The following is a 113014-nucleotide window of genomic DNA, read 5'->3' on the forward strand; positions in this document are numbered from 1 at the left end:
CGAGCGCAGCAGCGCCTTGGTCGGGATGCAGCCCCAGTTCAGGCAGATGCCGCCCAGATGCTCACGCTCGATCACCGCGACCTTGAGGCCCAGTTGAGCGCCCCGAATGGCGCAGACATAGCCGCCAGGGCCGGAACCGATCACCACCATGTCGAAGGATTGCGCCATGGATTTCCCCCTCTTGAAAAATATAGTTCAGCGTTAAATCATTTACCCGAGGTCATCAAGCGAGAGCTTGCCCGAGGCCAGCGCGCCATAGCCGCCCAGTTCCATGACCCGGTTTTCCTGTTCGGTGGGTTCGCGGCCAAGGGCTGCGTTGCGCCACGGAAAGCGCCCGAAGCGTGCGATGGTGGCGTGGTGCAACTCGGCATGGCGCAGGCTTTCGCCGGGCAGGAATTCGCTGAACAGGGCGATTGCCCGGTCCTGGTCGGCCATGTCCTCGCTATGTTCGAAGGGCAGATAGAAGAACTGCCGCGCGGGCGGATCGATGCGCAGGTCATGGCCCGCCTCGATGGCCTGGCCGGCCAGGGCGCGCGCCAGCGCGTCGGTGGCGAAGGCGCGGGGGTCGTCGCGGAACATGTTGCGCGGAAACTGGTCGGTCAGGATCAGCGCGGCCAGCGCGCCCTCGGGCGTCTCCAGCCAGCCCGGCGCCAAGGTCCCGGCCTGCTGCCAGGCGGGCTGGAAGCGGTCGCGGATCCGCTGGTCCAGCGCGTCGGAGCGGGCATACCAGCCCCCCTCGCCGACCTCGTCGAGCCAGAAGCGGTTGATCTCTGCGGGGGTCACCTCGGGGGTCATCGCGGCCTCCTTTGCCAGGGCCGCGATGGTCGCAGAGGGCGGCGGGGGCCGCAACCCCCGCTTTGCCGCTTAGTCCTGGCGCGGGCTCGGGCCGTCGTCGGCCCCGGCGGTTTCCAGCGCGGCCTCGACCGCCACAGGGGTGGCCGAGGGGGCGATGATGGCGAAGCTTTGGTCCTGGCTTGGCGTGGGGCGCCGGGTGCGGCGCCAGCCGGCATAGCCTGCCAGCAGCAGAAGAAGCGCGCCGATATAGACCCAGAACCCGTCCGGGCCCAGCGTCTCCATCAGCCAGCCGGTGGTCAGCGGCCCGGTGATCGCGCCGACCCCGTTGATGAACAGCAGGCCCGCCGAGGCGGCGGCCATGTCCTTGGCGTCAAGGAAGTCGTTCGTATAGGCCAGCAGCAGCGAATAGACCGGGTTCGCGACCCCGCCGATGACGGCTGCCGTCAGAAGCAGCCCCCAGATGCCCGGTTGCAGCAGCAGCGTTGCCGCGCAGGCCAGTGTCCCCAGCACCGACAGGGCCAGCACGATCACCCGCCGGTCGCCGTGGTCCGACATCCAGCCGACCGGATATTGCAGCACCAGCCCGCCGATGTAGATCGCCGCGACGAAGGCCGATATCTCGCTGACGGAAAGCCCGCGCGTCGAGCCCCAGACCGAGGCCATGCCGAAGATCGCCGAGAACACGCCCCCCATCAGGAAGATGCCGACGCAGCCCAGCGGCGACACGCGGAACAGGGTCGCGAAGCTCATCCTCTGGATGGTCGAGAACTGCGGCGCGGGCTGGGCCGACAGCAGGATCGGCAGGAAGGCGAAGCTGACCAGCACCGAAGGGATGATGAACAGCAGATAGCCCGCCGGATCGGCCGCGTTCATCAGGATCTGCGCGCCGATGATGCCCAGCATCTGCACGATCATGTAGGCCGAGAGCGCCTGGCCCCGCGTCTCGTTCGTGGCGCTGGCGTTCAGCCAGCTTTCCGAGGTGATGTAGACGCCCGAAAAGCAAAAGCCGATGATCAGCCGTTCGACCGCCCATATCTCCCAGCGGGGCAGGACCGAATAAAGCACCAGCACGGCCGAGATGGTCGAGGCGAGCGCGGCGAAGACGCGGACATGGCCGACCCTCTGGATCATGTCGGGCACCACGCGCGACCCCAGCAGGAAACCGCCGAAATAGGATGCCATCACGACCGACATCTGGGCGGTCGAGATGCCCTCGATATTGCCGCGAATGCCCAGCAGCGTGCCCTGCATCCCGTTGCCGACCATCAGCAGCAGGATGCCCAGAAGCAGGGGCCAGGTCGTGCGCAGCACGGTCAGCATGGGGTGTCCTTTAAGGAAGCAGCAGCGATGCGTCGCCGTAGCTGAAAAAGCGATAGCCCGAATCCACCGCGTGACGATAGATCCGGCGAACGCGGTCCTGGCCCATCAGCGCCGAGACCAGCATCAGCAGCGTCGATTTCGGCAGGTGGAAATTGGTCATCAGCCCGTCCGTCACGCGGAAGCGATAGCCGGGATAGATGAAGATCCGGGTCACGCCCCGGAATGTTTCGACCCGGCCCTCGGGGGTGGCGGCGGATTCGATCAGCCGCAGCGCGGTGGTGCCGACCGGGATGACGCGGCCGCCCGAGGCGCGGGTGCGGTTGATCGCCTGGGCCGCCTCGGGCGTGACCTCGCCCCATTCGCCGTGCATCTCGTGCGTGGTCACGTCCTGGACCTTCACGGGCAGGAAGGTGCCGGCGCCGACATGCAGCGTCACATGGGCAAAGCCCACTCCCTTCGCGGTCAGGCGGGCCAGCAGATCGTCGTCGAAATGCAGGCTGGCGGTAGGGGCCGCGACCGCGCCGGAATGACGTGCCCAGACGGTCTGGTAATCCGTCCGGTCGGCCTCGTCCGGGGCGCGGAGCGCGGCGATATAGGGCGGCAGGGGCATGGCGCCGACCTGCGCCAGCGCGGCGTCGAAAGCGTCGCCCGTCGCGTCGAAGCGCAGGGTCAGGCCGGTTTCGGTCATTTCGGCCACTTCGGCGCAAAGCGCCTTGCCGAAACGGATCGTCTCGCCCGGTTTCAGCTTGCGCAGCGGTTTCGCCAGCGCCTTCCAGCCATCGGCGGCGGGTTCCAGCAGGGTGATCTGGATCCGGGCCACGGCATCGCCCTGCGGGGTCCGGCGGGTGCGGGTGCCGCTGAGGCGGGCGGGGATCACCTTGGTGTCGTTCAGCACCAGAAGGTCGCCCGGCCCCAGCAGGTCCACCAGGTCGCGCACATGCAGGTCGCGCAGATCCGCGCCGGTCGCCGCCAGCAGGCGTGCCGCGCTGCGCGGGCGCGCGGGCCGCGTCGCGATCAGCCCCTCGGGCAGGTGAAAGTCGAAATCGTCCAGGTTCATGCGGCGGCTTGTCGCGCCCCGGCCCGGACGCGTCAAGCGTGGTAATAGGAAAGTGAAACTCTCAGGCTTTACTTGTCCGACGAATTTGGTAGGGTTTCGTTGAGCCATCAGGGTGAGTCGATGATCATCTGCCATTGCACCGGAATCTCGGACCATGACATTCGCGCGGCGGTGGATTGGATGCGGGCAGCGGATGCCGAGACGATCATCACCCCCGGAAAAATCTACCACGCTCTCGGCAAACGTGCCGATTGCGGGGGCTGTATGCCTTTGTTCCTAGACACCATGCGCCAATGCGATAGTTTGGCGGTGCCCCCCATCCTGCGGGGGCTTCGTAGCAAACGCATGGGAGATAGCCATGAAGGGCGACGCCAAGGTCATCGAATATCTCAACGCGGCGCTGCGGTCTGAGCTGACGGCCGTAAGCCAGTATTGGCTGCATTACCGCCTGCAAGACGACTGGGGCTTCGGCAAGATCGCCGACAAGTCGCGGGCGGAATCGATCGAAGAGATGAACCATGCCGACCGGCTGATTCAACGTATCATCTTTCTTGAAGGCCATCCGAACCTGCAAAAGCTGGATCCGCTGCGCATCGGGCAGAACCTCAAGGAAACGCTGGAATCCGACCTTGCGGCCGAGCATGACGCCCGGACCCTTTACATCGAGGCGCGGGATTATTGCGAATCGGTCAAGGATTACGTCAGCAAGGACCTGTTCGAGGCGCTGATCGTGGATGAGGAGGGCCATATCGACTTCCTCGAAACGCAGCTTGACCTGTATGAATCGATCGGGGCGCAGAATTACGGCCATCTGAACGCGAAGCCCGCCAGCGAAGCAGAGTGATCGGCCGGGAAGCGGCATCCGGGGGCCTTTCGGCCCCCTTTGTCATGCGGCCTGGAGATATGCGGCCTGGAGGTGCGGGCGGCTATGCCCCCAGCCAGTCCCGCGCCAGCGCGGGCAGGGCTTCGTAATCGTCCAGCATCGCCTCGGGCGCCAGGCGGCGCAACGCGCCACCTTCGGGGCCGAAGGACACCAGCGCCACCCGCACCCCCGCCGCCGCCGCCGTCCTGCGGTCTGTCTCGGTATCGCCCACCAGGAACGAGCGCGCGACCTCTCCGCCCGCCTGCACCACTGCGGCTTGGTAGGGCCGGGGATCGGGCTTGCGCACCGGCAGGGTATCCGCGCCGATCATCGCGGCGAAACAGTCGCGGATGCCCAGTTCGCGCAGCAGCGCCTCGGCCAGGGTTTCGGGCTTGTTGGTGCAGACCGCCAGGCGGTGCCCGTCCGCCGCCAGCCGCTTCAGCGCCGCCGCGACGCCGGGATAAAGCCGGGTATGGATGGCGATGCCCTTGGCGTAATGGTCCAGCAGCCGGGGATAGTCCTCATCCTCGGCCCCTGGCGGCAGAAGGGTATCGGCGGCGATCCGTGCAAAGCCCGCGCGCAGCATCGCCCGGCCGCCATGGAAGGCGATCAGCGCGTCATCCTGCGGGTGCAGCAGGTCGCCAAGGCCCCGGTCGCGAAAGCAGCTATTGGCGGCGGCGATCAGGTCGCCCGAGGTATCCGCCAGCGTTCCGTCCAGATCGAAGACAACTGTTCCCGCCATGCTGTAACCTTTGGTCAATATGTTTGATGACGCCGGGCCTTTCCCCGGTGCCTGCCCCTAGGTAGAACGCGGGGGCAGAATAAGGAACAGGCAGGGGGCAGTCATGTCGGACAATTCCGCAGCACTTATCGTCCTGGCGGCCGGGCAGGGCAGCCGGATGCAATCGGACCTGCCCAAGGTGCTGCACCGTCTGGGGGGCGTGCCGCTGGTCGGCCATGCCCTGGCCGCCGGCCGCGCGCTTGAGCCCGAGCGCGTCGTCGTCGTCGCCGGCCATGGCGCCGAGGCGGTCGAGCGCGCCGTGCGCAGGCTGGATCCCGAGGCACGCATCGCCCTGCAAGCCGAGCAGCTTGGCACCGGCCATGCCGTCTTGCAGGCGATCCCGCTGCTGGAGGGGTTCGAGGGCCGCGTGATCGTCCTTTACGGCGACACCCCCTTCATCGGCGAGGATACGCTGCGCGCCCTGGCCAGCCACTCCGCCGATGTGGTTGTGCTGGGCTTCGAGGCCGCCGATCCAGGGCGCTATGGCCGCCTGGTCACCGGCCCCCAGGGGCTTGAGCGGATCGTGGAATATAAGGATGCCGATGCCGCCACCCGCGCGATCCGGCTGGTGAATTCCGGCGTGCTGGCCGCCGATGCGGACCTGCTGCGGCGGTTGCTGCCCGGCCTGGGCAATCAGAACGCCTCGGGCGAATATTACCTGACCGACATCCCGGCCCTGGCCCGCGCCGAAGGCCGCCGGGTCGAGGTCGTCACCTGCGACGAGGACGAGACGCTGGGCATCAACACCCGTGCCGAGCTTGCCGCCGCCGAGGCCGCCTTTCAGGCCCGCGCCCGTGCCAGCGCGCTTGAGGACGGCGTGACGCTAAGCGATCCGGCGACCGTCTGGTTCGCGCTGGACACGGTGATCGGGCGCGATGCGGTCATCGGCCAGAACGTGGTCTTCGGTCCCGGCGTGACGGTGGAAAGCGGCGCCGAGATCCTGCCCTTCTGCCACCTGGAAGGCTGCCATGTCAGCGCCGGCGCGACCGTCGGCCCCTTCGCCCGGCTGCGCCCAGGCGCGGAACTGGGCGGCGACGTGCATGTCGGGAACTTCGTGGAAATCAAGAACGCCGTCCTGGACGAAGGCGTCAAGGTCGGTCATCTGACCTATCTGGGCGATGCCCATGTGGGTGAGCGCACGAATATCGGGGCCGGCACCGTGACCTGCAATTACGACGGCGTGGGCAAGCACCGGACGCTGATCGGCGCGCATGCCTTCATCGGCTCGGACACGATGTTGGTGGCGCCGGTGCGTGTCGGGAATGGGGCGATGACCGGCTCGGGTTCGGTGATCACCCAGGACGTGCCGGATGACGCCATGGCCATCGGCCGGGCGCGGCAGGTGACGAAGCCCGGCCTTGGCGCCCGGCTGATGCAGGCGTTGCGCCAGAAGAAGGGGAAATAGGCCATGTGCGGCATTATCGGGATCCTGGGCGGCCACGAGGTCGCCCCGCAACTGGTCGAGACGCTGAAGCGGCTGGAATATCGCGGCTATGACAGCGCGGGCGTGGCGACGGTGGACGCCTCGGGGCGGCTGGATCGGCGCCGGGCGGTGGGCAAGCTGGTGAACCTCTCGGATCGGCTGGTGCATGAGCCTTTGGCCGGGCATAGCGGCATCGGGCATACCCGCTGGGCGACCCATGGCGCGGCGACCGAAACGAACGCCCATCCCCATCGGCGCGGCCCCGTGGCCGTGGTCCATAACGGCATCATCGAGAATTTCCGCGAATTGCGCGACGAACTGGAAGCCCTGGGCCTGGAGCCGGAATCCCAGACCGATACCGAGACCGTCGCCATGCTGACCGCCTGGTTCATGGGCCGGGGGCTGGAGCCGGTCGAGGCGGCGCGGGCGACCCTTGCCCGCCTGAATGGCGCCTTTGCCCTGGCCTTCCTGTTCCAGGACGAGGGCGATCTTATGGTCGGCGCGCGCAAGGGCAGCCCCCTGGCCGTGGGCCATGGCGAGGGCGAGATGTATCTGGGCTCGGACGCGATCGCGCTTGCGCCCTTTACCGACCGGATCACCTATCTGGAGGATGGCGATCATGTCGTGCTGACGCGCGCGGGTGCGCGGATCTTTGACGGAGCCGGCCGTCCGGCGCAGCGCGAGATGCAACAGATCGATGTGGGCGCGACCCAGATCGACAAGGGCGGGCATCGCCATTTCATGGCCAAGGAGATCGCCGAGCAGCCCGTGGTCCTGGCCGACGCGATCAGTCACTACGTCAAGGGCGACCGCATCGTTCTGCCCGAAAGCCTGGACTTCGCCGAGGTGGACCGGCTGACGCTGGTGGGCTGTGGCACCGCCTTTTATGCCGCCCATGTCGCGCGCTACTGGTTCGAAAGCCTGGCGGGCCTGCCCTGCGACCTGGATGTGGCCTCGGAATTCCGCTATCGCGAGCCGCCCCTGTCGCCGAAAAGCTGGACGCTTTGCGTCAGCCAGTCGGGCGAGACCGCCGACACGCTGGCCGCGCTGCATTACGCGCGGGGCCGCGTCGCCAAGACCGTGGGCGTGGTCAATGTGGGCACCTCGGCCATTGCGCGCGATGCCGATATCGCGCTGCCGACGCTGGCGGGGATCGAGGTCAGCGTGGCCTCGTCCAAGGCGTTCACCTGTCAGTTGACGGTGCTGGCGGTGCTGGCGCTGAAGGCGGCGCAGGATCGCGGCCGGCTGGACGCGGCGGGCCTGGCCGCGCATCTGGCCGATCTGCGCAGCCTGCCCGGCCTTCTGAACCAGGCCCTTGCCGTGGGCGAGGAATGCCGCCGCCTGGCCGGTTGGCTGTCCGAGGCGCAGGATGTTCTGTATCTGGGGCGCGGCGCGCTTTACCCGGTGGCGCTGGAGGGGGCGCTGAAGCTTAAGGAACTGAGCTATATCCACGCCGAAGGCTATGCCTCGGGCGAGTTGAAGCATGGTCCCATCGCGCTGATCGACCGCAATGTGCCGGTGGTGGTCCTGGCGCCCAGGGACGGGCTTTTCGACAAGACCGTCTCGAACATGCAGGAGGTGATGGCGCGCCATGGCCAGGTGCTGCTGATCTCGGATGCCGAGGGGATCCAGCGCGGCGGCCATGGCATCCGCGCCGGGCTGACCATGCCGGCGGGCGGAGGAGTTTTCCAGCCGATTCTTTACGCGGTGCCGATGCAATATCTGGCCTATTACACGGCGGTCGCGAAGGGGACCGACGTGGACCAGCCCCGCAACCTGGCGAAATCGGTTACGGTGGAATAAGGAAAGGCCCCGCTTTCGCGGGGCCTTGTCGCTTTTCGGTTTTTTCCGGGGCTTTGCCCCGGACCCTAGGATATTTGGGCAAGAAAGAGCCTGGCGCGCGCGGCTTCAGTCGCGCTCGCCGAAGGCTTTCCAGAGGCTGGCGCCGATGACCGCGCCGAGGATCGGGGCGACCCAGAACAGCCAGAGCTGGCCCATGGCCTCGCCGCCTGCGAACAGCGCCTGGCTGGTCGAGCGCGCGGGGTTGACCGAGGTGTTCGTCACCGGGATCGAGATCAAGTGGATCAGCGTCAGCGACAGGCCGATCGCAAGCGGGCCGAAGCCCTGGGGTGCGCGGGCATGGGTCGAGCCGAGGATCACGATCAGGAAGAAGGCGGTCAGGATGACCTCGATCAGCAGGGCCGACAGCATCGAATAGCCACCCGGCGAATGCGCGCCGTAGCCATTGGCGGCGAAGCTGCCCAGGTCCACCCCGGCCTTGCCCGAGGCGATGAGGTAGAGCGCGCCCGCAGCCAGGATCGCGCCCGCCAGTTGTGCGATGATATAGGGCAGCAGATTCGAGGCCGGCAAGCGCCCGCCCACCACCAGCCCGACCGAGACCGCCGGATTGAAGTGCCCGCCCGAGATGCCACCGACCGCATAGGCCATGGTCACGACGGTCAGGCCGAAGGCCAGCGAAACGCCGGTGAAGCCGATGCCCAGTTCTGGAAAGCCCGCCGCCAGAACGGCGCTGCCGCAGCCCCCGAACACCAGCCAGAAGGTGCCGATGGCCTCGGCGAAAAGTTTATTTTGCATAGTTTGTTCCGATTGCACTTGTTCCATGGCCTGGCCATAGGAGTCCTGCATCCTGTCCTGCCAGTGCCGCCATTCGGTGGATATGCCGGATATGTGCGGATATGAAGGATGTAAATCATCTTTCATTTCTTGCAGGCCGGTGGCAGGAGAAAGATGAAATGATGAAATTTTGGCTTGATTTTTGCGTGGCATCTTGGCATCTTGCCTAGCAATCGCGATTTCGTGATACGGTTTGATGTCCGGGCCCCTCTGACGCGCGTGGCGGCATGTGCGTGATGTCGGCATCGATCTTTTGACCAGCCGCCCGGACCTGTTCTTAGACATGCAGCAAGGAAACAACCCTCTCGCGGGGGGAACCGCGAATGGTGCCCAGCCCTCTACTCTCAGCTATTTCCGCTGGTCCTTCATCGCCACGGTGTTTGGCCTGGCGCTTGGCTGCCTTCTGGGCTGGCAGACGACCGGCACCGTGGGCGGTATGCTTTCGGTGTTTTTCATCTGTGCGGTGTTGGCGGTGCTGGAGATTTCGCTCAGCTTCGATAATGCCATCGTCAACGCCAACAAGCTGAAGGAGATGACCCCTGTCTGGCAGCGGCGCTTCCTGACCTGGGGCATCCTGATCGCCGTCTTCGGCATGCGGATCGTGTTTCCGCTGCTGATCGTGGTGATCGCGGCCAATATCGGCCCTTGGCAGGCCATGGTCATGGCGGCCAGCCAGCCGGACGAATATTCCCGCATCATGCATGACGCGCATCTGCCCATCGCGGCGTTCGGCGGCACCTTCCTCATGATGGTCGGCCTGAGCTTCTTCTTCGACCATGAGAAGGATGTGCATTGGGTCCGCTGGCTGGAGGGCAAGATGACCCGCTATGCCACGATCCGCGGCATCGAGGTGGCGATCGTGCTGATCACGGTGCTGATTTTCGCGCGCTTTTTCGACGCGGCCGAATCAGAGGTGTTCTTCAAGTCGGCGATCTGGGGGCTGGTGACCTTCCTTCTGGTCGAGGTGCTGGGCGGTCTGCTGGACAGTTCGCAAGAGGCATTGCAGGCCGGCGCCAAGGGCGGTCTGGGCGCTTTCCTTTACCTGGAGGTGCTGGATGCCTCGTTCAGCTTCGACGGGGTGATCGGGGCCTTTGCGCTGACGCATAACCTTTTCGTCATCGCCATCGGCCTGGGTATCGGCGCGATGTATGTGCGCTCGATGACCATCATGCTGGTCGAGCGCGGAACGCTGGCTGAATACCGCTTCCTGGAGCATGGCGCCTTCTATGCCATCCTGGCGCTGTCGGTGATCATGTTCGTCCAGCCGCTGCTGCATATCCCCGAGGTCGTCACCGGCCTGGGCGGGGCGACGCTGATCGGGATCTCGCTTTGGTCCTCGATCCTCTGGAATCGCAAGCACAAGGAGGATGAGGCGTAGATCTCTGCGCCTTGATCCGGGACGGAAAGGGCCGCCGGCGCGAAGCTGGCGGCCTTTTTACTGCCCGAACCGGCCCGAGGCTGCTATGACTGGGCCGTAGTTTTGCCGATTGTGACGGATTTTCCTGATGATGCGTTATCTTGCCGCCGCCTTTGTCGCTTTGGTCGCGATGCTGCTTTTTTATCTGGCGCTGCGCTGGCGGGGCGCCGCGCTGCCCCGGTTGGGGCTGATGCTGGCGGGTCTTGCGGTGCTGGCGGCGGGGTATTGGCAATTGAGGCCCCAGGGCGGGCTGCCGCTTCATGACGACGGCGCCGATGCGCAGGGGTTTTACCAGCAGGCCCGCGCGCTGCCGCAGGCTCCGGCCAAGGTCTATCATCTGGGCCACAGCCTGGTCGGGCGCGACATGCCCGCGATGCTGGCGCAGATGGCGGGGCATGACTATGCGTTGCAACTGGGCTGGGGCACGGCGCTGCGCGAGCATTGGCAGGGGCGCGAGGCCATCGCGGGCTTTGAGCGCGAGAACGACACCCCCGCCTGGCGCGATGCGCATGAGGCGCTGCAAGGCGGCACCTTCGATGCCTTCGTGATGACCGAAATGGTGCGGCTGAAAGATGCGCTGGCCTATAAGGAAAGCACCACCTATGCCGCGAAATGGGCTGAGGAGGCCGTTGCCGGCAATCCCGCAATCCAGCTTTTCCTGTATGAAAGCTGGCATGCGCTGGATGACCAGCCGGAATGGCTGGGACGCTTTCCGGGCGATCTGGACCAGATGTGGAGCCAGATCCTGTGGTCCGCTGCGCGCGGGGCAGGGCGGCCCGTCTGGCTGATCCCGGCGGGGCAGGCCATGGCCGCCGTGGTGACCGAGGCCGAGTCGCGGGGCATTGCCGAACTGACCTCGCGCGAGCAGCTTTTCAGTCGCAACCCGGACGGCACGCTGGATACGATCCACCCCAACGACCTGGGGATCTACCTGGTCGCGTTGACCCATTACGCGGCGATCTATGGCAAAAGTCCCGTCGGCCTGCCTGCGCAACTGATGCGCGCCGATGGCAGTCCGGCGCAGGCGCCCTCGTCGGAACTGGCGTGGCGGATGCAGGAAATCGTCTGGGATCTGGTGCGCGGCCAAAGGCTGACGGGGCTGCGATAGCCCCTTTCACGGCATTGCCGGCGGCTTTGGAACCGAATCGCTTTTGCCGGCGTCTCGCTGTGACAGGCGGCAAGGCGCCGCCCGAGAGATCGGGAAAGGAAACACCATGAAATATCTGACCGCCGCGATGATCGGGGGGCTGCTGCTTGTGCTGGCCGCATGCGGCGACAATGCGACCGAGCGCGCCGCGACCGGCGGCCTGGGCGGCGCGCTTGTGGCCGGGCCGGTGGGTGCGGTCGCGGGGGCGACGGTGGGGGCCGCCACCACCCGGTAAAGCCTTCCTAGCGGCGTGCCTCGATCAGGGCCAGCCATTGCCGGATCGCCGTGACCGACTCGGCCTCGTCCAGGAAGGGGATATGCCCGCGATCCGGCACTTCCGCGAAGATCATGTCCGGGCGTCGGCGCAGCATCTCGTCGGCGGTCTGGCGGCTCAGCAGTTCCGAATTCGCGCCCCGAAGCAGCGCCAGCGGCAGGCCCTGGCAAGCATCGAACAGAGGCCAGGCATCCGGGATCGGACCTTCGAAAGCGGCGAGGAACGATTCACGCAGCGCCGGATCGTAATTGATCCGCAGCCCCTCGGGGGTTTCGTTGTAATGCTTGCGCGCCTCGTCCAGCCAGCGGGCAGGGGGGACATTGGGGAAATCGCGCATTACCTCGGGCATGCGGCGGGCCAGATCCTCATGGCTGCGACCCACGGGGTTGCGGCCGATATAGTCCTGGATGCGGTCCAGCCCGTGCCGGTCCAGTTCAGGGCCGACATCGTTCAGGCACAGGCCCAGCAGCCGGTCATGCGCCACCGCCGCCAGGAACATGCCGATCAGCCCCCCGCGCGAAGTGCCCAGGATCGCTACCTGGCGCAGTCCCAGATGGTCCAGAAGCTCAAGCGCGTCCTTGGCCTCTTGCGGCACGGTATAGCTGGCCGCGCCGGTCCAGTCCGAGCCGCCCCGGCCGCGATAATCCATGCGGATCAGCCGCACATCCTTCAGATGGGGGGCCACATAGTCGAAATCGGAGGCGTTGCGGGTCAGGCCCGACAGGGCCAGCACCGCAAGCCCCTGGCCCTCGTCCAGAAACGCCAGGCGGGCACCATCGCTTGTGGTAAAGGCCGGCATCAGAGATTGTCCGATTGCGGCATGCCCAGGACATGATAGCCGCCATCGACCAGGATCGTTTCGCCGGTGGTGCAGGCGCCCCAGTCCGAGCAGAGCCAGGCCGCCGTGCCGCCGATGGCCTCAAGCGTGGCATTGGCGCGCAGGGGGGCGTTCGCCTCGGTATGGCGGAAGGTCTTGCGCGCGCCGCCGATGGCCGCGCCCGCCAGCGTCTTCATCGGGCCGGGGCTGATGGCGTTGACGCGAATCCCCTCGGGGCCAAGGTCGTTCGCCAGATAGCGCACCGCCGATTCCAGTGCCGCCTTGGCCACGCCCATCACGTTGTAAAAGGGCGTCACCCGGTTCGAGCCGGCATAGGTCAGCGTCAGGATGGTGCCGCCATCCACCATCAGCGGCCGCGCCCGGCGCGCCACGTCGATCAGCGAATAGCAGGAAATCGTCAGAGAATTCCTGAAATTCTCGCGCGTGGTGTTGATGAAACGGCCGGTCAGTTCGTTCTTGTCGGAATAGGCGATGGCGTGGATGACGAAATCCAGCTTGCCCCAACGCTCGGCGATCTTGCCGAAGGCCGCGTCCAGCGAGGCGTCATCCGTCACGTCCACATCGATCAGCAGATCCGAGCCAAGGCTGGCCGCCAGCGGCTCGACCCGCTTGCCGAAAGCCTCGCCCTGATACGAGAAGGCCAGTTCCGCGCCCTGCTCGGCCAGGGCCTTGGCGATTCCCCAGGCGATCGAGCGGTCATTCGCGACCCCCATGACCAGGCCGCGCTTGCCCTGCATCAGATGCGTCATCTCAGCCTATCCGTTATAGCGTGACAACAGCATGGACCCGTTGGTCCCGCCAAAGCCAAAGGAATTCGTCATGACCGTGTCCAGCCCCGCATTTTCTACCAGCCGCGTGGCAATTTCGCCCGCATGGATGGCCGGGTCCAGCGTCTCGACATTGATCGACGGCGCGATGAAGTCATTGTCGAGCATCAAGAGGCAATAGATCGCCTCTTGCGCGCCGGTCGCGCCCTGGCTGTGGCCGGTCATGGATTTGGTCGAGGAAATCGGCGGCGTCGCGCCCTCGCCGAAGACGCGGCGGACGGCCTGGACCTCGCCCACGTCGCCGACCGGGGTCGAGGTGCCATGCGCGTTGATATAGCCGACCTTGCGGCCCTGGGGCAGGGCCTGCAACGCCAGGCGCATCGCGCGTTCGCCGCCCTCGCCGGACGGCGCCACCATGTCATGCCCGTCCGATGTCGCGGCATAGCCCGTCACCTCGGCATAGATCCTGGCGCCGCGCGCCTTGGCATGCTCCAGTTCCTCAAGCACCAGAATGCCGCCGCCGCCCGAGATCACGAAGCCGTCGCGGCTCGCGTCGAAGGCGCGCGAGGCTTTCTCGGGCTGGTCGTTGAATTTCGAGGACATCGCCCCCATCGCGTCGAACAGGCAGGAAAGCGTCCAGTCCAGTTCCTCGGCCCCGCCGGCGAACATCACGTCCTGGCGGCCCATGGCGATCTGCTCGGCCGCGTTGCCGATGCAATGCAGCGAGGTCGAGCAGGCCGAGGTGATCGAATAGTTCACGCCCTTGATCCTGAACGCGGTCGAGAGGTTGGCCGAGATGGTCGAGGACATGCATTTCGGCACAGCGAAAGGGCCGATCCGCTTGGGCGAGCCGGAGCTTAGCACCGTCTGATGCGCAGCGAACATGCTGGAGGTCGAAGGCCCGCCGGACCCCGCGATCAGCCCGGTGCGCGGGTTCACGACCTCGGCCTCGGTCAGCCCGGCATCGGCGATGGCCTGGGTCATGGCGATATAGGCATAGGCCGCGCCCGGACCCATGAAGCGCAGCAGACGCTTGTCCACATGCTCCTTGATGTCCAGCTTGACCGCCCCGGCCACCTGGCTGCGGAAGCCGTATTCCTTCATGTCTTCATTGGCGGTGATGCCGGATCTCCCGGCCTTTAGCGAGGCCAGCACCTGATCGGCGTCATTGCCGATGCTGGAAACGATCCCGAGGCCCGTAACGACGACGCGGCGCATGTTATGCTCCTGAATAAAGGGGCGCGATCAGCTTTCCGACAGCGCGACTTTCATGTCCTTGACCTGATAGATGACCTCGCCATCCGCTTCGACGCGGCCATCGGCCACACCCATGGTCAGGCGGCGGGTCTGCACGGCCTTGGTAAAGTTTACATAATAGCGCAGCATTTTGCGATCCGGGCGAACCATGCCGGTCAATTTGACCTCGCCCACCCCCAGCGCATAGCCGCGCCCCTGCCAGCCGCGCCAGCCCAGGTTGAAGCCGGTCAACTGCCACAGCCCGTCAAGACCCAGGCAGCCCGGCATGATCGGGTTGCCTGGGAAATGGCAGGAAAAAAACCAAAGATCCGGGTTGATGTCGAATTCCGCCACGACATGGCCCTTGCCATGCGCGCCGCCATCACCCGAGATTTCGGTGATGCGGTCCATCATCAGCATGGGTGGCTCGGGCAATTGCGCATTACCTGGCCCGAACAGCTCTCCGCGGGCGCAGGCCAGCAGATCGTCCCTGTCAAAGCTGGTCCGGGTCATCGTCATGCGTCTCTCATCTCCCTGTTCTGCGTGGTTTCATCCCTGGCACTGGCGTGCCGTCGCGAAACCGTCGCGATGGTCTAGCACCGGCGCGCGCCTTTTCGCAAGGGCCGCAGGAAATCACGGGACATCAGCCGCTTCGGCGAGGCGCGGCCCCGCCCATGGGTGCCGGGTCGGGGGTGCCCGCTTAGAACCATTGCCCCGGCTCCATCAGCCCCAGATCCATCAATTGCTGCGAATGCCAGCGGAAGGGATGCGAGTTGCGCCAGGCAAAGCTTTGGATCTGGCGGCGCGAGCCGGGATTGCGCAACAGCGCCTTGGCCACCCGGAACGAGGCGATGGCCGCAGTCAGGTTGTGGTGCCAGGGACAGGAATAGGTGTTGTATTCCTCGACGTTGAAACGGTGATCGGCCCGCAGCTTCAGGCCCGGCTGGGTGCGAAACAGCGCGATCCGGTCGATGCGGCGGCGGTCGGGGGGGACGTGCTCCTCGAAGCGCCAGCGCAGGCCGCCATGGAAGTCAAGCTGCCGTTCCAGGTGCTTGCCCTGGCGATCCACCCGGCCCAAGGCGAAATAGCCGGCGCGGTCGAACATCGCCTCGTTCATGCTGACGGCATCGGGAAAGCGGTTCAGATCCGGGGCGTAAAGATCAACCACATAAGTCAGCATGCCGCGCCGGCGCTCTTGGGTGTGGAAGGCCAGCATCTCGCCCACGGTCCGGCTCTCCGAGAAGGGATAGAACAGGAATTCGGCGTTATGGGCGTAATAAAGCCAGGTGTTCACGGGCGCGGCCTGGATCACGGCATTGACCGCGCCCAGATGCGCCTGACCGCGCCGGGTCTCGAAACGCAGGTTCACCACCTTGTCCTCGGCCTCGGCGGGCAGGACATGGGCGGGCAGGGGATCGGGCGACAGCGCCAGGATCAGCTTGAAGCCGCATTTCAGATGATGCTTCAGCGTATGGCTGACGGCGACGGCATCCTCGATCAGCAGGATCGCGATGGGCCCCGTCGCCAGCCGGTTGGACGCGCCGCGCAGGAATTCGTCCAGGCTTGGAAAGCTCATGGCAGCGCCGCCTTCAGGTCGGTCAGGAAGGCGTCGCGCCGCGCCGGATCGGTCCCGGCCTGCATCAGCGCCGCCAGAAGCTGCGCCTTGCGATCCGGGGCAAGCGCGGATTCCCTGATCATCCGGCCCAGTTTTTCGGCGTCGAAGCCCTGCACGGTCAGCGCGGAATCGATCCCGACCGCGCGGCTCGCGGCGGCATCGGCGGTCTGGTTGGCGTTGGCGGCGGCGCTTGCGGCGGCGGTGGCGGCCCGGGCCGCCGCCTCGGCCTGGGCGGGGCTGGTGCTGGCGGCGGATGCGGCGGCGGCGGCATCGGCGGCACGGTCGGCGGCCTGGATCGCGGCTTCGGCGGCCGCTTCGGCCTGGGCTGCGGCGCTGTCCGCCGGGGTCACCGTGGCGCTGTCGGCCGAGGCCGCCGCATCCGCCGCCATGTCGGCCGCGATGGCCGCCGCGTCGGCCGCCGCATCCGCCGCGGCCTCGGCCTGAGCCGCGGCTTCGGATTTGGCGGCGTCGGGCGCGGTCACGGCGGGGGCGGGGGCAGGGGCAGCAGCAGGGGCGGGTTCCCCAGGGGGCATCGGCGCCTCGACCCGGCCCAGGCGGGCGGGGTCGCCGCCGGTCCAGAACCAGGTCGCGGCAAAGGCCAAGGCGATGACAAGGGCAAGCCCCGCAAGGACGCGCATTCCGTGCTCCGTCTGGTCGTTCGTCGCTTTCTCTATGCCTTGCCGGCGTCCAAGGGTAAAGCGCGGCGCGATCAACCATTCCGTGAGGCGCGCGCCCCGTCGCCCGGACAAGCGATTCCAGTTGAAACCCGGGGTTTTCACGCCTATTTAACCGCCCAAAACCTACGGCCATTGAAGGAAGACAGCCATAGCCCGCAGACCGCATAACGCTCCGCCCACCCGTGACACCGGCCCCCGCGTCAACGAGCGCATCCGCGTCGCCGAGATCCGCCTGATCGGCGCGGATGGCGAAAACGTCGGTGTCGTCTCGCCCTCCAAGGGGTTGGAACTGGCGCAAGAGGCGGGGCTGGATCTTGTCGAAATCTCGCCCAATGCGGTGCCCCCGGTCTGCAAGATCATGGACCTCGGCAAGTTCAAATACGAGCAGCAAAAGCGCGAGGCCGAGGCCCGCAAAAAGCAGAAGATCATCGAAATCAAGGAAATCAAGTTCCGTCCTGGGACCGATACCCATGATTACGATGTCAAGATGCGCTCGGTCATGAAGTTCCTGGGCGAGGGCGACAAGGTCAAGGTCACGCTGCGTTTCCGGGGCCGCGAGATGGCGCACCAGCAATTGGGGCTTGAGCTTCTGAACCGCGTCGCCGCCGATGTGGGCGATGCCGGCAAGGTCGAATCGATGCCCAAGCTGGAAGGGCGCCAGATGGTCATGATGATCACTCCGAAATAGGGGCGGGCGATGGTGGCCGAGGTGACGATTCTGGTTCTGCGCGAACCGGGCGCGGATGCCGCGCTGGCCCTGCCTGAATACCAGACCGCCGGCGCGGCGGGCGCCGACCTGCGCGCCGATCTGGGCGGGGCCGAATTGCTGCTGGCGCCGGGCCAGATCGCGCTGGTCCCGACCGGCCTGCGCGTCCAGATCCCCGAGGGCTACGAGATGCAGATCCGCCCCCGCTCCAGCCTGGCGCTGAAGCATGGGGTGACGCTGCCGAACACGCCTGGCACCATCGACAGCGATTATCGCGGGCCGCTGGGCGTGATCATGATCAATCTGGGCGCCGCGCCCTATGCGATCCAGCATGGCGAGCGGATCGCCCAGGCGGTGATCGCGCCTGTCACCCGCGCCGCCTATGTCATCGCCGACGCGCTTGACGACACCGCGCGGGGCGCGGGCGGCTTCGGCTCGACCGGCCGGGGCTGACGGGCCGGTGCCCTTCGTCCTTGCCGGGCTGTTTCTGTGGCTGAGCAAGGGCTGGTGGCTGATGGCCCTGGGCGCGGTTCTGGGCCTTGCCCGCTGGCTGGGGCTGCGCGGCTGGGGACTGGTCGCCCTGGGCGTCGCGCTGTGGCTGGCCGTCGCGGCGGCGGTCCATCTGGCGCCGGGCAGCCGCTTTGCCTGGGTGGTGCATTGGTCGCCCGCCGCGCTGGTCTGGCTGCTGGTGCTGGGCCTGTTCGGGACCGGCGCGACCCTGGCGCTGCGCGCGCTGCATCGCCGCAATGCCGCGCCCGGCCATGACGCGCCGGGGCTGGTGCCCCTGAAACTGGTGCCCCTGAAGGCGGCCTCGAAACCCATGGGCGATGCCGAAATCGACCGCTATGCCCGCCATATCGTCTTGCGCGAACTGGGCGGTCCGGGGCAGGCGGCGCTGACCCGCGCGCGCGTCCTGATCGTGGGCGCCGGGGGCCTGGGGGCGCCGGCATGCCTTTACCTTGCCGGGGCGGGGGTGGGACGGATCACCGTGGCCGACGACGACCGGGTGAGCCTTTCGAACCTGCAACGCCAGGTGATCTTCCGCGGCAGCGACGAGGGCCGCCCCAAGGCCCAGGCAGCCCGCGATGCCATGCGCGCGCTGAACCCGCATGTCGAGATCACCCCCCTGGACCGCCGCGTCACCCAGGCCGACAAGGCGCTGATCGCCGCCCACGACCTGGTTCTTGACGGCACAGACAGCTTTGCCGCGCGCCAGGCGCTGAACGCGGTCTGCGCGGCGGCGGGCGTGCCGCTGATCGCCGGCAGCATCGCCCAATGGGAGGGGCAGTTGACCATCTGGGACCCCGCCCGTGGCGCCCCCTGCATGGCCTGCCTTTTCCCCGAGCCTCCGGCGCCGGGCCTGGCCCCCGCCTGCGCCGAGGCGGGCGTGGCCGGTCCTCTGCCCGGCGTCATCGGCGCGATGATGGCGCTTGAGGCGATCAAGCTGATCGCCGGTGCGGGCCAGCCGCTGCGCGGGCGGATGCTGATCTTCGACGGCCTATATGGCGAGAATCGCAGCATCGGGATCGCCCGCCGCGCCGATTGCCCGGTCTGTTCGGGCATTGCGGCCTCTGGACATTTCGCGCAGGGGTGAAACACTCGCCACCAAGCGAAAGGATGCCCGATGAACCCCGAACTGACCCGATGGAGCGGCCCGCTGGGCCTGCCGCGCTTTGACCTGATCAAGGACGATGACTTCGCCCCCGCCTTCGACGCCTGCCTGAAGCTTGCCGGCGATGCGGTCGAGGCGATCGCGGCCAATCCCGAACCGCCCAGCTTCCAGAACACCGTCGCGGCGCTGGAAACCGCCGAGGATCCGCTGAACCGCCTTTGCGCCGTGTTCTTCACGCTGACCGGCACCGATTCCAATCCCGCGCGCGAGGATTTGCAGCGTGGCATCGCGCCCCGTCTTGCCGCCCATGGCAGCAAGACCGGCATGGATCCGCGCCTGTTCGACCGGGTCGAGGCGATCTTTCAGGATCGTGACGAGCTTGGTCCCCAGGACCGCCGCCTGACCGAGCTGACCCTGCGCGGCCTGCGTCGGGCGGGCGCCGGACTGACCGGCGAGGCGCGCGCGCGCATGGCCCAGATCCGCGAAAGGCTTGCCGTTCTTAGCACGGATTTCGCCCAGAACGTGCTGACCGACGAACGCGACTACACCCTTTCCATTCCTGACGACCAGCTTGCGGGCCTGCCGGACTGGCTGATCCGCGCCATGAAGGCCGCCGCGCGCGAACGGGGGATGCCCGGCCAGATCGTGACGCTGAACCGCTCGCTGATCGTGCCCTTCCTGGAATATGCCGAGGCGCGCGCCCTGCGGGAAACCGCCTGGCGGGCCTGGGCCGCGCGGGGCGACGGCTCTGGCGCGGGGGGGGCTGCGACCGACAACCGCCCCATCGCCGCCGAGATCCTGGCGCTGCGCCACGAGCGCGCCACCCTGCTGGGTTATGCCGATTTCGCCAGCTACAAGCTGGAACCCGAGATGGCAGGCAATGCCGAGACGGTCGAGGCGCTGCTGAAGCAGGTCTGGACCCCCGCCGCGGCCCGCGCCGAGGCCGACGCCCAGGGCTTCACCCGGATGCTGCATCAGGACGGCATCAACGGCGTGCTGGAACCCTGGGACTGGCGCTTCTATGCCAAGCGCCGCCGCAAGGCCGAGCACGATCTGGATGAGGGCGCGGTGAAGCCTTACCTGACCCTGGACGCGATGATCGGCGCGGTCTTCGACACCGCGAACCGCCTGTTCCGGCTGGAGTTCCGCGAATTCGACGCGGCGCTTTGGGCGCCCGATGTCCGCGCATGGGAGATTACCCGCGATGGCCGCCGGATGGCCGTTTTTCTGGGCGATTTCTTCGCCCGGCCCAGCAAGCGCTCAGGTGCCTGGTGTTCGTCCCTGCAACAGCAGCACCAGATCGGCGAAGGCCAGCGGGCCATCGTGGTCAATGTCTGCAACTTCACCCCGCCCGAGGAAAAGGGCGCGCCCGCCTATCTATCCTGGGACGACGCGCATACGCTGTTTCACGAATTCGGCCATGCGCTGCATCATATCCTGTCGGATGTGCGCTGGCCCTCGATCTCGGGCACGTCGGTGGCGCGCGATTTCGTCGAATTGCCGAGTCAGCTTTTCGAGCATTGGCTGGAACAGCCCGAGGTGCTGGATCGCCACGCTCGCCATGCCGTGACCGGCGAGGCGCTGCCCGCCGATCTGCGCGACCGCATCCTGGCCGCGAGGAACGCCGACCAGGGTTTCGCCACCACGGAATACCTGGAAAGCGCGCTGGTGGATCTGGCCTTTCATCGCGGCGTGCCGCCCGCCGATCCGATGGCCCGGCAGGCCGAGGTGCTGGCCGAACTGGGCGCCCCCGCCGCGATCCCGATGCGCCACGCCACGCCCCATTTCGCCCATGTCTTTTCCGGGGACGGCTACAGCGCCGGCTATTACAGCTATATGTGGTCCGAAGTGATGGACGCGGACGCCTTCGCGGCCTTCATGGAAAAGGGCGATGCCTTCGATCCCGAAACGGCGGCCCGGCTTGAGGAATGGATCCTCTCGAAGGGGGATTCCCAGCCGGCGGATGAACTTTGGCTGAAATTCAGGGAACGCAAGCCGGGGGTTCACGCTTTGCTGAAAGGAAGGGGGCTTCTGGCCCGGACCTGAAAGCAAAGGAAGAATGCCATGCAGAAGAAACCTCTTATTGCCTTGGCGACCGTGATGGGACTGGGGGGGCTGGCCGCATGCGACCAGGTCGCCCCGGCGGTGCCCGAGCCGACGCCCGGCCCGGTCGCGCGATCAACTGCGCTGAACGGCAGCTATAACCTGCTTGCTTCGAATTGCGGCGATGTCACCAGTGACAAGTCCCTGGTCATCGACGGTAACAGGTTCATGTTCCCCGCCGCCACCTGCACCGTAGCCGAGACGGATCAGCAGGTGAACCGCACGCGCGTCACCTTGTCCTGCACCGGTTCCCCCGCCGCCGGCAACCGCGTCGTGGATCTGCAAACCCGGCCCGATGGCACGCTGCGCCTGACCGAGGACACGATCACGCTGACTTATCACCAATGCATGAAGGCGCGGGCCAGTTCGGATTCGCTGGTCGGCCAGACGATGTAGCCCAGACGATATAATACAGGGGATGCAAACCGGATGAAGAGGGCCGGGCCGCCCGCTTGATGCGGCCCGCAATAGCCTATTCCCGCGTCTCGTCCGGCTCGACGCCCCAGATCGCGGTCTTGGGCACCCAGCCCTTTTCCCCGCCCCCCGAGACCCGGCACCAGTCCTTGTTACATTCATGCAGCCGCACGATGGCGCCGGATTCGGCGCGGGCCACGACACTTGCATGCTCGTCGGGTTTCGAAAGCAGTTCCAGCATGTCCCTCTGGACGATGGCGGTGCGCACGCCCGACAAAAGCGAGTAATGCACCCATCCGCCGGCGCCGTCCTGGTCCTCGACCCGGCGCCAATGGCCGAACTCGGCCACCACGCGCAGCGGCATCCCCGCATGGCGAAACACCCAGTCGATGCGATGCGACAGGCTGGGGCCGCGCCTGGCGTTCCCCTCGCTGCCCTTCAGGCTGACATAGCGCGGCAGCGGCAGGTTCGTCACCTGCCCGCGCGAGGGATCCTGCGCGCCTTGGGGGTTGCGGCTGATCTGGGCATCGGCCGAGACCTCGGGCATCAGCGTCGCGTCCAGGTTCTCGCCCGGATCGCTTGCCTGGGCATGGGCGCAAAGCGGTGCCAGCAGGGCGATGGCGAAAGCGGCGCCCCTGAGCCGAGCCTGTCGATGGATCATCTGCCTGTCCTGTCTTCTCGGGGTCTTGTGCCAGCCCCGCAACGGGGGCACTTTGCCAAAAGCCGTTTCCCATTGGAAGAGAGGACGGCTCATTGAAGAGGGAAGCGCCATGCCAATCGCCGATCCGATCCGCGAACGCCTTCGGGTGACCGTGACCCGCCGGCTGCCCGAAGCCGTCGAGGCCCGCATGGCCGAACTGTTCGATGTGGTCCTGAACCGTGACGACCACAAGATGAGCCGCGAAGAACTGGTCGAGGCCATGAGCCACTCGGATGTGATGGTCCCGACGGTGACAGATCACATTGACGCGACCATGCTGGCCCAGGCGGGCGACAAGCTGAAGCTGATCGCCAATTACGGGGCGGGCGTCGATCACCTGGATGTGCATTCCGCCCGCCAGCGTGGGGTCCTGGTCAGCAACACTCCCGGCGTCGTGACCGAGGATACCGCCGATATGACGCTGGCGCTGATCCTGGCCGTCACCCGCCGCATCCCCGAGGGCCTGGCCGAGATGCAGGCCGGCCGCTGGGAGGGCTGGTCGCCCACCGCGCATCTGGGCGGCCGCGTCGGCGGTCGGCGGCTGGGCATCCTGGGCATGGGCCGCATCGGCCAGGCGGTCGCGCGCCGCGCCCATGTCTTCGGCATGCAGGTCCATTACCACAACCGCCGCCGCCTGCGCCCGGAAATCGAGGCCGACCTGCACGCCACCTATTGGGAAAGCCTGGATCAGATGCTGGCGCGGATGGATATCGTCAGCGTGAACGCCCCGCATACGCCCTCGACCTTTCACCTGCTGAACGCGCGGCGGCTGAAGTTGCTGAAGCCGACCGCGGTGGTGATCAACACCTCGCGCGGCGAGGTGATCGACGAAAATGCCCTGACCCGGATGCTGCGCGCGGGCGAGATCGCGGGCGCCGGCCTGGACGTGTTCGAACGCGGGCATGAGATCAACCCCCGCCTGCGCGAACTGCCGAACGTGGTCCTGTTGCCGCATATGGGTTCGGCCACGGTCGAGGGCCGGATCGAGATGGGCGAGAAGGTCATCATCAATATCAAGACCTTCGCCGACGGCCACCGGCCCCCGGATCTGGTCGTCCCCTCGATGCTATAGGCCCCGCGCGCATCGTTTCGTCACGGGGGGCATTGCCATATCGCATGTCGCTTTTCGCCCGGAACATGTCGTGCCAAGCATGCATTGCCATCCATGCTCTGGCAGAAGACGCCTAAGCCCAAGCGCGAAACAAGGAGTCGCTCGCCATGAAAACCCATGTGAAGGCCCTGGTGGTCGGCGGCGGCGCCGTCGGCTGCGGCATCACGCTGCATCTGGCCCGCGCGGGCTGGGACACCATGCTGGTCGAGCGCGATGAGCTGACCTCGGGCTCGACCTGGCACGCGGCGGGGCTGCTGCCACTTTTCAACATGGGCTATGCGACGACCCATATCCACGACTATTCCGTCAAGCTTTATGCGGGCCTTGAGGCCGAGACGGGCCTGAACGCCGGTTTCACCCGCTGCGGCAACCTGCGCATGGCCCAGACGGATGCGCGGATGGACGAATATCATCTTTATTCCGCCACCGCCGAGACCGTGGGGATCGAGCATCAGTTCCTGACCCCCGCGCAGATCAAGGAACGCTGGCCGCTGGTGCGGACCGAGGATCTGAAGGGCGCGCTGTTTCACCCGACCGACGGCTATATCAATCCCGCCGACGTGACCCAGGCCATGGCCCGCGCCGCCCGCATGGCCGGCGCCGTGATCGAGCGCAAGATCCAGGTCAACGGCTATGCCTGGACCGGCGAGGAATGGATCGTCACCTGCGAAAAGATGGTCGAGAAGGGCGGCAATCTGGTCCCCTCGGGCGAGGTCTTCCAGATCCGGGCCGAGCATGTCGTGACGGCGACCGGCAACCACGCCCAACGCACCGCCCGCCTTCTGGGCATCAAGATCCCCGCCATTCCGGTCGAACACCAGTTCATCGTGACCGAGCCGGACCCGGCGCTTCTGGCCTGGCGCGCGGCCGGCAACCCCGAGCATCCCGTCCTGCGCGATGCCGACGCGAAATGGTATGTGCGCGAAGAGCGCGGCGGCTGGATCCTTGGTCCCTATGAGCGCGGCGCCCCCGCCCGCTTCCTCTATGACGTGCCCGAGACCTTCCGCGCCGATCTCTTTCCCCTCGATCTGGAGCGGATCGAACAGGAATACATGTCCATGATCCACCGGCTGCCCAGCTCGGAAACCGTGGGCCTCAAGGACGATTTCAACGGCCCGATCTGCTATACGCCGGACGGCAACCCTCTGGTTGGCCCGGCGCCGGGCCTGCGCAACATGTGGCTGGCCGAGGGCTTTTCCTTTGGCATCACCGCCGCTGGCGGCGTGGGCCATTACCTGGCGCAGATGATGACCGAGGGCGAGGCCGAGATAGACATGGCCAGCCTGGATCCGCGCCGCTTCGGCCAGTGGATGACCACCGAATACGCGGTCAGCAAGAACGAGGAATGCTATGAGCATGTCTTTGTCCTGCACCATCCCGATGAAGAGCGCGAGGCGGCGCGCCCCTTGCGCACCGCCCCCGCCTATGACCGCCAGATCGCGGCGGGCGCGCAGATGGGCCAGGTGAACGGCTGGGAGCGGCCCAACTATTACGCGCCCCAGGGCTTTGACGACCATGCCGCGCGCAGCTTCCGGCGCGGCGGCTGGTGGCAATATGCCGCCGATGAGGCGCGGGCGATCCGCCGGACGGCGGGGCTGATCGACGCCTCGGCCTTCACCAAGCATCGGGTCTGCGGCGCGGGCGCGACGGCCTTTCTGGACTGGTTCACGACGAACAAGCTGCCCAAGGTCGGCCGCATCAACCTGACCTATGCGCTGACCGAGACCGGCACCACCCGCACCGAATACACCATCGTCCGGCTGGCCGAGGATGATTACTATCTGATCTCGGCCGGGGCCTGGACCGATTACGACGGCGACTACCTGCGCAAGACCGCCGAGGAGATGGAGGGCGAATTCGGCCCCGTCATTATCCAGGACATCACCACGCAATGGGGCGTCTTCGCCATCGCCGGCCCGAAATCGCGCGACATCCTCAAGGAACTGGTGCGCGACGCCGATCCGGCGACGGTCCTGGGCAACAAGCGTTTCCCCTGGCTGTCGATGCGCGATATCGAGCTTGGCATGTGCCCGGTGCGCGCCATCCGCGTCGCCTATACCGGCGAACTGGGCTGGGAATTGCATCACCCGATCGAATTCGGCCGCTATCTTTGGGACCAACTGGTCGCGGCGGGCGAAAAGCACGGGCTGAAGCTGGTCGGCGCCCGCGCGCAGAACTGGTTGCGGCAGGAAAAATCCTATCGTGCCTTCGGCACCGAACTGGGCCGCGATGCCACGCCGCTGGAAGCGGGCCTCGACCGTTTCGTCGACCTGGGCAAGGCGTTCAACGGCAAGCAGGCGATGCTGGACAAGGGTATCCGCAGCAAATGCTGCACCTTGCTGATCGACGGCCCCACGGACGCCGATCCCTGGGGCCGCGAGGCGCTATACACGCCCGATGGTGTCAAGGTCGGCCGCCTGACCTCGGGCGGCTGGTCGGTCGCCTTCGGCAAGTCCATCGGCATGGGCTATGTTCGCGCCGATCTGACCCAGCCGGGCACGCGCCTGCAAGTCCGCATGCAGCGAGAATTGTGGGACGCCGTGGTGACCGAGGACAGCCCCTATGACCCGGAAAACAAGGCGATCCGGGTGGATGGCTAGGCTTGGCGGCAGATGATCGAAAGGCCCGCCTTTGCGCGGGCCTTTTTCATTCCGCGCCCGGATCAGGCGGTTAGAGCAGGAAGTCCGTGGCGACCAGCGCGTGATGCCGGGTCAGCACGAATGAGAAATCCGCCCGACCGTCGCCGTTCACATCGCCCGTGACGGTGGTAATGCCGCCCTCGCGCTGATAGCGTAATTCTCCGGCACTGCCGGTAAAGGCATTTTCACCGATCAGCCGGAACGCCTGGTCACCGGCTTGCGTGGTCTGGGCATCAATGGCGCGCAGGTCGATGTGATCGCCCTGGGCGCGGTTGAAATCCTGGATGATGTCGCGGTTGGTGGCGGCTAAACCGCTGTCCGACAGGGACTGAAAGACGAAGTGATCCGCCCCCAGCCCGCCAATCAGGCGATCGGCCCCGGTGCCGCCGATGAGCGCGTCGTTACCGGCCCCGCCATTCAGCGTGTCATTGCCCGCACCACCGTTGAGCGCGTTGGCGGCCGAGTTGCCGCTGATCTGGTTCGCCAGCTTATTTCCGGTGCCGTTGGTCGCGGCGGTGCCGACCAGAACCAGGTTCTCGACATTCCCGGACAGGGCGTAGCTCACCGATGCGCGCACCGTGTCGATACCCTGGTTGGCAAGCTCGCTAATCACGTCGCCGGCGTGGTCCACATGGTAGAGGTCGTTGCCCAGCCCGCCAATCAGCCTGTCGGTGCCCAGGCCGCCGATGAGCGTGTCGTTACCGGCGCCGCCATTCAGCGTATCATTGCCTGCGCCGCCGTTCAGGATATTGGCGGCCGCGTTGCCGGTGATCTGGTTCGCCAGTGCGTTGCCGGTGCCGTTGATCGCGGCGGCTCCGGTCAGGACCAGGTTCTCGACATTGGCTTCGATCCCGCGGGTGAAGCCGGCATAGACCGTGTCGTTCCCGCCATTCGCCGCCTCGATGACGCGATCACCGGCAGTGACGTGATAGCTGTCGTTCCCGGCATGGCCGATCAGGTCCTCGGCCGCGCTGGTGCCACGCAGCACATCGTTCCCGGCACCGCCGACCAGGCGGTTGTCATCCGCGATGCGGATCTCGACCACCTGCATTCTGCCGCCGTCCCGGAACGTCATGTCGCCGGTCAGTTCGACGACCAGATAGGCGGTCTCGGTGTCCTCGTGGATGCCGTCGCGCAGGGCCGAGAGGCTCAGGCTGCGGCTGTCGTTATAGGGCTGGGTCGAGGCAATGCTCAGCCAGCCGCTGCCCGAGGCCGCGCCGATATCGGTAGCCGTTGCCGTGCCGCCGCTGGTCGAGACGTGGTAGCTGTAGCCGACGGAATGATCGGTCATGCCGACGAAATTCAGCGCCATGCTGGCGTTGGTGCCTTCGCGGATGGTGATCGTATCGGGCAGGTCAGCGACATAGGTGACGGGCGTGGGCGCGGCGGTGCCGATGATTTCGAACGAGGTATCGAACCCCAGCGCGCGAAGCTCGTCGTTGGTATAGGTGCGCGCGTTGCCGTAGATGTCGCTAATGCGAATATAGGTGACATCAACCGGGCCAGAGAAGTTGCTGTCGACCAATGGCCGTATCAGGGCGGAGCTCCCGTCCGACCAATCGTCGCCAGAGCCATTCAGGAGGATATGAGAGTAGCTGCCGGTTAAACTACCGAATGACCAGCCCAATGGACGGTCAAAGTATACGACCACACTGTCGATCTCAGTGCCATCCGTCCCGGTCGCCGAGAAGGCGGCAGGTGCCGCGCCCTGGCTCAAATCCACCACATCCGGCAGGTCCAGCGAGGTCAGCCGTGGGGCGGTGGTGTCGGCGCTGGTGCTGGACACTTCGATCGACGTGTCCACGCCCATGGCACGCAGGGCCTCGTCCGTGATAGTCGTGCGGTTGCCCAGCAGGTCGGTAACCTCGACGCGGGTGATGTTCAGCGGGCCAGCCACGTTATGCGGCAGGACCTGCGCGGTATAGCTGTGGCTACCATCGGCCCAAGCGTCGCCGTAGCCGTGGATGATCTGGAAACTGTAGGAACCCGACTCGGTCACCAGGTTCCGGTCGTAATAAACCGTAACCTGGCGGATCCCGTCGGGATCATCGACGGTCGCTGCGAAAACGGTCGCAACCGTGTCGCTGTCAAGGTTCAGGACCGAGGGGGTTGTCAGGGAAACAAGACGCGAGGGCCGGTATCGGGCATGTCAAACCTGCAAATGGAACCATTACAGGCGCACAGCAATCCCGTGAATATAGGCTGTTCCACCTGACCTTTTGATCAGGGTTCCTTGCAATTCTAAGCACTTTTCTGGTCTTGGGAAAGGCTTTGCGCTTAGCCTCGCAACCTCGCCAGCCGGGCCTCCAGTTCCTCCTTCAGCGCCACCCGCTCCTTCGGCGACAGGAAAGCGCCAAGCTCGACCTTGCGCCGGCCGTCTGTCAGGACCAGGTAATCCTCGGCCGGGCCGTTTCGGTGCAGGCTGGCCCGGACCCAATAGGGGTTCGTCCGCCAGATCCGATCCGCGCGGCCCGGATCGCTGCGGCGCAGTTCCAGCCGGTCGGGGGCCAGCCACATTTCCTCGGACGGGTGGCGATAGCTGCGACGGATCGCGGCCCAAAGCCCCCAGACCGCCAGCGCGGCAAAGGGCAGGACGCCCCAAAGCACCGCTGTTCCCAGCACCGAAATCAGCGGCAGCGCCAGAAAGCCCGCGGTCAGCCCGATGACCCAGGCGAAACCCCGCAGGGGCAGCGAGCGATGCGGCCAAAGCCTTAGATGGAAAACGGCCCCGGAGTCCTCCGGGGCCGCATCATGCCATTGGTAAGGCATGGCTTAATGCGCGTGGCCATGGTCCCAGTCGGAACGCTTGGGAAGCTGCTCGAACGTGTGCTCGGGCGGGGGTGAGGGCAGGGTCCATTCCAGCGTGTCGGCGTGTTCGTTCCAATAGTTCGGCACGTTCACGCGCTTACCCGCGAAAAGCGTGTAGAACACGATCCCGATGAAGAACAGGAACGAGGCGAATGAGATATAGGCGCCGATGGAGGAGATATTGTTCCAATAGGCGAATTCGACCGGATAGTCGATGTAACGGCGCGGCATGCCCTGACGGCCCAGGAAGTGCTGCGGGAAGAAGATCAGGTTCGAGCCAAGGAACATCATCCAGAAATGCAGCTTGCCCGCCCATTCCGGGTATTGCCGTCCCGACATCTTGCCGATCCAGTAATAGATCCCGGCGAAGATCGCATAGATCGCGCCCAGGCTCATCACATAGTGGAAATGCGCCACGACGTAATAGGTGTCGTGATAAACCCGGTCCAGCGGCGCCTGGCTCAGCACCACGCCGGTCACGCCGCCCACGGTGAACAGGAACAGGAAGCCGAAAGCCCAGAGCATCGGCGTCTTGAATTCGATCGAGCCGCCCCACATGGTCGCGATCCAGGAAAAGACCTTGATCCCCGTGGGCACCGCGATGGTCATCGTCGCCAGCATGAAATAAGCCTGCTGGGTCAAGGACATGCCTGCCGTATACATATGGTGCGCCCAGACCACGAAGCCCAGCACGCCGATGGCCGCCATGGCAAGCACCATGGGCAGATAGCCGAAGATCGGCTTGCGCGCGAAGGTCGAGATGACGTGGCTGATGATGCCGAAGCCGGGCAGGATGATGATATAGACCTCGGGATGGCCGAAGAACCACAGGATATGCTGGTAAAGCACCGGATCGCCCCCGCCGGCCGGGTCGAAGAAGTGGGTGCCGAAGTTGCGGTCCATCAGCAGCATGGTGATCGCGCCGGCCAGCACGGGCAGCGACAGCAGGATCAGCCAGGCGGTGATGAAGACCGACCAGGCGAAAAGCGGCACCTTGAACAGCGTCATGCCGGGCGCGCGCATGTTGAGGAAGGTGGTAATGATGTTGATCGCGCCCAGGATCGACGAGGCGCCCGAGACGTGGACCGCGAAGATCGCCAGGTCCATCGAATAGCCGGCCTCGCTGGTCGAGAGCGGCGGATAAAGGACCCAGCCCACGCCCGAGCCATGCCCCTCGCCGCCGCCGGGGGCGAGGATCGAGGCGATGCCGAGGCAGACCCCGCAGACATACATCCAGTAGCTGAGATTGTTCAGCCGTGGAAAGGCCATGTCCGGGGCGCCGATATGCAGCGGCATGAAGTAATTGCCGAAGCCGCCGAACAGCGCCGGGATGACGACGAAGAACATCATCAGCACGCCGTGATAGGTGATCAGCACGTTCCACAGATGACCGTTCGGTGTGCAGGGGGCGCTGGCGTCGGCGATGAGGCGCGCGCCCTCGGCGCACATGAACTGCACTCCGGGATGCTGCAACTCCATCCGCATGTAGACGGTGAAGGCGACCGAGATCAGCCCCACCACGCCGGCGGTGAAGAGGTAGAGGATCCCGATATCCTTGTGGTTGGTGGACATGAACCAGCGGGTGAAAAACCCGCGGCTGTCATGATGGTCGCCGTGGCCATGAGTGGCTGCGTCTGCCATGCTGAACTCCCTAAACATGCGGCTGGCCGGCCTGGCGGGCCGGCGGACGTGCTGAATTTCTAGAACACAAACACGCGACCGGCAATCACGCGATGGGGGAAAGGGCGGCGACCGTCTTCGGCGGGGACCCGCGAAGGCGGGTCTGTTGCCCTGTCGCGACAGCTTGGCGCTAGTCCGAGGCCGGCACCTGCGGCGCGGGCGTCTCGGCCGGGGGCGGGTGCTGGGCCAGGAAGGCCACCAGATCGGTCTGATTCCTTGCCAGCTTGAAGGTCATCCTGGTCTTGATCGCGGGATCGTCCAGCTTTTCCTCGACATAGGCATTGGGATCGGTGACGTATCTGGCCAGCTCCTCGGCGGTCCAGACCTCGCCTGCCTCGCCCAGCCTTCGCAGGGCGTCGGAATAGCGGAATCCCTCGGCCGTGCCGGCCTTGCGTCCGAGGATGGCATAGAGGTTCGGTCCCATCTTGCCTCCCTTGACCAGATCCGCGCCATCGGGCGACCGGATCATGTGGCAAGCCTTGCATTTGCGGAATTCCTTCTCGCCCCTGGTCGCGTCCCCGTTCCCATCCTGGGCCCAGGCGGGCGGCGTCAGGACCGTCGCGGCCAGAACGAGATAAAGGCTGAGTTTCATGGCGAGCCCCCTGAATCCTGGCGGTTTGGGCCAAGGGCTAGCACGAGCGCGCCGCTGCCGGAAACGGCCAAAACGCCGCGGATCCGGCAGGGCGCTTCAGCCCGGCTGCGCCTGGGCAAGCGGCGGGAAATGCCGCTGGAAGCTGCCGCGCAGCGCCATGTCCAGATCCGCCATATCGACGGGCAGGCCCATATCGACCAGGCTGGTCACGCCGTGGCCCTGGATGCCGCAGGGCACGATGCCGGCGTAATGGGTCAGGTCGGGTTCGACATTGATGGAAATGCCGTGGAAGCTGACCCATTTGCGCAGCTTGACGCCGATGGCGGCAATCTTGTCCTCGCGCATCGCGCCGTCGGGCAGGGGCGCCTTGTCGGGGCGGGCGATCCAGACGCCGACGCGGCCCTCGCGGATCTCGCCCTTCAGGTTGAACTCGGCCAGGGCGGCGATGACCCAGTTTTCCAGCGCCTGGACGAAGGCGCGCACGTCGCGGCCCCGCCGGTTCAGGTCCAGCATGACATAGACCACGCGCTGGCCCGGCCCGTGATAGGTATATTGCCCGCCGCGCCCGGTCTCGTGCACGGGAAAACGGGCCGAGAGCAGGTCCTGGGCCTTGGCCGAGGTGCCGGCTGTGTAAAGCGGCGGGTGCTCGACCAGCCAGATCAGTTCATCGGCCCGGCCCGCCGCGATGGCGGCGGCGCGCGCCTCCATGAAGGCGGTGGCCTGGGCGTAATCGGTCAATCCGGGGGCGGTGATCCATTCGGTCATGGCGGGGAGATATGGCGCGGCCCCGCTTGCCGCAAGCGGGAAGTGGGGGCTTTGCGCCCCCGTCGCGTTCCGCGACTCCCCCGCAGGATATTTGGGCAAGAAAGAGGATGGCGCGGCGCGGGCGGCGGGATCATGAGCCGATTGCATGATCATTCCGCGGATGTCGAGTTTCCCTAATCATGCATTCCCGCTTATACAGGCGGTTCACCAAAACCCGGATGCCGCCATGACCCTGCCCAGATCGCCCGCCTTCGATGCCCTCGCCGCCGCCGCGCGCGAGCGGATCCTGATCCTTGACGGGGCGATGGGCACGCAGATCCAGGGATTGGGGCTGCGCGAGGCGGATTTCCTGGGCGAGGGCTCGGGCGTGGCCCTGGCCTATCCGACGAGCCATCCGCAGCAGGGCAACAACGACCTGCTGATCCTGACCCAGCCCGCCGCCATCGAGGAGATCCATTACCGCTATGCCAAGGCGGGCGCGGATATCGTGGAGACGAACACCTTCAGTTCGACCACCATCGCGCAGGCCGATTACGGCATGGAGGCGGCCGTTCACGATCTGAACGCCCAGGGCGCGCGGCTGGTGCGCCGGGCGCTGGACCGTGCCACGGCCGAGGACGGCCGGCCGCGCTGGGTCGCGGGGGCGCTGGGGCCGACGAACCGCACCGCCTCGATCAGCCCGGACGTGAACGATCCCGGCTATCGCGCCGTGACCTTCGACGATATGCGCATCGCCTATGCCCAGCAGATCCGCGGCCTGATCGAGGGCGGCGCCGACCTGATCCTGATCGAGACCATCTTCGACACGCTGAACGCCAAGGCCGCGATCTTTGCCTGCGAGGAGGTGTTCGTGGAAACCGGCCTGCGCCTGCCGGTGATGGTCTCGGGCACCATCACCGACCTGTCGGGGCGCACGCTTTCGGGCCAGACGCCCACGGCCTTCTGGCATTCGGTGAACCATGCCCGGCCGGTGACGGTGGGGTTGAACTGCGCGCTTGGCGCGGCGGCGATGCGTCCGCATCTGGCCGAGTTGTCCGGCGTGGCGGACACGCTGATCTGCGCCTATCCGAATGCCGGCCTGCCGAACGAGATGGGTCAATATGACGAATCGCCCGAGGACATGGCCGCGCAAATCGCCGAATTCGCGCGCGAGGGGCTGGTGAACGTGGTCGGCGGCTGCTGCGGCTCGACCCCCGAACATATCGCGGCGATTGCCCGCGCCGTGGCCGACCTGCCGCCGCGCGAGATCCCGGAAATCGCGCCGCGCCTGCGCCTGTCGGGGCTGGAGCCCTTCGTCAAGACCGACGACATCCCCTTCATCAACGTGGGCGAGCGCACCAATGTCACCGGGTCCGCGAAGTTCCGCAAGCTGATCACCAATGGCGATTACGCGAGCGCGCTGGACGTGGCCCGCGACCAGGTGGAGAACGGCGCCCAGATCATCGACGTGAACATGGACGAGGGGCTGATCGATTCGAGGCAGGCGATGATCGATTATCTGAACCTGATCGCGGCCGAGCCCGACATCGCCCGCGTGCCGATCATGATCGACAGTTCCAAATGGGAGGTGATCGAGGCCGGGCTGAAATGCGTGCAGGGCAAGGCGGTGGTGAACTCGATCAGCCTGAAGGAAGGCGAGGAGGCGTTCATCCACCATGCCGATCTGTGCCGCCGCTATGGCGCCGCCGTGGTGGTGATGGCCTTTGACGAGACCGGCCAGGCCGATACCGAGAACCGCAAGGTCGAGATCTGCGCCCGCGCCTATGACATCCTGGTGAACCGCGTCGGCTTCCCGCCCGAGGACATCATCTTCGATCCGAACATCTTCGCCGTCGCCACCGGGATCGAGGAGCATGACAATTACGGCGTCGATTTCATCAACGCCACCCGCCGCATCGTGCAGACGCTGCCGCATGTGCATGTCTCGGGCGGGGTGTCGAACCTGTCCTTCAGCTTTCGCGGCAACGAGCCGGTGCGCGAGGCGATGCATGCCGTGTTCCTGTATCACGCGATCCAGGCCGGCATGGACATGGGCATCGTCAATGCGGGGCAGTTGGCGGTCTATGACCAGATCGACGCCGCCCTGCGCGACGCCTGCGAGGATGTGGTCCTGAACCGCAGGCCCGCGAATGGCGGCACGGCGACCGAGAACATGCTGGAGATCGCCGAGCGTTTCCGGGGCGAGGGCGGCGCGAAGGCGCGCGAAAAGGATCTGACCTGGCGCGAATGGCCGGTGGACAAGCGGCTGGAACATGCGCTGGTCAACGGCATCACCGAATATATCGACGCGGATACCGAGGAGGCGCGCCTGGCCGCCGAGCGTCCGCTGCATGTGATCGAAGGCCCGCTGATGGCCGGCATGAACGTGGTGGGCGACCTGTTCGGCGCGGGCAAGATGTTCCTGCCGCAGGTGGTCAAATCCGCGCGGGTGATGAAGCAGGCCGTGGCGCATCTGCTGCCCTATATGGAGGCCGAAAAGGCCGGCGGCGGCGCCTCAAGCGCCGGCAAGGTGCTGATGGCGACGGTCAAGGGCGACGTTCACGACATCGGCAAGAACATCGTCGGCGTCGTCCTGGCCTGCAACAATTACGAGATCATCGACCTGGGCGTGATGGTGCCGGCGACCAAGATCCTGGAAACCGCCAAGGCCGAGAAGGTGGACATCATCGGCCTGTCGGGCCTGATCACCCCCTCGCTGGACGAGATGGTGCATGTGGCATCCGAGATGGAGCGCGAGGGTTTCGACATCCCGCTGCTGATCGGCGGCGCGACCACCTCGCGCGTGCATACGGCGGTCAAGATCCATCCGCGCTATGCCAAGGGCCAGACCGTCTATGTCACCGATGCCAGCCGCGCGGTGGGCGTGGTGGGCAGCCTGCTTTCGGGCCGAAAGGCGGCCTATGTCGATGACATCCGCGCCGAATACAGGGATGTGGCCAACAAGCACGCCCGCGCCGAGGCCGACAAGAAGCGCCTGCCGCTGGCCACGGCCCGCGACAATGCGGTGGCGATCGACTGGACCGGCTTTCAGGCGAAACCCCCGCAATTCCTGGGCGCGCGGGTGATCGACGACTTAAACCTGGCCGAGATCGCGCGCTATATTGACTGGACCCCCTTCTTCCAGACCTGGGAGTTGAAGGGCGTCTATCCCCGCATCCTTCAGGACGAAAAGCAAGGTGAGGTCGCGCGCCAGCTTTTCGCCGATGCGCAGGCGATGCTGGCCAAGATCATCGGCGAGGGCTGGTTCAGGCCGCGCGCCGTCATCGGCTTCTGGCCGGCGAACCGCCTGGGCGACGACATCCGGCTGTGGACCGACGAGACGCGCGACACGCCTCTGGCCATGCTGCACACCCTGCGCCAGCAGATAGCCAAGCGCGACGGCCGCCCGAACGTGGCGCTGGCCGATTTCGTCGCGCCCGAGGGGCATCGCGATTATGTCGGCGGCTTCGTCGTGACCACGGGCGCCGAGGAGCAGGCCATCGCCGACCGCTTCAAGGCGGCGCATGACGATTTCTCGGCCATCCTGGTCCAGGCATTGGCCGATCGCTTCGCCGAGGCCCTGGCCGAGATGATGCATGAACGCGTCCGCAAGGACTATTGGGGCTATTCCGACGAAGCCTTCACCCCCGAGGAACTGATCGCCGAGCCCTATCCCGGCATCCGCCCCGCTCCCGGCTATCCCGCGCAGCCCGATCACACCGAAAAGACCACGCTGTTTAGCCTGCTGGACGCGACGGCGGCGACCGGGGTGGAACTGACCGAATCGATGGCGATGTGGCCTGGCGCCTCGGTCTCGGGCCTGTATATCGGCCATCCCGACGCCTATTATTTCGGGGTCGCCAAGGTCGAGCATGACCAGGTGCTGGACTATGCCGCGAGGAAGGGCATGACCCTGGCCGAGGCCGAGCGCTGGCTGGCGCCGATCCTGAACTATATCCCCCAGGCGGCTGTGGCGGCCGAGTAAGGATAGCGGCGCGAAAATAGCGCGGGGCGGGTGAAAATCTCTCTTTTCATCCGCCGTGCAACCGTCTAGAAGGCCCAAGCCTACAGACGTGCGGTCGTGGCGGAATTGGTAGACGCGCAGCGTTGAGGTCGCTGTTCCTTAACCGGAGTGGAAGTTCGAGTCTTCTCGACCGCACCAGTAGTTTCATGCGATTTCATATTGCGCGCATGAACTCGGGCAAGTTCCAGGAAACAGTCTGCTCTGATGGCAAGTCGGCCATGCGCTGCTGGTGCATATGCGCTTCGTTCGCCCGACCCTGAAGGGGGTTGCGCGGTGAGCGTCCGAAAGCCGCCTTTGGAGGGCTTTCGGGCCGTGGTTGCCCGGAACGGGGGGCGAAAGTCCAAGGTTTTCGACGCCAGGATAGCCGGCGAAAGCAACCGATTCCCGGTGCCGAAGCACCCTGCGGCGCATGCGCGTTCCCCCCGTGAGCCGTCGCCGGATCGGCCGGACCATGATCGCGGCTGGATGAGGGATGAGCTCCGGGCCGAGCGCGCCATCACGCGCCGGGAGCGGATCCCTCATCGTAAAGCCCCGCGAAGCGGTCGCGCAGCAGGTTTTTCTGCACCTTGCCCATGGTGTTGCGCGGCAGATCCTCGATGAAGAGCACGCGCTTGGGCAGCTTGAACCGCGCCAGGCGCGATTCCAGCGCGGCCAGCACCTCGGCCTCGGAGGGAGGGGCGGCGCCGACCACGACCGCCGTGACACCTTCGCCGAAATCGCGGTGCGGCAGGCCGATGACCGCGCTTTCGGTCACGCCGGGAAGGGCGTCGATCTCGGTCTCGATCTCTTTGGGATAGACGTTGTAGCCGCCGGTGATGATCAGGTCCTTGCCGCGCCCGACGATGTGCAGATAGCCCTGGTCGTCGAAACGCCCCAGGTCGCCGGTGATGAAAAAGCCGTTTTCGCGCAGTTCGGCGGCGGTCTTCTCGGGCATCTGCCAATAACCGGAAAAGACGTTCGGGCCGCGCACCTCGATCATGCCGATCTCGCCCCGCGGCAATTCGGCGCCGGTTTCGGGATCGGTGATCTTGACCTCGACGCCGGGCAGGGGAAAGCCCACCGTGCCCGCGATCCGCCGGCCGTCATAGGGGTTCGAGACGTTCATGTTCGTCTCGGTCATGCCGTAGCGTTCCAGGATGGCGTGGCCGGTGCGGGCTTGCCATTCGCGATGCGTCTCGGCCAGCAGCGGGGCCGAGCCCGAGATGAAGACCCGCATCCCCGCCGTGGTCTCGCGGTCCAGGGTGGGCTCGTGCAAAAGCCGCACATAGAAGGTCGGCACCCCCATCAGCACGGTGGCGCGGCCCATCAGTGTCATGATCCGCGCGGGGTCGAATTTCGGCAGGAAGATCATCGAGGCGCCCGAGAACAGCGTCACATTGGTCGCGACGAAAAGCCCGTGCGTGTGAAAGATCGGCAGCGCATGGATCAGCACGTCCGAGGCCGTGTATTTCCAGGCCGTCCGCAGCGCCATGCTGTTCGAGACCAGGTTTCCATGGGTCAGCATCGCTCCCTTGGACCGCCCCGTCGTCCCCGATGTGTAAAGCAGCGCCGCCAGATCGCCGGCCTCGCGCGGGACGGTGGCGAATTCGGCGGGCGCGGCGGCGGCGGCGTCCGAAAGGCTGCCCCGCCCGTCGGCGTCCAGCGTCATCAGCGCCGCCCCGGCCTTCTCGGCGACGGGTTGCAAGGCGGCGGTCCTGGCCGGGTCGCAGACGAAGATGCGCGGTTTGGCGTCGGTCACGAAATACTCGATCTCGACCGGGGTATAGCCGGTATTCAACGGCAAGAAGACGCCGCCGGCCCGCACGGTCGCGAGATAGAGGATGATTGCCTCGACCGACTTTTCGACCTGCACGGCCACCCGGTCGCCCGGAGAGACGCCCAAGGCCACCAGCGCATTCGCCATGCGTCCTGTCCGGGCGATCAGATCGCCATAGCTGATACGCTCGCCCGCCAGCGTCTCGATCGCAGGCGCATCGGCGGCGGTGATGCTGCGCTGAAGAAGGTCGAAAAGATTGTCGCTCATGGAAATGCCCCTGTTCATGCCTTGGCGGCGGGAAGCGCGCGCCGAACCTCGTCCGATGCGGCCAGCGCGCCGCGCTCGGCAAAGCCCTCGTGATTGGTCTCGATGCGGCTCAGATCGTAAAGATAATTCACCATCAGCCCATGTGATTGCTTCAGCCCCTTGGCCGAGACATCGCCCAGATGGTTCAGCCTTTCAAGCCGGGCGCCATTGCCCAGATGAAAGCGCGCGACCGGGTCTATGACGCGGCCCTTGCCGTCGCGCGCGGCCAGGAAATAGGCGCTGGCGGCGGCCAGCAGCGGCGCGCGCAGCGCCTCGGCGGTCGCCGCGTCCCGATGCCAGTCGGGCCGGTCCAGCGCGGCGAAGGCCAGGCGCTGATCGGCGTCGATCAGTTCGGATGTCGGATCGGCCCGCTGTGTGGCCAGCCAAGCGGCGAAGCCAGGCACCGGCGAAAGGGTGACGAAGGTCTTGATCTCGGGCAGTTCGGCCTTCAGCTCCTCGACCACCTGCTTGATCAGGAAATTGCCGAAGGACACGCCCGCCAGTCCGCGCTGGGTGTTCGAGATGGAATAGAACACCGCCGTATCCGCCATTTCGGCGGGGATCGGCTGGCGGTTCAGGTCCAGAAGCCCCAAGACATCGCCCGGTATCTCGCGCGTCAGTGCCACCTCGACGAAGATCAGCGGCTCGTCCACAAGCTGCGGATGGAAAAAGCCGTAGCAACGCCGGTCGGTCGGTTGCAGGCGGTTGCGCAGGTCGTCCCAGTTCTGGATCGCATGCACCGCCTCATAGCGGATGATCTTTTCCAGGATGCTGGCCGGGGTGTTCCAGTCGATCCGGCGCAGCACCAGAAAGCCCCGGTTGAACCACGAGCCGAAAAGATGGGCGAAATCGCTGTCGACGCGGCGCAGCGCGGGATTGTCACGCAGATAGCGCAGCAGGTCCTCGCGGATGCGGACCAGCGCCGCCGTGCCGCCGGGCGCCAGGTTCAGGCGTCGCAGCAGTTCCTGCCGGCGCGGCTCGGCCGCGTCATGCAGCGCCTCCATCGCCTCGCCCGAGGAGGGGTCGCGGTGCAGCCTCTCAAGCGCGGCCTCGACCTGGGCGGGATCCGGGCCGAAGCGGTCGGCCAGGTTTTGCAGAAAGCTCATCCGCGCCGCCGCGTCGGCCCGGTCGAAAGCGGCCAGAAGCTGGGCGGCCAGCGCCACGCCCGACGCCTCGCCGCGGCGCGACAGCAGCGCCTCGCCCAGTTCCGAAAGCTCGGGGGCCTCGGCCGCGGGGCTGACGCCGCGCCCGCCCCACAGCCGGCGGCCGCGCTCGGTCAGGGTCTCGAACAATTCGCTCAGGATGGCGGGGCGGCCCTGCCGGGAAGTTTCGATGCTCTTCATCCTGGAACTCTCCTGCGATGGGGGGCGGCCGGATCATCCCGGCAGCACGACGAAGACAAGCCACAGCACGACCGGCGCGATCAGCGTGACCAATGCACCATAGTTCAGAAGCTGGCGGAAAAAGATCTGGCGGTCCACCCCGCGCGAATTGGCCAGGACCAGCGCGCCATTGGTCGAGAAGGGGCTGACATCGACGATGGTGGACGCGACCGCCATGCCCGCGATGAAGCCGATGGCGCTGACGCCGCTGTCGCCCTGCAAAAAGGGCACCGCCAGCGGAATGAGCGAGCCCAGCACCGCCGTGGACGAAGCGAAGGCCGAGACCACCGCGCCGATGAAGAACAGCATCAGCGCCGCCAGCATGGGCGAGGCCAGGCCGGCCACGCTGTCGCCCACGAAGTCGATGGTGCCCATATGCTCCATTACCGCGACATAAGTGGACACGCCGGTGATCAGCATGATCTCGGGCCAGGCAACCTGGGTCATGGCGCGCTTTTGCATGGTCGAATCCCACAGCGCCAGCACCAGCCCGATGGTCAGGGCGACGAAGCCGATGTCCAGGTTGAAGGCCAGGACCAGCACCGCCAGCAGGACCAGCCCGCCCAGGGTGACGATCTGGTAAAGCGTGCCGTCGGGCTGGTCGCCCTCATCGGCTTCGGCGACCAGGCGGTTCGAGGTGCCGCCGGCCTCGTTGCTGATGCGGCGGCTCAGCGCCTCGGCCTCGCTGTCGCCGAAGATCTGCGGGCCGGTGGCGGGCTTCGCGATCTCGATATGGGGAACGCGCACGGTCTCGACCGTCTGGCTGCGCATGGCCATCAGCTTGCGCCCGCCCAGCAGCAGGAACAGGATCAGCGCCACGCTGGCATTCACCAGGAAGCTGGCGGCGAAGGTGGTCATTTCGGACAGGGGCAGCCCGGCCTTGGCGACCACGCCATTGGTGATGCCGCCATAGATGCTGATCGGCGAAAAGCCCCCGGCCTGTGCCCCGTGAACGACCATCATCCCCATCAGCATGGGCGAGATGTGATAGCGAAAGGCGAAACCCAGCGCGATCGGCGCCACGATCGCGACCGCGCCGGGGCTGACCGCGCCCACCGCCGTCAACATGGCCGAGATGCCGAACATGATCCACGGGATCGCCGCGATCCGGCCCTTGACCGCGCGCACCGCCATGCGCACCAGCCAGTCGATGGTGCCGTTGTTCTGCGCCAGCGCGAAAAGCCAGGTGATTCCCACCAGCGTCAGAAACAGCCCGCCCGGAAAGCCCGCGACGATTTCCTTGGTGGTCTGTCCGGCCAGCAGCGTGCCGACCAGGAACGCGCCCACGAAGGCCAGCACGCCCATGTTGATCGGCCAGATCGTGGCGACGACGAACATCGCCGCCAATGCGTAAATCGAAATCAGATGAGGGGTCATGCGCGGTTCCTCTGCCTGCAAACAAGCCTCGTGCCGGAGCCGCCCGCCCTCCCAAGCCGACGAATCTCCTCCCGCGATTGTTATACGCTGACGGCAAAGTGTTGTATATAACTGAAAGCGAATTGGACAAATCATCCGGGCCTGCTTATGCTGGGCGGCACTTTCAGGGGGCATGATTTGGCTATTCCCAACACGCTGCGAATTCGGAACGCGCTGGAAAATGCCGTGGTCGAAGGCGTCTATCAGCCCGGCCAGCGCCTGGACCCCGAGGCGCTGGAACGCGAATTCGGCGTCTCGCGCACGCCTGTCCGCGAGGCGCTTCGCCAGCTTGAGGCATCGGGCCTGGTCCGGGTGCAGCCCAAGCGCGGCACCTTCGTCACCGAATGGAGTGCCGGCGAACTGGCCGAGCGTTTCGAGGTCATGGCAGAGATCGAGGCAAGCTGCGGCCGCCTTGCCGCACGCCGCATCACCGAGGCTGAGCTTGCCGCCTTTGAAAAGGTCCATGCCGAATGCCGCCGCATGGCCGAGGCGAACCAGGTCGACGCCTATTACGTCAAGAATTCGGAATTCCACCATTGCCTTTACCGCGCCACGCATAACGCCTTCCTGGCGCAAGAGGCGGGGCGGCTGCATGCGATGCTGCAACCCTATCGCCGGATGCAGCTTCAGGTGCGCAACCGGATCGGGCGCTCATTCGCGGAGCATGACGCGATCCTGGCCGCTATCCGCGCCGGCGACGGCGAGGCGGCGGCCGAGACCCTGCGCCAGCATGTCATCGTGCAGGGCGACCGCTTCCACGACCTGATCGCCGCCCTGCGCCAGGACTAAGGCGGGCGCGCCCCTGCCTTAGACCCAGGAGATCGAGCGCGCGGCGGCGACGATCATCGCGGCATATTTCGCGACGAATTCCTGCGGCTGGTAGCGCGCCGTCGAGGCGCCGATATTCACCGCGCCCACGACCTGGGAATCGCGGCCCATGATCGGCGCCGCGATCGAGGCGTCGCCGTGGAAATATTCCTCAAGCGCCAGCGCATAGCCGTCGCGCCGCGCCTGCGCGATGCGCGCGCGGATCTCTTGCGGATCGGTCGGGGTCGCGGGGGTGGAACCGCGCAGGTCCGAGGCCGCCAGGACCTGTTCGACCGCCTCGTCGGGCAGGCGCGACAGGATGGCGCGGCCCGGCGCGGTGCAGAATGCGGGCAGCCGGGTGCCGATGATGACATCCGTGTTCAGCACATGCCGGCTCATGAAGCGCGAGATGAACACGATCTCGGTGCCTTGCAGCACGGTCAGGTTCACGGTCTCGTCGCTTTGCTTGCTCAGGTGCTGAAGCACCGGGATCGCGCGGTCCACCAGCCGCGAGGCGCGGGTATAGTGAAAGGCCAGCTCCAGAGATTTCACGCCCAACTCGTATTGCCGCGTCTTGGGGTCGCGCACCAGATAGCCCAGCGACGACAGCGTATGGGTGAAACGCTGGGCCGCACTCATGTCCATGCCGCATTCCTGCGCGACCTGCGACAGGGACATGGTCGGATTTTCGGCCCCGAATGCCTCAAGCACCCGGAATGCCTTGGCCACCGACTGAACCATGAGTGAGTCGCTGCCCTTTGCGGGCCTGGTGCCGTCGCTCATCCGTCTCTCCCCGCCATCATGCCCGCCGGCCATGCATCAGCACGGTCTAATGGCGATTCGGGGCAATTCCCAGCGGCATGCAGCAGAAATTTGTTGACATGCGATAGGGCTATTTGCGTTATTCGATAAAACATATCGTATGGAGATATAAGTGTGACTCAGCACATTCTGACGGAGCAGCTTGGCGAGGTTCTTCGGATCACCTTGAACCGCCCTGAAAAGATGAACGCCTGGAACACCGCGATGCGCGACATGCTGATCGCGGCGCTGGATGGGGCCGAAGCGGACGAGAGCGTGCGCGCGATCATCCTGACGGGGGCCGGGGACCGGGCCTTCGGAGCGGGTCAGGACCTGAGCGAGAGCAAAACCTTCGACGCCGACCGCGCCGAGGTCTGGATGGGGGAATGGAAGGCGCTTTATGCGCGCTTTCGCGACAGCTCCAAACCGATCGTCGCGGCGCTGAACGGGGTCGCGGCCGGCTCGGCCTTCCAGGTGGCGCTGCTTTGCGACCTGCGCGTGGCCCATGAGGGCGTCCGCATGGGCCAGCCCGAGATCAATTCGGGCATCCCGACCGTGACCGGCAACTGGATCATCCGTGAGATGATCGGCCTGGGGCGCACCATCGACCTGACCCTGACCGGGCGCATGCTTGACGCCAAGGAGGCGTTCGAATTCGGCCTGATCAGCCGCATGGTGGCGCAGGACAAGGTTCAGGATGCCGCGCTGGAACTGGCGCGGGAACTGGCCGCGAAACCCCCCGTCGCGATGCGCCTGAACCGCCAGCGCATCGCCGAGGCGACCCGCGCCGGGTTCGAGGATGCAATGACGGCGGGCGTCCGCATCCAATGCGCCGCCTATGCCACGGGCGAGCCGCAAGCGATGATGGAGCGTTTCATCGCCTCGCGCGCGGGCCGCGCCAAATCCTGACCGATGCGCCGGACGCGCGCGGGTCCGCCTTCCGCGCGCGTCCATCCCGGCAAGAACCATTCACAAAACACAACAGAACGGAGGATCCACGATGACCACTTCACGCAAGCATGGGATGTCCCGGCGGGCTTTGCTGACGCTTGGCGCGGCGGCCCTGGCCGCCCCGATGCTGTCGCGCCGCGCCTGGGCGGCCGACAGCATCACCGTCGCCGATCCGGGCGGCCCTATACCGAGGGCTACCGCAAGGCGTTCTACGACCCCTTCACCGAGGCGACCGGCATCGGCGTGGTCTCGGTCGCGCGCGATGCCGAGCCGACCGCGCAGTTCAAATCCGTGGTCGAGACCGGCTCTTATATCTGGGATGTCTGCACCATCACCCTGTCGGCGCGGCTGATTCTGGAACGCGACGGTCTGCTGGACCCGATCGAGGTCGATCCCGACCTGACCAAGGATCTGATGCCCGGCGCCGTGCATCCGAACTTCCTGGGCGTCGATGTCTATTCGACGATCTTCGCCTTCAACCCTGACACGGTGACGCCCGCGCCGGCCTCATGGGCGGATTTCTGGGACACCGACAGGATCCTCGGCCGGCGCGCCTTGCGCAAGAATCCGATCGACACGCTGGAACAGGCTTTGATGGCCGATGGCGTGGCCCTGGCGGATCTGTATCCGCTGGACCTGGACCGGGCCTTCGCCAAGCTCGACAAGATCAAGGACCAGGTTGCCGTCTGGTGGACCGGCGGCGCGCAGACCTCGCAGATGATGCAAAGCGGCGAGGTGGATATGCTGGCCGGCTGGAACGCGCGGATGCAGGCCGCCATCGAAAGCGGCGCGCCCGCGCAGATCGTCTGGAACCAGGGCCTTTACTCGATCGAGGGCTGGGGCCTGCCCAAGGGCGGCCCCAAGGCGGATGCCGCGCGCAAGTTCGTCGCCTTCTGCACGGGCGCCGAGCAGCAGGCCAAGTTCACCCAGGACCTGGCCTATGGGCCGACCAACCTCAAAGCCTATGATCACATCGCCGCCGAGCGCGCGGCCGAATTGCCGACCGCGCCGCAGAACCTGAAGGTGATGCGCATGGCCGATGAGGTCTGGTGGGAGGCGAACCGCGCCTCGGTCAGCGAACGCTTCAACAGTTGGCTGCTGTTCTGATGCTTCTCGGGCCGCGTCCCCGGTCTTGGGGGCGTGGTCTTGGTCCTGAACGCAAGAAACGGAATGCCCATGACCCAGCAACGGCTCAATCCCAAGATCCGCGTCGAAGGCTTGTCCAAGACCTTCGGCACGTTCACCGCCCTGCAACCCACGAATCTGGAAATTTCGGACGGCGAGTTTCTGACGCTTCTTGGCCCCTCCGGCTCGGGCAAGACGACGCTCTTGCAGATGGTGGCGGGGCTTTTGGAGCCGACCAGCGGCAGGCTGGTCGTGGACGGCCAGGACTGGACCCGGCGCCCGGTGAACCAGCGCGGGGTCGGGCTGGTGTTTCAGCATTATGCGCTGTTTCCGCACATGACCGTGGCCGAGAACATCGCCTTTCCGCTGAAGATGCGCAAGATGGCTCCGGCCGAGATCGCCGCGCGTGTCGCCGAGACCCTGGCCAAGGTCGAACTGGACCGCTTCGCCCACCGTTTCCCGCGCGAGCTTTCGGGCGGCCAGCAACAGCGCGTGGCGCTGGCGCGCTGCTTCGTCTTCCGTCCCGACGTGATCTTGATGGACGAGCCGCTGGGCGCGCTGGACAAGGCGCTACGCGAAAGCATGCAGCTTGAGATCCGGCGCCTGCACAAGGAATTCGGCGCGACGCTGATCTATGTGACCCATGACCAGGAGGAAGCGCTGGTCATGTCCGACCGGATCTGCGTCATGAACCACGCCCAGGTCGAGCAATTGGGCACGCCGCGCCAGATCTATTCCGATCCCGAGACCGTCTTCGCCGCCTCGTTCATCGGCCATTCGAACCTGCTGCCCGGCAAGCTGGCCGGCGCGGAACCGGGCGGGCTGCATCTTCTTGAGGCGCCAACGGGCCGCTTCTCGGGGCGATTGACCGCGCGCGACCCGAATGCCGACAGCCATGTGCTGGTGATCCGGCCCGAGCATGTCCGGCCGGGGCCTGCCCCCGACAGCGGGCATGACGAAATCGGGGCGAGGCTTGTGGATGTGGTCTATGTCGGCTCTGAAACGCGGTTGCTTTTCGATCTGGCCTGCGGCACGCGCCTGACCGCCAGCGGCGGGGCGCTGGCCGCCGATCTGCCCGCCCAGGGCGCCGAGATCCGCCTGCACTGGCCCAAAAGCTGCGCGAGGATCGTGTCATGAGCCTTGCCCAGCCCCTGGCCCCGGCGCGGCGCTGGCAGTTCGGCCCGATCTGGCTGGTCGCCCCGACGCTTGCCTTCATGGCGGTCTTTTTCCTGTTCCCGATGCTGCGGCTTCTGACGCTGAGCGTCGTCGATCCCGCAACCTCGTCGTTGACCGCGCAGCATTACGGCCACCTGGCCGACAATCCGGTCTATTGGCGCATCCTGGGCATCACCTTCCGCATCTCGATCCTGACGGCGCTGCTGTCGGTCGCGCTGGGCTATCCGGTGGCGCGCTGGCTGGCCAGCTATCCCGAGGAGCGGCGCGGCAAGTTCCTGTTCATGATCCTGCTGCCCTTCTGGGCTTCGTATCTGGTCAAGACCTTCGCCTGGATGATCATCCTGGGCAACCGGGGCGTTCTGAACGCGCTGTTCGTGGGCAGCGGCATCTCGGACAAGTCCCTGCCGCTGATGTATAACGAATTCGGCGTCCTGGTCGGCATGGTCCATGCGATGATGCCGCTGGCGATCCTGACCATGCTGCCGGTCATGTCCGAGATAGACCTGCGCCTGACCCAGGCCGCGCGGTCGCTGGGGGCGGGGCGGACGCAGGGCTTCTGGATGGTCTATTTCCCGCTTTCGATCCCTGGGGTCGCGGCGGCCGGGCTTTTGACCTTCATCACCTCGCTGGGCTTCTTCATCGTCCCGGCCTATCTGGGCGGACGCGGCCAGACCATGCTGGCGCAGGTCATCATCACCCAGGTGCAGGAACTGGTGAACTGGGCCTTCGCGGCGGTTCTGGCGGCGCTGATGGTGGCGACGGCGCTGATCGCGATCTGGATCTATGACCAGTTCTTCGGCCTTTCCTCGCTGACCGCGGGCAGTGCCGAAACCGGCAAGAAGCGCAAGCATGGCGCCGCCCTGCGCAAGGCCGGCGCGCACATCCTGGAGACGCTGGGGCGGCTGACCTCGGGCCTGGACCGGCTGGGCAGGGACAGCGAGGGCGAAGGCACGCCGCTTGGCACGCGGATCTATGTCGGGGCGGTGCTGGTCTTCCTGATCTCGCCCATGCTGGTCGTGCTGCTGCTGGCCTTCACCTCGGCCTCGTCGCTGGCCTTTCCGCCGCCCGGCTTCTCGCTGCGCTGGTTCGAGCAGTATTTCGGCTCGCCGATCTGGATCTCGGCCACGATCCGTTCGTTCGGGGTGGCCTTCGCGACGGCCTTCTGCGCGACGGTGCTGGGCGGGCTTGCGGCGCTGGCCTTGGCGCGATCCAGTTCGCGCTGGAACAAGCTGATCTTCGGCTTCATGCTGGCGCCGATGATCGTGCCGCGCATCGTCGTCGCGGTGGGCCTGTTCTATCTGATGGCGCAGATCGGGCTGGTCGCCAGCAATACCGGGCTGGTGATCGGGCACACGCTGCTGGCGATCCCCTATACCTTCATCGCCATCGGCGCCGTGCTCAAGGGCTATGACTGGCGGCTGAACCAGGCGGCGGCGACGCTGGGCGCGGGGCAGGCGACGACCTTCCGCTTCATCACGCTGCCCTTGCTGCGGGGCGGGATCGTGTCGGCGGCGCTGTTTGCCTTCGTCACCTCGTTCGACGACCTGACCATCGCGCTATTCGTCAGCGGCGGGCTGAAATCGACCCTGCCCAAACAGATGTGGGACGATATGTATCTGCAACTGAACCCGACGCTGGCCGCCGTCTCGGTGGTGGTGCTGGCGATCGTGTCGCTGATCCTGATCGTGACGCAAAGGCTGACGCGGAAATGAACTTCATCGGGGCGGCCACCCGCCCCGCTTGCTGAATCTACGAGGCTCTCCATGGAAATCAAAGGTTTGTCGCAGGCTTTCGCCGCGCGGCTGGCACATGCGCCGGAACAGGTCTATGCAACCGGCCCGCAGGGCGACATCACGTTCGCCGCGCTGGCCGGGGCAGCCGACGCGATGGCCGCGCGGCTTGCGGGGGCGGGGGTCCGGCGCGGCGACCGTGTCGTGGTGATGATGCGCAACAGCCCCGCCTCGCTTGCCATGATCTTCGGGCTGATCCGGGGCGGCTATGTCTGGGTGCCGGGCAATCCCGCGCTGGTGGGCGAGGGGCTGGCCCATGTCCTGCGCCAGGTCGAGGCCGCGCTGGCCGTCTGCGATCCCGAGGTGCTGCCGGCGCTGCAAGCCTGCGGGCAATCCCCGCGCCAGGGCATTCTGGTGATCGACGATCCCGCGCTTCCCGCCCCCTCTTCCTTCCCCGGTCCGCAGGCGTCCGGGGATGCCTTGCCCGCGCCCTCGGACCTGGCGTCGATCATGTTCACCTCGGGGACGACCGGCCCGGCCAAGGGAGTGCAGGTCACGCATATGATGCTGGAACTGGCCGCCCATGGGGTCATGGTCTGCGCCGACATCCGCGCGGGCGACAACCTATACATCTGGGAGCCATTCTATCACGTCGGCGGCGCGCAAGTGCTGGTCCTGCCGCTGCTGGTCCCGGTCCGGCTGACGCTTTCCCAGCGGTTCAGCGCCAGCCGCTTCTGGTCCGAGGTGACCGAGGCGGGCTGCACCCATATCCACCATCTGGGCGGCATCATCCAGATCCTGCTGAAGCAGCCCGCCTCGGCGCTGGACCGGGCGCACGGGGTCCGCATCGCCTGGGGCGGAGGCTGCGTCCCGCAAGCCTGGCGCCTTTTCGAAGAGCGGTTTGGCGTCGAACTGCGCGAATGCTACGGCATGACCGAGGCGTCGAGCCTGACCACCGTGAACCTGGAAGGCGTGGTCGGCTCGGTCGGGCGGCCGCTGCCGTGGTTCGACGTGCGCATCCAGGACGAAGCGGGCCGCGTGCTGGGCCGGGGCGAGGGCCGGGGGCAGATCATCATCACCAGCCCGCTGCCGGGCGCGATCTTCGCCGGCTATTACCGTGCCCCCGAGGCGACGGCCAAGGCGCTGCGCGCGGACGGGTTCCATACCGGGGATATCGGCTCCTGGGATGATCAGGGCATGCTGTTCTTTCACGGCCGCGCGGGCGACAGCATCCGCTGCCGGGGCGAGAACGTCTCGGCCTATGAGGTCGAGGCGGTGGTGAACCGCCATCCCGATGTCGAGGAATCGGCCATGGTCGGCGTCCCGGCCGAGATCGGGGAATACGATATTCTGCTGTATCTGCGCCTGCGTCCCGGCTCGGTGCCTGACGCGGCGGCGATAGCGGCCTGGCTGGACGACAAGCTGCCCGCCTATCAGCGGCCGCGCTATGTCCGAATCCTGGACGCCTTTCCGAAGACCCCCAGCCAGCGGATCCAGAAGCATCTGCTGCCCCGTGACCTGAACGCGGCCTGGCAGCGCAAGGTCCGGGCCTGATCAGGCACCGCCGCCCGTCGTGGGGGACGGCGCGCGGCGGTGCCGGACATGCGGTATCCGATCAGGTGGGCCGAAAGATCAGGTGGGCCGGAAGATCAGGTGGGCCGGAAGGATTCCAGATCCGAAAGGGTCGCGGCGCCCAGAAAGCCCATCGTGGTCCGCATCTCGGCCAGGATGGTCTGGATCACGGCGGCGGCGCCTTCCTCTCCTCCGGCGGCCAGCCCCCAAAGCGGAGCGCGGCCAAGCTGCACGCCCACCGCTCCCAGTGCCAGGTATTTCAGCACGTCCGAGCCGCGCCGCACGCCGCTATCGGCCAGCAATTCCGGCACCGCGCCCGTTTCGGCCGCAGTTTCGGCCGCAGTCTTGGCCGCAGTCTTGGCGGCGATCCGGGGCAGGACCTCGGCGGTCGTGGGCAGGCTGTCGCAATTGCGGCCGCCATGGGTCGAGACGACGACGGCATCCACCCCTTCGTCCCATGCCCGCTTGGCGTCGCGGGGGTCCAGCACGCCCTTCAGCACGAGCCGGCCCTTCCAGTCATCGCGCAGCCCGCGCAGATCCTGCCAGGTCAAGGCCGGGTCCAGGCGCAGCGCCTCGGCCGTGACGGGCGAAAGCAGGCCCGAACGGAATTCGGCCGGGTAATGGCCATAGCTGGGCATGCCGCGCCGTCCCCAGGGGCGCAGGATGACCCGCCACAGCCAGCCGGGCCGCATCGCCATATCGGCCAGGTTGCGCGGCGTGGGCCGGAAGGGGATGCCGAAGCCGTTGCGCAGGTTGTATTCGCGCTTGGGCGGCATCTGCGTGTCCACGGTCAGCACCAGCGTTTCGCAGCCGCAGGCGGCGACGCGGCGCAAAAGCTCGGCGGTGCGGGCGCGGTCCTTCCAGACATAAAGCTGGAACCACAATTCGGCATCGGGCGCGCCGCGGCGGATGTCCTCGATCGGCTCGACCGATTGGGTCGAGACGGTGAAGGGAATGCCGAAGCGGCTGGCGGCGCGCGCCAGCCTGGTCTCGCCCGCCTCGGCCACCATGCCCGCAAGCGCGGTCGGTGCGATGACCAGCGGCGTCGGGCGCGTGCGGCCCAGAAACCGCGCCTCGGTCGAGGCGGGGCAGGCGCCGTTCAGGATGCGCGGCACCAGGCGCAAGGCGTCGAGCGAGTCGCGGATGCGGCCCAGCGAGACCTCGTCCTCGGTGCCGCGGTCTATGTATTCGAACAGTCCACGGGGCAGGCGCCGCCGCGCGGCGGCCCGGAAGTCGTCGGTATTGAGCAGCGCCATGCCCGGTTCCTAGGCCGCCATCAGCTTCTGGACCTCGGCGCGCAGCCGGGCCGAGCGCGCCGGGTCGCAGGGATCCAGCGGCATCAGCAGCCTTTGCGCGGTGATCCCGAACAGGTCCAGCACCGACTTCATCGGGCCTGGGTTGGTCTCGCCGAACGCCGCGTTCATCAGGGGCAGGGCCTGGCGATGCAGCGCCAGCGCGCCCGCCAGATCTCCCGCCGCCAGCAGCTCGTATATGCGGACCCAGAAGGCGGGCAGCATCGAGGCGGTGACGATGATCCCGCCCTTGGCGCCCGCCGCCATTTGCAGCGGGAAAAGCGAATCCTCGCCCGACAGGATGGTGAAATCCGCATCGACCCCGGCCGCGACCTGAAGGAAGTGATACATGTCGGTATTGCACGCCTTCATGCCGATGATGTTCGGATGGCGCGACAGTTCATGCGTGATCTCGGGGGTGATGGCGATGCGGGTGCGATAGGGGATCTCGTAGATCAGCACTGGCACCGGCGAGGCATCCGCATAGCGCAGGAAATAGTCGCGGATGCCGCCCTGGGTCGGGTTCGTGTAATAGGGCGTCAGCACCAGCAGGCAGTTCGCCCCAGCCGCCGCATAGTCCTTGCCCGCTTTGATCGCGTCGTAATAGCCGGTGTCCAGCACGCCCGCCATGACGATCTGGCCGGGCTTGCTGCGCTCGACGCAGACCGCGACCGCATCGACGCGGGTTTGATGGGGCAGGGCGCCGTATTCGCCGGTGCCGCCGATCGGCAGCAGCCCGGTGCAACCGCCGGCATAGACGTGATCGACCAGCCGCGCCATGTCGTCGCGCGCCAGGCTGTCGTCTTCGTTCACCAGGGTCGGCAAGGCGGGGATGATCCCGCGAAGGTCTTTCGATGTCAGCATGGATTGTTCCACTTACCAGTTATTTTGCGCGCCGGTTCAGAAGACCGGCCAGGAGGATCAGCACCGTCACGAACAGGAAAAGGCAGGTCGAAACCGCCGCCAGCAGGGGCGAGATCGACAGCGACACCTCGTCCCAAAGCTGTTTCGGCAAGGTCGCGGACATGCCGCCCGAGGTGAAGAGCGCGATGGTCAGTTCGTCGAAGCTGATGGTGAAGGCGAAGAGAAAGGCCGAGATCATGCCCGCCCCGATGATCGGCAGCGTCACCAGCCGCAGCGTGACCCAGGGCGTCGCGCCCAGGCTTTGCGCCGCCAGGTCCAGCCGCACGTCGTAATTGCGCAGCACCGACATCACCGTCAGCACCACATAGGGCACGGCGATGACCGTATGGCCGATGATCAGCCCCAGATTGGTGCCGACAAGGCCGATCTTGGCGTAAAGATAGAACAGCCCGACCGACAGGATCATGTTCGGCATCACCACCGGCATCAGCGTGAAGGCCAGCAGCGCCGTCTTGCCGCGCAGCTTGCCGCGCACCATCAGGAATGCGACCGGCGTGCCGATCAGCAGCGCCAGCGCCGCCGTGCTGAAGCCCACCACCAGCGAGCGGGTCAGCGCGCTCATCCAGATGGGCGAGGTGAAGATCTGTTCATACCATTTCAGGGTAAAGCCCTGCGGCGGCCAGTTCAGCCCGCTTTCCGCGAAGGACAGCGGGATCATCAACAGCACCGGCAGCGTCATCACGAAAAGCAGCGCGGTCGTGAAGATGCGCAGCGCGCGCGGCGGTGCCTCGCCCCGGCGGCGGCGCGGGAACAGGCCGATGATCGCATCCGAGCCGTGGCCCAGCCCGGTCAGGATCGTGTCCCCGATGCGCGAGAAGATCCCGCGCCGGCCATGGCGCGGCTTGCGGTCGGATGCCTCGCCCGCCATGGTCGAAAGCCCGACCGCGCGGTCGTAGACGATGAAGACCGCCAGCACGACCAGCAGCAGCAGCACGGCGACCGCGCTGGCGAAGCCCCAGTTCATGGTCTGGATGATCTGTTCCATGATGATCTGGGTGATCATCGTCTCGCGACGGCCGCCCAGCAGGGCGGGGAAGATGAAGAAGCCGATGGCGGTGACAAAGACCATCAGCGCCCCCGAGGTCACGCCGGGGAACGAAAGCGGGAAATAGACCTTCCAGAAGGCCATGCCCGGTTTCGCGCCCAGCGTCGAGGCGGCGCGGGTCAGGTTGCGGTCGATGTTCTCCATCACCGACAGCATGGTCAGCACGGCCAGCGGCAGCATCGCATGGACCATGCCGATCACCACGGCGGGGAAGTTATACATCAGCGCGACCGGCGCATCGCTTGCGCCGACGGTCTGCATCAGCTTGTTCACCACCCCGTTGCGGCCCAGCAGGATGATCCAGGCGAAAGCGCGCACCAGAAACGAGGTCCAGAAGGACAGCAGGATCCAGAACAGCAGCTTGCCCTTGCCCGCCTTGGGCAGGATCGAGATCAGATAGGCCACCGGATAGCCCGCGATGACGGCGAAGATCGTCGTGACGATGGAAATCTTCAGCGTCAGCATCATCACCGTGATATAGACCGGCGTGCTGAGCAGGCGCTGGTAGTTTTCCAGCGAGAAGCCTCCGCCCTTCTGGAAGGACAGCAGGAAAAGCTGCGCCGAAGGATAGACCAGGAAGGTCACCAGCAGCAGGATCATCGGCGCCATCATCAGAAGCTGCTTGCTTCGCTGGCTCATCGGCCGCCGGGTCGCGGCCGGGATCGGGGCGGCGCGCTTCATCACGCGGCCTCGGCGGCGGCGATGGCGACCGCGTCGCGGGCGTCGAAGGTCAGCCGGTAGTCGCGGCCCGGCTCAAGCGTCGAGGCGCTGAGCGCGGTGGCGCGGGTGGCGATCAGCGGCTCGGCTGTCAGGGCCGGGGCGTCGAAGAAAAGCTTGGTGCTGGCGCCCGTCACGCTGGCGCTGGCCAGACGGGCGCTGACGCCCTGGCCGGGTGCCTCGCCCTCGGCCAGCTTCAGGTTCTGGGGCCGCAGCATGACCTTGACCGCCGCGCCATTGGCAAGCGGCGCGGGCAGGGTGACGCTGATGCGGCTGCCGTCGCGCAATTCCACCACGCCGTCGCCGGCCGAGGCCAGGCGCCCGTCGATCAGGTTCGCCTCGCCCAGGAAATCGGCGACGAACAGCGATTGCGGGCGGAAATACAGATCCGCCGGGCTGCCAAGCTGCGCGATCTTGCCGCCGTTCATCAGGCAGATGCGGTCCGACATGGTCATCGCCTCTTCCTGGTCGTGGGTGACATAGACGATGGTGCCGCCGATCTCCTTGTGGATGCGCAGGATCTCGAACTGCATCTGGTCGCGCAGCTTCTTGTCCAGCGCGCCCAGCGGTTCGTCCATCAGGATGACCGAGGGGCGATAGATGGTGCAGCGCGCCAGCGCCACGCGCTGCTGCTGGCCGCCGGAAAGCTCTTTCGGGAAGCGCTCGGCGATATGGGGCAGGCGCACCATGTCCAGCGCCTCTTGCACCAGCTTCTTGATCTCGGCCGAGGGCGTGCCGCGCATCTTCAGGGGAAAGGCGATGTTCTCGGCGATGGTCATGTGCGGGAACAGCGCATAGTTCTGGAACATCATGCCGATGTCGCGCTGATAGGGCGCGGCATAGGTGACATCCTGGCCGTTCATCAGGATGCGCCCGCTATCGGCCTCGGAAAGGCCGGCGATCAGGCTCAGCAGCGTGGTCTTGCCCGAGCCCGAAGGCCCGAGCAATGTCAGGAACTCGCCCTTCTCGACCGTGATGTCGGTGGGCGCAAGGGCCACGAAATCGCCGTAGACCTTGCCCAGGCCCTGCGTCTCAAGAGTGCTCATGTCGCGATCCGCCCCCGCTCAGCCGATGAACCAGGTGTTGAAGCGTTCGATCACGCTTTCCGAATTCTCCAGCCAATACTTGGCGTTGATCTGAAGCCCGGTCTCGATGTTGGCGGGGAAGGTCGGGCAGTTCCTGGCTACGTCCGCGGGGATCTGCTCGAAGGCCGCCGGCTGGACGATGCCCGCCGGGAAGAACTTGACCAGTTGTGCCATGCGGGCCGGATCCGAGGCGAACTTGATCAGCTCGCGGCAGGCATCGGCATTGGGCGTGCCCTTCAGGATCGACCAGCCGTCGCAGCCCCAGATGTTCTGGTTCCAGACGATCTCGACCGGCGCGCCGGCGGCCTGCGCGGATTGCGCGCGCGACACCCAGGTCGCCAGCAGATCGACCTCGCCCGAGATCAGCAGCTGCTCGGCCTGCGCGCCGCTGGTCCACCACACATCCGTCGCCATCTTGACCTTTTCGAGCCGGGCGAAGGCGCGGTCGATGTCCAGCGGATAGACCTGATCCACGGGCACGCCATCGGCCATCAGCGCCTCTTCCAGCGTGTCGTAGGGGTGCCGGCGCAGGGCGCGGCGGCCGGGGAACTTATCGGCGTCCAGCAGGTCCGCCCAGGACGCGGGCGCCTCGCGGCCTTCGAAGGCGTCCTTGCGATAGGCCAGGACGGTCGAATAGACATTCGTGCCGACCTGGTATTCGTTGCGGTATTGCGCCGGGATCGACTGGACCACCGCCTCGGCGTCCAGACCGATGGGCTCAAGGTATTTCGTCTCGCCGGCGGTCAGTTGCAGCACGGCGGGCACCGAGATCTTGCCCATGTCCCAGGTATAGGTCTCGGTCTCGACCATCGAGCGGATCTGCGCCGTCGGCTCGGCCTGGGCCTGGGCGGGAACCACCTCGATCCCGGTTGCCTCGGTGAAGGGCTTGTAGAAGACCTCGGTGTAAGCCTGGGTATAGATGCCGCCGTCGTCGCGCACGACGATGCGGGTGCTGGCGGCGCGGGCCTGGCTGGGACGCCATAGCGCCGGGGCCGCAAGCCCTGCGGCCGCCCCCAGCAGAAGGGTCCGGCGCTTGATCGTCGGCATGTTGGATTGGGTCATGTCACGTCTCTCCTGTTGGTTGGTTCCGGGGTGTCGGCGGCCGGGCTGTCGCTGGCCGGGGTCGTGGATGGCGGCGGGCGCCTGATGCGCCGGTCTGTCAAAGCGCCGTTTGTCAATGTGCCGGGCCGGTCACCCGGTCGCGGTTCATCAGCCCGGCGGGATCGATGCAGCGCCGGATGGCGCGCATCAGGTCCAGTTCGGCGCCGGCCTTGTAGCGTTCCATCAGGCCGGTCATGGTCTGGCCCACGCCATGCTCGGCGCTGAACGTGCCGCCAAGCTCGATGGCGATGTCGTTGACCGCATTGCGGATCCGCGCCTCGATCCCTTTCGGATCGGGCAGGGCGGACCAGACAGAGTGGGGGAACAGGGCGATGAAATGGATGTTGCCGTCGCCGACATGGCCCACGACCGTCACCAGGATGCCGGGATGGATCGCCGTCACCGCCTGCTCGGCGCGGGCGATGAATTCAGGCGCATGCGCCACCGGCACCGCCGTATCCGAGGTGATCGAGACGCCGATCCGGGCATTCGCCTCGGTCACGCTGTGGCGGATCGCCCACATCGCCTCGGCCTGCGCCAGGTTCTGCGCGATGCTGCCGTCCTGGATCAGCCCGGCCTCGAATGCCTGTTCCAGGATCTCGGTCATCCGCGCGTCCTGGTTCTCGGCATCGGCCAGTTCGACCATCAGATGCCAGCCCTCCAGGGCATCGACGGGGGCCGCGTGATCGCCATGGGCCAGCACATTGCGTAATTGCTGCGCGTTTATCATCTCGAACGCGGTCAGGCTGCGCCCGGCGTGCTGGCGGAAAAGCCGCAGCAGGTCCAGCGCCCGCGCGGGTGCGTCAAGCCGCAGCCAGGCCATGCTGATGGCGGGCGTGGCCGGATAAAGTCGCATCACCGCGCCGGTGATGATGCCCAGTGTCCCCTCGGCGCCGATGAAAAGCTGCTTCAGGTCGTAACCGGACGTGTCCTTGTGCAGCGGCCGCATCATCTCAAGCAGTCGGCCATCGGGCAGCACCACCTCAAGGCCCAGGGTGTTCGCGCGCGTGGTGCCGTAGCGCAACACCGCCGTGCCTCCGGCATTGGTGGCGATGGTGCCGCCCAACTGGCAGCTTCCCTCGGATCCCAGGCTGACGGGATAAAGCATTCCCTGCGCGCTGGCGGCCTCCTGAAGCTGGACAAGCGTGCAGCCGGCATCCGCCGCGATGGTCAGCCCGAAGGGATCGATGGCGCGAATCCGGTTCAGCCGCTGGGTCGAGACGATCACCGGCCGCCGATCATCCGGCGTCGCGCCGCCGCACAGGCTGGTATTGCCGCCCTGCGGCAGCATCGGCCAGCCATGACGATGCAGAAGGGCGACCAGGGCCGCAAGCTGAGCCGTGTCGCGCGGCTTGCAGACGCAAAGCGCGGGTGCGTCGAACTTGCGCCTGGCATCGGTGCAATAACCTGCGGCCTCGGCCGGGTCCTCGATCACCGCCCCCGGCCCCAGCAGGTCGCGGATCTCCTGCATCAGGTCGGAGCGGGGCTCAGGCGATGGAAGCGCAGTCATGTCGGTTTCTCCAGGCGCGTAAGGCGACATCTTCGATGCGCTCGCCGCAGAATCGTTCCTTTTCATTTTGTAGCCCGAGGGCATGGGCATTGATAGAAAATTTTATCGTATACGAAAAATATGATACTTTAGTGAATGCGCACGCCACGTTAGCCTGGAAAAGCGGCATTATGAGAATAAGAGGCGGCTCTGGCGGCCTTATGCCTTGGCCTGGCCGGCGGCGGGGATCTTGCGTTCGCGGCAAGGATGTTTCAGGCGATAAGTCGGGTGATGGAATTTTGATGACGAAACGCAGCACCATGCCGCAAGGGTCATTTCGGACCCCCGGCCCGGCGTGGGCAGCGGCTCTTATCGCCGTCGATCTGCGGCCTTATTTAGGGGCGGGCTTGCCCGGAAACTTGGGGGACAGGAATGGCCAGAGCGGATAATGTGAGCGCATGGATGCTAGGCTGACAGGGGTGCCGATCGTGAATCAGATTGGTGACATCGCGATGCGGCAGCGCCGCAGGGCGCGGCCGGCGGCCAAGCCGCCGCTGGAGCTTGGCCGCCGGCTGAAGGCCCTGCGCAAGGGCCAGCAACTGACCTTGCAGGAGATGGCGCGGCTGACGGGAGTTTCGACCTCGGCCCTGTCCAAGATCGAGCGCAACGATCTGTCGCCCACGCTGACCACCTTGCAGCGCATCGCCAGTGGCATCCAGGTCGAGCTTTCGGCGCTTCTGGGCGAAGAGCCGGGCCATGCGCCCGCCCCAGGCCGCCGCAGCATCGCCCGCGCCGGGCAGGGCGACAACCTGGACAACGCCACCTGCAACAACAAGCTGCTTTGCACCGATCTAAAGGACAAATACTTCACCCCCATCTACACCGTGGTCAAGGCCCGCGCCCCCGAGGAATACGAGGCATGGGGCGTCTCGGACGGCGAGATCTTCCTGACCGTCCTCAAGGGTGAGCTGGTGATCCACAGCCGCATCTATGAGCCGCTGGTCCTCTATCCGGGGGACAGCATGTATTACGATGCCTCGACCGAGCATTGCTGGACATCGCAGGGCGAGATCGACGCCGAATTGATCTGGGTGCTGGGGACCAGGGCGCGCTGAGCCGCCGCGTGGCATCGCGGTCTTGCCATTCCCCGCAGCCTCGTCCACTCATGCCGCCGGACGCAAGCGGATAAAAGGCACGGGCGGATGGGCAAGACGGGACGGATCTTCGCGGGTTTCCTGTTCGATATGGACGGGACGTTGCTGACCTCGATCCCGGCGGTCGAACGGGTCTGGACCGATTGGGCGAACCGTGTCGGCGTGCCGGTGGACGAGGTGCTGGCACATCTGCATGGCCGCCGCGCCGTCGATACCGTGCATCATTTCGCGCCGCCGGGCGTCCTGATCGATGAAGAGGTCGCCTGGGTCGAGGCGCGCGAGATCGCGGATGTGGAGGGTGTCATCGCCATTCCCGGCGCGGCCGAGATCCTGGCCGCGCTGCCGCCCGCCCGCTGGGCGGTCGTGACCTCGGCCAGCCGCAAGCTGGCGCTGGCCCGGCTGGCGGCGGCGGGTCTGCCGCTGCCAGCCACCCTCGTCACCGCCGACGACGTGTCCCAGGGCAAGCCCGATCCCGAGGGCTATCTGCTGGGCGCCCGCCGCCTGGGCCTGGACATCCGCGATTGCCTGGTCTTCGAGGATACCGAGGCGGGCTTGCAGGCCGGCCGCAACGCGGGCGCGCAGGTCATCCGCATCGCGGGGCCGCACACCGCGCCCCAGGACGAAAGCGTGCCGGCCATCGAGGATTATCGCGGGCTGCGGGTTGCCTTGGGCGCCGAAGGTGCCGCGCTTGAGCCGCTGGCCGGCGCCGCCGCGCCGCAATAGCCGCGCCGCGAATCGCGGGCCGGATTTACCGCCGGATCCGTCACCGGATTTGCCACCGGGTTCGGGGCCTGATCCGGGCCGGATGCGCGGCCCGACCCTGGGAGCCGGGCGGATTTCCCAAGGCCGCCGATACGAATTTTCATCCCGATCACAAACTGCCCTCCTGTCCGGCTGTTTCATTTGCCTTGTGCGGTTTTCGGTCGCATGAACAGTATCGAACGGACCCCCGGCGGGTGCCATTTGATGAAAGGGTGATGATTCGATGCAGTCTCTGGTTCTTGAATCGCGCGGGCGGCTCTCGCTGCGGGATTTCGACATTCCGGGCGAAATGGGCCCCGACGACGTGCGTATCCGCGTCCATACCGTCGGCATCTGCGGCTCGGACGTGCATTACTATACGCATGGCAAGATCGGTCATTTCGTCGTCAACGCGCCGATGGTGCTGGGCCACGAGGCCGCCGGCACGGTGATCGAGACGGGGGCGGCGGTCACCCATCTGAAGCCCGGCGATCGCGTCTGCATGGAGCCGGGCATTCCCGACCCGACCTCGCGCGCGTCCAAGCTGGGGATCTACAACGTCGATCCGGCGGTAACCTTCTGGGCGACGCCTCCGGTCCACGGCTGCCTGACGCCCGAGGTGATCCACCCCGCCGCCTTCACCTACAAGCTTCCCGATAATGTCAGCTTCGCCGAGGGCGCGATGGTCGAGCCCTTCGCCATCGGCATGCAGGCCGCCTTGCGCGCCCGCATCCAGCCGGGCGATGTGGCCGTGGTGACGGGCGCCGGTCCCATCGGGATGATGGTGGCGCTGGCGGCGCTGGCCGGCGGCTGTTCGCGCGTGATCGTGGCCGACCTGGCCCAGCCCAAGCTGGACATCATCGGCGCCTATCAGGGCATCGAGACGGTGAACATCCGCAACCGCCCCCTGGCCGATGCGGTGGCCGAGGCGACCGATGGTTGGGGCGCGGACATCGTTTTCGAATGTTCCGGCGCGGCCCCCGCGATCCTGGGCATGCACCAGTTGGCGCGTCCCGGCGGGGCCATCGTGCTGGTCGGCATGCCGGTCGATCCGGTGCCGGTCGATATCGTGGGCCTTCAGGCCAAGGAACTTCGGGTGGAAACCGTGTTCCGCTATGCCAATGTCTATGACCGCTCCATCGCGCTGATCGCTTCGGGCAAGGTGGATCTGAAGCCGCTGATCTCGGCCACAATCCCCTTTGCCGACAGCATCGCCGGTTTCGACCGCGCGGTCGAGGCGCGCGATACCGACGTGAAGCTGCAAATCGTGATGCCGGCGTAACGCGATGTATCTGGGCATAGATCTGGGCACCTCGGGCATCAAGGCGATGCTGCTGCGCGAGGATTTCTCTGTCGCCGGGGTGGCCCATGCCGCCCTGGCGGTCGACCGCCCGCATCCGGGCTGGTCCGAGCAGGAGCCGGCGGACTGGATTGCCGCTTGCGAGGAGGTGATCGCCGCCCTGTCGCGCGAGCATCCGTCCGAGATGGCGCGGCTGCAATCCATCGGCCTGTCGGGACAGATGCACGGCGCCACGCTGCTTGATGCCTCGGACCGGGTGCTGCGGCCCTGCATCCTGTGGAATGACGGCCGCTCGGGGCCGCAATGCGCCGAACTGACCGCGCGGGCGGATTTCCACGGCATCGCCGGCAATCTGGTGATGGCGGGCTTTACCGCGCCGAAACTGCTTTGGGTCGCCCAGCACGAGCCCGAGATCTTCGGGCGCGTGGCCAAGGTGCTGCTGCCCAAGGATTACCTGCGGCTGTGGCTGACCGGCGAGCATGTGGCCGAGATGTCGGACGCGGCGGGCACGCTGTGGCTGGACGTGGCGCGGCGCGACTGGTCGGACGACCTGCTGACGGCGACCGGGCTGAGCCGGTCGCAGATGCCCGCGCTGGTCGAGGGCAGCGACGTTTCGGGGCATCTGCGCGCGGATCTGGCGGAACGCTGGGGCATCGCGCGGGTGCCGGTGGCGGGCGGCGGCGGCGACAATGCCGCGACGGCCTGCGGCATGGGCGTGATGACGCCGGGCGCGGGTTTTCTGTCGCTGGGCACCTCGGGGGTGCTTTTCGCGGCGACGGAAAGCTATGCGCCGAACACGGGCGAGGCGGTGCATACCTTCTGCCACGCCGTGCCGCGCACCTGGCACCAGATGGGGGTGATCCTGTCGGCCACCGACAGCATGACCTGGCTGTCCGAGATCACCGGCCGTCCCGTGCCGGAACTGGCGGCGATGGTGACGGATGTGCAGGCGCCCTCGCCGGTGACGTTCCTGCCCTATCTCTCGGGCGAGCGGACGCCGCTGAACGATCCCGATGCAAGCGGGGCGCTTCTGGGCCTGCGCCGCGCCTCGGGGCTGCCCGATCTGGCGCAGGCGGTGATGGAGGGCGTGGGCATGGCCTTCGCCGATTGCGTCCAGGCGCTGCGCAAGGCGGGCACCGGCATCGACGCGGCCTATGCCGTCGGCGGCGGCGCGCGGTCGCGGGAATGGCTGCGCATCATCGCCTCGATCACCGGGCTGACGCTTCTGGAGCCCGAGGACGGGGATTTCGGCGCGGCCTTCGGGGCGGCGCGGCTGGCGGCGGCCTGCGTGACGGGCGACCTGTCGGAACGCACCTTCGCAAGGCCGACCGTGCGCGCCGAGATCGCGCCGGACCCCCGGCTGGCCGAGCAATATGCGGAAAAGTATAAGGCTTATCGTGCCGCTTATAAGCCCCTGAGGCAGCTTGACGGCTGGCGTGGATAGGCGTCACACCTTGGGAAACGCCTGTTTTTCTGGCAAGAATCGCGCCCGTGTCGCTGCACTGCGGCATGGGTGCGCCACGCCTGCCGGGCCGCTTTGGCGCGATGACGAAAGATCTGGTCCGATTCCGCTGCTTTTCGCGCAAAAAAGTATCATGAATTTCTGCGCAATGATGTGGAAAACATGCCCCTCTCAAGCGTAGTTTGCGTCCATGCGATGGATGCGGCGGGGTCGGAGCGGCCGCGTCCCGCCCGCGAGGGTGCGGCACGGGGGAGGAACGCGATGCAACCCGATCTGGAACTGGTCCATATCCGCAAGGGCGAATCCTTCGCCGCCTGGATGCATGGCTATCCGTTCCGCACGGTGCGTTGGCACTATCACCCGGAATACGAGATTCATCTGGTCAACGCGACCTCGGGCACCTTCTATATCGGCGATCATGTCGGCACGTTCGAACCGGGGCAGTTGATCATGACCGGCCCGAACCTGCCGCAGAACTGGGTCAGCGACATCCAGCCCGGCGAAATCGTGCCGGTGCGCTCGATGGTGATCCAGTTCCCCGAGAGCTTCATCGAGGAAGCCTGCGCCGCCATGCCCGAGATGCAGGCGCTGCGCCCGCTTCTGGACCGCTCGCGCCGCGGCATCCTTTTTGACGATCCGACCAGCGCCCGCATCCGTCCCCTGATCGAGCGGCTGATCGAGGCGCAGGGCATCCGCCGCCTGGCCCTGTTCTGGGAAATTCTGGACATCCTGGTCGATGCCCGCCAGCACGAGGTGCTGGCGAGCCTCAGCTTCGAACTGGACATCGCGCGGATCAACGATGGCGGCATCAATCGCGCGCTGACCTATCTGCGCGAGCATCTGACCGAGCAGATCGAGGAGGCGGAGCTTGCCGCCATGGTCGGCCAAAGCCAAAGCGCCTTTTCCCGCGCCTTCAAGCGCCATACCGGCACGACCCTGGTGCGCTATCGCAACCAGTTGCGGGTGGATCTGGCCTGTCAGATTCTGATCGCCGAGCCCGACAGCAAGGTGGCCGAGATCTGCTATCAGGTCGGCTTCTCGAATCTGTCGAACTTCAATCGGCATTTCCTGAGATTGAAGGGAATATCCCCCTCACAATTCCGGGCCATCTTCGCGGCCCAGAAAGCGGCGGTCATCGCGGAATGACGAAAAGCCGAACCCATTCGGACGGCGCGGCGCCGGCCGGAAGACGCGCAGGCCCGGCCTGCATCAACCCCCTGGGAGGAAACCAGATGAAATCGAAACTGCTTACCGCCTCTTGCGCGCTGGCGCTCGTGGCAGCGCCGGCTCTGGCGCAGGACAAGCTCAAGATCGGCATGACCTTTCAAGAGCTGAACAACCCCTATTTCGTCTCGATGCAAGAGGCGCTGAACGAGGCCGCCAAGGCGCTGGGCGCGGATGTCGTCATCACCGACGCCGGCCATGATGTCGCCAAGCAGATCTCGGATGTCGAGGACATGCTGCAACAAAACATCGACATCCTGCTTTTGAACCCGACCGACAGCGCCGGGATCGAAGCCGCCGTCCACGCCGCCAAGGCCGCCGGTGTCATCGTGGTCGCGGTGGACGCGAACGCGAACGGTCCGGTCGATACCTTCGTCGGCTCGAAGAACCGCGATGCGGGCTATCTGTCGTGCAAATACCTGGGTGACGCGATCGGCGGCAAGGGCGATGTCGCGATCCTGGACGGCATCCCGGTCGTGCCGATCCTTCAGCGCGTCGAGGGCTGCAAGGCCGCCTTGGCGGAATTCCCCGACATCCAGCTTGTCGATACGCAGAACGGCCGTCAGGACCGCTCGGTCGCGTTGGGCGTGGTGGAAAACATGATCCAGTCCAAGCCGAACCTCGCGGGCATCTTCTCGGTCAACGACGGCGGCGCGATGGGCGCGCTGGCGGCGATCCAGGGCTCGGGCAAGGACATCAAGCTGACCTCGGTCGACGGCGCGCCGGAAGCGATCACGGCGATCACCGAGGGTGGTCCCTTCATCGAGACCACCGCGCAATTCCCGCGCGACCAGGTCCGCGTCGGCCTGGCCATGGCGCTGGCGCAGAAATGGGGTGCCCGCGTGGTGCCGAAAGAGGTGCCGATCGACGTGATGGTGATCGACAAGGAAAAAGCGGCTGATTTCAGCTGGTAATACGCATCCCCTGCGCCTGCTCCGGCATCGCGCCGGGGCAGGCATGGCAAGCTTCGGGAGGGAGTGATGCTGGAACTGAACGGAATCAAGAAAAGCTTCGGCAAGATCGAGGTGCTGCATGGCGTCGATCTGTCGGTGCGCGCCGGTGAGGTGCATGCCCTTCTGGGCGAGAACGGCGCCGGGAAATCGACGCTGATGAAGATCCTTTGCGGCATCCTGCAACCCAGCGAGGGCACGATCCGCATCGAGGGGCAAGAGCAGCGCTTCGCCGATTACGACGCGGCCATCGCCGCCGGCATCGGCATCGTGTTTCAGGAATTCAGCCTGATCCCGCATCTGGACGCGGTCGAGAACATGTTTCTTGCCCGCGAGATACGGGGGCCGCTGCGGATGCTGGACCGCAAGGCCATGCATGCGCGCGCGGTCGAGATCATGCGCCAACTGGGCGTCGATGTGGCGCTGGACGTGCCGATCAGCCGGCTTTCGGTGGCCGAACAGCAATTCGTCGAGATCGCCAAGGCGCTGTCGCTGAACGCGCGCATCCTGGTCCTGGATGAGCCGACCGCGACGCTGACCCCATCCGAGGTCGAACACTTGTTCAAGGTCATGCGCGAACTGCGCCGCCAGGGCGTGGCGATCATCTTCATCTCGCATCACCTTGAGGAGATCTTCGAGATCTGCGACCGCATCACCATCCTGCGGGATGGCGAATTCGTCGGCGCCTGCGCCGTCGCCGATGTGGATAATGACCGCCTGGTCGAGATGATGGTCGGCCGCCGCATCGAGAACAACTTCCCGCCGAAACCCGCGCCCTCGACCGCCCCCGTGGTGATCGAGGCCGAGGAGGTGCAGTTGAAGAAGGGCGGCCCGGTGTCGCGCTTTACTCTGCGCAAGGGCGAGGTGCTGGGCTTTGCCGGGCTGGTCGGCTCGGGGCGGACGGAAACGGTCCTGGCCATGCTGGGCGCCTATCCCGCGCAACGCTGCAAGGTGAAGATGGACGGGGCCGAGAAGCGTTTCTCGGGACCGGACGAGGGGCTGGCCAGCGGCATCGGCCTGCTGCCGGAAAGCCGCAAGGAACAGGGGCTGATCACCAGCTTTTCGATCCTGCAAAACATCTCGCTGAACAATTACGGCAAATATCGCAAGGGCCGCTGGTTCATCGACCTGAAGAAGGAACTGGACTGCTCGCAGGTCGCCATGAAGCAGGTTCGCGTCAAGTCCCAGGGTCCCCATGCCCGCGTGGACACGCTGTCGGGCGGCAATCAGCAAAAGGTGGTCATCGCCCGCTGGCTGAACCACGACATGCAGGTGCTGATCTTCGACGAACCCACGCGCGGCATCGACGTGGGTGCCAAGGCCGAGATCTATGCACTGATGCGTGAATTCACCGCCAGGGGTGGTGCGATCATCATGATTTCCTCGGAACTGCCCGAGGTGATCGGCATGTCCGACCGCGTCTGCGTCTTCCGCTCGGGCGGGATCGTGGCCACGGTTCAGGGCGAGGACATCAATTCGGAAACCATCATGACACATGCCACGACCGGGAGGATCGAAAATGTCGCATGACGCCAATACCGGCGCAGCCGGGAAAGCCGCGGGCTTTTCCTTCGGCAGGCTGCTGCATTCCCCTCTGGCCCTTCCGCTGATCGGGCTGATCGTCGTATCCTGCCTGATGGGGCTGGCCAGCGACAACTTCTTCAGCCTCAACAACATCATGAACGTGCTGCGGCAGGTCTCGGTCGTGGGCATCCTGGCGGTCGGCATGACCTTCGTGATCCTGACCGGCGGGATCGACCTGTCGGTCGGCGCGGTCATGGCGCTGGTGGGCACGCTGGCCTCGGGGCTGATGGTCAACAACGGCTTTCCCGCCGTGCCCGCGCTGGTGATCGGGCTGCTGATCGGCCTGGGCATCGGGCTTGCCAATGGCTTCCTTGTCGCCTGGGGCAAGATGCCCGCGATCATCGTGACGCTGGCGACCATGGGCATGGCGCGCGGCATCGGCCTGATCTATTCGGGTGGCTATCCGATCAGCGGCATCCCAAGCTGGATCTCGTGGTTCGGCGTCGGCCGTATCGGCGTCGTCCCGGTGCCGGTGATCTTCATGCTGGTGATCTATGCGCTGGCCTGGGTGCTGCTGCAACGCACGGCCTTCGGGCGCCATGTCTACGCCATCGGCGGCAATGAAACGGCGGCGCGGCTGTCGGGCGTCAAGACCCAGCGCGTCAAGCTGGTGGTCTATGGCATCGCGGGCCTGACTTCGGCCCTGGCGGCGGTGGTCCTGACGGGCCGCCTGATGAGCGGCCAGCCCAACGCGGGCGTGGGCTTCGAGCTGGACGCCATCGCCGCCGTCGTTCTTGGCGGCACCGCCATTGCCGGTGGGCGCGGGCTGATCCTGGGCACGCTGATCGGGGCGGTCCTGCTGGGCATCCTGAACAACGGGCTGAACCTGATGGGGATCAACCCCTATCTTCAGGACGTGATCAAGGGCGGCATCATCCTTCTGGCCATCTATATCGGGCGCGAGTGGCGCTAAGCCGCTCGCATGCCCCGCGAAATTTCGACAAACAGGAGACGAAACATGTCTGAATCGCTGCAAGGCAAGGTCGCGGTCATCACCGGCGCGGCCTCAGGGATCGGGCTGGCCACGACCGAGGCGCTGCTGGAACAGGGCGCGACCGTGGTGATGGTGGACTGGAACGAAAAGGCGCTGGCGGATGAAACCGCGCGCCTTGGCTCCAAGGCCATCGCGCAGGTGACGAACCTGCTGGACGCGGAAAGCTGCAATGCGATGATCCCCGAGATCCTTGCCAAGGTCGGCCATATCGACATCCTTTACTGCAACGCCGGCATCTATATCGGCGGCGATCTGACCGAGACGACCCCCGAAGCCATCGACCGCATGCTGAACCTGAACGTCAACGCGGTGATGAAGAACGTCCGCGCCGTGGTCCCCCACATGATCGAGCGCAAGACCGGCGACATCGTGGTGACCTGTTCCATCGCCGGCCATTTCCCGACCTATTGGGAGCCGGTCTATTCCGGCTCGAAATGGGCGATCACCAGCTTCGTGCAGGGCATGCGCCGGCAGATGATCCCGCATGGCGTGCGCGTCATGCAGGTCTCGCCCGGTCCGGTCGTCTCGGCGCTGCTGAACGACTGGCCCGAGGAGAACCTGCGCAAGGCCAAGGAGGCAGGCGCGCTGATGGACCCGACCGAGGTTTCGGACGCGGTGCTTTACATGCTGACGCGCAAGCGCACCGTCACCATCCGCGACATGCTGGTCCTGCCGACCGGCTTCGACCGCGTGTAAGGAGAGATCGCGATGGCCCAATACCTGATCGGCATCGACGTGGGCACCGGCTCGGCCCGCGCCGGGGTGTTCGACACCGGGGGAACGCTTCTGGCCACGGCCAAGCGCCCCGTCGAGATGCACCGCGAGGGCGGCGTGATCGCCGAGCAGTCCAGCGAACAGGTCTGGCGGGCCGTCTGCGAAAGCGTGCGCGAAAGCGTGGCCGGGGCGGGGATCGACCCCGCCCAGGTCGCGGGCATCGGCTTCGATGCCACATGCTCTCTTGTCGTCCGGGGGGCGGGCGACGAACTTCTGCCGGTGGGCGACCCGGCCCATCCCGAACGCGACATCATCGTCTGGATGGACCATCGCGCGCTGGAACAGGCCGAGCGCATCAATGCGCAAGGCCATGACGTTCTGCGCTATGTCGGCGGCCGCATCTCGCCCGAGATGGAGACGCCGAAACTGCTGTGGCTGCGCGAGAACCGCCCCGAGATCTATGCGGCGGCGGCGCATTTCTTCGATCTGACCGATTTTCTGACCTGGAAGGCCAGCGGCGCGCTTGAGCGTTCGGCCTGCACGGTCACCTGCAAATGGACGTATCTGGCGCATGAACGTCGCTGGGATGAGGGGTATTTCCGCCAGGTCGGGCTGGACGACCTGGCCGATCAGGGCTTCGCGCGCATCGGCGCGCGGGTCGTCGATCCGGGCACCTCGCTGGGCGCGGGCCTGACCCAGGCCGCGGCGGCCGAGATGGGCCTGCGCCCCGGCATCGCCGTCGCGGCGGGGCTGATCGATGCCCATGCCGGCGGCGTCGGCACGGTGGCGGCGGGCGGCGATGCCACGGCCTGTCTGGGCTATGTCTTCGGCACCTCGTCCTGCACCATGACCACGACGCGCGAACCCGCCTTCGTGCCGGGCGTCTGGGGGCCGTATTTCTCGGCCATGGTGCCGGGCATGTGGCTGAACGAGGGCGGTCAGTCCGCCGCCGGCGCGGCCATCGACCAATTGGTGCAATTGCATCCCGCCACCGCCGAGGCGGCGGCGCTGGCGCGCGCGGCCGGCAAGGCGCTGCCGCAATGGCTGGCCGACCGCGCGCTGGAACTGGCGGGCGATGCCAGCCGCGCCGTGCGTCTGGCCGACGACCTGCATGTGGTGCCCGAATTCCTGGGCAATCGCGCGCCCTTCGCCGATCCCCACGCCCGCGCCCTGGTCATGGGGCAGGGGATGGAGACCAGCGTGGACAGCCTGGTCGCGCTTTATGTCGCTGGGATCTGCGGTCTGGGCTATGGCCTGCGCCAGATCATCGAGACGCAGGCCGCCCATGGTGCCCCGGTCAGCACGATCAGCACCAGCGGCGGCGCTGGCGCGCATCCGCTGAACCACCAGCTTCTGGCCGACGCCACCGGCCTGCCCGTCGAAGTCACCGCCTGCCCCGAGCCGGTCCTGCTGGGATCGGCCATGCTGGGCGCGGTGGCGGGCGGGGTCTATCCCGACCTTGCCACGGCCATGCCCGCCATGTCGCGCGTGGCACGCAGTTGCGCCCCCGTCGCTGCCCAGCGGCCGGTTCAGGACGCGCGCTATGCGGCCTTCCGCAGCTTGCAGGATACCGGGCGGCAAATCCGCAACCAGATGTCGGACGTTCTGTCCGTCCAGAACGTAGCATGCGAGGCAAGATGAATTTCTCAGGCAAATCCGTCATCATCACCGGCGCCGGCAAGGGCATCGGCCGCGCCTGCGCCCTGGTCATGGCCGAACGCGGCGCCGAGGTGATCGCGCTCAGCCGCACCGGCTCGGATCTGGACAGCCTGCGCGGCCAGATCGGCGGGCGCTCGATCCAGGTCGATCTGGCCGATTCCGCCGCCACCCGCGCCGCGATGGCGCAGGCGGGCACGGCCGATTTCCTGATCAACAGCGCGGGCATCAACGTGCTGGAAAGCGTGCTCGACATGACCGAGGCGGGCTATGAGGCCGTGATGGGCATCAACCTGCGCGCGGCCCTGCTGACCTGCCAGGAATTCGCCCGCGCGCGCGTGGCGGCGGGCGGCGGTGGGGCGATCGTCAACATCACCTCGATCGCGGGGCATCGCGGCTTTCAGGACCATCTGTGCTATGCCGCCTCGAAGGCGGGGCTTGAGGGCGCGACCCGCGTTCTGGCCAAGGAACTGGGGCCGCATGGCATCCGCGTGAATGCGGTGGCGCCCACGATCACCCTGACCGAACTGGCCGCCGAAGCCTGGTCCGATCCAGTGAAAAGCCAGCCGATGATGATCCGCCACCCGCTGAATCGCTTCGCCGAGGCGCAGGAGGTCGCGCAAAGCATCGCGCTGCTTCTGTCCGAGGACAGCCGGATGATCTCGGGCGCGGTGCTGCCGGTCGATGGCGGTTTTCTGGCCGTCTAAGGGCGAAGCCGACCGAGATGCGCGTCCTTGCGGGCTTCAGGCGGACTGGCCGCCCGCGCTTGGGGTGACCTGCCGGCAGGATGACTTGCGGGGCATCGTCGCGGCCGCGCGCCCCGACCTTGATCGGTCTGCCGGGGATCATGTCGATGAATTCGATCCGACTGCGCCCAGGTCGCGCGGTCGGGAAAGCTCCGAGCACCTGCATGGGGCTGCTGCTCCGGGGATGGCGAATGGGTGCGGGAACCGGGGTTGCGGCGGCGAAGTCCGGGCGGCCGCGCCGTTTTTCAGTTGGCTTGGAACTGCCCATGCACGGTCAATTGCGTGTGCCCCGGCGCAGGTTGGTCAGGGTGATATGGTCCGTTATTCATTAAGGACGTGCCGTGCCTTAGTGTCCAACCCCAATCAACCTATTGAAGCTACGCCTTCCTTTTGATTTCTTTTTGGAAATATAGTTCGGAGGGACGAGATGGCGGGGGAGTTCCGGGTTTCGGGCGAGGTATGGGCGACGATCGAGCCGCTGCTGCCGGCGAACCAGCCCGCCGATGACGATCTGCAACAGGTTCAATCGCTGGAGCTGGAAGGGGCTCTGGGTGCCGTGAACATGAGATCGATTGCCGGTGGGCAAAATTCAAACATCCCAGAGCGAATGGACAGGTCGCGAGCATGAGCCGCACGATCAAGGAGGCCGCCGTGAAGCGCCCAAAGCATGACTGGCATGATCGACCGCAGGCGCATCCTGCCGATTTCACCGCCGCCTGAAGCCCTGCTCCCAGGTTTAAGCCGCCGAACGCGGCTTACGTCATGTGAAGACATCCGCAGGGCCCCCGCCTCGGGTCCCCGCCAGGTCTTAATCCCCGGCCACGTCCGGTGGGACGCGCAGGATCGACTCGTGCATGGCGATGGCTTGCTCCAGATCCTCGAACACCGTCAATTGTCCGCGATCCAGCACCGCGCCCATGTCGCACATCTGCCGGATCATCGGCATGGAATGGCTTACCACGATGGCGCCAGACCTGCTCATCCGGTCCTTGAAGACACGTTGCGACTTCATGCGGAAATCGGCATCCCCGACGCTGGTCACCTCATCCACCAGATAGGTGTCGAAATAGATCCCCATGCTGGTCCCCATCGCCAGCCGCGAGCGCATCCCCGAGGAGTAGCTGGAAAAGGGCTGGTGATAATGCGCGCCAAGCTCGGCGAAATCGGCGACATAATCGATCAGCTCATCGGTATCGACGCCATAGATCCGGGCGATGAAGCGGACATTCTGCGCCCCGGTCAATTCGCCGTGAAAGCTGCCCGCGAAACCCACAGGCCATGAGATCGAGCCGTCCGACAGCACCCGTCCCGAGGTGGGTGAGATGGTCCCCGCGATCATTCGCAGAAGCGTGGATTTCCCTGCTCCGTTCCGGCCCAGAAGCGCGACCGAGGCGCCGGTCGGAAAGACCGCGTTCAGCCGGTCGGCGACCACATGCCGCCGCCCCTTCAGACGATAGGTCTTGGTCAGGTTTTCCAGCCAGATCATGGCTTAGGCGCGATCCCGGATGCTGTAATAGATCAGCACCATGATCGACCACAGGATCAAAAGCGAACCCGCGCCGACCATCAGCAGCCAGGGCCGGTCCGGCGCGGTCGAGCTTTGCGCCACCTTCGGTTCGATATGCGCGGCCAGATAGCGCGATTTGCGCTGCGCCTCGGCCAGTGCCGTCTCATAGGCGATTCGGGCCGAGCGATAGGCGCCCTCGGCGAATTCGCGATCCACGGCCAGCTTTTCATAATCGGCCATCAGCTTGGAATAGCTCTCTCCCCCCGGACCGGCGGTGGCGCTGCCGAACTTGGCGCGCTCGTCGTCGATCAGGCGGCGCAGGGCGTCGATCTTTTGCTGTGACTGGATCACGCGGTGATCGGTCGGCTTGGCATTGTCCAGAAGCAGGTCATTGGCGACCAGTTGTTCGGCCAGCCGGGCCTGAAGGCCGCTGATCACGCCCATCTGGCTGCTTAGATCCGCCTGCGGGTCCACGATCTGCGAGCGGACGCGGAAATCGGTCATGGCCTGGCGGGTGCGGGTCAGTTCTGCGCGGGCCTTTTCCAATTCGGCATTGGCCAGGCGGATCGTGTCCTCGCGTGCGATGGCCGAAAGCTCATTGATCTTCTGCGAGCTTTCCTGAAACACCGTCTGCGCGATCTGCTGTGCGTCGGTCGGGGTGAAGGCATTCACGCGTAGCGTGATCAGACTGGTCGAGGTATCGTAAAGCACACGGACCTGGCGGGTCCAATATTCGGTCAGATCCTCGATCTGGCCTTTGGGGTCATAGGCGAAGACGAAATCATGCGGCCAGTCGCGCGAGAATTTCTGGCGCAGGTCCAGCTTTGCATCGACCTTCTCGACCATGTCCTGGCTGCGGATGAACTCGTAAAGCACATCCGTGTCGGTCGAGCCGGAACTGCCCCCGGCCAGCGCGCCAATGCCGCCCAGCAGGTCGATCGAGGGCACCGCGCCTTCGCGATGGACCGAAAAGCCCACGGTCGAGACATATTGGTCCGAGGCCCGCGCCCAGAGATACCAGGACCAGATCGCGACGGGCAGCACGACCATGACCAGGAACGAGACCAGCAGCCACCAATGCCGCCGCTTCGGCTCGGCGAGCGAGGCCGGGGGCCGCACCGCGGTCTGGGGCGGGCCGGCGCGCCCGCCTCGCGTCGCCGGGGTGTCGGGAACCGCCACCGCCCTGGGCATCGGCCGGACCGGGATCGGCTGCGGCATCGCGCGCGCGGCCGCCGTCTCGGCCCGCATCGGCTCGGCCTGGAAAGGGCGCAGGACCGGGCGGGGGGCGTCGGCGGCCGGCTGGATGCGCGGCGTGTTCTGGAAGGGCCGCGCCGGGGCGGCAGTTTCGTTCGTCACCGGCCGGACGCGGGGGCCGTCTTCGGCGCCTGGCTGGTCGGCGCGGGTCACGGGGCCGCCGGCGGGGCCGGCCTGATCGTTCGATGTGCTCACAGCCGTGGCGCTTTCGCTGGTTTACCTTTTCAGCGCAGTTGATACATATTGCAGCTCTTCAAGACCAGTCTTCGCGTTCAAATGTCCGAGATGACCCCCTTCGAGCCGATACCGCAAAACCCACGCCCCGCCAGCAAGCGATGGCGCATGCCGCGCATTCTGGTGGCGCTGGTGCTGCGCGAGATGGCGACGACCTATGGCCGCTCGGCCGGCGGTTATATCTGGGCGATTCTAGAGCCGGTGCTGGGGGTGCTGCTGCTGACGGTGGTGTTCAGCCTGGCGCTGCACAAGCCGCAACTGGGAACGAACTTCCCGCTATTTTACGCGACGGGGTTTCTGCCCTTCACCATGTTCAATTCGATGACGAACCGGGTGCAAAGCTCGATTCGCTATTCGAAGCCCCTGCTGGCCTATCCGGCGGTCACCTACATCGACGCGATCCTGGCCCGCATCATCTTGAACTCATTGACCCATATCGCGGTGATGGTGATCATTTTCGGCGGTCTTTTCGTGATCTTCCAGATCCCGTTCGTGGTCAATCTGGGTGAGATCTTCGAGGCCGTGCTGATGGTCGTGGCCATCGCGGTCGGCGTGGGGACGCTGAACTGCTACCTGATCAGCGCCTTCCCGATCTGGGAGCGCGCCTGGCAGATCATCACGCGACCGCTTTTCCTTGTCTCGGGCGTGTTCTTCCTGTTTGAATCCATGCCGATGGGCGCGCAGAACGTCCTGATTTATAACCCCGTGCTGCATTGCATCTCGCAATTGCGGCGCGGGATTTACCCGACCTATCAGGGCAGTTTCGTCTCGCCCGCCTATGTCTTTGGCCTGTCCGCGGTGCTGACGCTGTTCGGGCTTTTGTTGCTGTCACGCAACTACCGCAACTTCCTGGAACGCTAGGGCCAGACCCGTTTCATCGGGCCCCATGTGATGATGTTTCCGGGCGGCGGGTCTTTGAGCCCCTCGGGCGAGGCTGTCGCGATGACGCCGTGGTCAAGCTGCTGCCGGCAGAAGTGGGCCATCCTTATGGCCGAATGTCCTTGCCCCGGGCCGTTCCCTTGCCACAGCCTGGACCGGCTAGAGCAGGAAGTCCCCGGCCGTCCCCGCCCCATGGCGCCCCAGCGAGATTTGCAGATCGGCCGCGCCATCCCCGTCGATGTCGATGGCGACCATGCCGCCATAGGCGCCGTCCCATGACCGCATCTCGGGGCCGGTGCCGCTGAAATCGTTTGTGCCCTGAAAGGTCAGGCCCAGTCCACGCAGGTCGATGCGGTCGGCGCCATTGCCGAAATCGGCGATCTGATCGACGCCGCCGTCGAAATCCGCGCGCCGGGTAAAGACGAAAAGATCCGCCCCGGCGCCGCCGGTCATGTGATCCTGGCCCGCGCCCCCCTCAAGCGTGTCGTTCCCCTTGCCGGCGATCAGGATGTCATTGCCGAGCCCCCCCGACAGGTAGTTGTTGCCGTAAAGGTCGGTCAGGCGATCCGCGCCCGCGCCGCCCAGCAGGGTGTCCCAGCCAAGCCCGCCCGAAAGCAGGTCATTGCCATCCTCGCCGGAAAGCCAGTCGTTATCCGAATTCCCGATCAGCGTGTCATTGCCACGTCCGCCATAGATCGTGTCGCGGCCCTGCTGGCCGGCCAGATAATCGTTGCCGTCGCCGCCCGACAAGCGGTCATGGCCGAATCCGCCCAGCAGCCGATCGTCCCCGGCCTCTCCGAACAGCATGTCGTCGCCGGCCTCGCCCAGCAGATGATCGTTGCCGATACCCCCCAGCAGCGTATCATTGCCCCAGCCGCCATGCAGATAGTCATGGCCATCCTGGCCCAGCAGGTGGTCATTGCCGTTGCCTCCGTAAAGCGTGTCGCTGCCCCGGCCGCCGATCAGGCTGTCATTGCCGTTCTGGCCGTAAAGCAGGTCATTGTCCTGGTCGCCGCTGAGCTGGTCATTGCCGTTGCCGCCCTCAAGCCGGTCCGCGCCATAGCCGCCGGAAAGGGTGTCATTGTCGTTCCCGCCATACAGCGTGTCATTGCCGGCACCGCCGTAAAGGCGATCACGATCCGCGCCGCCTCGCAGGCGGTCATTGCCGATATCCCCGTAAATCGTGTCGTTGCCCGCATTCCCCCAAAGCGAATCGTTGCCCGCGCCTCCATAGATCGCGTCATTGCCGGCATTCCCGGCCAGGGAATCGTTTCCAGCCTCGCCCAGGATGCGGTCGTTGCCCGCGTCGCCCCAGATCTTATCGTTGCCATTGCCCCCGGACAGGCGATCATTGCCATACCCGCCCCAGATCGTGTCGTTGCCGTTGCCGCCATAGATCGCGTCATGGCCGAGGCCGCCCAGGATGCGGTCGGTTCCGTCCCCGCCCCAGATACTGTCATTGCCGGCGCCGCCGTCCAGCGTGTCATTCCCGGGTCCGCCCAGGATGCTGTCATTTCCGGCGCCGCCCAGCACGCTGTCCAGACCCGCGCCGGCAAAGATCTGGTCGTCATCCGCGCCGCCCCAGATCCGGTCGTTCCCGGCGCCCGCCCAGATCGTGTCCCGGCCCCCATCGCCCGTGATGCTGTCATTTCCGGCGCCGGTGTTGATTTCGTCATCGCCATTGCCGCCCCAGATCCTGTTCGAGCCCTGGAGGTCGGTGATCAGGTCGTCGCCGTCATCGCCATGGACGAAATCATTGCCCTCATCGCCATAGATCCGGTCCAGGCCCGCGCCGCCGTAAAGCGTGTCGTTGCCCATGCCGCCCATCAGGATGTCGTCGCCGTCGCCCCCCGAGATCAGGTCGTCGCCGGCCTCGCCCATCAGCCGGTCATGGCCTTCGTCGCCGGTCAGCGTGTCCTGGCCGTCGCCGCCGACGATGGTATCGCCGCCCTCGGCGCCGATCAGCATGTCGGCCCCCCCCAGGCCGTAAAGATACGAGCCGCGATCGCCCGCCACCAGCGTATCCGCCCCAACCGTCCCGATCAGGTTCGACGGCATCTGCGGCGGCTGGTAATGCGCCACGGGAAACAGGTCGTTGCCGAAGTCGCTGGATTGCAGCAGGTCGCCGTCCTTGGTGCGGACCACGATGGTGGTGTCGCCGAAGACGATCTTGATCCCGTCCCATTGCCAGCGCCATGCCAGTTGCGCAGTGCTGCGGATCATGCCCAGATTGGACAGGTCGATCCTGTCCACCCCCGGCTCATAGTCGCGGATGGTGATGGTGCCTTCGATGGCGGTCGCCACGAAGATATCGGCGCCGTCGCCGCCCTGCAACTCGACCGTTTCGGAGCCCGAGATCAGGATGTCGTCGCCCGCGCCGCCGCTGATCCGGGTCGTGCCCGTCCCGGCGCGCAGAAGATCGGCGTCGGAGGTGCCCGTCACCGCTCCGGCTTCGACCGTGCGGGTCTCGCCGATGGTGCCGGGTTCGAAGACCAGTTGCGTGATCCCGCTTTCGGTGCGCGAGGCGACGAAGACCACGATCTTGCCGTTCACCACCGTGGCCGAGATGGCCGAGGGATCGTCCAGACTGTAATCGTCGCGGTCGGCGATGGTCGTCAGAAACAGCAGCCGCCCGTTCGGCATCACCGTGAAGACCGAGATGCCGTCGTCGTGCCCGCCCGCGAAGATGAAGGCGCGCCCGTCCAGCGTCACCGTATCCATCGCGGTCACGCCGGCGAAGCGGGTGGACAATTCGTCGATGACGTGATCGATCGGCTGAAGAGAGCCGTCATAGCCCAGCCGCATCACCGTCAGCGACGAGCTTTGCGAGGCGCCGACCACCACATAGGTCACGCCCTGGACCGTGACCATGCCGATATGGCTGGGCGAGGCGATCCCGTCGCCGCGATCCGACCAGAGCACCTGGGCGCCGCCGACCGAGCCGTCGCCCTCGATCCCCTGGACCGCGACATAATTCCCCAGACTGGAGACGGTGACCATGTAATTTCGGTCGCCGACCGCGATCACCTGCATGTCGTTGACCTCGGCCCCCTGCTGGCCGGGGGTCCAGGGCAGGCTGACCGAGGCGACGCGGCTGACCGTGCCGTCACCGGCGATGCGCCAGGTGTCGAAGCCCGTCTGTCCGTTCCCCACGGTATAAAGAAAATCGCCCAGGGGCGTCTGGAAGCTGCCCATCTGGATGATGTTGTCGCCCAACCGGCCGTTGTCCATCAGGCCGACTGAAGCGCCCAGTTGCCCCTGATTGCCCAGATAGAAGCCGGCACCCGCCGCATTGGTCAGGCCGGCGCCGAACACCGCCTGCTTGTCGCCATAGGCGATCAGTCCGGCCAAGGGCTTGTCCAGATAGGACAGCCCCCCGCCATAGGCGCGCGACGAAGTCAGCGTGATCTGCTGGTCTGCGGACGCGAAGCTGTAGGCGGCGATGCCGCCGCCGAGATGGGTCACGGTATACAGCGCATAACCGGAGGAGGTCTTGGCCACCCGCAGATCCGTGATGGCGGATGCGAAGGGGATCTGATTGCCTCGGTATGTCGCGACATGACGATAGGAAATCATGGCACAGTCGTTCAGCGTTTTGCGTTGCGGTGGCGGCCGGCTTTTGCGGCCCGTCAAGACAACCCCCATCCCTCGCTTGCGTCACGTCCTATTCCCGAAGCATTTTATCTGCATTGGGTCTGGATTGGGTCTGGATTGGGGCGGTCCTGTCCTCTCGGGTTGTGCGCCATTCCAAGTTGCGCCATACCGGATGTGGGAATCTCTTTCAGGCCAGACATGCAGATCGAAAAGACCACGCTTCCCGGAGTCCTGATCCTGGTTCCCCGCCGCCACGGCGATGCGCGGGGCTTCTTCTCGGAAAGCTGGAATCGCCGGACCTTGCTGGAATCCGGGCTGGACCTGCCCGAGTTCGTTCAGGATAATCACTCTATGTCAGCGGCTTGCGGCACATTGCGCGGGCTGCATTTCCAGGCCCCGCCGCATGCCCAGGGCAAGCTGGTGCGCTGTGGGCGGGGGCGGCTTTTCGATGTCGCCGTCGATATCCGCAAGGGCAGTCCGACCTATGGGGGATGGTTCGGCACCGAACTTTCCTTTCAGAACGGGCGCCAGCTTTGGATTCCGCCGGGTTTCCTGCACGGTTTTCTGACCCGCGCCGACGACACGGAAATTTGCTACAAATGCACCGATCATTATGCCCCGGAATGCGACGGCAGCGTCGCCTGGGACAGCGTCGGCATCGATTGGGGCGTCCAGGGCGCGCCGCTTTTGTCGGCCAAGGATGCCGGGGCGACCAGATTCGCCGATTTTGAAAGCCCTTTCATTTACCAAGCCGCGGATGAGGCCGAAGCATGAAGATTCTGGTTACCGGCGGCGCCGGGTTTATCGGCTCGGCCGTGGTGCGGCTGGCGGTCGGGCGCGGGCATCAGGTGGTGAACCTGGACGCGCTGACCTATGCCGCGAACCTGGAAAACGTGGCCTCGGTCGCGGATAGCCCGCTTTACGCCTTCGAACAGGCCGATCTGCGCGACCGCGCCAGCCTGGACCGGGTGCTGGCCGATCACAGGCCCGACGCGATCATGCATCTGGCGGCGGAAAGCCATGTTGACCGCTCGATCGACGGGCCGGGCGCCTTTGTCGAAACCAACGTGACGGGCACCTACAATCTGCTGGAAGCCGCGCGCGCCCATTGGATCGCGCAGGGCCGCCCCCAGGGGTTCCGCTTTCACCATATCTCGACCGACGAGGTTTTCGGCAGCCTGGGCGAGACGGGCCAGTTCACCGAGGAAACGCCCTATGACCCGCGCAGCCCTTATTCCGCCAGCAAGGCGGCTTCGGACCATCTGGTGCGCGCCTGGCACGAGACCTATGGCCTGCCCGTCGTTCTGACCAATTGCTCGAATAATTACGGGCCGTTCCATTTCCCCGAAAAGCTGGTGCCGGTGGTGATCCTGAACGCGCTGCACGGCCGTCCGATCCCGGTCTATGGCGATGGCGGCAATGTCCGCGACTGGCTTTATGTCGAGGATCACGCCGACGCGCTGCTTCTGGTGTTGGAAAAGGGCGAGCTGGGCCGCAGCTACAACATCGGCGGCGAGAACGAGGCGAGGAATATCGACCTGGTGCGCACGATCTGCGCGCATATGGACCGGCTGCGGCCTGAAAACGCGCCGCATGACCGGCTGATCACCTTCGTCACCGACCGGCCCGGCCATGATCGGCGTTATGCCATCGACCCGACCCGCATCCGCGACGAATTGGGCTGGCGCCCCTCGGTCACGGTCGAAGAGGGGCTGAAGCGCACGGTCGAGTGGTATCTGGACAATCGCGACTGGTGGCAGCCGCTGCTGGACCGCAAGGGGGTCGGTGAAAGGCTCGGCAAGGCATGACCGGGCTTCTGGTCTTTGGCCGGACCGGGCAGGTCGCGCGCGAACTGGCGCGGCTGGCGCCCGAGGCGCGTTTCCTGGGCCGCGACAGCGCCGATCTTTCGGATCCGGCGGCCTGCGCGCGCGTGCTGACCGCGGCGCGTCCGGCGGCGGTGATCAACGCCGCCGCCCATACCGCCGTCGACCGCGCCGAATCCGAACCCGACCTGGCCCATGCCGTCAACGCCGCCGCCCCCGCCGCCATGGCGCGTGCCGCCGCGAGCTTGGGCGTGCCCTTCCTGCACATCTCGACCGATTACGTTTTCGACGGCTCGGGCGACGCGCCTTGGCGCGAAGGCGATCCGACAGGCCCGCTGGGGGTCTACGGCGCCTCGAAGCTTGCGGGTGAGCGGGGGATCGCGGCGGCGGGGGGACAATGGGCGGTCCTGCGCACCTCCTGGGTGTTCTCGGCCCATGGCGCGAATTTCGTCAAGACCATGCTGCGCCTGGGCGCCGAACGCGAGGAACTGGGCGTGGTCGCCGACCAGCATGGCGGCCCGACGCCTGCGCGCGACATCGCGGGCGCCTGCCTTGCCATGATCGCCGCCATGCGCAGCGATCCGACCCAGGGCGGGATCTATCATTTCGCGGGCGCGCCCGACTGCACCTGGGCCGATTTCGCCCGCGCGATCATGGCGCAGGCGGGGCTGGCCTGCCGGGTGCGCGGCATCGCGACCAGCGACTATCCGACCCCGGCCCGCAGGCCGGGCAATTCGCGCCTGGATTGCGGCGCGATCCAAAGGGATTTCGGCATCGCGCGCCCCGACTGGCGCGCCGGACTGGCACAGGTCATCACGGAGCTTCAGCCATGACCAATTCAAGCGGGCGCAAGGGCATCATTCTGGCGGGGGGCTCGGGGACGCGGCTTTACCCGATCACCATGGGCGTGTCGAAGCAGCTTCTGCCGATCTATGACAAGCCGATGATCTATTATCCGATCTCGGTCCTGATGTTCGCCGGCATCCGCCAGATCGCGATCATCACCACGCCCGAGGATCAGACCCAGTTCCAGCGCCTGCTGGGCGATGGCAGGCAATGGGGGCTGGAGTTCACCTATATCGTGCAGCCCTCGCCCGACGGGCTTGCGCAAGCCTATATCCTGGCCGAGGATTTCCTGGCCGGCGCGCCCTCGGCCATGGTGCTGGGCGACAACATCTTTTTCGGACATGGGCTGCCCTTGCTTTTGGCGGCGGCGGACAGGAGGATCCAGGGCGGCACCGTCTTCGGCTATCGCGTCGCCGATCCCGAGCGTTACGGCGTCGTCGCCTTCGACGTGCAGGGCAATGTCAGCCAGATCATCGAGAAGCCGCAGCAGCCGCCTTCGGATTACGCGGTGACGGGGCTTTACTTCCTGGACGGCACCGCGCCGGCGCGCGCGCGCGAGGTCCAGCCCTCGGCCCGAGGCGAGATCGAGATCACCACGCTTCTGGAGAGCTACCTGCACGACGGCAGCCTGACCGTCGAGAAGATGGGCAGGGGCTTCGCCTGGCTGGATACCGGCACCCATGCAAGTCTGCTGGATGCCGGAAATTTCGTGCGCACGCTGGAACAGCGCCAGGGCCTGCAAACCGGCTGCCCCGAGGAGATCGCCTTCGATCAGGGCTGGATCGACGCCGAACAGCTGCGCGCAAGGGCCGAGAAATTCGCCAAGAACGACTACGGCAAATATCTGTTGCGGCTGCTTGGCTAAAGGCGCCGGATTGTCAGGGCAGCTTGCCGGGACCGCATCGGCCGTCGTGATCCGCAGGTTCTGCCGCCGGTTCGTCGTTGGTCGACCTCGCCCGTGCAGGGGTATGGATCGCATAATGAGGACGCCATCTAGACGTTGTTAGCGCCGGTCCGGCATCGGACGGCAGCGCAAGAGATTAACCAACGCATCGGTGAGGGCCTGGATCCCGGCGGTCATCCCGTGCCTGGCCCGGCCAATGGCGCGCACCCAAGTCGAGGCCGTGGGATGCGCCATGCGCGAATGGGCCGACTGATGCAACAACCGCCCTCTGCTTGAACCGATTGGGCGCACTTCGTCGGCCCATGCCGAACTCCATGCGGCTATGGAAGGAACCCATTCGCATGCGCCGGCTGTCGTTTGCCTTCAAGCATTTGGCGTGGCTGCGAAGGCCGCTCATATCCATTCAGCCCGTGCCCGCGCTGTCTCGTTCTTGAAGCGCGGCCCGCCATCGCAGGCGGACCCTGGCGCGACGTGCCGCTGGTCGATGGCCTTGATTTCGTTGACATGTCATCCGCCTGCGGCGAGTCCCGCCGACCTGCCTGAAATCCGCGCATTGAGGGGCCGGGGGAAGTATTGTTAACACTACAAACGTCATAAAGGGAATATCGGTGCAATTATTTCCAAAAGTGTTGACGTTCATTGCCGCAGTGCTACGCTTCTTGAAAGAATCCTCGCATGAACAGGGAACAGGGATCGCCATGGCTGATGGGAAATTTCTTAACTCCGTGGGGCAGCAGCCCGGTCGCCGGGACGTTCTGCGTCTTGGCGTCGCGGGCGCGCTTGGGCTGGGTCTGACGGGGGCGGCGGGCGGGCGCGTCTGGGCGCAGGCGGCGGCGCCCTCGACCGGCGGGCAGTTGATCATCGCGGCCTCGGGCAATAGCGGCGACAGCCTGGACCCGAACTCGCTGACCTATTCCTCGACCCGGATCAACCAGATCTGCGAGACGCTGACCGTGCAATCCACCGATCCGCGCGGCTACGACCATGTCGTGGCCGAAGAGGTGGTGATGGAAAACCCGTCGAAATGGATCATTCGCCTGCGGCAGGGCATCACGTTCCACGATGGCCGGCCGGTCACGGCGGATGACCTGATCTTTACCCTGAACAACGCCATCAAATCGCCCGGCAGCACCAATGCCACGCTGCTGAACGCCGTGGATCCCGCCGGGATCAAGAAACTGGATGACCGCTCGGTGCAGCTTGACCTGAAGCGCCCCGACTCGATGCTGGATCTGGCCTTGTGGCGGCTGTTCATCATCCCGCAGGATTTCAACAAGGAAAATCCGATCGGAACCGGGCCGTTCAAGTTCAAGTCCTTCACGCCCGGCTCGCGCAGCGAATTCGTCCGCAACGAGAATTACTGGAAGGCGGGCCAGCCCTATCTGGACTCGCTGGTCACGCTGTCGATCCAGGATCCTTCGGCCCAGGTCAACGGGCTGCTGGCGGGGCAGGCCGATATCGTCACCCGCCTTGATACGCGGCTGCTGGCGCTGGTCGAGCGGCGGCCGGACTTCCACGTTTCGGAATACACGTCGGGCGCCACGCTTCAGATCAACATGAACACCGCCATCGCGCCCCTCGGCGATCTGCGGGTGCGGCAGGCGCTGAAGATGCTGATGGACCGCGAGGGCATCGTGAAGCAGGCGTTTTCGGGCCACGCGACCGCCGGCAACGACATGTTCGCGCCGCTGGACCCGTATCGCGACAATTCGATCAAGCCGCTGGACCACGATCCCGACAAGGCGCTGGCGATGCTGAAGGAAGCCGATGCCCTGGGCGCTGAATTCATCATCGACACCAATAACGGCTTTCCCAACCAGGTGAACCTTGCCAATGTCATCGGCCAGCAATGGAAGGCGCACGGGCTGAACGTCACCGTCCGCAATCTGGACGAGGCGACCTTCTATGGCCCCGAATACAAGACGCGGCAGCTTTCTTCCAGCTATTGGCCCGGCCACACGATTTCCTCGCTGGTGCTGCTGACGCGCCTGCCGGATTCGCCCTTCAACGCCACCGGCTGGGTCGACGAGGATTTCACCCGCATCTTCGAGGCCGCCCGCGCCGAAGCCTCGCGCGAGAAGCGGCAGGAACTGATGTCCGAATTGCAGCGCATCGAGGTCGAGCGCGGCCCGGTCCTGGTCCCGGTCAACCCCAAGGCCGTCGACGCCTTCTCGCCCCACACCGCCGGCATGACCGAGCAGCCATTCACGCTGCGCCCGGACTATGCCTCGTTGCGGCGCGTCGGCTGAGCGGACGGCGATGCGGGGCGCCCCGACGACCTTGCGCGCGCGGCTTAGCGGCTGGTTGCAGCCGCGAAGCTGGTCCGGCTTCGTGCTGCGCCGCATCGGATATGGCGCGGTCACGGTGCTTGTCATCAGCATCGCCGTCTTTCTGGCGACGCAGATCCTGCCCGGCGACACCGCGCGCGTCATCCTTGGGCAAGAGGCCAGCCCGGAACGTATCGCGGAACTGCGCCAGCAACTGAAGCTGGACCTGCCGGGATGGGAGCGTTACCTGCTGTGGCTGCAAGGCGCGGTGAGGGGCGATTTCGGCACCTCGCTGGTCAATGGCATGCCGGTCTGGGATTTCGTTTCGTACCGCTTCGCCGTGACCGGGGTGCTGGTGCTGATGGCCAGCGTCATCGCCTATCCGATTTCGGTGGTGATTGCGGTTCTGTCGGCGGTGCGCCCCGGATCCATGATGGATCGCGCCGTCGCCAGCCTGACCATCGTTTTCGGCGCGGTGCCGAACGTGGTCACCGGCATGTTGCTGACGCTGATCTTCGCCACCTCGATCTGGGCGATCCTTCCGGCGATCTCGGCCATCTCGCCCGAGCGGCCGCTGTGGCGGCAACTACCGCTGTTCGTCCTGCCCGCCCTGACCCTGGCGCTAAGCGTGGCGCCGGTGGTGATCTACAACACCCGCGCCGCCATGCGCGACGTGATGCAAAGCAGCTATATCACCAGCGCCCGCCTGAACGGCCTGCCCGAGCGGAACGTCATCTTTTCCCAGGCGCTGCCCAACGCCATGCCGACCAGCATCCAGGCCATCGGCGTGGCGCTGGCCGACACGCTTGGCGGCGCCGTCGTGGTCGAGATGCTGTTCGGCCTGCCCGGTGTCGGCAGCGCGCTGAACCAGGCGGTTCGTAACCGCGACATCCAGGTCGTGCAGGCGTTGACGGTCAGCATCGCCGTCGCCGTGGTCTGCGTCTTCATCCTGTCGGACGTGCTGGCCCGGCTGGCGACCCCGAAAGACAGGACCCGCCGCGCATGAGAGCAGCTTTCCTGAGCACACTCGCCTATCTGCCGCTGCGTAGCTGGATCGGCATCGCGCTGGTGGTGCCGGTGCTGCTGATCGGCATCCTTGGTGCCTGGTTCAGCCCCTATGGCCCCATCGACTTCGTGGACATGCCGCTGGCGCCGCCCAGCGATATGACCGCCTTCGGCACCGATTTCGAAGGCCATGACGTTCTGAGCCGTTTTCTGCATGGCGGCTGGCACCTGCTGCTGATCGCGACGCTGGGCTCGCTGGGGGCGGTGCTTCTGGGCAGCATCCTTGGGCTTGCCGGGGGCGTGTTCAGCGGGCGGGGCGTGGACATTCTGTATCGCGTGCTGGACGGGGTGATGATGTTCCCGCCGCTGGTGCTGATCCTGGTCGTCATGACCGGCACCGATGCGGGCGAGGCGGCGGTCCTGTTTGTCTTGTGGCTGGTGCTGGTGCCGCCGGTCGCGCGCATCATCCGGGTGGCGGCGGTCTCGGTCTCGCTGTCGGATTACTTTCAGGCGGCGGTCAGCATCGGCACCAGCCGCTGGCGCCTGCTGGCACAGGAAATCGCGCCGAATGTCGTGCCGCAGATGCTGGCGCTGGTCCCGATCTATTTCACCGCCTCGCTGTCGCTGGCGACCGCCGTTCACTTCCTTGGCTATGGCGTGTCGCCCTTCAACCCCGACTGGGGCGTGATGCTGGCCGAAAACCAGAGCGGGCTGGAACTGCAACCCTGGGGTGTCGTGCTGCCGGTCATGGCGATCGTCGCCGTCTGCGTGGGCGTGAACCTTGTCACCGACGGGCTGACCCGGCGCTATCTGGATCAAAGCGTGCATATGTGATGGAAATGCCGACTGCCCCGCACAGGACCGCAAAAGCCCAGGTGCTGCGTGCCGACCGGCTGACGGTGCGGCTGCGCAACGGGGCGCCCATCGTGGAGGCGGTTTCGCTGTCGCTGTCGGTGGGCGAGATCCTGGGCCTGGTCGGCGAATCCGGTTCAGGCAAATCGACGATGGCGCAGGCTTTGCTGGGCTATGCCCCGCCGGATCTGACACTGGAGGGCGAGGTCGTCGTCGGGGGCCGGAACCTGCTGGACCTGAACGAGGCGCAGCGCCGCCATCTGCGCGGCCGGGTGATTTCCTATGTGCCGCAGGATGCCAGCACCGCGCTGAACCCCGCCCGCCGCGTCGGCCGCACGCTTGAGGAACTGCTGCGCCACCGCCTGACCTCGGCCGGCAAGGCCGAGATCGCCAAGCGTATCTCGACCCTGCTGACGGGCGTGGGACTGCCCACCGATGCCACATTCCTGCGCCGCTTTCCGCACGAGTTGTCGGGCGGCCAGCAGCAGCGGCTGGCCATCGCCTGCGCCTTCAGCGGCGATCCCAGCGTCGTGGTCATGGACGAGCCGACCACCGGGCTGGACGTGATCGTGCAGCGCCGGATGCTGGAACTGATCGTGGCGCTGGCGCGCTCGCAGCGGACGGCGGTGATCTTTGTCAGCCACGACCTGGAGATCGTCGCGGAACTGGCCGATACCGTCTGCGTCATGTATTCGGGCCGGATCATTGAGCAAGGCCCGCTGCGCGATGTCCTGCGCCAGCCCGGCCATCCCTATTCCAAGGGGCTGATGGAAGCCTCGCCCGACATGTCGCGGCCCAGCCGGTTGCAGGGCATCGCCGGCAAGCCGCCGCGCGTGGACGACCGCCCCTCGGGCTGTGCCTATCAGCCGCGCTGCCCGATCCCGGAAAGCGCCTGCACCCGCGAAATGCCGGCTCTGCACGAGGTGGGCGAGGGGCATTTCGCCCGCTGCATCCGCAGCGAGGCGGTCAGGCCGCTGGATCTGGGCGGGCTTGCGGCAGTCCAAAAGCGTGCCGCCGGGACCGGCCCGGTCCTTGAGGCGCGCGGCCTGCGCGTCAGCTATGGCGGAACCGAGGTCGTCCACGGCGTCAGCTTGCAGGTGCGCGTCGGGCAATGCCTGGCGCTGGTCGGGCAATCCGGCAGCGGCAAGTCGTCCTTTGCCAAGGCGGTGATCGGGCTGAACCGCTATGGCGCCGGGCAGGTGCTGCTGGATGGCCGGGAACTGGCGGTGGGCGTGCGCGAGCGTGACGGCGACGCGCATCGCCGCATCCAGTATATCTTCCAAAGCCCTCATGCCTGCCTGAACCCCAAGCGCCGCGCCCATGGCAGCGTGCTGAACGCGCGCCGCACCGTCTTTCCCCGCGAAACCGCCGCCCAGAGCCATGCCAGCGTCGAGCGCGCGCTGAACCGCGTGGGGCTGTCCGAGGCGCTGTGGCACCGCTATCCCGGCCAGCTTAGCGGGGGTGAGCGTCAGCGCGTCGCCATCGCCCGCGCCCTGGTCTGCGAGCCGCAGTTCCTGCTGTGCGACGAGGTGACGGCTTCGCTCGACGTGTCGGTTCAGGCCGGGATCATCGAACTCTTGCGCAGCCTCGTCGATGCGGGGGAGGTCGGCATCCTGATGATCACCCACCAGTTGCCGCTGGTGCGCAGCATCGCCGACGAGGTGGCGGTGATGCTCTATGGCGATCTGGTCGAGCAGCGCCCCTGCGAAGATCTGTTCGAAAACCCGCAATCGGATTACGTCGCCCAGCTTCTGCAAGCCTCGCCGCCCTCGCTGCGCACATATGTCGCGGGCGATGCCGCCCCGCCGGCCCCTATCGCACCCATTCTCTAAGCCATGCAGTCTTCGGAGCAAGTCATGACCCAGATTTCCAACCAAAGCCGTGCCTGGGACTTCATCCCTGTCGCCCAGGCCGTCCGCGCCGAACTGCAAAAGACCTCGGCCCAAGTCGACCGCGCCGGAACCTATCCATTCGAGAACATGAGGATCATCGAGGATGCGGGCCTGTCCACGCTGGGCGTGCCCATCGGGATCAACGACGGCAACGCCTCGCATGACCGGCTGGACGATGTGACGGCGCTGACCCGGATCATCATGGAAATCGCCGCCGGCGAAAGCTCGACCGCGCAGATCTGGCTGGTGACGCGCCAGCACAGCTATGACTACCTGCGTGAGGGCTCGCCCCTTGGCGCCGGGGCGCGCGATACGCTGATCCAGCGCATGAAGTCCGAGCGGGTGCGATTCTGCGATGCCTCGGCCGAACGCTACAAGGTGCGCCACCTGTTCGAACTGCCCTGCCGCAAGGTGGATGGCGGCGTGATCATCAGCGGGACCAAGCATTTCGGCACCGGCATCTCGGGCGCGACCTATGTGCACTCGACTGTCGCGATGCTGGACAGGGACGGCAATCGCCTTGGCGACCACGAGGTGCTGATCGACCTGAAGACCGATGGCATCGAGGTTCATGACGATTGGGACAACATGGGCCAGCGCGCCACATGCAGCCATTCGGTCACCTATCACGATGTCTTCGTGCCGGACGGGTTCCATTGGTCGCCCCAGGGCACCACCGTGCCCTGGGGGGCGCCGGACCGCCAGAACAACCTGGCCGCCATGACCGTCGGCATCGCCGAGGGCGCGCTGGACGCGCTGTGCGACTTCATGCGCAACCGCGCGTCCTATGCCGGCGCGACCGAGGATCCGGTGATCCTTGGCGCGATCGGTCGCTATACCGCCGCCGTCATGGCCGCGAAATCGACGCTGCTGCAATCGGCCCGCATGGCCGAGAAGTTCCTGCGCGGGGAAGGGAGCGTCTCCGGCCCCGAGGCGATGTCGATGGCTGCCGCCGCCAAGCTGATGGCGATCCGCACCGCGACCGAGGTGGGGGGCGAGATGCATGTGCTGTGTGGCGGGCAGTCCAGTTCGAATCACTATCGGCTTGACCGCTTCTGGCGCAATGCCCGCACGCTTAGCGTGCAGGACGTGCTGACCATCCGCGAACGCGATCTGGGCCGCTGGGCGCTGGAAACGCGGGGGCTGACGCTGAGCGCCGCGGAATGAGCGCATCCGGGACGACATCCGACACCGCCCGCATGATCGAGGCTTTGCACCGCAAGGGCGGCCTGTTGCCGCTGGCCGAAACGCTGGCCCGGACCGCCGCGCTGATCCGCGAGGCGGTCGGCGCGATTGCCGTCGATCTGTGGGTCGCGGCCGAAGGCGGGTTGCGCGCGGATGGTCCCTGGGGCCTGCCGGTGGATGCCGAGCCGGTTGCCGGCGCCGATGGCTGGGTCGAGGTGCCGGGGGCGGAATGGTCCCTTGGCGCGGCGCGCGAAAGTGGCGCGCGCGGCCTGATCCCCGCCAGCGGCATCCGCAGCGACGCAGAGGGGGCAACCCGGCATGTCGAGAGCGTCGCCGTGCCGCTGGCCGTCTCTGGCCGCAGCTACGGTTCGCTTGACGTGATCGCCGTCGCGGTCTGCCATCTGTCGGAGGCGGCCGCCGCCGAGACCCTTGGCTCTGCCCCGCTGTGGCAGGCCGCCGCCGGCGTGGTCGCCGTCGCGCTGGGCATCGAGGCGCTGCGCCACGATGCCCGCGCCGCCGCCGACCGGATGCGCGCGCTGCGCGATCAGGAAAACGCCCGCGCCCGCATCGCCTTTGCCCAGCAAAAGCTGCTGGATGCGGCCATCGGCAAATCCTCGTCCCGCGCGGCGCATCTGGCGGGGGTGGTGTCCTCGGCCCTGAACCGCTCTCTGCTGATCGTGGACGGCGAGGGGCATGAGGTGGCTGCGGTCGCCGGGCCCGCCGAAAAGGAGCTGTTGCACGGCGCGGTTTCCGCCGTGCTGGCGGGCGAGGCGACCACGCGCGAGATCACCGGCCGGCTGCTGTCGCGCGACCCGGATACGGCGCGGCTTTCGGGCGCGATCCTCGTCACCCCCGCCGTCAGCGCGCGCGAGGTCGAGGCGATGCGGCTGATCGCCTGCCTGGCCGACCTGATGTCCACCCGGCTGGGGATGCTGAAGCATGATGGGCGCATGGTCGATGTCGTGCGCCCGCTGGCGCTGCTGGGGCTTTGCGCGCGCGATACCAACGAACTGCGCCGCCGAGACCTGGCCGATCTGCTGATGGTCTCGGCCGGGACGCCGCTGCGCGTGGCCTCGATCCGCACCCAGACGCCCGAGGCCGCCTTTCGCTGCGCCACCGCCATCGGGCGCGGCTCCGAGGCGGGGCTGGGGGTCATCGCCGCCGCCGCGTTGAACAACGATGTCGTGGTGCTGTTGCGCGACGATGCAGGGGATCTGGATGCACGGTTCGAAAAGCTGCGTGCGCTGCTGTCCGTGCAGGTCTCGGTCGGCGTCAGCCTGGCGCTGAACGGCATCGACCGGATCGCCGAGGGTTACAGGCAGTCGCAAGGCGCCATCGGGCGGGCCGGCAAGGGCGCGGTTTCCTGTCATGGCGATACGCCGCGACTGGCACGGGTTCTGTCCGATCTGGCCGCCGGGCAGGGCGAAAGCAGCCTGCGCCAGGTGCTCGGCCCGGTCCTGGACCTTGAGCGCGCCGAGCGGGCCGAGATCCTTGCCGCCCTGCGCGGCTTCATCGAGCATGACGGCGATCTGGCCGCCCTGGCATCGGCGCATGATCAAGGCCGCGAGACGCTGGCGGGGGTGCTGGCGCGGGCATCGGCGCTGACGCGCCTGAACCTCGCGGCCTATCAGGATGTCGCGATCCTTGCCGCCCTTCTGGAGTTCCTCGGTTCGCGGGAAGGGGCCTGAGATGGATCGCGTCGAGCCCGTTTCCATCGTCAGCGCCGAGGACCTGCGGCAGGCCATGTCGCGGCTGCCGACCGGCGTTGTCGTCGCCAGCAGCTTCGACGACGACGGGCCGGTGGGGATGACGATCAATTCGTTCACCTCGGTCTGCTTCGTGCCGCCGCGCGTGCTGATCTGCCTGAACCGCAACAGCCGGGGCTATGCGGCCATCGAGAAATCGGGGGTCTATGCGATCAATATCCTGGGCGGCTCGCAAGAGGATATCGCCATTCGCTTCGCCACGCCCGGCCTGGACCAGGCAACGCGCTTTCGCGGCATCGGCTTGCAGACCGGCATCACCGGCAGCCCGCTGATCGAGGGCGCCTCGGCCTGGCTGGATTGTTGCGTGACCGACATTTATCAGGCGGGAACGCATGGGGTCTTCTTCGCGGATGTCCTGGGCGCGAACCATGACACCTGGGACGAGATGCCGCTGGTCTATTATCGGCGCGGAATGCAGCCGCTGGATATGGGTTGAAGCGCCGGGAGCGGCTGGCGTCATTGGCCAGGTCGACCCGCCCCTTCCGCGCGGTCCCTTGTGCCGAGTTCATGCCGATCAGGCCGCTTCTCGGTGTCCGATTGTTCGTGCCCGGCCGATGCGGATCGGCAAGCCCAAGGCCGGGGATTGGCGAGGATCGGGCGCGCCCCGTTCGTCCTGGTTCCCGCAGGGCTTCGAGGCGGCGGCGCGTCGGGAAATCGGAAAGCGGCGGGGCCTTGGCGTGCCGTAGCCGCTAGCCGTTTCCCCCGGCACCGCATCTTGAATCGTCGGCAGGACGATGGTTCGCCAGGATCGCGCCGGCAATCACATGGAAAAGACGATCGGCGCGGGGCGCGTGCGACGGCTGCTCGCGCAGCCAGGCAAGCGCCGCGATCAGATCGAACAGCTCTGCCCCGTCAAGATCGCTTCGCGCATTTCCCTTGGCCTGGGCGCGGGCAAGCAGGGCCGCACCCGCCGCGCGCAACGAGACGCAGGAAGCGTGCAGCGCGGAGCTTTCATCCTCGATGGCATGCATCATCGGCGCGATGACTCCGCGGTGCTCGTGCGTGAACGCGATGGTTTCGTGCAACCACGACAGCAGGGCGTCGTCCGGAGCATCAGACGTTTCCAGCCCCCTGGCCCTTGCCGCCAGCGCATCGAAGCTTGAGCGCAGCAAGGCTTCAAGCAGGGCTTCGCGCGTCGGGAAACGTCGGTAAAGCGTGCCCAGGCCGACGCCGGCCCGTCGCGCGACATCGCGCAAGGATGCATCAGCACCTTGTTCGGCGAAGATGTCACGGGCGACCGCGAGTATCTGGTCGTAGTTCTTTTTCGCGTCGGCGCGCATGAGGCTCCTTGATAAACGGAACATGGCTCCGTATATTCGGAGCACTGTTCCGTTCACGATAGCTCATTTCTGCAAAAGGACAAGGCCATGCCAGCCAGGACGATGAAGGCGGTGCGACAACATGCGTTCGGCGGTCCCGATCTGTTGCGCTATGAAGATGCGCCAATACCCGAACTGAAGCCGGGGGAAGTGCTTGTGCGGGTTTACGCGGCAGGCATCAATCCCCCCGATTGGTATCTGCGCGACGGATACAGGATGCTGCCGCCGGAGTGGCGGCCGCAGGTGTCCTTTCCCTTGATCCTGGGGACGGATATTTCGGGTGCCGTCGCTGCGGTGGCCGATGATGTCAAGGGCTTCTCGGTCGGGGATGAGGTGTATTCGATGGTCCGGTTTCCGGGCGGCATGGCCGGCGGCGGCAGGGCCTATGCCGAATATGTCGGCGTGCCGGCGCTGGAGGTCGCGCTCAAGCCGGCGGGCATCGACCATGCGCATGCCGCGGCCGCACCGATGTCCCTGCTCACCGCATGGCAGTTTCTGGTGGAACTGGGACATGACGAACTGAATCCGCTCCAGCCCGATCAGCATGAGCCGGTGCCGCTTGAAGGCAGAACCGTGCTCGTCAACGGTGCCGCCGGTGGCGTTGGGCATTTCGTGGTGCAGCTCGCCAAATGGAAGGGCGCGCGCGTGATTGCCGTGGCCTCTGGCAGGCATGAGGCGCTTTTGCGTGATCTTGGCGCGGACGAATTCATCGACTACACCCGGACGCAGGCCGACGCCGTCGTTCGCAATGTCGATCTTGTCGTGGATGCCGTTGGGGGGCCGAGATCGGGGCGTTTCCTGCGCACGCTCAGGCGCGGTGGGGCCCTGTTCCCGATCTTTCCGCTGGGTTTCTCGGCTGCCGAGGAGGCCGAGAGGTTGGGCGTCACCGTCTCGGCAACCTAGGTGCGCTCGAATGGCGCACAGCTTGCGGAACTCGCGCGCTTGCTGGATGCCGGCACGATTCGCGCGGTGATCGACAGTTCCTATCCGTTGGCTGATGCGGCCAAAGCGCACGAGCGCGCGGCGCGGGGGCACATCCAGGGCAAGATCGTGCTCACCGTGCGGTAAGAAGGGACGGCCATGATGGCCAGGCTCAGACAGGCGATTGATGACCTGCTCCATTCGAGGCCGACGGTCCAAGAAGCCCTTGGCCGGCGCTTCAGTTCCGGTTTTCGTCAACGCATAAACGGCGGTTGGATCGACCGCTCCACCTTCCTCGCGGGCATCGTGCAGTTCAGGCAGGGCATTTTCCGGGCTGCAACTAGGGTTTCAGGACGGTGCTCGCTGTGCGGGGCGCCATGTCGTTGATCTGCCCAAGTGCAGAGAGGATCTGCGAAGCCCGTCGGGGAATGGGCCACGCTTGCGACGGCCATGCCCGAGCTTGCTTTTTCCGCCGACGCCCGCCTTTGGATCAGCGGGCCGCGCAGGTCATCGTCCGCGCAATCGCCCAGCCAGGGCCGCCAGGTAAAGCGCCAGGCTGGCGGGTCTGGTCTGGCGATAAAGGCCCATGCGCAGCATGCGGGAAAAGGCCAGCGGTCCGGGCGCTTGCATCACCTCGCGGAAATGCCTCAGAATCTGACGGTTGGGCAGGCTCAGGAGGGGCGCCGCCGCTTCCAGAGCAGCCTGGTTCGCCGCCAGCCACCCCGCGAATGTGCCGTCGAACAACATCGAGGCGCGGGCGGCCCGCGCGCTCGTCGTGTCGTTTCGGCCCATCACATTGCCGGGATGCTGGCGATAAAGCAGCACTTGCGCGGCGTCGCGGTGGATCCGGGCATCCGCGCCGGCCATGATCTGATAGACCCACCAATCATGCGAGACGATCCCGGCGGCTTCGGCGGCGGGCGAGGCGGCTTGCAGAAGCGCCAGGCCCAGTGCGTTCACCAGCGTGGTGTTTCCGGGCAGGCAGGCTTGGACAAGCGCATTGCGGAAACCGAAGGGGCCGGGGAAATGCGGTGCTGGACCGAGAGGGTGCATGTCCTGATCGCAGATCGTTGTGCGGGCGGCATAGACCGCCGGGCCGGCCTGTCCCGAAAGCCAGGCGCGCGCGCGGGCCAGCTTCTCGGGGTGCCAGATATCGTCCTGATCGCAGAAGGCGATCCAGTCGCCGGTTTCGGCCTGACGGATCAGGCTCAGAAAATTTGCCGTCGCCCCTTGTCCTGGCCCGTCGATGACGCTTAGACGCCCCGCAAGGCGTCCGCGGGCATAGCCGTCCAGGATCGCGCGCGTCTCGTCGTGGGAGCCGTCATCCGAGACAAGAAGCCTCCAGTTGCGATCCGTCTGGGCCAGCAGACTGTCGATCTGCGCCGCCAGATAGGTCGCCCCGTCATAGGTCGCCATCAGGATGGTGATCTGCTGGGGCACTTGCGGATCCTTTGCCGTTTCGCGCCCCGGCCTATACCTGGGCGGCGCCGGATTCCAGTTCTACTGGTCCTGCCGGGCAATATCCTCGATCAGCACGCGTGAGATCCTGGCGTCCCCAGCCCTTTTCGCGGCTGTCAGAAGCGATGCGCGAAGCCGGCTCAGGCTGGGTTCCGAGGTGAAATTTCCGTCGAACCCGCCCGTGTTGGCCTCGATCAGCAGCGCGTTCAGCAGGGCGTCGCGCAGCACGGCCTCTTTCGCCTCGATATCGGCGGTCAGGTCCGAGGGGATCGCAAGCGACAGGGTCAGCACCATCACCCCCAGCGTGGCGCCATTGCGCAGGATGGGGACGAAGAACTGGTTCGGAAAGCGGAAAGAGGCGGCGCTGCTTTCGTCGGTGGCGTCATGGCCGGTCTCGGCGCCATGCGCGGCATCGGCGGGGGCGCCCTCGGCATGGGGGATGGGCTCGGCGGCCTCGCCCGGTTTCAGCATGTCGCCGCCGACCGCGCCGCCGATGAAGGCAAGAACCGGCAGAAGCAGAAGCAGGATCTTTTTCATTCCAAGAACCTCAATAGGGCAGGATGATATCGGCGACCTGCTGACCATAGCGCGGCTGTTGCACATCGCTGATCTGGCCGCGCCCGCCGTAAGAGATGCGCGCCCCGGCGATGCGGTCATAGGCGATCTCGTTGCGGCGCCCGATATCCTGCGGGCGCACGAAGCCGCTGACGGTCAGGACACGGACCTCGTAATTCACCCGCACCTCTTGCGAGCCCTCGATGCGCAGGACGCCGTTCGGCAGCCGCTCGGTCACGGTCGCGGCGACGCGAAGCGTGATCTTGTCCTTGCGGGTGATGTTGCCGCTGCCCTTGAAGGTCGAGGACCCCTTGGCTTCGGCCAACTCGTCCATGCTGGCGCCCTCGGGCAGCATATCGTCGATGCGCTGGGGAATGCCCGCCATCGAGGGGATGCCGACCTTGTCCGATGCGCTGCGGCTACGGCCGGAACTGTTCTGGATCGAGGCCTGGTCGTTGATCTCGATCACCACGGTCAGGATGTCGCCACGATTCGATGCCCGCCGGTCCGAGACCAGAGAATTATGCGAGGTGGTCCAAAGCGAGGCCGAACTGTCGGGCCGCGCGGGCAGGCTATCCATGCCGTCATCGGGCGCTGCCAGGGCCTGAAACTCGCGGCCCGCATCGACCTGGGTCATCTCGGGCACCCGGCCCACGTTCGAGACGCGGCCGCAGGCCGACAGCCCGGCCGTCAGCGCCATCGCGGCAAGGGTCAGGCGGGACAGGAAAAGCGCATTCTGACGCATGAAAAAATTCCCTCAGTTCTGGCCGATGACGACAGTGCCATCGGCGGCGACCCGGCCCGAGACCGTGACGCGCGAATTGTTGTTCATGATGCGGATGACCTGGCCCACGGCGCCGGGACCCAGGGCGCGGCCCTCGGCCTCGATGCGCAGGGAGGCGCGGTCATAGACCAGCGTGACCAGTTGGTTGCGCTCGATCAGGATGGGGGCGGAAAGCTGCGCCGGCGTGATCGGGCGCCCTTTCGAGACCATAGCCTGCAATTGCTGCCCGACGACCTGATCGGGCCGCGAGAAGGGGCCGTCCACCGCGGTTGCGACCATGACATCGCTTGCGGCCAGCACCATGCCGGGGCGCAGCGTCCTGGCCGCGATCACCGCGTCGGCCATGGCGGGCAGCGGCAGCAACAGGGCGAAAGCCAGGATCCGCAGCATCAGCGCACCTGCACCGTGGCGCCCAGCATCTGGTCGACCGCCGTGATCACCTTGGAGTTCAGTTCGTAGCCGCGTTGCGCCTTGATCAGTTCGGTAATCTCGCGCACGGGATCGACGGCGCTTTCCTCAAGATAGCCCGCGCGCAAGGTGCCCAGCCCGTCTTGCCCCGGCGCCGAGACCTGGGCCGCGCCCGAGGCCGTGGTCTCAAGAAACAGGTTCGAGCCGATGGCTTCGAGCCCCTTGGGGTTGATGAAATTCGCCAGCGTGATCTGGCCCAGGTTCTCGGGGTCCACCTGGTCGTCGAAATAGGCCATCACCTCGCCGCTGGGCGAGATCGAGATGCTTTTCGCTTCTTGCGGGATGGTGATGTCGGGCACGACCGGATAGCCTTCGGAGGTGACGATCTGCCCCTCGGCCGAGCGTTTCAGGCTGCCGTCGCGGGTATAGCCCGAGATACCCGAGGGCATCGTCACCTCAAGATAGCCGCTACCCTCGATCGCCACGTCCAGATCGCTGCCGGTCTGCATCGAAGAGCCTTGGGCCAGCATCACCGCGACCGAGGCCGGGCGCACGCCCAGGCCAAGCTGCACCCCCGCCGGCACCATAGCGCCGGTGGTGGCGGTCAGGGTGCCGGGCCGCGTCGCCTGCTGGTATTGCAGGTCGGCGAATTCGGCGCGGCGGGGGTTGTAGCCGGTCGTCGACATGTTGGCGAGGTTGTTCGAGATGACCTCGACGCGCATCTGCTGGGCGCTCATGCCGCTGGCGGCGATTTGCAGGGCCTTCATCTTGCGGTTCCTTTCATCGCGTGAGCGAGGTGATGGCCTGGCGGATCCGTTGATCCTCGCGGTCCAGGAAGGACTGGCCAAGCTCGTAAGATCGCTGGACCTCGATCATGCGGGCGATCTCGGTCACGGGGTTGACGTTCGAATCCTCGATAAAGCCCTGGCGGACCTTGGCATCGTCCAAAGGCTCGGGCGCGTCGCCGGCGTCGAAAAGCGTGCCCGCGACATGGCGCAGGTCCGCCGGGTCGGGATTGGCAAAGACCCCCACCCGGCCCAGGGGCAGCCCATCGGCCGACACCGTGCCATCGGCCCCGATCCCCACGCCGCGCGTGCCGGGCGGGATCACGATCGGGGCCTGACCGTCGTCCAGAAGCAGGTAGCCGTCCGGGTTGACCAACTCGCCTTCCGCATTGGGCTGGAAAGCGCCGGCACGGGTCAGGCGGTTGCCCAGGGGCGTCTGGACCATGAAAAAGCCCTCGCCGTCGATGGCCAGGTCGTAGGTGCCGTTGGTCAGCGTCATCGCGCCCTGCCCAAGATCGACCATCCGGCCCCGGACATTCGCCATGGCCAGCGTTTCGCCGTTGAAGTCCAGCGGCACCATGTATTCGGAAAACAGCACCCCCTCGCGCCGAAAGCCGGTGGTGCTGGCGTTGGCCATGTTGTTGGCGATGGCGCGCATCTCGCGCATCAGGCCGGACTGGCGGGTCAGCGAGGCATAGATCGCGTTATCCATGGCCTAGCTCGCCGCGATCATGGGCAGAAGCTGGTCCAGGAAGAAGCTGACCAGGGTTGCTGTCATGAAGCTCATGCTGACCCAGAACACGACCAGCATCAGGCCGATCTTGGGCACGAAGGTCAGCGTCATTTCCTGCACCGAGGTCAGTGCCTGGAAAAGCCCGATCGCCACGCCCACCACCAGCGCCACGGCCAGCATCGGCGCCGACATGCGCACGGCGATCCAGAGCGCCTGGCGGGTGATGTCGAAGATCGCGTTCTCGTCCATGGTTCAGACCGGCATCCGCAGGATTTCCTGATATGCCTCGACCACCTTGTCGCGAATGGCCACGGCGGTTTCCAGGGCGACTTCGGCCTGGGCGATGCTTTGGACAAGCTGATGCGTGTCCGAGCTGCCCGTCATCGCGCCGGTGGCGGAAATATCCACCTGCTCCATGATTTTGGCGAAATCGGCGGCGGCGTTGGTGACACCCTGGGGCAAGCCCTCGGCGGGGGCGATGGCGGGGCGGGCGCGGTCATAGGCGCTGGCGGCTAGTGTCGATGCGATCATGGCGCTTCCTTTCAGCGGCGGATCAGATCCAGCAGTGCGCTGCTCATCTGGCGGGATTGTTCGAAGACGCGAAGATTGGCCTCGTAGCTGCGGGCGGCCTCACGCGAATCGGCGATCTCGACCACCAGGTCCACGTTCGAGCCGTGGTAATAGCCGCTCTCGTCGGCCATCGGATTCGCGGGGTCGTAGATTTCGGGCAGGTCGCGTGGATCAAGCCGGGTCGGGCTGGTCTGCACGGCCCCGGTGGCGCGGCCGAAATCCGCCTCGGGCTCGAACGAGACCAGCTTGCGGCGATAGCCGGGCGTATCCACATTGGCGATATTCTCGGACACATGGCGCAGGCGCACGGCCTGGGCGCGCATCCCGGAGGCGGCAAGTTCGATGGCGGAAAGCGGCTGGGTCATGGCGGTCACGTCCTGCGGCCAAGGCTGGTGCGGATCATCGACAAGGATGAGCGCATGACCGCCACCGAAACGTCGAACTCTCGCCGCGCCTGGGCGGTGCGGATCATCTCTTCCTCAAGCGAGACGCTGTTGCCGTTCGGCGCCGGTTCGTCGCCGCCATCGTGGGCGCGGGGCGTGTCGCCCCAGGTGATGCCGGTGGCATGGCCGGGCCGGGTCGCGCGCATGGCGGTCGCGGCGTCGCTTCGATAGGTTTCAGCGAATCGGCCCAGATCCTTTGACCTGAAGCCGGGCGTGTCGGCATTCGCCACGTTCCGCGCGATCAGCCTTTGGCGTTCCGAGGCATGGGTGGTCAGCGCGCCAGCCATGCGGAGGGTTTCGATCCGGTCAAACATCGAGGCTTCTCCTCAGTTCCGATAACCGGGTCTTAACTCCAATAGGTTTAAAAACTCTTTCATCAGGCCCGCTTCGGGCGAAATTCGGGGCTCGCGGAATGGATAAAATTCAATCGGTCATCGCGCGGATGAAGCGAGTGCGGATGACGCGGCATTTCGGTCGGGTCAGCGCGATTCAGGGCGGGCTGATCATGGTCTCGGGGCTGAACAGTCACGCGTCGGTCGGGGATCGTGTAATCTTTTCAATGCGCTCCTGGGATGGCCTGTTCGGAGAGGTGGTTTCGCTGACGCCGCAGATGGCGGGTGTCCTGGCCGAAGGCCCGGTCGAGGGCCTGTCCATCGGAACCGAGGCCGAGCTGCTTTTCGCCCCGCATCTGGCGCCCTCGGATGGTTGGATCGGGCGAATCATCGACCCCTATGGCCGCCCGCTGGATGGGCGCCCGCTAAGCCCCGGCGCTGCCGAGCGGAGCTTTCGCAGTCCGCCCCCGCCCGCGGCCTCGCGGGGGCGGCTGGGAAAGCGGTTGGATACGGGGCTTGCGGTTTTCGACACCATCCTGCCCTTGGTGCGGGGACAGCGCGTGGGGCTGTTCGCGGGCTCCGGCGTCGGCAAGTCCACCTTGCTTTCCGCGCTGGCCAAGGGGGTGACGGCGGATGTCGTCGTCATCGGGCTGATCGGCGAGCGGGGCCGGGAACTGCGCGAATTCGTCGAGGAAACGCTGGGCGCCGAGGGGATGGCGCGGGCGGTGGTCATCGCCGCGACCTCGGACCAGTCTCCCCTGACGCGGCGGCGCTGCGCCTGGGCCGCGATGACGGTGGCCGAGCATTTCCGCGATCAGGGCAGGCATGTCCTGTTCCTGGCCGATTCGATCACCCGCCTGGCCGAGGCGCATCGCGAGATCGCGCTGGCCGCTGGTGAAAGCCCCAGCTATCGGGGCTATCCGCCTTCGACCTCGCATCTGATCATGTCGCTTGCCGAGCGCTCCGGTCCGGGGGCGGTCGGGGCGGGCGACATCACCGCCATCTTCAGCGTGCTGGTCGCGGGGTCGGACATGGATGAGCCGGTGGCGGACATCCTGCGCGGCGTGCTGGACGGCCATGTCGTCCTGGACCGCGCCATCGCCGAGCGCGGGCGCTTTCCGGCGGTGGATGTGCTGCGCTCGGTTTCGCGCTCGCTGCCGCAGGCGGCGAACGCGGCGGAAAACGCCCTGATCGCACGGGCGCGGGCGGCGCTTGGCACCTATGCCGAATCCGAACTGATGATCCGCGCCGGGCTTTATGCCCAGGGCTCGGATGCGAAGCTTGACGAGGCCGTGCGGATCTACCCCGGCCTTGATGCGTTCTTTACCCAACGGACCAGGGATGCGCGCCAAAGCTTCGGACTGTTGGCCGAGGCGCTGGGGCTTCCCGCGCCGCGTTAGATGCCTCTGCTGAGTCTTTGGCAAAAAAGGGAATATGCGGGCTTGATGAATGTTAAGCCTGCCGCCTTGGGATTGCGCCCGCCGGGCCGGGTCGACAATCTTGGGTGCGCGAGATGAGGAAGACGATGGCCATCACCGAATACTTCGTCCGCTATCTGCAACGTCGCGATCAGCTTGGCGCCAAGGACATCGACAGGCTGCGCGCGATCCGCACCACGCATCAAAGCTTTGGCCCTGGCGAGGTGATCGTCCCGAAGGGCGTCATCGCGGATCGCAGCTGCATGATGCTGCGGGGAATGTCAGCGCGCCAGCATGACCTGGCCAGCCGTCCGGGCGAACGGGTGATCACCGCGCTGCATGTGCCGGGCGATTTCGTGGACCTGCACGGCTTCGTCCTGGCGGGGTTGGAACATGACGTGGTTTCGCTGGGTCTGTCCGAGGTCGAGTTCGTCGATCATGACGAGTTGCGCGACATCACCCAGAACTTCCCGCATCTGACCCGGCTGTTGTGGATGTCCACCGTGATCGACGCGTCGATTCACCGGCAATGGCTGGTCGCCTCGGCCTCGCTGCGTTCAAGCGGGCATCTGGCGCATCTGTTTTGCGAGATCTACACCCGGCTGGCCAGCATCGGCGCGGCGCGGGATCACAGCTTTACCCTGCCGCTGCTGCAAAAAGAGTTGGCCGGCATCCTGGGCTATACCCCGATCCATATCAATCGCGCGGTCCGCGATCTGCGCGACAGCCGGCTGATCCGCTGGGTCGGCCAAGAGGTGCAGATCCTGGATTGGGTGGGGTTGGCGCGGATCGGACGCTTCGATCCGGTCTATCTGGAACTGGACCGTATCCGCCGCTGAATTATTGGCACAAACGCCAGCCATTTTTGCGCGGCTTGATGTCCAGATGCAGGTGGTCGTCATGGGCCGCGTTCGCCCCCGGTCCCAGCACCGTGGTGAAATGCAGGCAGGCCGAGGCCCGGATCGCCGCCTGGAACGCCTCGGCCATGTCGCCCTTGCCCTGGCGGGGCTGGATCTGGAACCGCGAGCCATCCGAAAAGCGCAGGGCCGAGACATCGAAGGCATTTCCGAAAGCATGTTCCGAGAGGTTTTCGGTCGCATCGCCCACGGTCGCGCGGCATTGATAGGTCGTGCCCGGCTCAATGGCCACGGGCCGGATGCCGCCGGGCAGCAGGGCGGCGGCGGGCAGCACGAAATCCCTTAGCCAATGGGCCAGGTGCCAGGCGGTTTCACAGCGCATCACGGCGCCGCCCGCGATCTCGATGCCGGGCAGGGGCGCATCCAGCCGGATCGGGCGGGCGATTCCGCAATCGCGTTGATCGGGGTCGGTGATGGGCGGCTCTTCCCGGTAACGGGCGCCCAGCAGCGTCAGATCCAGCAGGCAGGCGGAATAGGGGAAATCCTTTTCGCGCAGGGTCTCGCGCATGGCGCGCGCGTCGGGGTCCGGCTGTGCCGCGCTTTCGGACGGGGGCGGTTCCTCACGCGGCTTCGCGGGTGGGGCGTTTTCGGGTGGGGCGTTTTCGGGTGGGGTGTTTTCGGGCGGGGAGGGCCTTGGCGCGGGCCGTTCCGCGTCCATGGGTGCCTCGCGGCCCGGCGCGGGGGGCGGAGCCTCCTGCGCCAGCGCCGGCAGGGTGATCAAGAGCAGAGCCATGCCTTGCCGCACGGCCCGGCGCATCAAAGACCCTGATTCGGCAGCGTGGGCGGGATCTGGCCGCTTGCCGGCGTGTCCGATGGCACCGCGGCTTGCCGTTCCCGCGCCAGCATCTGATCCGCCAGCGCCTCGGCCCGTGCCAGCGCGTCGGAAAGCGATTCGCCTTGCGCCACGGCGGCGGGCGCGGCCTGTCCGGTCGACACCGCGTCCGGCGCGGGGGGCGCCGTCGCCGCCTGCGCGGGGATCGTCTGTGCGGGCGGTGAAGCCGTCGCCGCCTGGCCTGTCCCGGCGATTGCGCCCCGCGCCGCGACGCTTGCCGTGCGCATCGGCGGCCGGGTCGCGGCCAGGGCGCTTTGCGCCCGCACCTGCGCGGCCACCGGCGCGGGTGCCGCACCGCCGGTCACGTCGGCGATGCCGATGCCGGGGGCCAGGAACTCAACCGTCGTGACCTTGGCCTTGACCATATGCGCCAGCTCCCATGCGTCCCAGTTCGTCAGCCGCACGCAGCCGTGGGACTGGTTGACGAACAATTGCGAGGGGGTCGGGGTTCCGTGGATGCCATAGGTGGGTTCGCTGAGGTCGATCCAGACATTGCCGACCGGCGCGTTCGGTCCCGGCGGCACGATCAGCACCCGGTCGTTGTTGCCCTGCTTGAAATTGCGCTGCGGATTGTAGGTATAGGTCGGGTTCAGCGCCACCGCGTTCACCACATGCGTCCCATGCGGCGAGGGCGTGTCCGACGAGCCGACCGTCGCCGGATAGTCCGCGACCATATTGCCGCGCGCGTCATAGGCGGCGACGCGGCGGGTAGCCTTGTCCACGATGATCCGCGTCACCGTTGCGCGGATGGGCTTGGCGGGCAAGGTGATGCCGATGGTCTGGCCGGGCTGGAAGCTGATGCCGGGGTTCATCTTGGCCAGGAACTTCTCGTCCATGTGGAATCGCTCCGAGAGCTTTTCCAGCACGCTGGTATAGCCCTGCGAGGACATCGCGGCCTTTTCGGCGTAGTCGGTGGGGATGCGGTCCACCAAGCCCTGGGCGTCGGCTTCGGTGATGGTATAGGATCCCGTCACCGGCTCGGCGGCGAAGCCGCGCAGCAGATCCCAGACCGCGTGGTCCATGCGCCCCGTCATCGGCAGCCCCGCGCGGCGCTGAAAGGCCAGGACGGCACTTTCGCTCATGCCGCCGCGCCAGCCGTCGACGACGCCCGGCGAGATGCCCGAACGGTCCAGCAACACCTGCACCTTGGCCGTCAGGGCCGATTGTCCGGGCGGCAGATCGCCGCCGTCATAGGTCGCCGTCTCGATTTCGGCGGCCGAGATCGAGCGCAGCGCCTGCTTGCCCTGAGCCTGCCCGGCGGTCGAGGCGGTGGTGCCAAGGGCGGTCAGCGCCGTCGCGGGGACGGTGGCATTTTGCGCGGGAAGCGTCGCCGGGATCGCCAGCGCACGAATGGGCGGTCGCGGCACCGGCGCGCGCTCGGCGAAAAGCGGGGTCGCCATGGTTGCGACAAGGGCAATAACGATGCCCGGCAGCGCGCCGGCGGCGTTGCGGCTAAGGAACATGCTTGGTCCCGATCTTGTTGCGGCGTTTCTTATCTGCTCGGTCCGAGCATTGGACCGCGCCGGGGGTTTAAGCAAGCAAGGCTCGCCCAAATCGGCGTGAAAAGAACGTCAGATCTCGCCCTCGAAGCGATGTCCGGGCGGGAAGAAGCGCAGCGACAGCGAGACGGGCATATTGGCCAGCCATTCCAGCCGCTCAAGCTGAAGCACCGCTTCGCCGGGCTGGACACCCAAAGCGGGGGCGATGAACTCGGCATCCGCCACGCCCAGGCCGATCGACATGCTGGCGCGGTTCAGCGGCACATGCCCGACCAGCCATTCGCAGGGGCTGATCCGCTCCAGCGCCTGGGCGTTCATGCCCGGTGCGGTGAAGCCATTGGTCCAGCGTTCCTCGCAGCAATAGGGCTGGCCGTCCGAGTAGAAATAGCAGCGGCTGTGCAGCAGCGGCTCCGAGGGGCGCAGCAGCATCGCCTGGGCGATGGCGGGCGGCGGCGGCTCTTCGCTGCAGGAGGCCAGCTTGTAGCCATAGACATGGCCGGCGGATTCGAGATCGCGGCGCAGCAGTGTGCGGACCAGTTGCACCGGGGGATGGGCGCTGACCCGAGTGCCGACCTTGCGCCGCCGCTCGATCACGCCGCTGGCGGCAAGGGCCTGCATGGCACGGTTCACCGTGGCGCGGGCGCAGCCCAGCTCGATGGCGAGATCGCTTTCCGTGGGAATAAGCTCTCCCTCTTTCCAGTCGCCGTTCCGAATACGCTCAAGCACGATGTCCTGCACGGCCTGCCAGGTCATGCTTTTGCGTTTCGGGCCGAGCAGGACGACCGAGGAGGCCGAAGGAGAGGTAAGGGCTGATTCAAACATCTTTCTAGGCTTGTCCATATCTTCAGCGAGAGGGAGGGGGAGCACCGTCTGATTGAGCCCGCCTGAGTGCGACATCTGATTTGACACAATATTACGAATGCGCCAGAAATTAAACTATACTGTGCAGTTTTGATGCTATTGCTCCCTAGGGTCAAGTGTATTCATGAACTTTCACTTGATGGGCGAGCAAGGTTGACAATTTCCTAATCAGAGCAGAGGTTCCCCGCGTTCTTCCGGGGGTGAAAATGTCGGATGCGGCGACATCGCGGGGCGCCAGCCCCGTGACGACGGCATGGACGGTGCTGGTCGGCATCAGCCTGTGCCACATGATCAACGACGTGATGCAGTCGATGCTGGCGGCGATCTATCCGCTTTTGCAGCAGGAATTCGCGCTGTCCTATTGGCAGATCGGGCTGATGACCTTTGCCTTCCAAGTGACGGCCTCGCTGCTTCAGCCGGTGGTGGGGGCGGTCACCGACAAGAATCCGATGCCGAAATCGCTGGCGGTGGGCATGGGCTCGACCTTCTGCGGGGTGCTGCTGCTGGCCTTGGCGCATCAATATTGGGTGCTGCTGGCGGGCGCGATGCTGATCGGGGTCGGTTCGTCGGTGTTCCATCCAGAAAGCTCGCGCGTGGCGCGCGTGGCCTCGGGCGGGCGGTTCGGCACGGCGCAGTCGTTGTTTCAACTGGGGGGCAATTTCGGCACGGCGCTGGGGCCGCTGCTGGCCGCCTTCATCGTCGTGCCCCTGGGCCGTCCCTCGATCGCGATCTTCTCGGCTGCGGCGCTGCTTGGCTCGGGCATGCTGTGGCGCATTGGCGCCTGGGCCGAGGGCCGGCGCAAGGTGGGCGGCGCGCGGCCCGGCACCGCGCTGAAACTGTCGCGCCGCCGCGTCGCCGTCGCCATTCTGGTCCTGGCGCTGCTGACCTTCACCAAGAACATCTATACCGCCAGCCTGTCGAGCTATTACACTTTCTTTCTGATCGACAAATTCCATCTGAGCACGCAGCAGGCGCAGATGATGCTGTTCCTGTTTCTGGGTGGCATGGCGGGCGGGGTGATGCTGGGCGGCCTGCTGGGCGACAGGGTGGGACCGCTGAAGGTGATCTGGTTCTCGATCCTGGGGATCCTGCCCTTTACGCTGGCCCTGCCGCATGTGGGGCTGGCCGCGACCGGGGTGCTGACGGTGGTGATCGGGCTGATCCTGGCCTCGGCTTTCCCGGCCATCGTGGTCTTTGCGCAAGAGTTGGTGCCGGGCCGGACCGGGCTGATCGCCGGGATCTTCTTTGGCTTCGCCTTCGGGATGGGCGGGATCGCCGCCGCCGTGCTGGGCGTGGTCGCCGATGCCAAGGGGATCGAGTTCGTCTATAAGATCTGTTCCTTCCTGCCGTTGATGGGGCTTCTGACGATCTTCCTGCCACGGATGGAACGGGCGTGAGTGTCGCGCCGGGGGCTTTCCGCCCCCGGACCCCCGAGGATATTTGGACAAGAAAGACGATATGACCACGATTAGCGTCAGGCCGATCTCGGCCGAGGAATTCGCGCCCTTCGGCGATCTGCTGGTCGCGCGGCCGGCGCCCAGCCGGATGATCAATGCCGGGCGCTGCGAGCGTCATCACGCCCTGGCCACCGTCGAGCGGGGCGAGGGCGAGGCGATCATCTCGATCTTTCGCTCCGAGCCGGTGAGCCTGCCTTATGATTGCGCGCTTCTGGAGCGCCATCCCTTGGGTAGCCAAGCCTTCATGCCGCTGGGGCCGGATCCCTGGCTGTCCGTCGTGGCCCCGGACGAGGACGGGCGGCCGGGCGCGCCCTTGGCCTTCCTGGTGCCCGCGGGCGTGGGGGTGAACCTGCGCGCGGGGGTCTGGCACGGGGTGCTGACGCCCCTGGATCGGGCGGCGGATTTTCTGGTCGTCGATCGTGAGGGCGAGGGTGTGAACCTGGAAGAGGTCACCATCGCCCCGGTCACCATCACGGCATGAGCGGGCCGGACTATTCCTTCGAGGCTGCCGCGCTGGCCGGCGGGGCGCGGCTGGTCGCGGGCGTGGACGAGGTGGGGCGCGGGCCTTTGGCCGGGCCGGTGACGGCGGCGGCGGTGGTGCTGGATGTGGCCCGCATTCCAGAGGGGCTGAACGATTCGAAGAAGCTGACCGCGAAGCGGCGCGAGACCCTGGCAGAGGCCATCATGCTGTGCGGCGACTGGGCCGTGGCCCATGCCAGCGTCGAGGAAATCGACCAGCTGAACATCCTGCGCGCCTCGCATCTGGCAATGTGTCGTGCCATCGCGGGCCTGCGCCGGCGCCCCTGCCTGGTGCTGATCGACGGCAATATGCTGCCCCGCGAACTGGATCTGCCGGGACAGGCGGTGATCGGCGGCGACGCGCGCAGCCTGTCCATCGCCGCCGCCTCGATCCTGGCCAAGACCGCGCGCGATCGCGTCATGGTGGATTTGGCGCAACATTACCCCGGCTATGGCTGGGAGGTTAACGCAGGTTACCCGACGCCCTCGCATCGTCGCGCGCTGCTAGATCTGGGCGTGACCCCATATCATAGGCGCAGCTTTGCACCCGTCCACAACATCTTGTGTAAAGATCAAACAACAAGCTGTTGATTCAAAAAAGAATTTGACGCCGAATCGGGTCTGAATCATCATCGGGGCAAGCAAATCGGCGATGAACAGCCGAAACCCGAGGCACAGATGACCAAGTATGAGAGCAAGATCCGCGCCGCCGCGCGGCCCCTTCCGTTGAACCAGATCCTGGCTGGCGATTGCGTCGAGATGATGAACGCGCTGCCCGAAAACAGCGTCGATCTGATCTTTGCCGATCCGCCCTATAACCTGCAACTTAAGGGCGAACTGCACCGGCCCGACAACAGCCGCGTCGATGCCGTGGACGATCATTGGGACCAGTTTTCCGGTTTCGCGGCCTATGACCAGTTCACCCGCGCCTGGATGGCCGCCGCGCGGCGTATCCTGAAGCCGGACGGGGCGATCTGGGTCATCGGTTCCTATCACAATATTTTCCGCGTCGGGGCCGAGTTGCAGAACCAGGGGTTCTGGATTTTGAACGATGTGGTCTGGCGCAAGGCCAACCCGATGCCGAACTTTCGGGGCAAGCGCCTGACCAACGCGCATGAGACGATGATCTGGGCCAGCAAGTCCGAGGCGGGGAAATACACCTTCAATTACGAGGCGCTGAAATCGCTGAACGAGGGTGTGCAGATGCGCTCGGACTGGGTGCTGCCGATCTGCACCGGGGGCGAGCGGCTGAAGGATGCGGGCGGCGCCAAGGCTCATCCGACGCAAAAGCCCGAGGCGCTACTGCATCGCGTGCTGGTGGGATCCACGAATCCGGGCGATGTGGTGCTGGATCCGTTCTTCGGCACCGGGACCACCGGCGCCGTCGCCAAGATGCTGGGCCGCGATTTCATCGGGATCGAGCGTGAGGCCGCCTATCGCGAGGTGGCCGAGAAGCGCCTGGCCCGCATCCGCAAGTTCGACAGCGAGGCCATCGCCACCACCAAGGCCAAGCGCGCCGAACCGCGCGTGCCCTTCGGCCAGGTGATCGAGCGTGGCATGCTGCGTCCCGGCGAAGAGCTTTATTCGATGAACAGCCGCCACAAGGCCAAGGTGCGTGCCGATGGCAGCCTGATCGGCAATGATGTCAAGGGTAGCATCCATCAGGTCGGCGCGGCTTTGGAAGGCGCGCCCAGTTGCAACGGCTGGACCTATTGGCACTTTCGCCGCGAGGGCAAGATGATCCCCATAGACATCCTGCGCCAGCAGATCCGCGCCGAGATGGAAGGCGATCGTCGCCCGCATTGAACCCGGTTCGCCAAGTCTCGGCATTCCGCGTGCTCTGGCGCGGCCGGGACCGCCTTGCCCCGTCCGGGTCCGTCCGGGCGGGGTCTTTTTTTCCCTGAATCGTTCCTGCGGCGTCCCGGATGTCTTGGCGCGTCCTAGCCGGATCGCCGGTTATACTTGATAAAAGGCGTTCTCTCCCCCACGCGGTCGTAAAGCATCCGCCCGGCGTAATTGTTCTCGGCGGTTGTCCAATAGACCCCCTGCACGCCGGCGCGATCCGCCGCCGCATAGACCGCCTCGATCAGCGCGCGGCCCACGCCCTGGCCTCGTGCCTCGGCGGCGGTGAACAGGTCTTGCAGATAGCAGATTCCCTCGGGCCGCCACAGATGAGGGTGAAAGACGTAATGCGCCAGGCCCAGCAACTGACCGTCCCGCTCGGCCACCAAGGCGCGATAATCCCGCGTGTCGCCCGAAATGAGACGTGCGAAAGCCTGATCGAAGAAGGACTGCGCCAAGCCGGGCCGCTCATAGAAGCGATGATAGCCGTCGTATAGCCGCTGCCATGCGGGCTTGTCGCGCGTCTCCAGGGGTCGGATCGCCACGCTCACCGCTGCCGCCGCGCCATGAAGGCCAGCCGCTCGAACAGGGCCACGTCCTGTTCGTTCTTCAACAGCGCGCCGTGCAGCTTGGGCAGCATCTCGCCCGCCGGTCGCTTCAGGTCTTCGGGCGCCAGATCCTCGGCCAGGATCAGCTTCAGCCAGTCCAGCAGTTCGCTGGTCGAGGGCTTCTTCTTCAGCCCCTGCACCTCGCGCAGTTCCAGGAACTGGGTCAGCGCCTCGTCCAGAATGCGCGGTTTCAGGTCGGGGAAATGCACCGCGACAATGCGCTTCAGCGTCTCGGGATCGGGAAAGCGGATGTAATGAAAGAAGCAGCGGCGCAGAAAGGCGTCCGGCAATTCCTTTTCATTGTTCGAGGTGATGATGACCACCGGGCGGTGCCGCGCCGCGACGGTCTCGCCCGTCTCGTAGACATGGAATTCCATCCGGTCCAGTTCTTGCAGCAGGTCGTTGGGGAATTCGATATCGGCCTTGTCGATCTCATCGATCAGCAGCACGACCTTGCCCGGCGCCTCGAAGGACTGCCAGAGCTTGCCCTTGCGGATATAGTTGCCGATCTCGTGGACGCGGGCATCGCCAAGCTGGCTGTCGCGCAGGCGAGAAACGGCGTCGTATTCGTAAAGCCCCTGCTGCGCGCGCGTGGTCGACTTCACGTTCCACTCGATGATCGGCAGGCCCAGGCTGGCCGCGACCTGCCGCGCCAGCTCGGTCTTGCCGGTGCCCGGCTCGCCCTTGACCAGCAGCGGGCGCTCAAGCGTGATCGCGGCATTGACGGCGACCGTCAGGTCCGGCGGAGCGATATAGGTCTGGGTCGAGGAAAACTGCATCCGCCTGTCCTTTACGCAATGCGGCCAGCCTAAGGGGCAGCCGGTTGCTTCGCAAGCGCAGCATCGCATCCTGTCCGAAAGCTATAGTGACATTCGTCCAAGCATCCATTATGGGACGCGCAAGGATCCCGCATTCAGGCGTCGGGATCCCGGAGGACCGATGAAAGCCCAGACCTTTCTGCCCGAAGATTATCGCCCCGCCGAAGATGAACCTTTCATGAATGAGCGGCAGCTGGAATATTTTCGCCGCAAGCTGATTTCCTGGAAACAGGAACTTCTCGATCAGTCCGCCGAAACGCTGGAAGGTCTTCAGGAAAGTGCGCGCAACGTGCCCGACCTGGCTGATCGCGCGTCCGAAGAGACGGATCGCTCGCTGGAATTGCGGACCCGCGACCGCCAGCGCAAGCTGGTCAGCAAGATCGACAGCGCCCTGCGGCGGATCGAGACCGGCGATTACGGCTATTGCGAAATGACCGGAGAGCCGATCAGCCTCAAGCGGCTGGATGCGCGTCCGATTGCGACCCTGACGCTGGAAGCGCAGGAAAAGCATGAGCGTCGCGAGCGTGTTCACCGCGACGACTGAGGCATGGCGGATCTGACGGGGCTTTCCGTCGCCGTCATCGGCGGTGGCATTGCCGGGCTGACGGCGGCGACGGCGCTGGCGCAGCGCGGTGCGGGCGTGACCGTGCTGGAACGCGCGCCTGCCCTTCAAGAGGTCGGGGCGGGGATTCAGATCTCGCCCAATGCCATGCGGGTGCTGGATGCCCTGGGCCTTGGTTCCCGGTTCCAGGCGATCTCGGCGCGTTCGCAGCGGGTCGAACTTCTGGACAGTCTGGGGCGGTTGATCGCGCGGCTGGATCTTGCGCGCTTTCGCCCCGAGGACCGCTTTTGCATGATCCATCGCGCCCGGCTGGTCGAACTTCTGGCCGACGCCGCCCGCCAGGCCGGGGCACGGCTGATCTTCGGCCAGAACGTCACCGATCTGCCCCAGGCCGATCTGGTCATCGGCGCGGATGGCGTCAAAAGCCGCATCCGCCCACTGCTGAACGGGACCGAGACGCCCTTTTTCACCGGGCAAACCGCCTGGAGGGCGCTCATCCCTGTCGAGGCCGATCCCCAGCCCATGGCGCAGATCTTCATGGGGCCGGGCCGGCATCTTGTCAGTTATCCGCTGTCCGGGGGGCTGCGCAATCTTGTTGCGGTGCTGGAGCGCCCCGATTGGCAGGATGAGGGCTGGTCTCGGCCCGGCGATCCCCAGGACCTGCGCGCGGCCTTCGCCCGTTTCGGCGGCCCTGTGCCCGGCTGGCTGGCCCAGGTCCGGGAAACCAGCCTCTGGGGCCTTTTCCGCCACCCGGTCGCGGCGCATTGGCACCGCCCTCCCGGCCAAGGCCCCGCCCTGGCCCTGATCGGAGACGCGGCGCATCCCACCCTGCCTTTCCTGGCCCAGGGCGCGGTCATGGCCATCGAGGATGCCTGGATCCTGACTGCCTGCCTGGCCGCCGGTGATCTTGCCCCCGCGCTTGCCCGCTTTCAGGCGCTGCGCCAGCCCCGATGCCGGCGTATCGTCGAAGCGGCGAACGGCAATGCCCGCAACTACCACCTGAAAGGCCCGACCCGCGCCGTGGCCCATGCCGGGCTGCGCGCGGTCTCGAAGTTTGCCCCGGCCCGCATGATCCAGCGTTTCGCCTGGCTTTACGATTACGACCCCACCCAAGCCTAAAGCCTTCCCGCCTTCGGTGTCAGGCGGCTTTGTATCGCCGTATCGTGACAGAATGGCTGACGGCCCTGCTTGCCGGTCGGCGCGGCGGCCTGGGGCGCGCGTGTTGTGGGATAAGACTGGACCGTCAACAGCCACGACGCTTCAGCGTCCCGTTGTGGAATGGCCGGTTCCAAGTCCTGCGGATCAAGGATGTCGGTCGTCCAGCCACCATGCTGGACCCGAGGAGTGAATCTTTTACAGGACTTTTACGACACGGGCGCTTGACCCATGAAAACCCCGCTTTGCGGCGGGATTATGGCGGCTCAAAGCCTTAGCGCAGGCCGGTCGCTTCCAGAAGGCCCTTCTTCTTGGCCTCGTAGTAATAGCCGCGGGAATACCATTTTACCGCGGCGTCCTGATTTCCGCCCGCGACCATATAGGCGCCGCGAAGATATTTGACGCCGTATTTCAGGTTGGTCTCGGCATCCAGAAGGCCGCGTGCCTCGCCCTTATAGCCCATGCCCCGAGCGGTGGCGGGCAGCATCTGCATCAGTCCGACATAGGGGCCATTGCGTGCGCCGGGGCGATGGCGCGATTCGCGGATCACCACGCGCTGTACCAGATCCACCGGCACGTCATATTGCGCGGCGTATTTGTTGATCAGGTGACGCAGTTCGGGCGTCTCGTTCGGGTGCAGGTTCGAGCGGTCGGCTATGTCGCGCGGCTCGACCAGGTAACGACGGTCGGGATCGACGGTGTTGTCGCCGCATGCGCCAAGCGCCAAGACCGTGCCCAAGGCCAGCAGCCGGATAAGGTTCCGCATCAATATCCCCGTGTTTCCTGTTGTATGGCTTAGCCAGTGCCGGGGAATTCCAGAACCCAAAAGATCGGGGCCGCCTTGGTCAAAGCGGCCCCTGGGCAGTTTCTTGCTTATCGGCGATGCGTGGATCGGTGGATTTTCGCCGAACCTCGGCGGAACATTGCCGAAATGTTAATGATTTCAGGCGTGAATCGCGCCGTCGCCACAGGCCAGGGCCGCCTCGCGCACCGCCTCGGAACAGGTCGGATGCGCGTGGCAGGTCAGCGCGATGTCCTGGGCCGAGGCCCCAAACTCCATCGCGACGCAAACCTCATGGATCATCTCGCCCGCGTTCGGGCCGATAATGTGGCAACCCAGAACGCGATCAGTCTCGGCATCGGCGATCATCTTGACGAAGCCGTCGGCCTGGAACAAAGCCTTGGCGCGGGCATTGCCCATGAAGGGGAACTTGCCCACCTTGACCTTGCGGCCCGTTTCCTTGGCGGCCTCTTCGGTCAACCCGACCGAGGCGACCTCGGGCGTAGTATAGATCACGCCGGGGATGACCGCATAGTTCACATGGCCATGCTTGCCGGCGATGACCTCGGCGACCGCCATGCCCTCATCCTCGGCCTTGTGGGCCAGCATCGGGCCGGGCACCGCGTCGCCGATGGCGTAGACGCCTTTCAGGCTGGTCTGCCAATGGCCGTCCACCTTGACGAAGCCGCGATCCGTCAGTTCGACCCCCAGCTTGTCCAGGCCGAGGCCCGCCAGATAGGGGCGGCGGCCGGTGGCGACCAGGACCGTCTCGGCCTCGATAGACTGCTCGCTGCCATCCTTGCGCAACTTGTAGCTGACTTTCGCGCCGCCGTCTTCCTGGGCCACGCCGGATACCGCGGCGCCCAGCACGAATTTCAGCCCCTGTTTCGCCAGGATTTTCTGGAACTGCTTTTGCACCTCTGCGTCCATGCCGGGGGTGATGGCGTCCAGGAACTCGACGACGGTAACCTCGGTTCCAAGCCGCGAATAGGCCGAGCCAAGCTCAAGCCCGATCACGCCGGCGCCGATCACCACCATGGATTTCGGGATGTTGGGCAGGGCCAGGGCGCCGGTCGAATCGACCACCACGCCGCCGGCATTGTCCACCTCGACACCCTTCAGGCTGGACGGTTCCGAGCCCGAGGCGATGACGATGTTCTTCGCCTCATGGGTCGTATCCCCGACCTTGACCTTGCCCGGCCCCTCGATCTCGGCCCAGCCCTTGATCCAGTCGATCTTGTTCTTCTTGAACAGGAACTCGATACCCTTGGTATTGCCCGCGACCGTCTCGGCCTTATAGGACTGCATCCGGCTCCAATCCACATCGACATGAGCGTTCATCAGGCCCATCTTCGCGAAGTTCTCATGCGTTTCGTGCAGCATATGGCTGGCATGCAGCAGCGCCTTCGAGGGGATGCAGCCCACGTTCAGGCAAGTGCCGCCCAGCGTCTCGCGACCCTCGACGCAGGCGACCTTCAGGCCAAGCTGGGCCGCGCGGATGGCGCAGACATAGCCGCCGGGACCGGCGCCGATCACGATCAGGTCATAGGTGGACATTCAACTCTCCTTGGCAATCCGGCCAAGCTGCCGGGTCGGTTCATGAAATCAGGCTGGTGACGATCATCACCAGGGTGGCTAGAAAGCCAAGCGCCCAGATGGCCGAGCGCCAGGGCGTCCAGCCATAGGCATAGGCCGGCACATAAAGCAGCCGGGCGATCAGGTAGAGCCAGGCACAAAGGCCGGTCAGTCCGTTGCTGCTGTCGGTCAGCGTCACCAGCACCACCGCGATGGTGAAAAGGATCAGCCCCTCGAAATGGTTGTTGACGGCGCGCCGCAACCGCCCCGTCCGGGCCGAAAGCTGCGGCTGGTCGTCCCTTGGTCCGGCATTCCAGCTTGCGCCGACATCGCGGTTCATCGACTGGCCGGCAAGGCCGATCTGAACCGCCTGCAACAGCGCGGCCAGGCCGAGGGCGGCGGTCTCGGCTGCCATCAGGCTGTCTCCACAAGGTGAAATTCGGTGCCGGTGACGCCGGCCTGGCTGTTGAACACGCCCGCCGCGCCGTCCAGATAGGCGCGGGCGGCCCCGGCATCGGAAACGCTGAACAGCGCCCAGGCGGTGTGGTCGTTCTCGCGCCAAAGCTGCAAGAGCGACAGGCCGTTATTGCCGCGATCCTCGGCGTCGGCGTCGAAGGCGGGTTTGAAGGTCGCGTAATCGGACATGCTGTAGCGGGCGATCATCTGGGTCATGGCAGC

Annotated in this window: 104 protein-coding genes, 1 tRNA gene and 1 pseudogene; 55 read left to right on the top strand and 51 right to left on the bottom strand. The window is 66.1% G+C overall.

The window, feature by feature from the left end; genetic code table 11:
• From QM682_RS05065 to queA, 4 genes are all read right to left on the bottom strand, one after another.
• The coding region (locus tag QM682_RS05065; RefSeq protein WP_415127965.1) for an FAD-dependent oxidoreductase at positions 1–168 on the bottom strand (168 nt) is incomplete at its 3' end.
• Positions 169–210: 42 nt separating this feature from the next.
• A complete protein-coding gene (locus QM682_RS05070) occupies positions 211–795 on the bottom strand; it encodes a DUF924 family protein (protein ID WP_415127742.1) in 585 nt (194 codons plus the stop codon).
• Between the two features lie 69 nt (positions 796–864).
• Entirely contained in the window at positions 865–2115 is a 1251-nt protein-coding gene (locus QM682_RS05075; RefSeq protein ID WP_415127744.1) for an MFS transporter, read from the bottom strand.
• A gap of 10 nt (positions 2116–2125) precedes the next feature.
• Positions 2126–3172, bottom strand: coding sequence for a tRNA preQ1(34) S-adenosylmethionine ribosyltransferase-isomerase QueA (gene queA, locus QM682_RS05080; RefSeq protein ID WP_415127746.1), 1047 nt, complete (start codon positions 3170–3172; stop codon positions 2126–2128).
• Positions 3173–3292: 120 nt separating this feature from the next.
• On the opposite strand from queA, the gene QM682_RS05085 reads away from it, so the two are divergent.
• Both QM682_RS05085 and bfr read left to right on the top strand, forming a co-directional pair.
• A complete protein-coding gene (locus tag QM682_RS05085) occupies positions 3293–3583 on the top strand; it encodes a bacterioferritin-associated ferredoxin (RefSeq protein ID WP_415127967.1) in 291 nt (96 codons plus the stop codon).
• Positions 3531–4016, top strand: a complete 486-nt coding sequence (gene bfr / locus QM682_RS05090; protein ID WP_415127748.1) for a bacterioferritin — start codon at positions 3531–3533, stop codon at positions 4014–4016. Before QM682_RS05085 ends, bfr begins: the two co-directional genes overlap by 53 nt.
• Positions 4017–4098: 82 nt before the next feature.
• On the opposite strand, the gene QM682_RS05095 is transcribed toward bfr, so the two are convergent.
• Positions 4099–4776 carry an HAD-IA family hydrolase gene (locus QM682_RS05095; protein WP_415127750.1) on the bottom strand — a complete coding sequence of 226 codons (678 nt, stop codon included), beginning with the start codon at positions 4774–4776 and terminating at the stop codon, positions 4099–4101.
• Between the two features lie 103 nt (positions 4777–4879).
• Between QM682_RS05095 and glmU the strand changes: the two genes are divergently transcribed.
• Together glmU and glmS are read left to right on the top strand one after the other, a co-directional pair.
• Positions 4880–6220: a bifunctional UDP-N-acetylglucosamine diphosphorylase/glucosamine-1-phosphate N-acetyltransferase GlmU gene (gene glmU, locus QM682_RS05100; RefSeq protein WP_415127752.1), complete on the top strand. Its 1341-nt coding sequence runs from the start codon at positions 4880–4882 to the stop codon at positions 6218–6220.
• A 3-nt stretch (positions 6221–6223) separates the two neighbouring features.
• The gene (glmS, locus tag QM682_RS05105) at positions 6224–8041 is read left to right on the top strand and encodes a glutamine--fructose-6-phosphate transaminase (isomerizing) (protein ID WP_415127754.1); all 1818 of its coding nucleotides are present in this window, start codon (positions 6224–6226) and stop codon (positions 8039–8041) included.
• 105 nt (positions 8042–8146) lie between these two features.
• Here the strand turns inward: glmS and aqpZ are convergent, their stop codons facing one another.
• The gene (aqpZ, locus tag QM682_RS05110) at positions 8147–8833 is read right to left on the bottom strand and encodes an aquaporin Z (protein ID WP_415127756.1); all 687 of its coding nucleotides are present in this window, start codon (positions 8831–8833) and stop codon (positions 8147–8149) included.
• 322 nt (positions 8834–9155) lie between these two features.
• Between aqpZ and QM682_RS05115 the strand changes: the two genes are divergently transcribed.
• The 3 genes from QM682_RS05115 (at position 9156) to QM682_RS05125 (ending at position 11671) form a co-directional block, all read left to right on the top strand.
• Positions 9156–10250, top strand: a complete 1095-nt coding sequence (locus QM682_RS05115; protein ID WP_415127758.1) for a DUF475 domain-containing protein — start codon at positions 9156–9158, stop codon at positions 10248–10250.
• Positions 10251–10377: 127 nt separating this feature from the next.
• Positions 10378–11397, top strand: coding sequence for a hypothetical protein (locus tag QM682_RS05120; RefSeq protein WP_415127760.1), 1020 nt, complete (start codon positions 10378–10380; stop codon positions 11395–11397).
• A gap of 106 nt (positions 11398–11503) precedes the next feature.
• On the top strand, positions 11504–11671 hold the full coding sequence (locus QM682_RS05125) for a hypothetical protein (RefSeq protein ID WP_415127762.1): 168 nt from the start codon (positions 11504–11506) through the stop codon (positions 11669–11671).
• Between the two features lie 7 nt (positions 11672–11678).
• Here QM682_RS05125 and QM682_RS05130 read toward each other — a convergent pair whose 3' ends face one another.
• The 6 genes from QM682_RS05130 to QM682_RS05155 form a co-directional block, all read right to left on the bottom strand.
• Complete coding sequence (locus QM682_RS05130) at positions 11679–12509, bottom strand: alpha/beta fold hydrolase (RefSeq protein WP_415127764.1); 831 nt, start codon at positions 12507–12509, stop codon at positions 11679–11681.
• Positions 12509–13297, bottom strand: a complete 789-nt coding sequence (locus tag QM682_RS05135) for an enoyl-ACP reductase (protein WP_415127766.1) — start codon at positions 13295–13297, stop codon at positions 12509–12511. Before QM682_RS05135 ends, QM682_RS05130 begins: the two co-directional genes overlap by 1 nt.
• Positions 13298–13303: 6 nt before the next feature.
• A complete protein-coding gene (gene fabB, locus QM682_RS05140) occupies positions 13304–14533 on the bottom strand; it encodes a beta-ketoacyl-ACP synthase I (RefSeq protein ID WP_415127768.1) in 1230 nt (409 codons plus the stop codon).
• A gap of 27 nt (positions 14534–14560) precedes the next feature.
• On the bottom strand, positions 14561–15070 hold the full coding sequence (gene fabA, locus QM682_RS05145; RefSeq protein ID WP_415127770.1) for a bifunctional 3-hydroxydecanoyl-ACP dehydratase/trans-2-decenoyl-ACP isomerase: 510 nt from the start codon (positions 15068–15070) through the stop codon (positions 14561–14563).
• A 181-nt stretch (positions 15071–15251) separates the two neighbouring features.
• On the bottom strand, positions 15252–16127 hold the full coding sequence (locus QM682_RS05150) for a glycosyltransferase family 2 protein (RefSeq protein WP_415127772.1): 876 nt from the start codon (positions 16125–16127) through the stop codon (positions 15252–15254).
• Entirely contained in the window at positions 16124–16804 is a 681-nt protein-coding gene (locus QM682_RS05155) for a hypothetical protein (RefSeq protein ID WP_415127774.1), read from the bottom strand. The genes QM682_RS05150 and QM682_RS05155 overlap by 4 nt, the downstream gene beginning before the upstream one ends.
• 187 nt (positions 16805–16991) lie before the next feature.
• Between QM682_RS05155 and infC the strand changes: the two genes are divergently transcribed.
• The 5 genes from infC to QM682_RS05180 are packed head-to-tail and all read left to right on the top strand — an operon-like array spanning position 16992 to position 21660.
• Positions 16992–17531: a translation initiation factor IF-3 gene (gene infC / locus QM682_RS05160; protein ID WP_415127969.1), complete on the top strand. Its 540-nt coding sequence runs from the start codon at positions 16992–16994 to the stop codon at positions 17529–17531.
• Between the two features lie 9 nt (positions 17532–17540).
• Positions 17541–18002, top strand: coding sequence for a dUTP diphosphatase (gene dut, locus QM682_RS05165; RefSeq protein WP_415127776.1), 462 nt, complete (start codon positions 17541–17543; stop codon positions 18000–18002).
• 7 nt (positions 18003–18009) lie between these two features.
• On the top strand, positions 18010–19143 hold the full coding sequence (locus QM682_RS05170) for a HesA/MoeB/ThiF family protein (RefSeq protein ID WP_415127778.1): 1134 nt from the start codon (positions 18010–18012) through the stop codon (positions 19141–19143).
• Positions 19144–19173: 30 nt separating this feature from the next.
• The gene (locus tag QM682_RS05175) at positions 19174–21207 is read left to right on the top strand and encodes a M3 family metallopeptidase (protein WP_415127780.1); all 2034 of its coding nucleotides are present in this window, start codon (positions 19174–19176) and stop codon (positions 21205–21207) included.
• Between the two features lie 18 nt (positions 21208–21225).
• Positions 21226–21660: a hypothetical protein gene (locus QM682_RS05180; protein ID WP_415127782.1), complete on the top strand. Its 435-nt coding sequence runs from the start codon at positions 21226–21228 to the stop codon at positions 21658–21660.
• A gap of 76 nt (positions 21661–21736) precedes the next feature.
• On the opposite strand, the gene QM682_RS05185 is transcribed toward QM682_RS05180, so the two are convergent.
• Entirely contained in the window at positions 21737–22339 is a 603-nt protein-coding gene (locus tag QM682_RS05185) for an SH3 domain-containing protein (protein ID WP_415127784.1), read from the bottom strand.
• A 109-nt stretch (positions 22340–22448) separates the two neighbouring features.
• On the opposite strand from QM682_RS05185, the gene QM682_RS05190 reads away from it, so the two are divergent.
• Together QM682_RS05190 and QM682_RS05195 are read left to right on the top strand one after the other, a co-directional pair.
• A complete protein-coding gene (locus QM682_RS05190) occupies positions 22449–23450 on the top strand; it encodes a 2-hydroxyacid dehydrogenase (RefSeq protein WP_415127786.1) in 1002 nt (333 codons plus the stop codon).
• Between the two features lie 146 nt (positions 23451–23596).
• Positions 23597–26089: a GcvT family protein gene (locus QM682_RS05195; RefSeq protein ID WP_415127788.1), complete on the top strand. Its 2493-nt coding sequence runs from the start codon at positions 23597–23599 to the stop codon at positions 26087–26089.
• Positions 26090–26159: 70 nt separating this feature from the next.
• On the opposite strand, the gene QM682_RS05200 is transcribed toward QM682_RS05195, so the two are convergent.
• From QM682_RS05200 to lipB, 5 genes are all read right to left on the bottom strand, one after another.
• Complete coding sequence (locus QM682_RS05200) at positions 26160–28127, bottom strand: calcium-binding protein (protein WP_415127790.1); 1968 nt, start codon at positions 28125–28127, stop codon at positions 26160–26162.
• Positions 28128–28405: 278 nt separating this feature from the next.
• Positions 28406–28897 carry a DUF2244 domain-containing protein gene (locus tag QM682_RS05205; protein ID WP_415127792.1) on the bottom strand — a complete coding sequence of 164 codons (492 nt, stop codon included), beginning with the start codon at positions 28895–28897 and terminating at the stop codon, positions 28406–28408.
• 3 nt (positions 28898–28900) lie between these two features.
• Positions 28901–30577 (bottom strand): cytochrome c oxidase subunit I, encoded by a 1677-nt coding sequence (ctaD, locus tag QM682_RS05210; RefSeq protein WP_415127794.1) that lies wholly within the window; start codon positions 30575–30577, stop codon positions 28901–28903.
• A 169-nt stretch (positions 30578–30746) separates the two neighbouring features.
• Positions 30747–31208 (bottom strand): c-type cytochrome, encoded by a 462-nt coding sequence (locus QM682_RS05215; RefSeq protein WP_415127796.1) that lies wholly within the window; start codon positions 31206–31208, stop codon positions 30747–30749.
• Between the two features lie 96 nt (positions 31209–31304).
• Positions 31305–31973: a lipoyl(octanoyl) transferase LipB gene (gene lipB, locus QM682_RS05220; RefSeq protein WP_415127798.1), complete on the bottom strand. Its 669-nt coding sequence runs from the start codon at positions 31971–31973 to the stop codon at positions 31305–31307.
• 226 nt (positions 31974–32199) lie between these two features.
• Between lipB and metH the strand changes: the two genes are divergently transcribed.
• On the top strand, positions 32200–35937 hold the full coding sequence (metH, locus tag QM682_RS05225) for a methionine synthase (RefSeq protein ID WP_415127800.1): 3738 nt from the start codon (positions 32200–32202) through the stop codon (positions 35935–35937).
• A gap of 90 nt (positions 35938–36027) precedes the next feature.
• Positions 36028–36114, top strand: a tRNA-Leu gene (locus QM682_RS05230).
• Between the two features lie 358 nt (positions 36115–36472).
• On the opposite strand, the gene QM682_RS05235 is transcribed toward QM682_RS05230, so the two are convergent.
• The 3 genes from QM682_RS05235 to QM682_RS05245 are packed head-to-tail and all read right to left on the bottom strand — an operon-like array spanning position 36473 to position 40797.
• A complete protein-coding gene (locus QM682_RS05235; RefSeq protein ID WP_415127802.1) occupies positions 36473–37999 on the bottom strand; it encodes a malonate--CoA ligase in 1527 nt (508 codons plus the stop codon).
• Between the two features lie 14 nt (positions 38000–38013).
• Positions 38014–39381: a malonyl-CoA decarboxylase gene (locus QM682_RS05240; RefSeq protein WP_415127804.1), complete on the bottom strand. Its 1368-nt coding sequence runs from the start codon at positions 39379–39381 to the stop codon at positions 38014–38016.
• Between the two features lie 33 nt (positions 39382–39414).
• A complete protein-coding gene (locus tag QM682_RS05245; protein ID WP_415127806.1) occupies positions 39415–40797 on the bottom strand; it encodes an SLC13 family permease in 1383 nt (460 codons plus the stop codon).
• A 177-nt stretch (positions 40798–40974) separates the two neighbouring features.
• Here QM682_RS05245 and QM682_RS05250 point away from each other — a divergent pair, with 177 nt between their 5' ends.
• Positions 40975–41625, top strand: a complete 651-nt coding sequence (locus QM682_RS05250) for a GntR family transcriptional regulator (protein WP_415127808.1) — start codon at positions 40975–40977, stop codon at positions 41623–41625.
• A gap of 18 nt (positions 41626–41643) precedes the next feature.
• Here the strand turns inward: QM682_RS05250 and QM682_RS05255 are convergent, their stop codons facing one another.
• Positions 41644–42426 carry an IclR family transcriptional regulator gene (locus QM682_RS05255; RefSeq protein ID WP_415127810.1) on the bottom strand — a complete coding sequence of 261 codons (783 nt, stop codon included), beginning with the start codon at positions 42424–42426 and terminating at the stop codon, positions 41644–41646.
• A gap of 153 nt (positions 42427–42579) precedes the next feature.
• On the opposite strand from QM682_RS05255, the gene QM682_RS05260 reads away from it, so the two are divergent.
• The 5 genes from QM682_RS05260 (at position 42580) to QM682_RS05280 (ending at position 48980) form a co-directional block, all read left to right on the top strand.
• Positions 42580–43353: an enoyl-CoA hydratase/isomerase family protein gene (locus QM682_RS05260; RefSeq protein ID WP_415127812.1), complete on the top strand. Its 774-nt coding sequence runs from the start codon at positions 42580–42582 to the stop codon at positions 43351–43353.
• Between the two features lie 3 nt (positions 43354–43356).
• On the top strand, positions 43357–44502 hold the full coding sequence (locus tag QM682_RS05265; RefSeq protein ID WP_415127814.1) for an ABC transporter substrate-binding protein: 1146 nt from the start codon (positions 43357–43359) through the stop codon (positions 44500–44502).
• A 69-nt stretch (positions 44503–44571) separates the two neighbouring features.
• Entirely contained in the window at positions 44572–45657 is a 1086-nt protein-coding gene (locus QM682_RS05270; protein ID WP_415127816.1) for an ABC transporter ATP-binding protein, read from the top strand.
• Positions 45654–47408 carry an ABC transporter permease subunit gene (locus QM682_RS05275; protein WP_415127818.1) on the top strand — a complete coding sequence of 585 codons (1755 nt, stop codon included), beginning with the start codon at positions 45654–45656 and terminating at the stop codon, positions 47406–47408. Before QM682_RS05270 ends, QM682_RS05275 begins: the two co-directional genes overlap by 4 nt.
• A 51-nt stretch (positions 47409–47459) precedes the next feature.
• Complete coding sequence (locus QM682_RS05280) at positions 47460–48980, top strand: AMP-binding protein (protein ID WP_415127820.1); 1521 nt, start codon at positions 47460–47462, stop codon at positions 48978–48980.
• Between the two features lie 95 nt (positions 48981–49075).
• On the opposite strand, the gene QM682_RS05285 is transcribed toward QM682_RS05280, so the two are convergent.
• The 6 genes from QM682_RS05285 to QM682_RS05310 form a co-directional block, all read right to left on the bottom strand.
• The gene (locus QM682_RS05285; protein WP_415127822.1) at positions 49076–50254 is read right to left on the bottom strand and encodes an alpha-hydroxy-acid oxidizing protein; all 1179 of its coding nucleotides are present in this window, start codon (positions 50252–50254) and stop codon (positions 49076–49078) included.
• Between the two features lie 9 nt (positions 50255–50263).
• A complete protein-coding gene (locus QM682_RS05290) occupies positions 50264–51154 on the bottom strand; it encodes a dihydrodipicolinate synthase family protein (RefSeq protein ID WP_415127824.1) in 891 nt (296 codons plus the stop codon).
• A gap of 19 nt (positions 51155–51173) precedes the next feature.
• Complete coding sequence (locus QM682_RS05295) at positions 51174–52940, bottom strand: ABC transporter permease subunit (RefSeq protein ID WP_415127826.1); 1767 nt, start codon at positions 52938–52940, stop codon at positions 51174–51176.
• Positions 52940–54022 carry an ABC transporter ATP-binding protein gene (locus tag QM682_RS05300; RefSeq protein WP_415127828.1) on the bottom strand — a complete coding sequence of 361 codons (1083 nt, stop codon included), beginning with the start codon at positions 54020–54022 and terminating at the stop codon, positions 52940–52942. Before QM682_RS05300 ends, QM682_RS05295 begins: the two co-directional genes overlap by 1 nt.
• An 18-nt stretch (positions 54023–54040) precedes the next feature.
• Positions 54041–55123 carry an ABC transporter substrate-binding protein gene (locus tag QM682_RS05305; RefSeq protein WP_415127830.1) on the bottom strand — a complete coding sequence of 361 codons (1083 nt, stop codon included), beginning with the start codon at positions 55121–55123 and terminating at the stop codon, positions 54041–54043.
• 112 nt (positions 55124–55235) lie between these two features.
• On the bottom strand, positions 55236–56672 hold the full coding sequence (locus tag QM682_RS05310; RefSeq protein ID WP_415127832.1) for an FAD-binding oxidoreductase: 1437 nt from the start codon (positions 56670–56672) through the stop codon (positions 55236–55238).
• 467 nt (positions 56673–57139) lie between these two features.
• Here QM682_RS05310 and QM682_RS05315 point away from each other — a divergent pair, with 467 nt between their 5' ends.
• From QM682_RS05315 to QM682_RS05370, 12 genes are all read left to right on the top strand, one after another.
• Complete coding sequence (locus QM682_RS05315) at positions 57140–57766, top strand: helix-turn-helix domain-containing protein (RefSeq protein WP_415127834.1); 627 nt, start codon at positions 57140–57142, stop codon at positions 57764–57766.
• Between the two features lie 87 nt (positions 57767–57853).
• A complete protein-coding gene (locus tag QM682_RS05320) occupies positions 57854–58528 on the top strand; it encodes an HAD-IA family hydrolase (protein ID WP_415127836.1) in 675 nt (224 codons plus the stop codon).
• A 262-nt stretch (positions 58529–58790) separates the two neighbouring features.
• Entirely contained in the window at positions 58791–59828 is a 1038-nt protein-coding gene (locus QM682_RS05325; RefSeq protein ID WP_415127838.1) for an NAD(P)-dependent alcohol dehydrogenase, read from the top strand.
• Positions 59829–59832: 4 nt separating this feature from the next.
• Positions 59833–61290, top strand: coding sequence for a xylulokinase (gene xylB, locus QM682_RS05330; RefSeq protein ID WP_415127840.1), 1458 nt, complete (start codon positions 59833–59835; stop codon positions 61288–61290).
• A gap of 279 nt (positions 61291–61569) precedes the next feature.
• Positions 61570–62454, top strand: coding sequence for a helix-turn-helix domain-containing protein (locus tag QM682_RS05335; RefSeq protein ID WP_415127842.1), 885 nt, complete (start codon positions 61570–61572; stop codon positions 62452–62454).
• A gap of 86 nt (positions 62455–62540) precedes the next feature.
• Positions 62541–63446: an ABC transporter substrate-binding protein gene (locus QM682_RS05340; protein ID WP_415127844.1), complete on the top strand. Its 906-nt coding sequence runs from the start codon at positions 62541–62543 to the stop codon at positions 63444–63446.
• Positions 63447–63512: 66 nt separating this feature from the next.
• On the top strand, positions 63513–65012 hold the full coding sequence (locus QM682_RS05345; RefSeq protein WP_415127846.1) for a sugar ABC transporter ATP-binding protein: 1500 nt from the start codon (positions 63513–63515) through the stop codon (positions 65010–65012).
• A complete protein-coding gene (locus QM682_RS05350) occupies positions 65002–65979 on the top strand; it encodes an ABC transporter permease (RefSeq protein WP_415127848.1) in 978 nt (325 codons plus the stop codon). Before QM682_RS05345 ends, QM682_RS05350 begins: the two co-directional genes overlap by 11 nt.
• A 45-nt stretch (positions 65980–66024) precedes the next feature.
• Positions 66025–66756, top strand: a complete 732-nt coding sequence (locus tag QM682_RS05355) for an SDR family oxidoreductase (RefSeq protein ID WP_415127850.1) — start codon at positions 66025–66027, stop codon at positions 66754–66756.
• A gap of 12 nt (positions 66757–66768) precedes the next feature.
• On the top strand, positions 66769–68415 hold the full coding sequence (locus QM682_RS05360; protein ID WP_415127852.1) for an FGGY-family carbohydrate kinase: 1647 nt from the start codon (positions 66769–66771) through the stop codon (positions 68413–68415).
• Positions 68412–69137 (top strand): SDR family oxidoreductase, encoded by a 726-nt coding sequence (locus tag QM682_RS05365; RefSeq protein WP_415127854.1) that lies wholly within the window; start codon positions 68412–68414, stop codon positions 69135–69137. Before QM682_RS05360 ends, QM682_RS05365 begins: the two co-directional genes overlap by 4 nt.
• 466 nt (positions 69138–69603) lie before the next feature.
• On the top strand, positions 69604–69804 hold the full coding sequence (locus tag QM682_RS05370) for a hypothetical protein (protein WP_415127856.1): 201 nt from the start codon (positions 69604–69606) through the stop codon (positions 69802–69804).
• Positions 69805–69984: 180 nt separating this feature from the next.
• On the opposite strand, the gene QM682_RS05375 is transcribed toward QM682_RS05370, so the two are convergent.
• The gene (locus tag QM682_RS05375; RefSeq protein WP_415127857.1) at positions 69985–70662 is read right to left on the bottom strand and encodes an ABC transporter ATP-binding protein; all 678 of its coding nucleotides are present in this window, start codon (positions 70660–70662) and stop codon (positions 69985–69987) included.
• A 3-nt stretch (positions 70663–70665) separates the two neighbouring features.
• On the bottom strand, positions 70666–72132 hold the full coding sequence (locus QM682_RS05380; RefSeq protein ID WP_415127859.1) for a capsule biosynthesis protein: 1467 nt from the start codon (positions 72130–72132) through the stop codon (positions 70666–70668).
• 147 nt (positions 72133–72279) lie between these two features.
• Between QM682_RS05380 and QM682_RS05385 the strand changes: the two genes are divergently transcribed.
• The gene (locus QM682_RS05385; RefSeq protein WP_415127861.1) at positions 72280–73032 is read left to right on the top strand and encodes an ABC transporter permease; all 753 of its coding nucleotides are present in this window, start codon (positions 72280–72282) and stop codon (positions 73030–73032) included.
• Between the two features lie 177 nt (positions 73033–73209).
• On the opposite strand, the gene QM682_RS05390 is transcribed toward QM682_RS05385, so the two are convergent.
• Positions 73210–76551, bottom strand: coding sequence for a calcium-binding protein (locus tag QM682_RS05390; protein WP_415127863.1), 3342 nt, complete (start codon positions 76549–76551; stop codon positions 73210–73212).
• Positions 76552–76842: 291 nt separating this feature from the next.
• Here QM682_RS05390 and rfbC point away from each other — a divergent pair, with 291 nt between their 5' ends.
• The 11 genes from rfbC to QM682_RS05445 all read left to right on the top strand — a co-directional run bounded on the left by rfbC (position 76843) and on the right by QM682_RS05445 (position 89620).
• The gene (gene rfbC / locus QM682_RS05395) at positions 76843–77418 is read left to right on the top strand and encodes a dTDP-4-dehydrorhamnose 3,5-epimerase (RefSeq protein WP_415127865.1); all 576 of its coding nucleotides are present in this window, start codon (positions 76843–76845) and stop codon (positions 77416–77418) included.
• Entirely contained in the window at positions 77415–78452 is a 1038-nt protein-coding gene (rfbB, locus tag QM682_RS05400; RefSeq protein ID WP_415127867.1) for a dTDP-glucose 4,6-dehydratase, read from the top strand. The genes rfbC and rfbB overlap by 4 nt, the downstream gene beginning before the upstream one ends.
• The gene (gene rfbD / locus QM682_RS05405) at positions 78449–79300 is read left to right on the top strand and encodes a dTDP-4-dehydrorhamnose reductase (RefSeq protein WP_415127869.1); all 852 of its coding nucleotides are present in this window, start codon (positions 78449–78451) and stop codon (positions 79298–79300) included. The genes rfbB and rfbD overlap by 4 nt, the downstream gene beginning before the upstream one ends.
• Complete coding sequence (gene rfbA, locus QM682_RS05410) at positions 79297–80178, top strand: glucose-1-phosphate thymidylyltransferase RfbA (protein ID WP_415127871.1); 882 nt, start codon at positions 79297–79299, stop codon at positions 80176–80178. The genes rfbD and rfbA overlap by 4 nt, the downstream gene beginning before the upstream one ends.
• A gap of 737 nt (positions 80179–80915) precedes the next feature.
• The gene (locus tag QM682_RS05415; protein ID WP_415127873.1) at positions 80916–82466 is read left to right on the top strand and encodes an ABC transporter substrate-binding protein; all 1551 of its coding nucleotides are present in this window, start codon (positions 80916–80918) and stop codon (positions 82464–82466) included.
• A 10-nt stretch (positions 82467–82476) separates the two neighbouring features.
• Entirely contained in the window at positions 82477–83490 is a 1014-nt protein-coding gene (locus QM682_RS05420; RefSeq protein ID WP_415127875.1) for an ABC transporter permease, read from the top strand.
• Positions 83487–84323: an ABC transporter permease gene (locus QM682_RS05425; RefSeq protein WP_415127877.1), complete on the top strand. Its 837-nt coding sequence runs from the start codon at positions 83487–83489 to the stop codon at positions 84321–84323. Before QM682_RS05420 ends, QM682_RS05425 begins: the two co-directional genes overlap by 4 nt.
• Positions 84324–84328: 5 nt before the next feature.
• Positions 84329–86173, top strand: coding sequence for an ABC transporter ATP-binding protein (locus tag QM682_RS05430; RefSeq protein WP_415127879.1), 1845 nt, complete (start codon positions 84329–84331; stop codon positions 86171–86173).
• Between the two features lie 24 nt (positions 86174–86197).
• Positions 86198–87400 (top strand): acyl-CoA dehydrogenase family protein, encoded by a 1203-nt coding sequence (locus QM682_RS05435; RefSeq protein WP_415127881.1) that lies wholly within the window; start codon positions 86198–86200, stop codon positions 87398–87400.
• Entirely contained in the window at positions 87397–89106 is a 1710-nt protein-coding gene (locus tag QM682_RS05440; protein WP_415127883.1) for a hypothetical protein, read from the top strand. Before QM682_RS05435 ends, QM682_RS05440 begins: the two co-directional genes overlap by 4 nt.
• A 1-nt stretch (position 89107) precedes the next feature.
• Positions 89108–89620, top strand: a complete 513-nt coding sequence (locus QM682_RS05445) for a flavin reductase family protein (RefSeq protein ID WP_415127885.1) — start codon at positions 89108–89110, stop codon at positions 89618–89620.
• 253 nt (positions 89621–89873) lie between these two features.
• Here QM682_RS05445 and QM682_RS05450 read toward each other — a convergent pair whose 3' ends face one another.
• The gene (locus QM682_RS05450) at positions 89874–90464 is read right to left on the bottom strand and encodes a TetR/AcrR family transcriptional regulator (protein ID WP_415127887.1); all 591 of its coding nucleotides are present in this window, start codon (positions 90462–90464) and stop codon (positions 89874–89876) included.
• Positions 90465–90566: 102 nt separating this feature from the next.
• On the opposite strand from QM682_RS05450, the pseudogene QM682_RS05455 reads away from it, so the two are divergent.
• Positions 90567–91571, top strand: a pseudogene (locus QM682_RS05455) (NADP-dependent oxidoreductase).
• A 360-nt stretch (positions 91572–91931) separates the two neighbouring features.
• On the opposite strand, the gene QM682_RS05460 reads toward QM682_RS05455, so the two are convergent.
• Genes QM682_RS05460 through QM682_RS05505 form a run of 10 tightly spaced genes read right to left on the bottom strand, consistent with a single transcriptional unit; the run spans position 91932 to position 97474 of the window.
• The gene (locus tag QM682_RS05460) at positions 91932–92864 is read right to left on the bottom strand and encodes a glycosyltransferase (protein ID WP_415127889.1); all 933 of its coding nucleotides are present in this window, start codon (positions 92862–92864) and stop codon (positions 91932–91934) included.
• Between the two features lie 60 nt (positions 92865–92924).
• On the bottom strand, positions 92925–93419 hold the full coding sequence (locus tag QM682_RS05465; protein WP_415127891.1) for a hypothetical protein: 495 nt from the start codon (positions 93417–93419) through the stop codon (positions 92925–92927).
• A 10-nt stretch (positions 93420–93429) separates the two neighbouring features.
• Positions 93430–94182: a flagellar basal body L-ring protein FlgH gene (gene flgH, locus QM682_RS05470; RefSeq protein WP_415127893.1), complete on the bottom strand. Its 753-nt coding sequence runs from the start codon at positions 94180–94182 to the stop codon at positions 93430–93432.
• A 12-nt stretch (positions 94183–94194) separates the two neighbouring features.
• Entirely contained in the window at positions 94195–94611 is a 417-nt protein-coding gene (gene flgA, locus QM682_RS05475) for a flagellar basal body P-ring formation chaperone FlgA (RefSeq protein ID WP_415127895.1), read from the bottom strand.
• The gene (gene flgG, locus QM682_RS05480) at positions 94611–95396 is read right to left on the bottom strand and encodes a flagellar basal-body rod protein FlgG (RefSeq protein ID WP_415127897.1); all 786 of its coding nucleotides are present in this window, start codon (positions 95394–95396) and stop codon (positions 94611–94613) included. The genes flgA and flgG overlap by 1 nt, the downstream gene beginning before the upstream one ends.
• 13 nt (positions 95397–95409) lie before the next feature.
• Positions 95410–96126: a flagellar hook-basal body complex protein gene (locus QM682_RS05485; RefSeq protein ID WP_415127899.1), complete on the bottom strand. Its 717-nt coding sequence runs from the start codon at positions 96124–96126 to the stop codon at positions 95410–95412.
• 3 nt (positions 96127–96129) lie between these two features.
• A complete protein-coding gene (locus tag QM682_RS05490) occupies positions 96130–96396 on the bottom strand; it encodes a flagellar biosynthetic protein FliQ (RefSeq protein ID WP_415127901.1) in 267 nt (88 codons plus the stop codon).
• A 3-nt stretch (positions 96397–96399) separates the two neighbouring features.
• Complete coding sequence (gene fliE / locus QM682_RS05495) at positions 96400–96678, bottom strand: flagellar hook-basal body complex protein FliE (RefSeq protein ID WP_415127903.1); 279 nt, start codon at positions 96676–96678, stop codon at positions 96400–96402.
• A gap of 11 nt (positions 96679–96689) precedes the next feature.
• Complete coding sequence (flgC, locus tag QM682_RS05500) at positions 96690–97082, bottom strand: flagellar basal body rod protein FlgC (RefSeq protein WP_415127905.1); 393 nt, start codon at positions 97080–97082, stop codon at positions 96690–96692.
• Between the two features lie 5 nt (positions 97083–97087).
• Positions 97088–97474, bottom strand: a complete 387-nt coding sequence (locus QM682_RS05505; RefSeq protein WP_415127907.1) for a FlgB family protein — start codon at positions 97472–97474, stop codon at positions 97088–97090.
• A gap of 98 nt (positions 97475–97572) precedes the next feature.
• Here QM682_RS05505 and QM682_RS05510 point away from each other — a divergent pair, with 98 nt between their 5' ends.
• Both QM682_RS05510 and QM682_RS05515 read left to right on the top strand, forming a co-directional pair.
• Positions 97573–98892 carry a FliI/YscN family ATPase gene (locus QM682_RS05510; RefSeq protein WP_415127909.1) on the top strand — a complete coding sequence of 440 codons (1320 nt, stop codon included), beginning with the start codon at positions 97573–97575 and terminating at the stop codon, positions 98890–98892.
• Between the two features lie 125 nt (positions 98893–99017).
• A complete protein-coding gene (locus tag QM682_RS05515; RefSeq protein ID WP_415127911.1) occupies positions 99018–99749 on the top strand; it encodes a Crp/Fnr family transcriptional regulator in 732 nt (243 codons plus the stop codon).
• Position 99750: 1 nt separating this feature from the next.
• Here QM682_RS05515 and QM682_RS05520 read toward each other — a convergent pair whose 3' ends face one another.
• From QM682_RS05520 to QM682_RS05530, 3 genes are all read right to left on the bottom strand, one after another.
• Positions 99751–100560, bottom strand: a complete 810-nt coding sequence (locus QM682_RS05520) for an extensin family protein (protein ID WP_415127913.1) — start codon at positions 100558–100560, stop codon at positions 99751–99753.
• A 23-nt stretch (positions 100561–100583) separates the two neighbouring features.
• On the bottom strand, positions 100584–102122 hold the full coding sequence (locus tag QM682_RS05525; protein WP_415127915.1) for a L,D-transpeptidase family protein: 1539 nt from the start codon (positions 102120–102122) through the stop codon (positions 100584–100586).
• 108 nt (positions 102123–102230) lie between these two features.
• Positions 102231–102980, bottom strand: coding sequence for a GntR family transcriptional regulator (locus QM682_RS05530; RefSeq protein ID WP_415127917.1), 750 nt, complete (start codon positions 102978–102980; stop codon positions 102231–102233).
• A 245-nt stretch (positions 102981–103225) separates the two neighbouring features.
• Here QM682_RS05530 and QM682_RS05535 point away from each other — a divergent pair, with 245 nt between their 5' ends.
• The 4 genes from QM682_RS05535 (at position 103226) to QM682_RS05550 (ending at position 106801) form a co-directional block, all read left to right on the top strand.
• Positions 103226–104416, top strand: coding sequence for an MFS transporter (locus tag QM682_RS05535; RefSeq protein WP_415127919.1), 1191 nt, complete (start codon positions 103226–103228; stop codon positions 104414–104416).
• Positions 104417–104477: 61 nt separating this feature from the next.
• Entirely contained in the window at positions 104478–104957 is a 480-nt protein-coding gene (locus QM682_RS05540; protein WP_415127921.1) for an ureidoglycolate lyase, read from the top strand.
• Positions 104954–105586, top strand: coding sequence for a ribonuclease HII (locus tag QM682_RS05545; protein WP_415127923.1), 633 nt, complete (start codon positions 104954–104956; stop codon positions 105584–105586). The genes QM682_RS05540 and QM682_RS05545 overlap by 4 nt, the downstream gene beginning before the upstream one ends.
• Positions 105587–105673: 87 nt before the next feature.
• The gene (locus tag QM682_RS05550) at positions 105674–106801 is read left to right on the top strand and encodes a site-specific DNA-methyltransferase (protein ID WP_415127925.1); all 1128 of its coding nucleotides are present in this window, start codon (positions 105674–105676) and stop codon (positions 106799–106801) included.
• A gap of 134 nt (positions 106802–106935) precedes the next feature.
• On the opposite strand, the gene QM682_RS05555 is transcribed toward QM682_RS05550, so the two are convergent.
• Together QM682_RS05555 and QM682_RS05560 are read right to left on the bottom strand one after the other, a co-directional pair.
• On the bottom strand, positions 106936–107382 hold the full coding sequence (locus QM682_RS05555) for a GNAT family N-acetyltransferase (RefSeq protein ID WP_415127927.1): 447 nt from the start codon (positions 107380–107382) through the stop codon (positions 106936–106938).
• A 2-nt stretch (positions 107383–107384) separates the two neighbouring features.
• A complete protein-coding gene (locus tag QM682_RS05560; protein ID WP_415127929.1) occupies positions 107385–108224 on the bottom strand; it encodes an AAA family ATPase in 840 nt (279 codons plus the stop codon).
• Positions 108225–108384: 160 nt separating this feature from the next.
• Here QM682_RS05560 and dksA point away from each other — a divergent pair, with 160 nt between their 5' ends.
• Positions 108385–108807 carry an RNA polymerase-binding protein DksA gene (gene dksA, locus QM682_RS05565; protein WP_415127931.1) on the top strand — a complete coding sequence of 141 codons (423 nt, stop codon included), beginning with the start codon at positions 108385–108387 and terminating at the stop codon, positions 108805–108807.
• A gap of 3 nt (positions 108808–108810) precedes the next feature.
• The gene (locus tag QM682_RS05570; protein ID WP_415127933.1) at positions 108811–109944 is read left to right on the top strand and encodes an FAD-dependent oxidoreductase; all 1134 of its coding nucleotides are present in this window, start codon (positions 108811–108813) and stop codon (positions 109942–109944) included.
• A gap of 310 nt (positions 109945–110254) precedes the next feature.
• Here QM682_RS05570 and QM682_RS05575 read toward each other — a convergent pair whose 3' ends face one another.
• The 4 genes from QM682_RS05575 to QM682_RS05590 all read right to left on the bottom strand — a co-directional run bounded on the left by QM682_RS05575 (position 110255) and on the right by QM682_RS05590 (position 113008).
• Complete coding sequence (locus tag QM682_RS05575) at positions 110255–110746, bottom strand: transglycosylase SLT domain-containing protein (protein ID WP_415127935.1); 492 nt, start codon at positions 110744–110746, stop codon at positions 110255–110257.
• A gap of 177 nt (positions 110747–110923) precedes the next feature.
• Positions 110924–112318: a dihydrolipoyl dehydrogenase gene (gene lpdA, locus QM682_RS05580; RefSeq protein WP_415127937.1), complete on the bottom strand. Its 1395-nt coding sequence runs from the start codon at positions 112316–112318 to the stop codon at positions 110924–110926.
• Positions 112319–112358: 40 nt separating this feature from the next.
• The gene (locus QM682_RS05585) at positions 112359–112751 is read right to left on the bottom strand and encodes an MAPEG family protein (protein WP_415127939.1); all 393 of its coding nucleotides are present in this window, start codon (positions 112749–112751) and stop codon (positions 112359–112361) included.
• Complete coding sequence (locus tag QM682_RS05590) at positions 112751–113008, bottom strand: hypothetical protein (protein ID WP_415127941.1); 258 nt, start codon at positions 113006–113008, stop codon at positions 112751–112753. The genes QM682_RS05585 and QM682_RS05590 overlap by 1 nt, the downstream gene beginning before the upstream one ends.
• Positions 113009–113014: the final 6 nt, after the last annotated feature.

Source organism: Paracoccus sp. (in: a-proteobacteria), from assembly GCF_047605025.1.
Taxonomy (GTDB): Bacteria; Pseudomonadota; Alphaproteobacteria; order Rhodobacterales; family Rhodobacteraceae; genus Paracoccus.

Excerpts from the sequence above, each read along its gene's own strand:
- fabB (WP_415127768.1), bottom strand. The coding sequence starts at position 14,533 with ATGCGCCGCGTCGTCGTTACGGGCCTCGGGATCGTTTCCAGCATCGGC.
- QM682_RS05075 (WP_415127744.1), bottom strand. The coding sequence starts at position 2,115 with ATGCTGACCGTGCTGCGCACGACCTGGCCCCTGCTTCTGGGCATCCTG.
- QM682_RS05270 (WP_415127816.1), top strand. The coding sequence starts at position 44,572 with ATGACCCAGCAACGGCTCAATCCCAAGATCCGCGTCGAAGGCTTGTCC.
- dksA (WP_415127931.1), top strand. The coding sequence starts at position 108,385 with ATGAAAGCCCAGACCTTTCTGCCCGAAGATTATCGCCCCGCCGAAGAT.
- QM682_RS05435 (WP_415127881.1), top strand. The coding sequence starts at position 86,198 with ATGACCCAGATTTCCAACCAAAGCCGTGCCTGGGACTTCATCCCTGTC.
- QM682_RS05190 (WP_415127786.1), top strand. The coding sequence starts at position 22,449 with ATGCCAATCGCCGATCCGATCCGCGAACGCCTTCGGGTGACCGTGACC.
- QM682_RS05325 (WP_415127838.1), top strand. The coding sequence starts at position 58,791 with ATGCAGTCTCTGGTTCTTGAATCGCGCGGGCGGCTCTCGCTGCGGGAT.
- QM682_RS05465 (WP_415127891.1), bottom strand. The coding sequence starts at position 93,419 with ATGAAAAAGATCCTGCTTCTGCTTCTGCCGGTTCTTGCCTTCATCGGC.
- QM682_RS05340 (WP_415127844.1), top strand. The coding sequence starts at position 62,541 with ATGAAATCGAAACTGCTTACCGCCTCTTGCGCGCTGGCGCTCGTGGCA.
- QM682_RS05305 (WP_415127830.1), bottom strand. The coding sequence starts at position 55,123 with ATGACCCAATCCAACATGCCGACGATCAAGCGCCGGACCCTTCTGCTG.
- QM682_RS05235 (WP_415127802.1), bottom strand. The coding sequence starts at position 37,999 with ATGAGCGACAATCTTTTCGACCTTCTTCAGCGCAGCATCACCGCCGCC.
- QM682_RS05530 (WP_415127917.1), bottom strand. The coding sequence starts at position 102,980 with ATGTTTGAATCAGCCCTTACCTCTCCTTCGGCCTCCTCGGTCGTCCTG.
- QM682_RS05355 (WP_415127850.1), top strand. The coding sequence starts at position 66,025 with ATGTCTGAATCGCTGCAAGGCAAGGTCGCGGTCATCACCGGCGCGGCC.
- QM682_RS05350 (WP_415127848.1), top strand. The coding sequence starts at position 65,002 with ATGTCGCATGACGCCAATACCGGCGCAGCCGGGAAAGCCGCGGGCTTT.
- fabA (WP_415127770.1), bottom strand. The coding sequence starts at position 15,070 with ATGACGATGACCCGGACCAGCTTTGACAGGGACGATCTGCTGGCCTGC.
- QM682_RS05430 (WP_415127879.1), top strand. The coding sequence starts at position 84,329 with ATGCCGACTGCCCCGCACAGGACCGCAAAAGCCCAGGTGCTGCGTGCC.
- metH (WP_415127800.1), top strand. The coding sequence starts at position 32,200 with ATGACCCTGCCCAGATCGCCCGCCTTCGATGCCCTCGCCGCCGCCGCG.
- QM682_RS05300 (WP_415127828.1), bottom strand. The coding sequence starts at position 54,022 with ATGAGCACTCTTGAGACGCAGGGCCTGGGCAAGGTCTACGGCGATTTC.
- QM682_RS05560 (WP_415127929.1), bottom strand. The coding sequence starts at position 108,224 with ATGCAGTTTTCCTCGACCCAGACCTATATCGCTCCGCCGGACCTGACG.
- queA (WP_415127746.1), bottom strand. The coding sequence starts at position 3,172 with ATGAACCTGGACGATTTCGACTTTCACCTGCCCGAGGGGCTGATCGCG.
- QM682_RS05130 (WP_415127764.1), bottom strand. The coding sequence starts at position 12,509 with ATGCCGGCCTTTACCACAAGCGATGGTGCCCGCCTGGCGTTTCTGGAC.
- QM682_RS05490 (WP_415127901.1), bottom strand. The coding sequence starts at position 96,396 with ATGGACGAGAACGCGATCTTCGACATCACCCGCCAGGCGCTCTGGATC.
- dut (WP_415127776.1), top strand. The coding sequence starts at position 17,541 with ATGGTGGCCGAGGTGACGATTCTGGTTCTGCGCGAACCGGGCGCGGAT.
- fliE (WP_415127903.1), bottom strand. The coding sequence starts at position 96,678 with ATGATCGCATCGACACTAGCCGCCAGCGCCTATGACCGCGCCCGCCCC.
- rfbD (WP_415127869.1), top strand. The coding sequence starts at position 78,449 with ATGACCGGGCTTCTGGTCTTTGGCCGGACCGGGCAGGTCGCGCGCGAA.
- flgA (WP_415127895.1), bottom strand. The coding sequence starts at position 94,611 with ATGCTGCGGATCCTGGCTTTCGCCCTGTTGCTGCCGCTGCCCGCCATG.
- QM682_RS05215 (WP_415127796.1), bottom strand. The coding sequence starts at position 31,208 with ATGAAACTCAGCCTTTATCTCGTTCTGGCCGCGACGGTCCTGACGCCG.
- QM682_RS05375 (WP_415127857.1), bottom strand. The coding sequence starts at position 70,662 with ATGATCTGGCTGGAAAACCTGACCAAGACCTATCGTCTGAAGGGGCGG.
- QM682_RS05180 (WP_415127782.1), top strand. The coding sequence starts at position 21,226 with ATGCAGAAGAAACCTCTTATTGCCTTGGCGACCGTGATGGGACTGGGG.
- QM682_RS05585 (WP_415127939.1), bottom strand. The coding sequence starts at position 112,751 with ATGGCAGCCGAGACCGCCGCCCTCGGCCTGGCCGCGCTGTTGCAGGCG.
- QM682_RS05510 (WP_415127909.1), top strand. The coding sequence starts at position 97,573 with ATGGATAAAATTCAATCGGTCATCGCGCGGATGAAGCGAGTGCGGATG.
- QM682_RS05450 (WP_415127887.1), bottom strand. The coding sequence starts at position 90,464 with ATGCGCGCCGACGCGAAAAAGAACTACGACCAGATACTCGCGGTCGCC.
- QM682_RS05550 (WP_415127925.1), top strand. The coding sequence starts at position 105,674 with ATGACCAAGTATGAGAGCAAGATCCGCGCCGCCGCGCGGCCCCTTCCG.
- QM682_RS05485 (WP_415127899.1), bottom strand. The coding sequence starts at position 96,126 with ATGGATAACGCGATCTATGCCTCGCTGACCCGCCAGTCCGGCCTGATG.
- QM682_RS05365 (WP_415127854.1), top strand. The coding sequence starts at position 68,412 with ATGAATTTCTCAGGCAAATCCGTCATCATCACCGGCGCCGGCAAGGGC.
- QM682_RS05570 (WP_415127933.1), top strand. The coding sequence starts at position 108,811 with ATGGCGGATCTGACGGGGCTTTCCGTCGCCGTCATCGGCGGTGGCATT.
- QM682_RS05545 (WP_415127923.1), top strand. The coding sequence starts at position 104,954 with ATGAGCGGGCCGGACTATTCCTTCGAGGCTGCCGCGCTGGCCGGCGGG.
- QM682_RS05275 (WP_415127818.1), top strand. The coding sequence starts at position 45,654 with ATGAGCCTTGCCCAGCCCCTGGCCCCGGCGCGGCGCTGGCAGTTCGGC.
- QM682_RS05415 (WP_415127873.1), top strand. The coding sequence starts at position 80,916 with ATGGCTGATGGGAAATTTCTTAACTCCGTGGGGCAGCAGCCCGGTCGC.
- QM682_RS05345 (WP_415127846.1), top strand. The coding sequence starts at position 63,513 with ATGCTGGAACTGAACGGAATCAAGAAAAGCTTCGGCAAGATCGAGGTG.
- QM682_RS05575 (WP_415127935.1), bottom strand. The coding sequence starts at position 110,746 with ATGCGGAACCTTATCCGGCTGCTGGCCTTGGGCACGGTCTTGGCGCTT.
- QM682_RS05290 (WP_415127824.1), bottom strand. The coding sequence starts at position 51,154 with ATGCTGACATCGAAAGACCTTCGCGGGATCATCCCCGCCTTGCCGACC.
- QM682_RS05245 (WP_415127806.1), bottom strand. The coding sequence starts at position 40,797 with ATGACCCCTCATCTGATTTCGATTTACGCATTGGCGGCGATGTTCGTC.
- QM682_RS05185 (WP_415127784.1), bottom strand. The coding sequence starts at position 22,339 with ATGATCCATCGACAGGCTCGGCTCAGGGGCGCCGCTTTCGCCATCGCC.
- QM682_RS05535 (WP_415127919.1), top strand. The coding sequence starts at position 103,226 with ATGTCGGATGCGGCGACATCGCGGGGCGCCAGCCCCGTGACGACGGCA.
- QM682_RS05310 (WP_415127832.1), bottom strand. The coding sequence starts at position 56,672 with ATGACTGCGCTTCCATCGCCTGAGCCCCGCTCCGACCTGATGCAGGAG.
- glmS (WP_415127754.1), top strand. The coding sequence starts at position 6,224 with ATGTGCGGCATTATCGGGATCCTGGGCGGCCACGAGGTCGCCCCGCAA.
- QM682_RS05155 (WP_415127774.1), bottom strand. The coding sequence starts at position 16,804 with ATGCGCGTCCTTGCGGGGCTTGCCCTTGTCATCGCCTTGGCCTTTGCC.
- QM682_RS05420 (WP_415127875.1), top strand. The coding sequence starts at position 82,477 with ATGCGGGGCGCCCCGACGACCTTGCGCGCGCGGCTTAGCGGCTGGTTG.
- QM682_RS05445 (WP_415127885.1), top strand. The coding sequence starts at position 89,108 with ATGGATCGCGTCGAGCCCGTTTCCATCGTCAGCGCCGAGGACCTGCGG.
- QM682_RS05150 (WP_415127772.1), bottom strand. The coding sequence starts at position 16,127 with ATGAGCTTTCCAAGCCTGGACGAATTCCTGCGCGGCGCGTCCAACCGG.
- QM682_RS05440 (WP_415127883.1), top strand. The coding sequence starts at position 87,397 with ATGAGCGCATCCGGGACGACATCCGACACCGCCCGCATGATCGAGGCT.
- lpdA (WP_415127937.1), bottom strand. The coding sequence starts at position 112,318 with ATGTCCACCTATGACCTGATCGTGATCGGCGCCGGTCCCGGCGGCTAT.
- QM682_RS05505 (WP_415127907.1), bottom strand. The coding sequence starts at position 97,474 with ATGTTTGACCGGATCGAAACCCTCCGCATGGCTGGCGCGCTGACCACC.
- flgC (WP_415127905.1), bottom strand. The coding sequence starts at position 97,082 with ATGACCCAGCCGCTTTCCGCCATCGAACTTGCCGCCTCCGGGATGCGC.
- glmU (WP_415127752.1), top strand. The coding sequence starts at position 4,880 with ATGTCGGACAATTCCGCAGCACTTATCGTCCTGGCGGCCGGGCAGGGC.
- QM682_RS05385 (WP_415127861.1), top strand. The coding sequence starts at position 72,280 with ATGCCGCGCATTCTGGTGGCGCTGGTGCTGCGCGAGATGGCGACGACC.
- QM682_RS05070 (WP_415127742.1), bottom strand. The coding sequence starts at position 795 with ATGACCCCCGAGGTGACCCCCGCAGAGATCAACCGCTTCTGGCTCGAC.
- QM682_RS05120 (WP_415127760.1), top strand. The coding sequence starts at position 10,378 with ATGATGCGTTATCTTGCCGCCGCCTTTGTCGCTTTGGTCGCGATGCTG.
- QM682_RS05370 (WP_415127856.1), top strand. The coding sequence starts at position 69,604 with ATGGCGGGGGAGTTCCGGGTTTCGGGCGAGGTATGGGCGACGATCGAG.
- rfbB (WP_415127867.1), top strand. The coding sequence starts at position 77,415 with ATGAAGATTCTGGTTACCGGCGGCGCCGGGTTTATCGGCTCGGCCGTG.
- QM682_RS05240 (WP_415127804.1), bottom strand. The coding sequence starts at position 39,381 with ATGAAGAGCATCGAAACTTCCCGGCAGGGCCGCCCCGCCATCCTGAGC.
- lipB (WP_415127798.1), bottom strand. The coding sequence starts at position 31,973 with ATGACCGAATGGATCACCGCCCCCGGATTGACCGATTACGCCCAGGCC.
- QM682_RS05540 (WP_415127921.1), top strand. The coding sequence starts at position 104,478 with ATGACCACGATTAGCGTCAGGCCGATCTCGGCCGAGGAATTCGCGCCC.
- QM682_RS05255 (WP_415127810.1), bottom strand. The coding sequence starts at position 42,426 with ATGAGCGACGGCACCAGGCCCGCAAAGGGCAGCGACTCACTCATGGTT.
- QM682_RS05125 (WP_415127762.1), top strand. The coding sequence starts at position 11,504 with ATGAAATATCTGACCGCCGCGATGATCGGGGGGCTGCTGCTTGTGCTG.
- bfr (WP_415127748.1), top strand. The coding sequence starts at position 3,531 with ATGAAGGGCGACGCCAAGGTCATCGAATATCTCAACGCGGCGCTGCGG.
- QM682_RS05265 (WP_415127814.1), top strand. The coding sequence starts at position 43,357 with ATGCGCCGGACGCGCGCGGGTCCGCCTTCCGCGCGCGTCCATCCCGGC.
- QM682_RS05205 (WP_415127792.1), bottom strand. The coding sequence starts at position 28,897 with ATGCCTTACCAATGGCATGATGCGGCCCCGGAGGACTCCGGGGCCGTT.
- QM682_RS05515 (WP_415127911.1), top strand. The coding sequence starts at position 99,018 with ATGGCCATCACCGAATACTTCGTCCGCTATCTGCAACGTCGCGATCAG.
- QM682_RS05295 (WP_415127826.1), bottom strand. The coding sequence starts at position 52,940 with ATGAAGCGCGCCGCCCCGATCCCGGCCGCGACCCGGCGGCCGATGAGC.
- rfbC (WP_415127865.1), top strand. The coding sequence starts at position 76,843 with ATGCAGATCGAAAAGACCACGCTTCCCGGAGTCCTGATCCTGGTTCCC.
- QM682_RS05280 (WP_415127820.1), top strand. The coding sequence starts at position 47,460 with ATGGAAATCAAAGGTTTGTCGCAGGCTTTCGCCGCGCGGCTGGCACAT.
- QM682_RS05195 (WP_415127788.1), top strand. The coding sequence starts at position 23,597 with ATGAAAACCCATGTGAAGGCCCTGGTGGTCGGCGGCGGCGCCGTCGGC.
- flgG (WP_415127897.1), bottom strand. The coding sequence starts at position 95,396 with ATGAAGGCCCTGCAAATCGCCGCCAGCGGCATGAGCGCCCAGCAGATG.
- QM682_RS05525 (WP_415127915.1), bottom strand. The coding sequence starts at position 102,122 with ATGTTCCTTAGCCGCAACGCCGCCGGCGCGCTGCCGGGCATCGTTATT.
- flgH (WP_415127893.1), bottom strand. The coding sequence starts at position 94,182 with ATGCGTCAGAATGCGCTTTTCCTGTCCCGCCTGACCCTTGCCGCGATG.
- QM682_RS05360 (WP_415127852.1), top strand. The coding sequence starts at position 66,769 with ATGGCCCAATACCTGATCGGCATCGACGTGGGCACCGGCTCGGCCCGC.
- QM682_RS05335 (WP_415127842.1), top strand. The coding sequence starts at position 61,570 with ATGCAACCCGATCTGGAACTGGTCCATATCCGCAAGGGCGAATCCTTC.
- QM682_RS05095 (WP_415127750.1), bottom strand. The coding sequence starts at position 4,776 with ATGGCGGGAACAGTTGTCTTCGATCTGGACGGAACGCTGGCGGATACC.
- QM682_RS05115 (WP_415127758.1), top strand. The coding sequence starts at position 9,156 with ATGCAGCAAGGAAACAACCCTCTCGCGGGGGGAACCGCGAATGGTGCC.
- QM682_RS05285 (WP_415127822.1), bottom strand. The coding sequence starts at position 50,254 with ATGGCGCTGCTCAATACCGACGACTTCCGGGCCGCCGCGCGGCGGCGC.
- QM682_RS05590 (WP_415127941.1), bottom strand. The coding sequence starts at position 113,008 with ATGACCCAGATGATCGCCCGCTACAGCATGTCCGATTACGCGACCTTC.
- QM682_RS05085 (WP_415127967.1), top strand. The coding sequence starts at position 3,293 with ATGATCATCTGCCATTGCACCGGAATCTCGGACCATGACATTCGCGCG.
- ctaD (WP_415127794.1), bottom strand. The coding sequence starts at position 30,577 with ATGGCAGACGCAGCCACTCATGGCCACGGCGACCATCATGACAGCCGC.
- rfbA (WP_415127871.1), top strand. The coding sequence starts at position 79,297 with ATGACCAATTCAAGCGGGCGCAAGGGCATCATTCTGGCGGGGGGCTCG.
- QM682_RS05175 (WP_415127780.1), top strand. The coding sequence starts at position 19,174 with ATGAACCCCGAACTGACCCGATGGAGCGGCCCGCTGGGCCTGCCGCGC.
- QM682_RS05135 (WP_415127766.1), bottom strand. The coding sequence starts at position 13,297 with ATGACGCATCTGATGCAGGGCAAGCGCGGCCTGGTCATGGGGGTCGCG.
- QM682_RS05520 (WP_415127913.1), bottom strand. The coding sequence starts at position 100,560 with ATGGCTCTGCTCTTGATCACCCTGCCGGCGCTGGCGCAGGAGGCTCCG.
- QM682_RS05425 (WP_415127877.1), top strand. The coding sequence starts at position 83,487 with ATGAGAGCAGCTTTCCTGAGCACACTCGCCTATCTGCCGCTGCGTAGC.
- aqpZ (WP_415127756.1), bottom strand. The coding sequence starts at position 8,833 with ATGCAAAATAAACTTTTCGCCGAGGCCATCGGCACCTTCTGGCTGGTG.
- QM682_RS05320 (WP_415127836.1), top strand. The coding sequence starts at position 57,854 with ATGGGCAAGACGGGACGGATCTTCGCGGGTTTCCTGTTCGATATGGAC.
- xylB (WP_415127840.1), top strand. The coding sequence starts at position 59,833 with ATGTATCTGGGCATAGATCTGGGCACCTCGGGCATCAAGGCGATGCTG.